Source organism: Bradyrhizobium genosp. A (genome assembly GCF_049949275.1).
Classification (GTDB): domain Bacteria; phylum Pseudomonadota; class Alphaproteobacteria; order Rhizobiales; family Xanthobacteraceae; genus Bradyrhizobium.
This window is the reverse complement of the sequence record NZ_CP188196.1, coordinates 1,079,425-1,165,000: the sequence shown is the minus strand read 5'-3', so window position 1 is coordinate 1,165,000 and position 85,576 is coordinate 1,079,425. Positions and strand designations below refer to the sequence as shown.

The following is an 85,576-nucleotide window of genomic DNA, read 5'->3' as shown; positions in this document are numbered from 1 at the left end:
ACGCTATCTGCAGCCGGACAATGATTAGAAAGACCAGCTTGCTTCGTAAGATCGTTCCGATAGCGAGGCGGTCAAGCTTCGCTAAAAGGATCATTTACAACTCGCTCGTCTTTCAGACGCAGCCTTGTGAGCTACACTGAAAGGCGCGCAAGCGCCGAAATGATCCGGAGATAATGAAGTATCGCGCAACAATTACTTGTTGCCCGATCCAACTCGGATCGATCTCCTCTTTACGATGTCAGAAATCACGCAACTTGCTGTCTATCCAGACTAGCAAGATGCGAAGTGATGTATCGCGGACGATTTAGGTGCACGATCAGTCGATGATCAAACCATCTGGTGGAGCCAGACGGGATCGAACCGACGACCTCATGCTTGCAAAGCACGCGCTCTCCCAGCTGAGCTATGGCCCCGTAACCAGAAGACGAATGCTCACTCGATGAGTGTGGTGGGCCTGGGAAGACTTGAACTTCCGACCTCACGCTTATCAAGCGCGCGCTCTAACCAACTGAGCTACAAGCCCCTAACGCATATCCCGTCAAGGACCAGGGATCCTGCGCATACAGGCCCAGCGCGTGTTCGTCCGCGAAGAAAGAGAAACGTAGACGGCGAAATCCCGCCAATGCAGCTCAACGATCCTGACGACCGTTGGCCACTGATGTTTCTAAAACGATCCGATAGTGAGCCGAAGCTCGCTGAAGGATCATCCTTAGAAAGGAGGTGATCCAGCCGCAGGTTCCCCTACGGCTACCTTGTTACGACTTCACCCCAGTCGCTGACCCTACCGTGGCCGGCTGCCTCCATTGCTGGTTAGCGCACCGTCTTCAGGTAAAACCAACTCCCATGGTGTGACGGGCGGTGTGTACAAGGCCCGGGAACGTATTCACCGTGGCGTGCTGATCCACGATTACTAGCGATTCCAACTTCATGGGCTCGAGTTGCAGAGCCCAATCCGAACTGAGACGGCTTTTTGAGATTTGCGAAGGGTCGCCCCTTAGCATCCCATTGTCACCGCCATTGTAGCACGTGTGTAGCCCAGCCCGTAAGGGCCATGAGGACTTGACGTCATCCCCACCTTCCTCGCGGCTTATCACCGGCAGTCTCCTTAGAGTGCTCAACTAAATGGTAGCAACTAAGGACGGGGGTTGCGCTCGTTGCGGGACTTAACCCAACATCTCACGACACGAGCTGACGACAGCCATGCAGCACCTGTGTTCCAGGCTCCGAAGAGAAGGTCACATCTCTGCGACCGGTCCTGGACATGTCAAGGGCTGGTAAGGTTCTGCGCGTTGCGTCGAATTAAACCACATGCTCCACCGCTTGTGCGGGCCCCCGTCAATTCCTTTGAGTTTTAATCTTGCGACCGTACTCCCCAGGCGGAATGCTTAAAGCGTTAGCTGCGCCACTAGTGAGTAAACCCACTAACGGCTGGCATTCATCGTTTACGGCGTGGACTACCAGGGTATCTAATCCTGTTTGCTCCCCACGCTTTCGTGCCTCAGCGTCAGTACCGGGCCAGTGAGCCGCCTTCGCCACTGGTGTTCTTGCGAATATCTACGAATTTCACCTCTACACTCGCAGTTCCACTCACCTCTCCCGGACTCAAGATCTTCAGTATCAAAGGCAGTTCTGGAGTTGAGCTCCAGGATTTCACCCCTGACTTAAAAACCCGCCTACGCACCCTTTACGCCCAGTGATTCCGAGCAACGCTAGCCCCCTTCGTATTACCGCGGCTGCTGGCACGAAGTTAGCCGGGGCTTATTCTTGCGGTACCGTCATTATCTTCCCGCACAAAAGAGCTTTACAACCCTAGGGCCTTCATCACTCACGCGGCATGGCTGGATCAGGGTTGCCCCCATTGTCCAATATTCCCCACTGCTGCCTCCCGTAGGAGTTTGGGCCGTGTCTCAGTCCCAATGTGGCTGATCATCCTCTCAGACCAGCTACTGATCGTCGCCTTGGTAGGCCATTACCCTACCAACTAGCTAATCAGACGCGGGCCAATCTTTCGGCGATAAATCTTTCCCCGTAAGGGCTTATCCGGTATTAGCACAAGTTTCCCTGTGTTGTTCCGAACCAAAAGGTATGTTCCCACGCGTTACTCACCCGTCTGCCGCTGACGTATTGCTACGCCCGCTCGACTTGCATGTGTTAAGCCTGCCGCCAGCGTTCGCTCTGAGCCAGGATCAAACTCTCAAGTTGGACTTGAACTTTGAACCGGCTGATCACAACGTTTGACGAGGTCCCACCATTTTTTCATCGACCGAAATCGATGTGCTGCCTGCGATTCACATCGCTGGCAACGATGGTGTTTCCTTTGAAACGTGTACCGCCGAAGTCTTTCGTCCGGTCTCGATCAGAAAAGCCGAAGCTTCTCAGATGCGAGACCCGCAAGGACTCCGCCGTCCACGTTTCTCTTTCTTCATCTTCACTTGTCAAACAGCCCGGGACCAGGAGGCCCCAACCTTCCAGAGTGGAAGGGTTCCGACACCCTTACCGGCGACGAATGAACTCCAACCGATTTGTGTCGGCTGTTGTGCACTCAACGAGGTGAGGAGCATCAGTGGCGCGTTCGCTCGCCTTGGTCAGTGACCCGGCGGCGCCGCGCTCAGTGGTCGGGTTATAGGCCCCCCCGCCCGGGATTGTCAACGCCCATCGTCAACAAATCGTCGCACAGTGGATTGTCGAAAATAATCCAGCGATTCCAATTGATTAGAAAACCGTGGAGACGGCGGAGCGAAGCCACGCGGTAAAAAATCTGAAAAAAAGTTTGGCCGCCAGGGGGGTCGGAAGGGGCTCGGAAGGGGCTCCGGAGGGACCCGGGATGGGACTCCCGGAAGCGGCTTGCGGCGCCCCTCGACCCCAGCCCCTCGCGCCTGGCCGTTCAGGAAACTTTTCCATATTAGGCGCCGTACTTGAGCCACAATCCCGCGGCGTTCTGCTAAGAGACAAGCTTGAATCGCGGGATGCCAGTGGGGGCTGCCGGCGATTTTCATGGGGTTCAGAGAAGGCGATCTGATGATGACGCGGCCTTCTTCGGACATTCGAAAGACATCGAGAGACCTTCAACTGCCTCGCTGTTCGTAATTTCGGCCGGGCCCTGATCCGGGGCCTCCTGAGCGCGAACACCTGTGCGGCACGGCTTTTTCCGCGATGCCCCTGCAAGAGGGCGACCGGGGAGAGGTTGAGGCGAAGGGTCTCGGGTCGTTGATTGGGGGACTTGGATTGAACCAGAGGACGTCACGCGGCGCTTACGGGCGTGAGACCGGGATCATCGATCTTGGCCACGAGCCGCCGCTGTCCGTCGATGGTTCCGAGGCCGCCGTCATCGATCGCCGCCGCGTCTCGGTGCAATGGTTCAGCGGCACAATTCTGACCGGACTCTGCGGCGCAGCTCTGATCGGCGGCGCCGTTTTCGCATCTCTCGACGGCGAAATGACCTTCGCCAAGGTGCCAGAGCGGGTCGAGGGCGCGCTGCGTGGTGCATTCGGCGCGGCCGATCGCACCGCCACGCTGCACAAGAGCGACCGCCTGCCGCCGCCGAATGACTCCACCGCCTCGCGCAACATCGTGCGCGTCTCGACGGTCGCCCGCGTCGGCAACCGCGACGTGATGCGTGTGCGCCCCTTCATCCGGATCGCCGGCAATCTGTCGATGACGACGAGCGACCTGTCGGCGAAGATTCCGCCGTTCAACGCGCAGCGTCTGCTCACTGACGTCGGCTCCGATCCGAAGACCGCCGCCGACGATCCGAACAATCCTGAAGCCGTCGAGCCCGACGCCGAGGTCTCCTTCGTCACCAGGGACCTCTCGCCGGTGCTGCCGAAGGCCAAGATTTCCGCGGTGGTGGCGCTCGACGACATCCTGATGCGGGTGCGCGACGCCGCCAATTGGCGCGGCAATGGCGGGGTGCGTTACGCCTCCCTCGCCAATGCCACCGCCGACATCTCCGGCGCGGCCGGCAAGTCTGACATCAACAGATCCGATATGAAGATGGCCTACGCCACCGAAGTGTCGCCATCCGATCCCTATGCCGGCTTCGAAACGCGCGTGGTGCCGGAAAACGTCACGCTGCTGCCGAAGACCAAAGAGCAGATCACCGGCGGCAATCCCAACGGCGAGCGCGTCCACGTCGTCAAGAAGGGCGACTCGGTCTCCTCCGTGCTGCGCGATCTCGGCGCGACGGCTGACGAGATCAAGGCGATCACTGCAACGCTCGGCCCCCGCGGCCGCGACGGCGGCATCAAGGAAGGCGAGAAGCTTCGCATCCTGATGGCGCCCGCGAGCCCCGGCGCCAGGCTGCAGCCCTACCGCGTCGTCGTCGCCAACGACACCATGGTCGAGGCGATCGCGGCGCTGTCCGATCTCGGCAAATACGTCGCGGTCGACGTTTCCAGCATGAACACCGTCGCTGAGGCCACGGCCAATGCCAACAGCGACGACGAGGAGGATGACGACGGCAGCGGCGTGCGGCTCTACCAGAGCATCTACGAGACCGCGATGCGCAACAAGGTGCCGATGCCTGTCATCGACGACATGATCAAGATCTACTCCTACGACGTCGATTTCCAGCGCAAGGTGCAGCCGGGCGACTCGTTCGACGTGTTCTATGCCGGCGAAGACGAGGGCTCGACGGCGGTCGACAAGAGCGAAGTGCTGTTCGCCTCGCTCACGGTCGGCGGCGAAACCAAGAAATATTATCGCTATCAGAGCCCCGACGACGGCGTCGTCGACTACTACGACGAGACCGGCAAGAGCGCGAAGAAGTTCCTGGTCAGGAAGCCCGTCAACAGCGCCATCATGCGCTCCGGCTTCGGCGGCCGCCGCCATCCGATCCTCGGCTATGTGAAGATGCACACCGGCGTCGACTGGGCCACCGCCTACGGCACGCCGATTTTCGCCGCCGGCAACGGCGTGATCGAGAAGGCCCAGCTCGAAGGCGGTTACGGCAAATACGTCCGCATCAAGCACAACAACGGCTACGAGACCGCCTACGGCCATCTGTCGGCTTTCGCCAAGGGCATGGAGCCCGGCAAGAAGGTGCGGCAGGGCCAGGTCATCGGCTTCGTCGGTTCGACCGGCCAGTCGACCGGCCCGCACGTGCACTACGAAATTCTCGTCAACGGCCGCTTCGTCGATCCGATGCGTGTGAAACTCCCGCGCGGCCGTTCGCTCGAAGGTCCGATGCTCGCGGGCTTCGAGAAGGAACGCGACCGGCTCGACGGCATGATGAGCGGCCGCAACGGCGCCATTGCCCGTATGTCGGACGCCACCGGCGGCCCGCTCCAGGTCACAAACCGGTAGCTAAGTCTCTTCTACATCGTCCGTTTTTCATTCGATTTCGCTGGAACCGCAGGGAACCACGCGAGGCGCGCTCCCGTTGTTTTGCCAGGCGAGGCAGGGGATCAATGGAGGATGTCATGGAGAATTGGACGAACGCAAAGCTTTGCGACGTCGCGAACCTGATCCTTGGCGCGTTCCTGTTCTTCTCGCCGTGGATCTTCGGCTTCGCTGCCGGAGCCGCCTCTCAGAACGCCTATGTCGCGGGCATCGCGATCGCCGTGCTGGCGATTGCCGCACTCGCGGCTTTCGCCGTGTGGGAGGAGTGGTTGAACCTGGTCGTCGGCCTGTGGACGCTGATCGCGCCTTGGGTGCTCGGCTTCCAGGGCAACAGGACGGCGATGACGGTCCACGTCGTGGTCGGCGTTCTGGTCGCGGCACTTGCGGCGATCGAACTCTGGATCATGTCCCAGCTCCCGCCGCGGCTGACCCCAAGCCGCTAAGAGGCCGAGCCAAGATCCCGCCCGCACCGCGCGGGCGGGGTCGTTACTTCTCGCGGGCGTTCAGCGCAGCGGCCCGGAACCGTTGGCCGGTGATCTCGATTGATGGCTCCGGTCCCAGACCGAACAATCAAGAGGAGGTTACGCCGATGAAGCACCTCTCACACGACGACGTGGCCCGGGCCATTCCGGGGGTCGATGACGTGACCATCGCCGCGATCATCGGAACCGGGGCGACTGCCGAGGAACTCGTCGAGGCCCGGGCCTGGCTCGCCAATGACGAGCCGATGATCAACGATCTCCGGCCTCTGGCGCACGGCCGCGTCCGCGACCTCGTTGACATCCTCTCCGAGCTCGAAGAGGACGCTGAGGACAATGGCGCCATCGAACCCGGCCCTGCCGGCGCCACCGGCCAGATCTGAAAAAACAACCCCATGCAAAGTACCGGTATTTCGGTAATGACGAAGCGGCGCGCGCCCCCAGAATCGCAATCGCCCCGGAGCGGCCAAGCCTCTCCGGGGCGATTTTCGTCGAAAACGGTCGTCGGATCAGTTCAGCTTGCGCTTCGATGCTGGCGCCTCGAACTGGGCGATCTCCGCGGTCTGCGCCGCCTTGCCGTTGAAGGTCAGCACGTTGCCTTCGGAGGAGATCGCAACATGATCCCCGTCTCTGACATCGCCGCCCAAAATCATCTCGGCGAGCGGATCCTGGAGATAGCGCTGGATCACCCGCTTCAGCGGTCGTGCGCCATAGGCGGGATCCCAACCCTTGGCGGCGAGCCAGTCGCGGCCGGCGGCATCGAGCGTCAGCACGATCTTGCGATCGGTCAGCAGCTTCTGTAGCCGCGCGAACTGGATCTCGACAATCCGGCCCATCTCGCTCCTCTGCAAGCGGTGGAACAGGATGATCTCGTCGACGCGGTTCAGGAACTCGGGGCGGAAATGTCCCCGCACCATCCCCATCACCTGCTCACGCACGGCAGAGGTGTCCTCGCCCTCGGGTTGATTCACCAGGAATTCCGAACCAAGGTTCGAGGTCATGATGATCAGCGTGTTGCGGAAATCGACGGTACGGCCCTGGCCATCGGTCAGCCGGCCGTCATCGAGCACCTGCAACAGGACGTTGAAAACGTCCGGATGCGCTTTCTCGATCTCGTCGAACAGCACCACCTGGTAGGGCCGGCGCCGCACCGCTTCGGTCAGCGCGCCGCCCTCGTCATAACCGACATAGCCCGGAGGCGCGCCGATCAGCCGCGAGACCGAATGCTTCTCCATGTATTCGGACATGTCGAGGCGGACCATCGCGGTCTCATCGTTGAAGAGGTACTCCGCGAGGGCTTTCGTCAGCTCGGTCTTGCCGACGCCGGTCGGGCCCAAGAACATGAACGAGCCGGTCGGTCGGTGCGGGTCCTGCAGGCCCGCACGCGAACGGCGCACGGCGGTCGCGACCGCACGCACGGCCTCGGCCTGGCCGACGACGCGCTGTCCGAGCTGCTCCTCCATCTTCAGGAGCTTCTCCTTCTCGCCCTCCAGCATCTTGTCGACGGGCACGCCGGTCCAGCGCGAGACCACCTGCGCGATGTGGTTGGCGGTAACAGCCTCCTCCATCATCTCACTGGTGCCTTCACGCGCCTCGATGTCGGCCAGCTGCTTCTCGAGCTGCGGAATCCGGCCATAGGCCAGCTCGCCCGCCTTCTGGAATTCGCCGCGCCGCTGCGCGTCGGCAAGATCGACGCGCAGGGCGTCGAGCTCCGACTTCAGCTTTTGGGCGTTGGAGAGCTTGTTCTTCTCCGCGCTCCAGCGCGCGGTCAGCGCCGCGGACTTCTCCTCGAGCTCCGCCAGCTCCTTCTGGAGCAGTTCGAGACGGGTCTTGGAGCCGAGATCGCTTTCCTTCTTGAGCGCTTCCTGCTCGATCTTGAGCCGGATGATCTCACGATCCAGCGAATCCAGCTCTTCCGGCTTGGAATCGACCTGCATCTTCAGCCGCGCTGCCGCCTCGTCCATGAGGTCGATCGCCTTGTCGGGCAGGAAGCGGTCGGTGATGTAGCGGTTGGACAGCGTCGTGGCCGCCACGAGCGCGGAATCGGTGATCCGCACGCCATGGTGCTGCTCGTACTTGTCCTTCAGGCCGCGCAGAATGGAGATCGTGTCCTCGACCGAGGGCTCGCTGACGAAGATCGGCTGGAAGCGCCGCGCCAGCGCCGCATCCTTCTCGACGTGCTTCTGATACTCGTCGAGCGTGGTCGCGCCGATGCAATGCAGCTCGCCACGCGCGAGCGCAGGCTTCAGCAGGTTGGACGCGTCCATCGCGCCGTCGCCCTTGCCGGCGCCGATCAGCGTGTGCATCTCGTCGATGAACAGGATGAAATTGCCGTCGCTCGCGGTGACCTCCTGGAGCACGGCCTTCAGCCGCTCCTCGAACTCGCCGCGGTATTTCGCACCCGCGATCAGTGCGCCCAGGTCGAGCGACAGCAGCTTCTTGTCCTTGAGGCTCTCCGGCACGTCGCCATTGACGATGCGCAGCGCCAACCCTTCCGCGATGGCGGTCTTGCCGACGCCGGGCTCACCGATCAGGACAGGGTTGTTCTTGGTCCGGCGCGACAGCACCTGGATGGTGCGGCGGATCTCCTCGTCGCGGCCGATGACCGGATCGAGCTTGCCGTCGCGCGCAGCCTGGGTCAGGTCGCGGGCATATTTCTTCAGCGCGTCGTAGGCGTTCTCGGCGGTCGCGGAATCCGCGGTGCGGCCCTTGCGCAGCGCCTCGATCGCAGCGTTGAGATTTTGCGGCGTGACGCCGCCCTTGGCGAGGATTGCGCCGGCCTCGCTGGTCTTCTCCAGCGTGAGACCGAGCAGGAGCCGCTCAACGGTGACAAAGCTGTCGCCGGCCTTCTCGCCCGCCTTTTCGGCCGCGTCGAAGGTGCGGGCAAGCTCGGGCGCCAGATAGATCTGGCCGGCACCGCCACCAGAAACTTTCGGCACCTTGTTGAGGGCGTCCTCGGTCGCCTTCAGGATTGCACGGGAATTGCCGCCGGCGCGGTCGATCAGACCGGAAGCGAGCCCCTCATTGTCGTCCAGCAGCACCTTCAGGACATGCAGGGTTGAAAACTGTTGGTGCCCCTCGCGCACCGCAAGCGACTGCGCGGACTGGACGAAGCCCCTGGAGCGTTCGGTATATTTATCGATATTCATGTCTTTTGTTTCCCTCGGCCTGCCCCTGGGGCCCTCTCAGGCACCCCAAACGGCATCTTCATTGGGTTTCCGCTTGATACGTTGACGTTCCTCAACGCATCAAGCGGTCGCTTTCAGCCGACGCTGGCGCCGGCCTGACCGAGATGTGGGAAGCATGGCCTCGGATCGAAAGAGGCGGCTTCACAATTTCGTGCGCGGATCGACCGCTTGGCGAGCGCAGAGCAAATCCTCTAAGTAGGCCTATGACAGCCAGCCAGACCGCCGAAATCACCGGCATTTACCGTTACCCGATCAAGGGCCTGACGCCGGAATCCCTGCTCCGGGTCCCCTTGCGAACCGGCCAGACCCTGCCCGCCGACCGCCGCTACGCCATCGAGAACGGGCCGAGCGGGTTCGACCCCGAGGCTCCGGAGTGGAAGCCGAAAATCCAGTTTCTGATGCTGGCCCGCAATGAGCGGCTGGCGTCGCTCGACGGCCGGTTCGACGACGCGACCAACAGCCTCACCATCCGCAAGGATGGCGAGATCGTCGCCAGCGGCGATCTCGAGACCGCGGCGGGGCGCGCCGCCATCGAGGGCTACTTCACGGAAAACTTTCAGCCGGAGCTGAAGGGCCCGCCCAAGGTGCTGTCCGGCCGCGGCCACAGCTTTTCCGACGTCGCCCGCAAGGTCGTGTCCATCATCAATCTCAACAGCGTTCGCGCGATCGAGACCATGCTCGGCGGTGTCGCCGTCAATCCCCTGCGCTTCCGCGCCAATCTCTACGTGAAGGGCTGGCCGGCCTGGTCCGAGCTTGACCTGGTCGGCCAGACGCTGGCGATCGGGCAGGCCCGGCTGAAAGTGGTCAAGCGCATCGTCCGCTGCCCGGCTACCAACGTCGATCCCGACACCGCCGTCCGCGATCTCGAGATACCACCGACGCTGTCGCGCAATCTCGGCCACATGGATTGCGGCATCTATGCCGAGGTGGTGGCAGACGGCGAGATAGGCGTGGGTGATGTGGTCGCGGTGGAAGAGCCGAGATTGGTGTGAGCTAGCACCGCTGCCGTAGGGTGGGCAAAGGCGCTCTTGCGCCGTGCCCACCATCTTGCCAAGCGGACGGAAGTGGTGGGCACGCTTCGCTTTGCCCACCTACGGCACTACGGCACCGTCACCGTCAATTCGGCATCACATACGCATAGATCCGGCCGCGCGAGATCGGCGCCTCACGGACGCGGTTGCCGTTGTTGCCGGAGATCATGATCGGATTCCCCTGCGCGTCGATGCCGGTGATGATGCCGACATGACCGCCGCCGCGCCGTCCCATGACCGCGATGGCGCCGACCTGCGGACCGGAGACACGCGTGCCGTAACGTGCGAACGAGCTCGCCATGTCGGAGCCGGTGCCCTGATGGCCGGTGTGCTGCAACACCATGTTCATGAAGCGCGCACACCACAGGCTGCCGCGGCCGGTCGGATTGCCACCGACATAGCGGCGTGCCTCGGACACGAGGCCCGATCCACCACCGAAGCCACCGTTTGCAGCCATGCCGTTGTTGGCCATGCCACCGCTATTGGCGTTCGGATCATAGCTGGCCTGCGTGTTGGTAAATCGACTCGCCTGCAACTGTGCCGCGCTGCGCTCAAAGCGTGATCCGCGTGCATGGTGGCGATAATGATGATGTCTGGCGTGATGCACGTAAGTGTGCCCATCCGCGCTATGACGATGATGCGGCCGCGCTGAGGCCGAAGAAACGAACGCGGCAACCGCCGCGAAGAAGATCGCCAGCGCGACAACAGAACGCGACAGGCGAGACGCAAACAACTCGAACATTCTTCATCCTTGGTTGACACCCCCACTTCCAATCGGCCCGTGCGGTGGCCGACATCCGTCTGGCCGTTAAGCCGCCCGATGTGGCGAGAAAAAGACGACGCGTCGGCGGATAGCTGGGATGATTTTGTGTGAGTGCTGGTCGGATGCCGCCTCATTGCGGACAACAGCATTAACTGCAATCCTGCAAGAGCGGCTCGAAGAGAGGGAAACGGTTAATGCCCCACGCCACGACCAGGGACGACGTCCGCGTCTATTTCGAAGAGGCGGGTCAGGGAACGCCGATACTTTTTCTGCACGAGTTCGCGGCCGACTACACCAATTGGGAGCCGCAGATGCGCTACTTCTCGCGCGGCCATCGCTGCATCACCTATTCCGCGCGCGGCTACACGCCATCTGACGTTCCGGCCGGTGAGGTCTACACCTACGAACATTTCTACACCGATGCGCTCGCCGTGCTCGATCATCTCAAGATCGGGCGCGCGCATCTCGTCGGTCTCTCGATGGGCGCCTACTCATCGCTGCAGATCGGATTGAACGCGCCGCAACGCGCGCTGTCGATGACGCTCGCCGGTGTCGGCTCAGGCTCGGAGGTCGAGAACCTCGACAATTGGCGCAAGCAGTGCCGTGCCAATGCCGAACAGTTCGAGACATCAGGCTCTGCCGAGGTCGCAAAAGTCACGCGCGAGGCCCCGAGCCGGATTCCCTTCCTGGTGAAGGACCCGCGCGGCCACGCCGATTTCTACGCCGCGCTGGCGCGGCACGATGCCAGGGGTTCGGCCAACACGATGCGCGGTTTTCAAGGCGGCCGTCCCTCGATCTACACCATGACGGATGCGATCAGAGGCGTTGTCAAGCCGGCACTGATCATCTGCGGCGACGAGGACGACCCTTGCGTCGGGGCGAGCCTGTTCTTGAAAAAGCACCTGCCCGCGGCAGGCCTCGCGATGTTTCCGAAGTCCGGCCACGTGCTCAACCTCGAAGAGCCCGCGCTGTTCAACGAGAGCGTGGAGCGGTTCGTGACGCTGGTGGAAGCGGGACGGTGGCCTGTGCGCGATCCGCGGTCGCTGGCGGCGCATTAGCTGCAATGGCCGCCACATACTCCGCCATTGCGAGCCAACGGGTCCGCGCGAAGCGCGGCCCGATGACAGGCTCCGCGAAGCAATCCAGAATCCCACCGCGGAAAGACTCTGGATTGCTTCGCTACGCTCGCAATGACGAGAAACTACTTCCCGCCGCCGCGGCTCAGCAAAAACACGCCCTGCTCGCCGAACAGATTCCACACCCACCATGGCAATCGCAGCCGCAGCGGGCGGCCGTAGAGGTCGAGCGCCTCGGCGCGCTCCATCTTGACGTGGATTGCGTCGCAGAGCTCGACGAAGTCCTTGATGGTGCAGAAATGGATGTTGGCGGTATCATACCAGCTCGCCGGCAGATTCTCCGTGCGCGGCATGTGGCCGCCGACCAGGAGCTGCAGTCGCATCCGCCAAAAGCCGAAATTCGGGAACGACACGATGGCGCGGCGGCCGATGCGCAGGAGGTTTTCCAGCACGACCTTGGGCTGCCGCGTCGCCTGCAGCGTCTGCGACAGGATCACGTAGTCGAACGCATCGTCGGGATAGTTCACGAGGTCGGTGTCGGCGTCGCCCTGCACCACCGCGAGGCCTTTTGCCACGCAACGGTTGACGCCCTCACGCGACAGCTCGATGCCGCGGCCGTCGATGCCGCGGGTCTCCAGCAACTGGAGCAGATCGCCGTCGCCGCAGCCGACGTCGAGCACTTTCGAGCCCGGCTTGACCATCTCGGCGACCAGCAGATGGTCGGCGCGAAATGGGCCGGACTGCTCCGCAGTGAAGCCATTGAGCGGCAGCACTTCCTGTACAGACATCGCGAGCTGTCCTTGTCAGTCATTCTTGCCGGTAAGCCCGCGCGCCTTCCCTGCCGATTGCAGGAAGGCGCGAGAGATGTCGAAGAACTCGGGCACGTCGAGCAGGAAGGCATCGTGGCCGCGATCGGTCTCGATCTCGGCGAACGACACCCGCGCGCTCGACGCGTTCAGCGCGTGCACCAGCGCGCGCGATTCCGAAGTCGGGAACAGCCAGTCGCTGGTGAAGGAGACCACGCAGAAGCGCGTCTGGATTCCGGCGAACGCCTTCGCCAGCACGCCGCCATGGTCGCCGGCGATGTCGAAATAGTCCATCGCGCGGGTGAGATAGAGATAGGAGTTGGCGTCGAAACGCTCGACAAAGGACGAGCCCTGGTAACGCAGATAGGACTCGACCTGGAAGTCGGCGTCGAACGAGAAGGTCGGCAGCTCGCGATCCTGCATCCGGCGGCCAAACTTGCGATGCAGCGCGGCGTCCGAGAGATAGGTGATGTGGGCCGCCATCCGCGCGACCGCGAGGCCGCGATGCGGATGGATGCCCTGATCGGCATAGGCACCATTGTGCCAGTCGGGATCGGCCATCACGGCCTGACGACCGAGCTCGTGGAAAGCGATGTTCTGCGCCGAGTGCCGTGTCGAACAGGCAATCGCCAGCGCCGAGTAGACGCGCTTGGGATAGGCCGCAGTCCATTGCAGCACCTGCATGCCACCCATCGAACCGCCGACGACGGCGAACAGCGTGTCGATGCCAAGCCGGTCGATCAGCATCGCCTGCGCGCGCACCATGTCGGGGATGGTGATGACGGGGAAATCCAGACCCCACACCTTGCCGGTCGCGGGATTGATCGAGGCGGGCCCGGTCGAGCCCATGCAGCCGCCGATCACGTTGGAGCAGATGATGAAGTAGCGGCTGGGATCGAGCGGCCGACCTGGACCGACCAGCGTCTCCCACCAGCCGGACTTGCCGGTGACCGGGTGCACATTGGCGACGTGCTGATCGCCGGTCAGCGCATGGCAGATCAGCACGGCGTTGGAGCGATCGGCGTTGAGCTCGCCATAGGTCTTGTAGGCGATCTGGAACGGGGTGAGATCGATGCCGCAATCGAGCCGCAGCGGCTGGTCGGCGCCGAACTTCGCGACCTCAGAACTCGGATGATCGACCTCATGCGACCGATCGTCGGCACTGATCGCGGGACTGGGGACAGACTTGACGCCAACCATCTCTGACCATCGACCTCGTTTGCGATCGGACTTCAGATCGCCAATGAAATCAGGCCATGAAAAACCCGGCCTGAACGATAGGTTCGGCCGGGATCGAAAGCGTCCCCGGCCTGTTTAGCGAATTTTTTAACGTGGCTGCAAGCCGGCCGGCTCAAATGACCACGGAACAGGCAAAACCTAGTGGCTTGGGCGCTTTTCGTCAAGTCGCGGTCCGGATTAGCCAAAATAGTCTCTCGCCCCGCGCCCCAGCGGGCCCAATTTCCCTTTGCATTTCTCTTTGCTTTCGCCGCCCCGACTGCCTAATCAGGACACTGACCGCAGCGGATCCGGCCTTACCAGTCTCCTTGCCCGATTCGCATTGGAATGCCTCTCAACAGCCTTGTCAGATATGTCCCAACGTCCGCCCGCACCACCATCGCTCCAGGAATTGCGCAAGGAGATCGACGCGATCGACGAGGGCATGCATCGCCTGTTGATGCAGCGCGGCGACATCATCGACCGCCTGATCCAGGTGAAGCAGACCCAGGAGGTCGGCTCGGCGTTCCGCCCGGCGCGCGAAGCCTCCATGATGCGTGACATCGTGCAACGCCATCGCGGCATCCTGCCGCTCGACACCGTCGAGAGCATCTGGCGCGTCATCATCTCCACGTTCACCTATGTCCAGGCGCCGTTCTCGGTCCATGCCGACATCTCGGTGAGCGAGCCGGCGATGCGCGATTCCGTGCGCTTCCATTTCGGCTTCACGGTTCCTTACGTCGCGCATTTCAGCGCGCAAGCCGCGGTCGAAGCGGTGGCGAAATCCAAGGGCGATCTGGCGCTGGTCTCGGCGACCTCGAGCCGCACGCCATGGTGGCTGGAGCTGGAAGCGGACGGCGCGCCGAAGATCATCGCGCGGCTGCCGTTCGTCGAGCGTGCCGACCATCCGGCCGCACTGCCGGTGTTCGCGATCTCGCGTGTCGCCGACAGCGCCGTGGTGACGGAGGTCGAGACCTTCAGCGTGCGCGTATCCGGGTGGAACGCCGAGGTCGCACGCGCCCTGTCGCCGCTCGCCGAGATCGTGGCGGTGCCCGATACCGCCTTCGACGGCGCGGCGCTGCTGGTCTCGGTCACGAGCGCCACCAGCATCGACAAGATCAGGGCTGCCCTGATCGACGCGGGGGCCTCGGTGCGCTCCACGGCCCTCGTCGGCAGCCACGCAACGCGCTATACGGTGCCCCCGACCGGGTCGAAATCGTAAATCGCGAACTGACCTAGCCACTCCGGAGTTGAAGATGTCCCGCCCCGTGCCGAATCCCGGCATTCTCGATATTGCGCCCTACACGCCCGGCAAGAGCCCGGTCGCGGAGCCGGGCCGCAAGGTGTTCAAGCTCTCGGCCAACGAGACGCCGTTCGGACCCTCGCCCAAGGCGATCGAGGCCTTCAAGAACGTGGCGGACCATTTGGAAGACTATCCGGAGGGAACCTCGCGCGTGCTGCGCGAAGCGATCGGCCGTTCGTTCGGGCTCGATCCCAACCGCATCATCTGCGGCGCCGGCTCGGACGAAATCCTCAATCTGCTCGCCCACACTTATCTCAGTCACGGCGACGAGGCGATCTCGACCACGCACGGCTTCCTGGTCTACCCGATCGCAACCATGGCGGTCGGCGCCAGGAACGTGGTCGCGGCGGAGAAGAACCTGACCTGCGACGTCGATGCCATCCTCAAGGCGGTGACGCCGAAGACGAAGCTGGTCTGGCTCGCCAATCCCAACAACCCGACCGGCACCTATGTCCCGTTCGACGAGGTCAAGCGCCTGCGCGCCGGCCTGCCCTCGCACGTGCTGCTGGTGCTGGACGCCGCCTATTGCGACTACGTCTCGCGCAACGATTACGAAATGGGGATCGAGCTCGTCGCCACCACCGAGAATACGGTGGTGACGCACACCTTCTCCAAGATCCACGGTCTTGCCGCGCTGCGCATCGGCTGGATGTTCGGCCCCGAGCACATCATCGACGCCGTCAACCGCATCCGCGGTCCGTTCAACGTATCGACGCCGGCGATGTACGCCGCGGTCGCCGCGATCGAGGACACCGCGCACCAGGCGATGTCGAAGCAGTTCACCGAGACCTGGCGCAACTGGCTGACCGAGGAGATCACCAAGCTCGGGCTGAAGGTGACGCCAAGCGTCGCCAATTTCGTGCTGATCCATTTCCCGCAAGAAGGCAAGACCTCGGACGCGGCCGACGCCTACCTCACCAAGCGCGGCCTCGTGCTGCGCGCGCTGAAGAATTACGGCCTGCATCATGCGCTGCGCATGACCATCGGCACCGAGGAGGCCAACCGCCTCGTCGTCGAGGCCTTGCGCGACTTCATGGCCGGCAAATGAGCGTGGACCCGCACTTCCAGCGCGTCGCACTGATCGGCTTCGGTCTGATCGGCGGCTCGATCGCGCGCGCTGCGAAGCTCCAGGGCTTGGCTTCCGAGATCGTCACCACCGCGCGCTCGGAGAAGACGCGCGCGCGGGTGCTCGAGCTCGGCATCGTCGACCAGGTCGTGGCGACCAATGCGGAAGCGGTGAAGGATGCCGATCTCGTCATCCTCTGCATTCCCGTCGGCGCCTGCGGGCCGGTGGCTCAGGAGATTGCTGGCTTTCTCAAGCCGGGTGCTGTCATTTCCGACGTCGGCTCGGTCAAGGGCGCGGTGGTCAAGGACATGGCGCCGCATCTGCCGAAGACCGTCCATTTCGTGCCGGCGCACCCGGTGGCGGGCACCGAGCATTCGGGTCCGGATTCCGGCTTCGCCGAGCTCTTCATCAACCGCTGGTGCATTCTGACGCCGCCGGAAGGCACCGACGCCGCGGCCACCGCGCACTTACGCGCGTTCTGGGCGGCGATGGGCGCCAAGGTCGAGGTGATGACGCCGGATCATCATGATCTCGTGCTCGCGATCACCAGCCATCTGCCGCATCTGATCGCCTACACCATCGTCGGCACCGCCGACGAGCTGCAGCAGGTGACGGAATCGGAGGTCATCAAATTCTCCGCCGGCGGTTTCCGCGACTTCACCCGCATCGCCGCCTCCGATCCGACGATGTGGCGCGACGTCTTCCTCGCCAACAAGGATGCGGTGCTGGAGATGCTCGGCACCTTCACCGAGGATCTCGCAAAACTCACCCGCGCGATCCGTCGCGGTGACGGCGAAGGGCTGTTCGATCACTTCACCCGCACCCGCGCCATCCGCCGCGGCATCGTCGAGATCGGCCAGGATTCGGCGGCAGCTGACTTCGGCCGCCAGCATGGGCAGCTAAAGCAGCCATAGCTCCACGTGTCATTCCGGGGCGCCCAAGGGGCGAGCTATGATGCGCAATTGCGCATCAGAGAATCCATTGGGCCAAAGCGCACGCGGTGAAATGGATTCCGGGTTCGATGCTACGCATCGCCCCGGAATGACGAGGCTCACGAGGTACGTCTTCAATATAGCGGCGGAATCTGGCCGACCTTGACCGGGCCAAGCAGCACGTCGCCGTCGACGAATTTCAGCGGGAAGCTGCGGGCCTTCTTGCCCTCGAGCGTGCTCTCGGTGCCGATCGAGTTGATGCCGGCGGCAACGCCGGCGTTGGCGTTCTGCTTGATGACCTTGCCGAGGCCGGGAACGGCACGGTCAAGCGCGCCAAAGAGATTGTTGAGGTCCTTTGACTTCACGCCAGGCGCGACGCGATCGAGCGTTGCCTGCGGCACGCCCTCTTCCAGCATCTTCTCGATGCCGAGCGCCGGGATGACGCGTTCGAGGCCGGTCACGGTCATCTGCAATTCGCCATCCAGTCGGCCATTGGCCGAGAGGCCCAGCGTGCCGGCCGCGACCGCGATCATCTCGCCCTGCTGGATCCGCGACTGCACGATCTCGATATGACCGCCGGCGGCCTGGATCTCGCGGAAGCGCTGCGGCCAGGGTTTTGGGGTGAGATCGGAGAGCCCGGTGATCTTCGCGCGCGTGTCGGCTTCGAACGGCTCTGCGAGCAGCGGGTGCACGCCCTGGATGCTGCCCTGTGCGACCTGGAACACGGTCTCGATGATCGGATGATCGGATCGCGATCCATCAGCGAGACGCCCGTGCAGCTCAATCTGCTTGGCGCGCGCGAGCGGCACCTGCACCGAACCATCGAGCCTGTTGATGCTGGGATCGTCGAACACGATGGACGCGCGCTCCGGGATAGCCGGCAAACCGATCACGCTGCTGCGGCCCTTGCTCCAGTTCACCACGAAGGTGTTTTGCGTGACGCCATCGGTCAGCGTTGCCGGCGCAGAAAACTCGGCGATGACGTGCTTGGGATCGTAGACCTGAGCCAAAACCAGAATGTTGTCGAGCTTGGCCGTGAACGGAGTCTTGCTCGCATTCTGCGACACCAGGGCGACGCTGGCGCCGGAGCACTGGACCTCGAAGCGGAACGGGAAGCCGGCAATCGAGCGCTTGGCGCAGTCATAGATGCGGCCGGATTTGGCCTCCTGCGCGCGCCAGGCATCGGCCGCGACCTCGGCCTGCGAGGCCGCATAGAACCAGAAGCCGCTCCAGGCGGCCGCAAGGATCAGGAGGAGGACGGGAGCAATGAAGAGCCCCCAACGGGAGCGCCGGCCTGCGGCAACGGTCATATCGGACATGCGGCGACCCTTTGACCCCAGATTTTGTCAAATGTAAGCGAGGCTGGCCCCGGACGAAAGGCGGAGAATTCGCTTCGCTTGGGGGCACGGTTCTGGTAGCCGTGCCCGAAATGTCGGAAATCACCCTCCCCTCCGTCACATCAGCCAAGGGCGACCTCTGGGTGTTCGGCTACGGATCGCTGATGTGGCGGCCTGGCTTCGAATTCGAGGAGCGCGTCCCGGCGCGGCTGGTCGGCGAGCATCGCGCGCTCTGCGTCTATTCCTTCGTGCATCGCGGCACGCCGGAGCAGCCGGGCCTGGTGCTTGGGCTCGACCGCGGCGGCGCCTGCCGCGGCATCGCCTTCCGCGTCGCTGAAAAGAACCGTGCCGACGTGGTCGCCTATTTGCGGGCGCGCGAGCAGGTGACGTCGGTCTATCGCGAGGTGATGCGCTCGGTGTGGCTGGAGAACGAAGCGCGTCAGCGCGTCTCCGCACTCGCCTATGTCGTCGACCGCGGCCATGTGCAGTACGCCGGCCGGCTGTCGCTCGCCGACCAGCACCGCCATGTGCTGCAGGGTCACGGCCAGTCCGGCGCCAATCGCGACTATGTGACGGCGACCGTGAAGGCGATCGAGGCCGAAGGCTTTCGCGACACGCAATTGCATCAGCTCGTGACGATGCTTCACGCTGCGCACGCGCCGGCCCCCGCGGAGGATCGAGAGAACCGCTAGCTCTCCGAGGGAGCGTAGCTCGGCGCGCTGCCGATCAACTGCTCCTGCTGCTTGCGGCCCGCTTCGACGATGCGAGCGGTCGCATCCTCGATGGCGGTTTGCACGCGCGTGAGAAATTCATCCTTGGGCAGGCCCGGCGGCAACGGATCGAGGAACTCCACCACCAGCGTGCCGGGATAGCGCATGAAAGTTCGGCGCGGCCAGAACAGGCCGGAATTGAGCGCGATCGGCAGGCACTGCACGCCGCAGGACGAATAGATCTGCGCAAAGCCGGTTTTGTAGTCCGGAGCAGCCCCCGGCGCGCGACGCGTGCCTTCCGGAAAGATCACGAGCTGGCCACCTGCGCGTACTGCCTTGCGCGCGCGCCGCGTCATGTCCAGCAGCGCCTTGACGCCGGCCTTGCGGTCGATCGCGATCATGCCGGTCTTGACCAGGAACTGACCGAACACCGGGATCTGCATCAGCTGGCGCTTGAGGATGAAGATCGGGTGATCAAAGAAACCCGGCAGCACGAACGTCTCCCAGAATGACTGGTGCTTTGCGGCGATCACCAATGGTCCCGTCGGGATTTTCTCGATGCCGCGGAATTCCACCTTGATGTTGCAGATCACGCGCATCAGGACCAGCGTCGCCTTTGCCCACCATTTGGCAATCGTCAGCATGGCGCGCGGCGGCAATGCGAAAGTCGGCAGCGCCACGATCGCAAGGCACACCAGCACGGCATAGAACAGCACGTTGAACAGCAGCGAGCGCAGGAAAATCAGGAACATCGAAAATCCGATCAATTGGCCTGCGCCGTGGCAGGCCGCCTGGATTGCAGACCTGCTGGCTGCTCCGACACTTCGGGCGAAAGGTCAATCCCGAAATCCTCCAGCCGCACCCTGAGCTCGGCAGCGATGTACTTGACATATTCTGACAACAGCAGCCGCAGCGTCGAGGCCGAGGTCCACCACGGCTCTTCGCGCCATTTGTCGCCGACCACGGCGAACGGGACCAGCGTCGTTTCCGGCATTGCATGCGAGAATTCCACCAGCGCGCGCGGCATGTGATAGTTCGAGGTGACCACGATCAGCGATTTGAAGCCGCGCCCCTCAGCCCAGCGCCGCGCCTCGGCCGCGTTGCCGCGGGTCGTGAGCGCGGTGCGGTCGAGATCGACGCAGCAGGTCATGAAGGACTGGTTCTCCGGCAGCGTCCGGGAGATGTCGCTCGCCGTCGAGGTCGGGTGCACGCCCGAGATCAGCAGCCGCTTGCCGTAGCCGGCCGCCAGCAGTTCCATCGCATCCGGCACCCGCGAGGAGCCACCGGTCAGGACCACGATGCCGTCCGCCTTGCGGTCGGGTGCGATCTCCGCGCCGCGCAATTGCGACAGGAACGCAACGAATCCCGCCGCCGCGCCGACGAAAACGAACGCGACCGTCGACACCACGGTCGCGCGCAGCCAGCCGCGTGGCAAGTTCGGCGTTTGATCATCGGTCGGCGAGGTCATGCGATGTCGGTGATCCCTTCCCCGGATTATTTTAGGACGTTTTGAGGCGAAGTGGAGTCCGGTTTATCGGGCTCGGCGAACGCAACGGACCACAAGTCTGTCCGCGTAGGTGGTGCGCTCCCTCGCCCCGCTTGCGGGGAGAGGGTTGGGGTGAGGGGGAGTCTCCGCGAGGACGGCAGCAGTTGGACTCGCGGAGAGTCCCCCTCACCCGGAATCCGCGCTTTCAGCGCGAATTCCGGCCTCTCCCCGCAAGCGGGGAGAGGCGAAGAAACCTCAATCGACGTCATTCAGCGTCGCGAACAAGGTCTGGCGCGAGGCGACCGCCGTGATCGCGCCGATCAGGACGGCCTGCACCGCGAGCACGACATAGCCGGACGGCCGCAGCGAGAAGGTGCCGAGCAGGGCCGCGAACTGGTCGCCGACCGGGGTGCCGGAGAACCAGCCGGCGATCGACTCGGAGAAGCCGAACAGCAGCATGGCGGCGCCGCCGCCGATGACGCCGCCTTCGAGGCCGAGCCTGAGGAAGTGCCGCAGGAAATGATTGGCGATGTAGCGGTCGCCGGCGCCGACGAAATGCAGGACCTCGACAATCGGGCGGTTCGCCGCCATCGCGCCGCGGGTCGCGAACGAAACCGAGATGATGGTCGCGACGATGACGAGCGCGAGGATGCCGATGCCGGCGAACACGGTGGCGTTGGTCATCGAGCGCATCCGTTCGATCCAGGCGCGGTGATCGTCGACGCTGGCGCTTGGCGCCACTTGCGTCACGCGGGCGCGCAGGGCGCCGAGATCGAGCGCCGTGCCCGGCTGCACGCGCGCAATGATCATGCGCGGCACCGGCAGATCGTCCATCGACAGACCCGTGCCGAGCCAGGGCTCGAGCAGCTTGCCACTCTCTTCCTTGGTGAACGGCTTGACCTCGACGATGCCGGCCTGCGCGCGCATCGCCTCGGTGACGGCTGCGGTATCCCGCTCGATGTCGCGTCCGGATTGCGGGCGGACCTGGATGGTGATCTCGCTCGCGACATCGGACTGCCATTCCGCGGCGGAGGCGCTGACCAGCAGCACCGTGCCCGTCGTCATCGAGGCGAGGAAGGTCATGATGGCGACAACGGCGACCAGCGCGCGGCCGTGGATCGAGGCGCGCGGCACGATCGGCGACATGTTGCGCGCCGTGGCCGGAAGCTGCGGACGTTCCTGTCCGAGATCAACCAATACGCCGCGCTCGTCGGTCCTATTCATAGACGTGCAGCCGGCCCTGATGCAGCACCAAGCGGCGTGCTTCGTACTGGTCCATCAGCGCAATGTCGTGAGTCGCGATAATGACGGCGGTACCGGATTTGTTGAGCTCGATGAAGAGCCGCAGCAGTCGGCGCCCGAGCGTCGGATCGACGCTGCCGGTCGGTTCGTCCGCGAGCAGCAGTTGCGGCCGCGAGATCACCGCACGCGCGATCGCGGCACGCTGCTTCTCGCCGCCCGACAGGATCGGCGGCAGCGCATCCATGCGGTCGCCAAGGCCGACCCAGCGCAGGAGATCAATGACCTCCTTGCGATAGCTCGATTCGCTGCGGCCCATGACGCGGAACGGCAGTGCCACGTTCTCGTAAGTCGTCATGTGGTCGAGCAGGCGGAAATCCTGGAGCACGATGCCGATGCGCTTGCGCAGATCGGCGATCTCGTCCTTGCCGAGCTGGGAGATATCGTGGCCGAACAGATTGACGAGGCCGCGCGTCGGCCGGTGCGACAGGAACAACAGGCGCAGCAGCGACGTCTTGCCGGCGCCGGACGGGCCGGTGAGGAACTGGAAGGAATGCGCCGGGATCTGGAAACTGAGGTCGCGCAGGATCTCCGGCCCCAGACCGTAACGCAATCCGACATTTTCGAACCGAACCAAGCTCAGCTCCGTTCGAGAGGTGACGTAGGTCGCGCGGCCAGCGAGGTTTCGCCGCAGGCGATCAAGGGGTTGTGCGACCGTTATGGTTTCCGGTTCGTTAACGATCGCCCTGTAGCATCCCCGGCAGCATCCTTAGAACTACCCATCCATTGGAAGTACCCCTGGCGCTCGGTTCCGCGCGACAAGGTCATCGTCGAGGCCGTCCATGCATATCGTCTGCCCGCATTGTACGACATCCTACGCCATCAAGCTTGCGAGCCTTGGGGCCAACGGGCGGACGGTGCGCTGCTCCCGCTGCAAGGAGACCTGGATGGCGCATCCCGAGGATGCCGTCGAGGAGGCGGCCGTGCCGGCCATGGCCGCGGCCAGCCAGGCCGACGACCAGTCCGACCTCGCCGAGCAGTGGAACTCCTACGCCAAGGACGACGGCGCCGCCGAAACCCCGGTGGTCGAAAGCCCCTCGATCGCCAGCGACTGGCCGACCGAGGACACCGTGGAGACCGAGGACGAGTGGTCAGCGGCGGCCCGGATCGCCGAAGATGAGGTCGTCGGCGCACAGCACCAGTCCTGGTTCAGCGGCCTGTTCAGCCGCCGCGGGGCAAAGGTGAGCCGCCCGGCCCCGGCCGTGGTTCGGCGGAAATCCCATTTCGGCCTGCCGACCGCCTGCGCCGCCATGGGCGCGCTGGTGCTGGCGCTGGTGATCTGGCGCGGCGACATGGTCCGGCTGCTGCCGCAGACGGCGGCGTTCTACAAGATGGTCGGCTTGGAGGTGAATCTGCGCGGGCTGGCCTTCAAGGACGTCAAGCTCTCGACCGAGACCGTGGACGGTAAGCAGGTGCTGGTGATCGAAGGCGTGATCGTCGGCCAGGGCAAGAAGCCGCTCGATATTCCGCGCCTGCGCTTTGCGGTGCGCGACGCGCAAGGCGCCGAGATCTACGCCTGGAATTCGGTGCTGGAGCAGACCGTGCTGCAACCCGGCGAGCGCGCGTTCTTCCGCTCGCGCCTGGCCTCCCCGCCGCCAGAAGGCCGCAATATCGACGTTCGCTTCTTCAACCGGCGCGACATTGCCGGAGGCAGCGTGTAATCAGGCTTGCAGAGTCCGCACGGGAGCTGGTCCCAAGGTTGGTGTCATGCCAAAAGTGTTGATCGCCGATGACGAGGATTCGATGCGCCAGCTGGTGGCGCGCGCCATCGCCATGGACGGCCACGAGATCGTCACCGCACAGGACGGCGCCGAGGCGCTCGAGATCCTGACCCGCGAGGACGGCGCGTTCGATCTGTTGCTCACCGACATCCAGATGCCTGTGATGGACGGCATCGCGCTCGCGCTCTCCGCCGCGCGTGACTTTCCCGAGCTGACCATTTTGCTGATGACGGGCTTTGCCGATCAGCGCGAGCGCGCCTCGAACCTCAATGCGCTGGTGCATGACGTCGTGACCAAGCCGTTCTCGGTCGCGGACATCCGCACGGCGGTCGCGGATGCGCTTGCGGCGAAGAAGGGGTAGCGGTTCCTGTCACGTATTCCGCTGTCATGCCCCGGCTTGATCGGGGCATCCAGTACGCCGCGGCCTCACGCTTCAATCACTGATGTCTCTGGAATACTGGATCGCCCGATCAAGTCGGGCGATGACAGTGAGCTTGTGGTGACTTCGCCTCAAAAATCCTTCAGCAGCCGCTCGATGTAATCGAGCTCGATTTGCGGGCGCGAGGGGTCGCCGAGGCGGCGGCGGAGTTCTTCGAGGATGCGGCGGACGCGCTGGACGTCGATTTCGCCGGGGATCTTGACCGTGTAATCATCGCCGAATTCGCGGCCGTGCAACGGACGGCCAAGTGGATCGGTTTGGTTGCCACCGCTCTGCTGACGGCCGGCGCGATTGCCGGGACCATCGCCCTGACCGTCGCCGTCGCCCTGCTGCATCGCCTCGGCCATCTTCTGCGCGCCCTTGCGCATCGCATCCAGCGCCTTGCCCTGGGAATCCACCGCGCCGTCGGCATTGCCATCGCCGAGTTTTGAGCCGGCATCGCCCATGGCGTTGTCGGCGGAATCGAGCCCGCCGTCATCATCACCCTGGTCGGCGTCCTGATCGCCATCCTGGCCGGGCTGACCCTGGTCGCCTTGCTGACCCTGCTGGCCCTTCTGTCCCTGCTGGCCTTTCTGACCCTTCTGCGAGAAGCCGCGCTTGGCCATTTCATCCTGGAGCTTCTTCAAGCGGTCGCGCAACGCCTGCTGATCCTGCTGCAGGTCCGACATCGACTGGTCGCCCTGCTGCTGCTTGCCGCGCATGCGATCACGCCGGGAGTCCTGGCCCTGCTTGTAGGTCTTGTCGCGCAATTGCTGCTGCTTGCGGATCATGTCGCCGAGCTCGTTGAGCGCCTGCTCCATGTCGCTTTCGCCGGACTGTCCCGGCTGCGCCATCTGAAGGCCCTCCAGCATCTGCTGGAGCTGGTCGAGCAACTGCTTGGCCGCATCCTTGTCGCCAGAGCGCGACAGGCGCTCCATGCGGTCGATCATGTTCTGGAGGTCCTGCTGACGCAGGATCTTGGTGTTGGGATCAAGCGGACGCGCGAGCTGCTGGGCGTCCTTGTTGTTACGGAACTGCTCGGCGAGCTGGCGCATGAAATTGTCGAGCGCCGCCCGGAGATCCTGCGTGAGCTTCTTGATCTCCTCGTCGCTGGCGCCGCGCTCCAGCGCCTGCTTCAGCGCGTCCTGCGCCGCGCGCAACGCCTTCTCGACGTCGGAGATGTTGCCGTCCTCGATCGTCACCGCGAGCGCCCACAGGCTCGCCACGACCTCGCGCAATGAATCATCCGTGCGCGCGGCCTCGAGCTGGCGCGCGACACTGTAGAGGCCGAGATATTGCCCGGCCTCCTGCGTGAACAGCTCGGGCGCGATCATCAGCGCGTCGAGCGCGGTGTAGACGTCGGAATTCCTGTTGGCGTCGAGAGCGAGGATGCGGCGCTGCTCGATCAGCGCGCGTGCGAGTGGCTTGGTGAAGAGACGCTCGGGTAGCCGCATGTTGAACGGCTCGCTCTTCGCCGCGTTGCCGGCCTCGTCCTTGGCAGTGAGCGTCAGCGTGACATCAGCGCCGGCATAGGGATCCTCGCTGAGATCCTTCACCGTCTGGCCGACGCCGTTACGGGTGCGCGCATTCGGCAGCACGAGCGGGAATTGCGGCGGCTGGAACAGCGGCCGCGCCGCGGTCTTGCTGTCGGTCTTGCCATCGCCGTCCTTGCCGGCATCGGCGGAACGCGCAGCGACGTGCGCCTCGGCGCCGGTGACGCCGTAATCGTCCTCGATCTTGTAGACGAGCTGGAGCGCGCCGCGCGCCTGGCGCTCCGGATCCTTGGCCAGCGCGATCGTCGGCGGGCGGTCCGGCGTCGCCGCAAAAGTCCATTGCGGCTGGCCCGAGGGCGCGCGGACATGCGCAGTGCCGTCGCCGGCGATGGTGAAATGCTTCTCGTTGGTGCCCTTGGGCGTGGCCTCAGTCGGCGCGACTTCGTTGAGGCCACCGGACACCACGACATCCAGGCTGCCGCCGGAGGAGCGCACGATCAGCGTCGAGCCGGCGGGAACGCCGAGCGGGCCGGAGGCCGGAAGCGCTGCGGCTTCCTTGTTGGCGGCCGACAGGATCACCGGCGGCTTTCCGGTGTAGAGCGGCGGCGTGACCCAGGCGTCGACGCGGACATTGGTCGGCGCCAGCACGCCGTTCCAGTCGAAGGCCGCGCCCAGCCGCAATCCACGCTCGTCGCCAGCGGCGAAGAAGGTCGCGACCAGCATCACCATGACCAGCGCACGCAGCGCCCAGGGGTCATGGATGGCGAGGCGCGGGTGCGGCAAACCGGCACGGATGCGCTTGAGCGAGGCCAGCGTGCGTTCGCGCTGCGCCTGCCACAGCGCCTGTGCGACCGGATCCTGCGAGGTCAGCGTGTCCGTGAGCGTCGTGGCGGGGCGATGACGGATGCCCGAACCGCGGTCGAGCCGGGCCAGCGCCTCTTCGCGGCGCGGCCAGCGAAACCGAATCAGGGGGAACAGGGCAGCAGCCGCAAGGCCTGCGAAAATGACGAGACCGATGGCACGGGCGACAAAGGGCAGCGCCAGCCAGAGCCCGGCCCAGGACACCACCAGAAACAGGCCGACGACGGTGAGAACACGCGCCAGCCCGGGCCAGGCACGCTCCCACGCGATAGCATAAGTAGACCGCTCGAGGGCCTGCGCCAGCTTCAACCGCGACAGAGCGTCGCCATCGCGGATCGGGTCTGACGGCTCGGGGGTGACGCCGTTCAATCGACTCTCCAGGTTGCCCGGTAGAGTAAAGCGTACCACAACGGCAGCACTGAGGCATCCGTTCCTGTACGGGACATCCCCCTTTTCCCGCATAACACGAGGACGTGACTGCTCCGGCTCAACCCCGTAGTTTCCGCGGCGCCATCCAAGAGAAATCAAGGGAAGTAAGGGAAACGTCATGGACAAGAAGATGCACGACAAGGGCCTCGAAGTCCGCAAAGCAGTGCTGGGCGAGGCCTATGTCAACAACGCGCTGAAGAACGTCGACGACTTCAACCGTCCGTTCCAGGAGATGCTCAACGAATATTGCTGGGGCACGGTGTGGGGCCGCGACGAGCTGCCGCGCAAGACCCGCAGCATGCTCAACATCGCGATGATCGCGATCCTCAACCGCCAGCACGAGTTCCGCGCGCATCTGAAGGGCGCGCTGACCAACGGCGTCACCCGCGACGAGATCCGTGAGATCCTGATGCAGGTCGCGATCTATGGCGGCATGCCGGCCGCGGTCGACAGTTTTCGCATCGCGCGCGAGGTGTTCGCGGAGATCGACGGCAAGGCGTGAGCCAAGCTAACCGCCCTTATTTATTCTATTGCTCCGTCATTGCGAGCGAAGCGAAGCAATCCAGGGATCCGTCCGCGGAAACAGCCTGGATTGCTTCGTCGCTTCGCTCCTCGCAATGACGACGAGAAGGAAATAACACCATGGACATCGGATTCATCGGCCTCGGAAACATGGGTTTCCCGATGGCGCGACGGCTGGTCGAGGCCGGCCACAAGCTGGTCGTGTTCGACACCCGCAAGGAGGTCGTCGACAAGCTTGTCGCGCGTGGCGCCGCGGCTGCGACATCGCCGAAGGATGTTGCCGACAAGGTCGAGACTGTGATGGCGAGCCTGCCGTCGCTGCAGGCCTCGCTCGAGGTCGCCACGGGCGCGAATGGCGTGATCGCGGGGAGCCGTGCAAGACGCTTCATCGATCTCTCGACCGTCGGCTCGACCATGGCTTCGAAGATTCACGCCCTTCTGGCCAAGCGCAACATCGTGCAGATCGACTGCCCGGTGTCCGGCGGCGTCGGCGGCGCCGAGAAGGGCACGCTGGCGGTGATGGTGTCGGGGCCGAAGGCGGAGTTCGAGCTGCTCAAGCCCGCGCTCGACGTCATCGGAAAGGTGTTCTTCATCGGCGAGAAGCCGGGTGCCGCACAGACCATGAAGCTCGCCAACAATTTCCTGTCGGCTACCGCCATGGTGGCGACGTCGGAAGCGGTGGTGATGGGCGTGAAGGCCGGGCTCGATCCCGCCGTGATGATCGACGTCATCAATTCAGGCTCAGGCATGAACACCGCGAGCCGCGACAAGTTTCCGCGTTCGGTGCTGCCGCGCAGCTTCGATTTCGGCTTCGCCACCGGCTTGATGGTGAAGGACGTGCGGCTGGCGCTGGAGGAGATGAAGCAGCTCGGCCTGTCGATGGAGGTCGCGGATGCCGTCGGACGGCTATGGGAGACGGTGATCAGCGCGGAAGGCGCCGAGTCCGATTTCACCGCGGCGATCAAGCCGATCGAGAAGAAGGCGGGCGTCGTGGTCGGCGGCAAGACCGGCGGCAAGACTGGCGGATTGGCGGGGAAGTAGCCGCTCGCCCCGGTTGTCGAGCCGCCATCGCGCCCCGGTCCTCACAACCGAGGCGCGAAGCTGCGATCTGTTTCGCGACGCGGCGCTTCATCCTTGAGTTGTAGTCGCTGTGAGCTATCCTGTCCGCCCTACACGACTGCAAAAAAATCAGGGAGGACGGAATGAAGCGTCATCGACACATACTTGTCGGTGCGACCACGGCACTGTTTGCCTGTGTCGCACTCGGTACTTCGCCCGCAATGGCGACGGCGTGCACCAATCTTCGATCCTTGCAACTGCAGCACACGGTGATCAATTCGGCGGACGACAACACGACCGGCACCTTCGTCCCGCCGGGCGGGAGCCCGATCACCGGCCTACCCGCGTTCTGCCGCGTCACCGCAACCCTGATCCCGAGCTCGGATTCCAGCATCAAGATCGAGGTCTGGCTGCCCGAGACCACGTGGAACGGCAGGTTCCTCGGCACCGGTGGCGGCGGCTTCCAGGGCGTGATCACCTACAACGAGCTCGCCATCGGCATTCGGGGCGGCTTTGCCGCGACCAACAGCGACCTCGGCACGGGGTCATCGGGGTGCAATCCGCTGTTCTGCGGTTCGGCCGGCAACATGGGCAATCCGCTCGCCATCGACTTCGGCGATCCGACGGCGCCATCGACAGGCTTGTTCGGGCATCCCGAGCGGATCAAGGATTTCGGCTATCGGGCGATCCATCTGATGACCGAGCGGGGCAAGGAGATCGTCAGCGCGTATTACGGCCATCGATCGCAACGGGCCTATTTCGCCGGCTGCTCCACCGGCGGCCAGAACGCCCTGATGGAAGCGCAGCGCTTTCCCAACGATTATGACGGCATCCTCGCGGGCGCTGCCGCATTCAACCGCACCCATTTGCACATGGCGGGTCTCTATGGCTGGCAGACCACGCATGCGACCCCGGGCCGGTTCATCCAGACGGGCCAGATGACGCTGATCAACCAGGCCGTGCTCAAGCAATGCGTCGGCCAGGATGGCGGCGCCAAGACCGATCAGTTCCTGACCGATCCGCGCAACTGTCATTTCGATCCGAAGGTCCTGCTCTGCACCGGCGGCAACGCGCCGCCCGCCTGCCTGACCTCCGACCAGGTCACGACCATGCAGCGCTATTACGCCGGCACGATCGACCCGGTGAACGGACAGCTCGTCAATCCGGGCTCCGAGCGCGGCAACGAGACCGACGACATCCCCGCCCTCGGCCTGGCGTTCCAGGAACGTTTGCCCGAGCCGGCCTTCGACGGCCTGTTCTACTGGGTGTTCGGCCCGAGCTTCGGCTATCCGGCGAGCGCGACCAATTATGCCAATTTCGATTTCCACCGCGACATCGACAAGGTCGACGACCAGCTCGCCGCGGTGCTGAACGCGACCAGCACCGATCTCGGCGAATTCAGGGGACATGGCGGCAAGCTGCTGATGTACCACGGCTGGGCCGACCCACTGATTCCGTCACAGAACAGCATCAACTATTTCCTGGCGCTGGTGGGGAATGAAGGCCAGGAGGTCCAACCGGTCGGCTTCTTCGATCACGGCAACGGACCCGGCAATCCGGCGCTGCGACGAACCCAGAGCTACGCACGTCTGTTCATGGTGCCCGGGCTGTACCATTGCTCCGGCGGGTCCGGCCCCAATACGTTCGATGCGCTCACACCGCTGGTCAAATGGGTCGAGGCCGGCGTCGCGCCGGAGACGATCCTCGCCACGAAGTTCGTGGCCGATACGCCGCCCGCGGTTCAGATGACCCGGCCGCTCTGTGTCTTCCCCAAGGTCGCAAAGTACAACGGCAGCGGTGACACCAACAATGCGGCGAACTTCACCTGCGTCACCGACGAGAACGACTTCAACCAGAAGCCGGCTCCGAAATACGGACCGTAACGAACTCGCGGCGTCGGCGAGCGCTTGCTCGCCGGCGTCCTCACAGCCACGGCGCCGGCGTATCCATCGCAATCAGCTGCTCGACATCGATGCGCGGGCGCACGACGGCGTATTGATCGCCCTTCACCAGCACCTCCGGCACCAGCGGCCGCGTGTTGTAAGTGCCGGCCTGCACGGCGCCGTAGGCGCCCGCGGTCATGATGGCGATGAGATCGCCCGGCTTCGGCGTCGGCAGCGTGCGGTCCAGGGCCAGGTAGTCGCCGGTCTCGCAGACGGGACCGACGACGTCGGCCCTGATGGTCGCCGCGCCCTTTGCTGGCTGCGTCACCGGCAGGATGTCGTGATGCGCCTCGTACAGCGTCGGACGGATGAGGTCGTTCATCGCAGCGTCGATGATGACGAAGTTCTTGCCGTCGCCGTGCTTCACATAGATCACTTTGGCGACGAGGATGCCGGCATTGCCGACGATCATGCGACCCGGCTCGAACATCAGGGTGCAGCCGAGATTGTGGCTGACGCGCTTGACCATCGCGGCATAGGCGTCCGGCGCCGGCGGCGCCTCGCGGTCCATGTAATAGGGAATGCCGAGCCCGCCGCCGAAATCGACATGGCTGATGTTGTGGCCGTCTGAACGCAGCGTCTGCACGAATTCGGACAGGATGCGGAACGCGGTCTCCATCTTGGAAAGATCGGTGATCTGGCTGCCGATATGCACGTCGGTGCCGGTCACCTCGATCCCCGCCAACCTTGCGGCACGCGCGTAGACCTCGCGGGCGTGGGCGATCGGAATGCCGAACTTGTTCTCGGACTTGCCGGTGGAGATTTTTGCGTGCGTACCGGCATCGACGTCCGGATTGACGCGGATGGAGATCCGCGCGGTCTTGCCCGTCTCGGTCGCAAGGCGCGACAGCAATTCGAGCTCGGGCTCGGATTCGACGTTGAGACAGAGGATGTCGGCGGCGAGCGCGGCGCGCAGCTCGGTCTCCGTCTTGCCGACGCCGGAGAACACGATCTTGCTGCCGGGAATGCCGGCCGCAAGCGCACGCTTCAATTCGCCGCCGGAGACCACGTCGGCGCCGGCTCCTAACTTGGCCAACGTGCGCAGCACCGACTGGTTGGAGTTCGCCTTCATGGCGTAGCAGACCAGCACCTTCTCGCCGGCAAAGGCATCGGCGAAGACGCGGTAGTGCCGCTCAAGCGTGGCGGTCGAATAACAGTAAAACGGCGTGCCGACGGTTGCGGCCAGCTCGGACAGGTTCACCGCCTCGGCGTGCAGCACGCCGTTGCGGTAGTCGAAATGATTCATGGCGTTGGCTCAGTTACCCCAGCCTATCGGCTGGGCTTTTCGTCCAGGAGCGGGTCGAGGATAAACGGTTTCTTCTTGCCCTTGGTCGCCGCCGGTGGGGCATCCGCGCCATAGGTCGGATTGAACACGCTCGGCGTCTTCTGGGCTTCGGTCTCGGTGTCGGTCGGTGCGGCGATGTTGGCCGTGGACGCGTTGGAAGCGGTCGGCGGCAAATCCAGCGGGCCCTTGCGGCCGCATCCGGCGAGCGCAAGCGCGCTCACGCTCAAGACAATGATGGCCCACCCCGATCCGGCCGGGCGAAACTTTGACGTCACGACGAAATCCCCACTACGCGGGGCGCACCATACAGAGATTGGCGCGCTCTGGCGAGAGCCGGATGACCATGAAACATAAGCGAAATTTTGCCTTCAGCCCAATTTTCGCTCTTTTTCCAGCCGCTTGGCCCAGGCCTTGGCCTGCGACGTCACGTTCTTCGGCGCGGTGCCGCCGAAGCTGGTGCGGCTCTTCACCGACGATTCGACCGAGAGCACGCCAAGCACGTCCTTGGTAATCTTGGGCTCGATCGCCTGCATCTCCTTGAGCGGCAGCTCGTGCAGCGCCACGCCGCCGTCGGCGGCCTTGGCCACGATGCGGCCGGTGACGTGATGGGCCTCGCGGAACGGCATCTTCAGCGTCCGGACCAGCCAGTCGGCGAGATCGGTCGCGGTGGCATAGCCCTCGCCGGCAGCCGCCTTCATCTTGGCTTCGTCAGGCACGAGATCGCGGACCATGCCGGTCATGGCGCGGATCGCCAGCGACAGCGCGGCAAAGCCCTCCATCGCGCCCTGCTTGTCCTCCTGCATGTCCTTTTGATAGGCGAGCGGCAGGCCCTTCATCACGATCAGGAGACCGTTGAGTGCGCCGATGACGCGGCCGGTCTTGGCGCGTACCAGCTCGGCGGCATCAGGATTGCGCTTCTGCGGCATGATCGAGGAGCCGGTGGTGAACTTGTCGCTGAGGCGGATCATGCCGACCAGCGGCGAGGTCCAGATCACGATCTCCTCGGCGAAGCGCGACATGTGCACGGCGCAGATCGAGGCGGCCGACAAGGTCTCCAGCACGAAGTCGCGGTCGGAGACCGCATCAAGCGAGTTCGCCATCGGACGGTCGAAGGCCAGCGCCTTCGCGGTGGCGTGGCGGTCGATCGGGAACGAGGTGCCGGCGAGCGCGGCCGCGCCGAGCGGGGATTCATTGAGCCGCTTGCGCGCATCCTGAAAACGGCCGCGATCGCGCGCGGCCATCTCGACATAGGCAAGCAGATGGTGACCGAACGTCACGGGCTGCGCGGTCTGCAGATGTGTGAAGCCGGGCATCACCGTTCCGGCATGCTCCAGCGCGCGGTCCACCAGCGCCGCCTGGAACGCGGCAAGCGCAGCATCGGTCTCGTCGACGATATCGCGGACATAGAGACGGAAATCGGTCGCAACCTGGTCGTTGCGCGAGCGCGCGGTGTGCAGGCGGCCTGCGGCGGGCCCGATCAGCTCCGACAGGCGGCTCTCGACATTCATATGAATATCCTCGAGCGCGCGCTTGAACTCGAAGCCGCCCTTGCCGATCTCTGACAAAATCGTGTCTAGACCCTTGCCGATATTTTTCGCATCAGAAGCCGTGATGATACCCTGGCTGGCAAGCATCGCGGCGTGGGCCTTGGACGCGGCAATGTCCTGGGCAAAGAGGTGACGATCGACGTCGATGGAGACGTTGATCTCTTCCATGATCTCATCGGGACGTTCCGAGAACCGGCCGCCCCACATTTTGTTGCTCATGATCCCCTGCTCACGCCTTGCTTTGCCGCATGTTTGCTGGTGGAGGCCAGCCGTATTGAGAGGCCTCTGATAGCCATATCTGCGACCGGATGACAAACGATATGCTCGACAAGAAGCCCTCCGCCACGCGCCGGATCCCCATCGTCATCGCCACCGTGGTGGTCGGCGGGCTGGCCGGCTTCGCCGCGCTATACGGGCTGGGCCTGAGCCGGGCCCCGTCAGGCGATCCGGCCTGCCGGGCCGCGGTGGCCACGGCCCAAAAAATCGCCCCGCTCGCCCATGGCGAGGTGGCGGCGCTGACCGTGGCGACCGCCCCCCTGAAGCTGCCCGACCTGGCCTTCGAGGATGCCGACGGCAAGCCGAAGAAGCTCTCGGATTTCCGCGGCAAGACGCTCCTGGTCAACCTCTGGGCCACCTGGTGCGTCCCGTGCCGCAAGGAAATGCCGGCGCTGGACCAGCTCCAGACCAAGCTTTCAGGCCCGAATTTCGAGGTGGTCGCGATCAATATCGACACCCGCGACCCCGAGAAGCCGAAGAACTTCCTGAAAGACGCCAACCTGTCCAAGCTCGGCTATTTTACCGATCAGAAAGCCAAGGTTTTCCAGGATCTTAAGTCGATAGGCCGGGCTTTGGGCATGCCGACCTCGGTGCTGGTCGACCCGCAGGGCTGCGAGATCGCGACCATCGCAGGACCGGCGGAATGGGCGAGCGACGACGCGCTCAAGCTGATCCGGGCCGCGCTAGGGCCGGCCGCTGCGGCTCTTTAATTATTTGCGCGTGATCCGATCGGAAAACCGGTACCCACTTTTCCGGATCAAGCGCTTTAAGCGGTGATGTTGAGGTTGCCGCCAACGCCAGCGCCGACATTGGCGAGCGAGGGCTGACCGGCGCCCAGCAGCGTCAGTACGGCGGATTTCTCCGCATCCGCATTCTGCTTCAGCAGCGTCGCCGAAATATTCGACTGCAGCGCGCCTTGCTGAGAGGCCAGCATGGTGCTGACCATCGCCATCGTGTCCATTACGCAAAACCCTCTTGCCGGTGGCAGCCTAGGGGCGAGCGGTTAACGCGACATGAATTGTCACAAGCCGAATGGCGCGGCCGCGCCGCCTTACCTTGTCGGAACCGGCTTGGCGCCGCGGTAGTCGTAGAAGCCGCGCTGGGTCTTGCGGCCGAGCCAGCCGGCCTCGACGTACTTCACCAGCAGCGGGCACGGGCGGTACTTGGAGTCGGCGAGGCCCTCATGCAGCACCTGCATGATCGAGAGGCAGGTATCGAGGCCAATGAAATCGGCGAGCTCCAGCGGGCCCATCGGATGGTGGGCGCCTAGCTTCATCGCCGCGTCGATCGCCTCGACGTTGCCGACGCCTTCATACAGCGTGTAGATCGCCTCGTTGATCATCGGCAGCAGGATGCGGTTGACAATGAACGCCGGGAAATCCTCGGAGACCGCGACCTGCTTGCCGAGCTTGGCGACGAATTCCTTGGAGGCCTCGAAGGTGGAATCGTCGGTGGCGATACCGCGGATCAGCTCCACCAGTTCCATCAGCGGCACCGGATTCATGAAGTGAATGCCGATGAAGCGCTCGGGCCGGTCGGTGGCGGCGGCCAGCCGCGTGATCGAGATCGAGGACGTATCGGAGGCGACGATCGCCTCCGGCTTCAACACTGCGCAGAGCTCGTGGAAGATCTTGCGCTTGACCTCTTCCTTCTCGACCGCGGTCTCGATCACGAGGTCGCAGTCGGCGAGGTCATCCAGCTTGTCGGCGAGCTTGATCCGCGCAATCGCCTTGGCCTTGTCGTCCTCCGAGACGGCGTTCTTGGAGACCTGTCGCGCCAGATTGCCGTTGATGGTGGCCATGCCCGATTTGAGCCGGTCGGCCGAGACGTCGTTGAGCACCACGTCGAAGCCGGCCAGCGCCGCAACATGCGCGATGCCGTTGCCCATCTGCCCCGCGCCGATCACGCCGACCTTCTTAATTACTGCCGCCATAATGTCATCCACCGGAACGGCGCGCATATCGCGCCCTGCCTATCCCCTGAGCCGGGAGAGGTCTGATTTCATCAGAAGCTCGATTAGATCAGAATCCTGGCTCGAAACCTAGATTGGATCGCTTCGAAGGCGTGCCCCACGCCAAAGAAAACGCCTCAAAAAAGAAAAACCGGCCGGAGTTTATACCTCCGGCCGGTGTTTTCACGCGTTTTACTTGCCGAGCTTGCCGAGTTCGGCGGTCAGCTCCGGAACCGCCTGGTAGAGGTCGGCCACCAGGCCGTAGTCGGCGACCTGGAAGATCGGCGCGTCCTCGTCCTTGTTGATCGCGACGATCACCTTGGAGTCCTTCATGCCGGCCAGATGCTGGATCGCGCCGGAAATGCCGACGGCGACATAGAGCTCGGGGGCCACGACCTTGCCGGTCTGGCCAACCTGCCAGTCGTTCGGCGCATAGCCGGCGTCGACCGCGGCGCGCGAGGCACCGACACCGGCGCCAAGCTTGTCGGCGAGCGGCTCGATGTATTTGGCGAAGTTCTCGCGGCTCTGCATGGCGCGGCCACCGGAGACGATGATCTTGGCCGAGGTCAGCTCGGGACGGTCGCTCTTGGCGACTTCCTCGCCGACGAAGGACGACAGGCCCGGATCGGCCGCAGCCGCAACGTTCTCGACCGGCGCGCTGCCGCCGGCAGCTGCCGCCGCGAAGGTCGAGGTGCGGACCGTGATGACCTTCTTGGCGTCCTTCGACTTCACCGTCTGGATGGCGTTGCCGGCATAGATCGGACGCTCATAGGTGTCGGGGGCGACGACCTTGGTGATCTCCGAGACCTGCATGACGTCGAGCAGGGCTGCGACACGCGGCATCACGTTCTTGAAGCGCGAGGTCGCGGGCGCGACGATCGCGTCATAGGACGGCGCTAGTGAGACGATCAGCGCGGCCAGCGGCTCGGCAAGATCGTGCGCGTAGGGCTCGCCTTCCGCGACCAGGACCTTGGCGACGCCAGCGAGCTTCGAGGCAGAGTCGGCCGCAGCCTTGGTGCCCTGCCCGCCACCGGCGACCAGCACATGGACGTCGCCGCCGAGCTGGGAAGCCGCGGTCAGCGCCTTGTTGGTGGAGTCCTTGAGGACCTCGTGTTCGTGTTCAGCAATCAACAGCGTCGTCATCAGAGCACCCCGGCTTCGTTCTTGAGCTTCGACACCAGCTCAGCGACGTCCTTCACCTTGACGCCGGCCTTGCGGCCCGCGGGCTCAGCCGTCTTCAGAACTTCGAGGCGCGCGGTGATGTCGACGCCGTAATCGGCGACGGTCTTATCCGCGATCGGCTTCTTCTTGGCCTTCATGATGTTGGGCAGCGAGGCATAGCGCGGCTCGTTGAGACGCAGATCGGTGGTGACGATCGCCGGTCCCTTGAGCTTGATGGTCTGCAGACCGCCGTCGACTTCGCGGGTGACCTTGAAGTCGGAGCCTTCGACCTCGAGCTTCGAGGCGAAGGTCGCCTGCGACCAGCCGAGCAGCGCCGCCAGCATCTGGCCGGTCTGATTGCTGTCGTCGTCGATCGCCTGCTTGCCGAGAATGATCAGGCCGGGCTGCTCTTCTTCCGCAACCTTCTTCAGGATCTTGGCGACAGCAAGCGGCTCGACGATGCCGTCGGCCTTCACCAGGATGCCGCGATCGGCGCCCATGGCGAGACCGGTGCGGATCGTCTCCGACGCCTGCGCCGGTCCGATGGAAACCACCACGACTTCGGTCGCCTTGCCGGCTTCCTTCAGGCGCAGCGCTTCCTCGACCGCGATTTCGTCGAAGGGGTTCATCGACATCTTGACGTTGGCGAGTTCAACGCCCGATCCATCGCCCTTGACGCGGACCTTGACGTTGTAATCGACCACCCGCTTTACCGGCACTAAGACCTTCATCGATCCTCTTTCACTCAATTTGGGAGGGGGGTATTCAACTGGCGCGGAACCTAAAGGCCTGATCCGGCCCGGTCAACGCGCGACAGGGCCAAATTCTAGACCTTAGAGATGCGCTGCTCAATGGGTCAGCGGTTCTGGCCCGGAACCCAGAGCACGTCGCCGGCGCCATTATGGTTGGCGGCGCGGCTGGCCACGAACAGGAAGTCCGACAGGCGATTCATATATTGGATGCCAGCTGCACCGACCGGCTCTCCAGGCTGGGCTGCCAGTTCCACCATCACCCGTTCCGCCCTGCGGCAAATCGTGCGGGCGACATGGAGGTAGGCGGCGGCCGGGGTGCCACCCGGGAGCACGAAGGATGTGAGTGGCGCTAGCTTGTCATTGAGCGCGTCGATGTCGTGCTCGAGCCGCTCGACCTGGCTCGCCACCACCCGCAGCCGTTCGGCTTTACCCTCGCGTTCGGGCACCGCGAGATCAGCGCCGAGATCGAACAGATCGTTCTGGATGCGGCCGAGCATCGCATCGAGCTCCGGCGCATCCCTGGTGTGAAGGCGCACCACGCCGATCGCGGCGTTGGTCTCGTCGACCGTGCCATAGGCCACAATGCGCAGATCATATTTCGGACGACGCTCGCCGGTTCCGAGCGCTGTCGTGCCGTCGTCACCTGTCTTCGTATAGATGCGGTTCAGGACAACCATGTTCAGCGCCCCATCGCCCAGACCGCGATCATGGCGATGACGATCGCCACGAACTGCAGCAGCACGCGCAGGCGCATCAGCTTCTGCGAGGTGTTGGGCGAGCCGCCACGCATCATGTTGACGAGTCCGAGCACCAGCACGATCGCCACGGCGCCGGCTGCCACTGGCAGGATGAAAGTACTCAGGAGAGATGCCATTTGGGGGTGATAACACCGTGTGCGGCGCTCCGCCATGGCGTTCCTAATCTGGCTTTTAGGCTAATAATGTCAGAAGCTCGCTCGATGATTTCCGACTTGCGCGCATGGCCCGCCCTCTTCGCCTCTCCACGCCTGCGGGGAGAGGCCGGAATGCGCGCGCAGCGCGGATTCCGGGTGAGGGGGAGTCTCCGCGAGTCTCTCGCTTACCGTCCCCGCGGAGAGTCCCCCGCACCCGCCGCGGCCGGACGATGCTGCGCATCGCTCGGCGCGCGTCGGCCTCTCCCCGCAAGCGGGGCGAGGCGAATCCGGGCCGCAAGCGGCGTGAGAGCAAGTTTGCTCTGGGGCAGGCCGTGAAGGTGATCCGTACCATCTATGTCGTCGTGGAGGACGCCTTCTACACCTTCCTGGCCGACGACGGCTGGGCGATCGCGAGCCACATCGCGCTGTCGACGCTGATGGCGCTGTTCCCGTTCCTGATCGTGCTGACGTCGCTGGCCGGCTTTTTCGGCTCCAAGGAACTGGCCGACCAGGCGGCCGGGCTGATGCTCGAGGTCTGGCCGAAGCAAGTGGCCGATTCACTGTCCGGCGAGATCCACGACGTGCTGACCACCACCCGCACCGGCGTGCTGACGATCGGCGCGGTGCTGTCGGTCTACTTCGCCTCGAACGGCGTCGAAGCGCTTAGAGTCGCGCTGAACCGCGCCTATGCGGTGGTGGAGATGCGGCGCTGGTACTGGCTGCGGCTGGAATCGATCGGCTATACACTGGTCGCGGCCTTCACCGCACTCGCCATGGCATTCCTGATCGTGCTCGGCCCGCTCTTCATCGAGGCGGCGCGGCGCCACATTCCGCTATTCGTCGAGTCCAACGAGAGCATCCTCACCTGGCTGCGCTACGGCATCACCGTCGGCGCGCTGGTGGTGGCGCTGCTCATCCTGCATGCCTGGCTGCCGGCGGGACGGCGCGGCTTCCTCCAGATCCTGCCTGGCATCGTCTTCACCATCGTGGCCTCGCTGATCTCGGGCGTCGTGTTCGGACAATATCTGGCGCGCTTCGCCAACAATTACGTCACGATGTATGCGGGGCTCGCCTCGGTGATCATCGCGCTGGTGTTTCTGTATTTCATCGCCGCGATCTTCGTTTTTGGCGGCGAGCTCAACGCCGCGATCATCAAGTCGCGGCTTCCTCACGGCGTCTCGCTTCAAGCAGCGCAGTCGCTAAAGCCCGCGGAGACACAGGCTTAACCAGGAAGGCGTCCGCGCCGGCCTCGCGCGACGCTGCCTCGTCCTCGCCGCGGCCGGACACGCCGATGATCGGAATCTGAGCCAGCGGCGTCTGCATCGTACGGATCCGCCGGATCGCCTCGACGCCGTTGATGCCCGGCAACACCATGTCCATCAGCACCGCATCGAAGCCGCCTTGCGCGAGCCGATTTACCGCATCCTCGCCGCGCCCGATGAACTCGGCATGATGGCCGAGCTCGGTCAGAATCGTGTTGAGCACGACACGGCCAAATGGATTGTCTTCGACGCTGAGCACGCGCAGCGCCGCCAGCGCATCCGGCTCGTCGCTGTCCGCCTTGCGCGACTTCACCGGCCCTGCCGCATCGAGCGTGATGGTCAGCGTGAAAGTGGCGCCGCCACCGCGCCGCGGCGCGACCGTGATGTCGCCACCCATCGCGCGCGCCAATTGCTTCACCGAGGATAGACCGAGCCCGGCGCCGCCGAAGCGCGAGGCGATGGTGACATTGGCCTGGGTGAACGGGCGGAACAGACGGTTGATCTCGGCCATGGTCAGGCCGATGCCGCTGTCGGACACCGAGAAGGCAACGCCGACCCGGCGCTTGTCCTTATCCTTGCCCCTTCCCTTGCTTTTGGCGGGACGCCAGGGCACCGCCGAGATCGCCACGCCGCCCTGATCGGTGAATTTGACCGCGTTATCGATCAGGTTTTCGAGCGCGGCGCGGAGGCGGACGGGATCGCCGACCACGAGGCGCGCGAGCTTGTCGGAAATCTCGACCTCGGCCTGGAGCCCCTTGGCGGCGGCCCGGCCGGCAAGCGAATCGCCGGTGCTGCGGGCGAGCGCCCGCAGATCGAACAAATCCTGCCGCAGCGTGCCCCTCGCGGCCCCCTTCCCGGTCTTGGCGGCATCGACGAACAGCGTGGCAAGGTTCGCCAAATGCTCGGCACCGGCCTTGATGGTGTCGGCCCAGCGCCGTTCCCGCTCGCCGAGATCGGAGGTCGACAGCAAGTCGCTGATCGCGAGAATGCCGGTCAGGGGCGTGCGGACCTCGTGGGCAAACGCCGCGAGCGCCGCCTGGATCACGTCAGGCGCGACGGACTTTGCGCCAGTTCTGGTGCCGCGCTTGCGCACCCTCCCGGCCGCCCCGGACCGCTTCCGGGGCGGTTGCCTGGACTTTCGCGTGGTGCGCGCTGCGCGCGTTTTCGCCGCCATAAATCCCCTTCGAAGTATCCTCTTCGAACCCCGGGCTCCTGGCCCAAGCATGGCACGGCGGAACCCCCGGAGTCACGGCGGCGTTTGGCTAACCCCCAGAGAAACTTGACCTAATCCCACCAGCTGGCAGATGCCCGCAGGCGTGGTGCCGGCGGCGCGCAACTCCCGCAGGCCGGTCGAGCGGTCCGATTTCGACAGCTTCCGCCCGTCGGCGTCGCGAATCAGGGGGTGGTGGCGGTAGGTGGGGTCCGGCAGGTCCAGCAAAGCCTGGAGCAGGCGGTGGACCGAGGTGGCGTGAAACAGGTCCTGGCCGCGCACGATCTCGCTGACGCCTTGGATGGCGTCATCGACGACAACGGACAGATGGTAGCTGGTCGGGGTCTCCTTGCGGGCCAGGATCACGTCGCCCCACGCCTCCGGCCGTGCGGCGACCAGGCCGCGCTCGCCATCGGGGCCCTCGCCCAACTCGTTCCAGGTCAGGCCGGCGACGCGCCGGCAAGCGGCCGCCATGTCGAGCCGCAGCGCGTAGGGCACGCCGGTGTCGATCAGACGCGACCGCTCGCCGGCCGCCAGCGATTTCGCGTCACCGGGATAGAGCGGTGCACCGTCGGGATCGCGCGGCCATGGTCCATCGGCCTCGCGCGCAGCCACGAGCTTCGCGATCTCGGCACGGCTTTCGAAGGCGGGATAGACGAGGCCGAGCGCGGCGAGTTTTTCCAGCGTGCCGCGATATTCGGCGAGATGCTCCGACTGCCGCCGCACCGGCGTCTCCCAGGCGATCCCCAGCCAGACGAGATCCTCGTAGATCGCCGTCTCGAACTCCGGCCGGCAGCGCGCCGCGTCGATGTCCTCGATCCGCAGCAACAGCCGTCCGCCGGTTTCGCGCGCGCGGTCGAAATTCAGCAGCGCCGAATAGGCATGGCCGAGATGCAAGTGGCCGTTCGGGCTGGGGGCAAATCGGAAAACGGGTGGCGCCATATGCAAAGATCTCGTCATGGCCGGGCTTGACCCGGCCATCCATCTTCCAAGACTCTGTTACGATCGGAGATGGATGCGCGGGTCCCGCCTACGCCGACGGCTTCGGCGGGCTTGTCGGTATTGGGCCGGCGTAGCTCTAGCAGAGACGGCAAGCCCGCGTATGACAAGTTAGGCGACAATGACCATCCACCTCGAAACCCAATCCGATCTCGAAGAAGCCGTCCACGCGCTGGTCAAGCGCGATCCGCGCCTCAAGCCCGTGCTCGAGCTCGCCGGCATGCCGGCGTTGCGGCGGCGCGAGCCGGGTTTCGCGGGGCTTGCGCACATCGTCTGCGGGCAGCAGCTTTCAACCGCGAGCGCCGCAGCGATCTGGGGGCGGCTGTCGGCTGCCTTCGATCCGTTCGATCATGAGGCGGTGCGCCGCGCCCGCACCGACCGGCTGGGGCGGCTCGGCCTGTCCGCGGCCAAGATCAAGACGCTGAAACACCTCGCGCGCGAGATCAACGCGCAGCGGCTGAACCTCGACGTGCTCGCCGAAGAAGACGCCGAGGCCGCGCACCACACGCTGATTGCGCTGCCGGGCATCGGGCCATGGACAGCCGATGTTTATCTGCTGTTCTGCCTCGGCCATGGCGATGCCTGGCCGGCCGGGGACATCGCCGTGCAAGAGGGGATCAGGGTTGGCCTGGGGCTGACGGCCCGGCCGACGGAAAAGCAGATGGCGCCGCTTGCAGAACCATGGCGGCCGCTGCGCGGGGCCGCGGCGCATCTGTGGTGGAGCTACTATCGCGCGATCAAGAACCGCGAAGGCGTGATCCCGGGCACCCCACCGAACAACGTTTAAAACTATGTTGCTGTTGCAAACGACACGTGCGTGATCGATGAGATGCCGGCACAGACACAAGCCGGGATCGACATCATGACAGCCACCGACTTCATCGTTGCGCGAGACGATTTTGAAACCTGCAAGACGATCACAACCACGATACCCGCAGCCGACGCGCTGCCGCGGGATGCGCTGCTGGTGAAGGTCGATCGCTTCGCCTTCACCGCCAACAACATCACCTATGCCGTGCTCGGCGACGAGCTGAATTATTGGCAGCTGTTTCCCGCACCCGCGGGCTTCGGCAACATTCCGGTGTGGGGCTTTGGCGACGTCATCGCCTCGAAACATCCGAACGTGCCCGTGGGCGAGCGGCTGTTCGGCTATTTCCCGATGGCGACGCATCTCGTCATCGAGGCTACCGACGTCAGCAAGCGCGGCCTGCGCGACGGTGCCGCACATCGGCAAGGTGTGGCGCCCGTCTACAACGCCTATGCGCGCATCGGCGGCGACCCCGCTTTTGCTGGCAAGCTGGGCGACTATCAGGCGCTGCTGCGGCCTCTGTTCATGCTATCGTTCCTGGTCGATGACTTCCTGACCGAAAACGGCGATTTCGGCGCGCGCACCGTGCTGCTCTCGAGCGCATCGAGCAAGACTGCGTTCGGGCTCGGCCATCTCCTGCATTCACGCGGGCGCAAGGTGATCGGCCTGACTTCGGCCGGCAATACCGGCTTCGTCGCGTCGCTCGGCTGTTATGACGAGGTCGTCACTTATGATCGCATCGCGTCGCTGCCGGCGGATGGGCCCGTCGCCTTCGTCGACATGGCCGGCAATAGCGCACTGCGCGCCGAACTGCACCGGCATTTTGCCGACCAGATGAAATGCTCCGTGCGCGTCGGTTTGACGCATCGCGCCACCGAGCCCGACGAGGGCGAACTGCCCGGCGCAAAGCCGCGCTGGTTCTTCGCTCCCGACCAGATCCGCAAGCGTGCCAAGGAATGGGGTCCGGGCGGCGTCGAGCAGCGCTTTGGCGCGGCATGGTCTGGCTTTGCGCCGACGCTGGACATGCGCCTGACCGTAGTCGAGAGCCGCGGCCCCGACGCGGTGCGGCAGGTCTATCTCGACACGCTGAAGGGGCGCATTCCGCCTGAGCAGGGCCACATGCTCTCGCTGCTCGGGTAAAGCGCTTTCGACATGGGCTGATCCAGTATAGCGTTTGATCTCGAGGAAACGCCGCGAAGACGGCCACGAGGTCGCGCATGCTGGACAGGACGAAGAATATTGCCGTCTCCGCGCAAGCCTGGCTGGATGAATTCGAGCGTGCGCTGGGAAAAGCCGAAGCGCTCGAGCGCCTGTTCGTCGCGGAGTGTTTCTGGCGCGACGTGCTGGCGCTGAGCTGGACTCTGCAAACGATTGCCGACCGCGACGAAGTTGCGCAAGCCCTGACAGCGCTTCTGCCCAAGGCGGCGCCGACGAACTTCAAGATTGCGCCGAACCGTGCGCCGCCGCGCTGGGTGACACGCGCCGGCACCAACAACATCGAAGTCATCTTCAATTTCGAAACCACGGTCGGCCGCAGCAGCGGCATCGTGCGGCTCGTGCCCGATACCGCCGACGGCGATCGTCTGAAAGCATGGACGCTGCTCACCGCGCTCGACGAGCTCAAGGGCTTCGAGGAGCAGCTCGGTACCTTGCGGCCGCGAGGACAGGCCTACTCGCGCGATTTCCGCGGGCCGAACTGGCTCGACTTGCGCAACGCCTCGCGCGACTATTCCGATCGTGATCCCACGGTGCTGGTGGTCGGCGGCGGCCAGGCCGGGCTGGCGATCGCGGCCCGACTGAAGCAGTTGCAGATCGACACCCTGATCGTCGATCGCGAGGCACGGATCGGCGACAATTGGCGCAAGCGCTATCACGCGCTCACCCTGCACAACCAGGTGCAGGTCAATCACATGCCTTACATGCCGTTCCCGCCGAACTGGCCGACCTATATCCCCAAGGACAAGCTCGCGAACTGGTTCGAAGCCTACGTCGACGCGATGGAGCTGAACCTCTGGACAGGCACCGAGTTCGCGGGCGGCGTCTACGACGAGGCCGAGGAACGCTGGACCGTCTCGCTGCAGCGCGACGGCAACAAGAGCACGATGCATCCGCGCCATGTGATCATGGCAACTGGCGTCAGCGGCATCGCCAATGTGCCTGATATTCCAACGCTGAATGATTTCAAGGGAACGCTGCTGCATTCCAGCCGCTACGAGGACGGCGAGAACTGGCAAGGCAAGCGCGCCATCGTCGTCGGCACCGGCAACAGCGGCCACGACATCGCGCAAGACCTCCATTCCAGCGGCGCCGTGGTGACGCTGGTGCAGCGTTCGCCGACACTGGTCACCAATATCGAGCCGTCGGCGCAGCTCGCCTATGCGACCTACAATGACGGCACACTCGAGGACAACGACCTGATCGCAACCTCGATGCCGACGCCGCTTGCGAAGAAGACCCACGTGATGCTGACCGAGCAATCGAAGGAGCTCGACAAGGAGCTGCTCGACGGCCTCCGCCGCGTCGGCTTCAAGCTCGACTTCGGCGAGGCCGGCACCGGCTGGCAGTTCAAATACCTCACCCGTGGCGGCGGCTATTATTTCAACGTCGGCTGCTCCAACCTGATCGTCGAGGGTGCGATCAAGCTGAAGCAGTTCGAGGACATCGAAGGCTTCACAGCCGATGGCGCGCAGATGAAGGATGGCACGGCCGTCGCCGCCGATCTCATCGTGCTCTCGACCGGCTACAAGCCGCAGGAATATCTGGTGCGAAAGCTGTTCGGCGATGGCGTCGCCGGCCGCATCGGCCCGGTCTGGGGCTTTGGCAGCGGCTTTGAGCTGCGCAACATGTATGCGCGCACCGGGCAGCCCGGCCTGTGGTTCATCGCCGGCAGCCTCGCGCAGTGCCGGATCAACTCGAAATTTCTCGCGCTGCAGATCAAGGCGATCGAGCAAGGGATGTTGCCACGGGCCGCGGCAAACGAGCACGACAGAGGCAACTGAAGAGGGGACCACACATGCCAGCCATTCTCGGCGCCGGCGAACACCGCTACCGCGTCGTCGAAAATTTCGCAAAGATTCCCGACGGCTGGCAGCTCACCGACGTCGCCTCGGTGGCGGTCGACAGCAAGGATCGCGTCTACGTCTTCAACCGCGGCGCCCATCCGATGGTGGTGCTCGATCGCGAGGGCAATTTCCAGCGCAGCTTTGGCGAAGGCCTGTTCTCCCGCGCCCACGGCCTGCATATCGACGCTGACGACAATCTCTATTGCACCGATGACGGCGACCACACCGTGCGCAAATGCACCACCGAGGGCAAGGTGCTGCTGACGATCGGCATCCCGGCAAAGCCTGCGCCGTTCATGAGCGGCGAACCGTTCCACCGCTGCACCCACACCGCGCTGTCGCCGAAGGGCGAGATCTACGTCTCCGACGGCTATGGCAATGCGCGCGTGCACAAATACACGCCCGACGGCAAGCTCATCAAAAGCTGGGGCGAGCCCGGCACCGATCCCGGCCAGTTCAACATCGTGCACAATATCGCCACCGATGCCGACGGCTGGGTCTATGTCGCCGACCGCGAGAACCATCGGGTGCAGGTGTTCAATGGCGAGGGCAAATACGAGACGCAGTGGAACAATCTGCATCGCCCTTGTGCGCTGTGCTGTTGCGGCGGGGGCAAGAGCCCGACCTTCGTCATCGGCGAACTCGGCCCCGGCATGGCCGTCAACCGAAAAGTGCCCAATCTCGGCCCGCGGCTGTCAATCGTGGACGCCACGGGAAAGCGGATCGCGCGGCTCGGCGGCGAGGAAGGCCCGGGTGTCGCCAGTGGAAAGTTTCTGGCACCACACGGCATCGCGCTGGATTCGAAGGGCGATATCTATGTCGGCGAAGTCGGCGTCACCGACTGGAAGACCAGCTTTCCGGACGACGAGATGCCGGCCTTCGTCCGCAGCACGCGGTGCCTGCAGAAGCTGGAGCGGGTGCGGGAGTAGCTGTCACCGCAAAGCCGCCACACGGGGCAAAAGGCAGTTCCGCGCCGGCTCCCTGCCCCTCCCCGAATCGCGGCGTTTTTGAGCGTTTGCCACCCCGCCGCCGTATTGCTTGCGCCTGAATAAGTCGCTCAACGGGCTTCACAATCCCGTCACGCTGCATGTAGTATGTCAATACATGCTGCTTCGCAGCGTATATTGGAGGCCGGGAGCGTTACTTGAACGCACATGTCTCGCAAGGCAGTTGGCCGGTGCTGGTCCTTAACGCGGACTTCCGGCCGCTGAGTTACTACCCACTGTCTCTGTGGTCGTGGCAGGACGCGATCAAGGCGGTGTTCCTCGACCGCGTCAACATCGTCGCTCATTACGACCAGGCGGTTCACAGCCCTACGCTGCAAATGCAGCTGCCGAGCGTCGTTTCGCTCAAATCCTTCGTCAAGCCGACCACGCATCCCGCTTTCACCCGGTTCAACGTCTTCCTGCGCGATCGATTCGCCTGCCAATATTGCGGCTCGCCCGAAGACCTCACCTTCGATCACATCATCCCGCGCAGCAAAGGCGGCCAGACCACTTGGGAAAACGTGGTCGCGGCCTGCTCACCCTGTAATCTGCGCAAGGGCAATCTCACGCCGGTGCAAGCCAAGATGTTTCCGCGCCAGCACGCTTTCGCCCCGACCGTGCACCAGCTCCACCGCAACGGCCGGCTGTTTCCGCCGAACTATCTGCACGACAGCTGGCTCGACTATCTCTACTGGGATACCGAGCTGGATCCGTAGGGGCTGGCCTCACACCCCGATCGCATTCTTCGCCACCACGTCGCGGTAGAACGCCGCGCTCAGCTTCGGCACCCTCGCCTGCGTCTCGAAATCGACCCGGTAGAGGCCGAAGCGTTTGCCGTAGCCAAAGATCCACTCGAAATTGTCCATCAGGCTCCACAGGAAATAGCCGCGGATCGGCACGCCGTCGGCGATCGCGCGCTGCATCTGGGTCAGGTAGTTGCGCAGGAACATGATCCGGTCGAGATCGTAGACCTGGCCGTCGGCGGCGATCCTGTCCTCCGAGGAGGTGCCGTTCTCGCTGATGTAGATGGTCTCGATGTTCCATATTTTTGCGGCGATGCGCGGCGCCCAGTAGATCACCTCGGGGCCGACCCGCAGCCATTCCGAATTCATGTGCGGGAACGAGGTTGGGAACGGCAACACATGGAAGCCCGGCGCGCGGTCAGAGGCGGTGACGTAGAACTGCGGCGCGTAGATGTTCAGCCCGACGAAATCGTTGGGCGTGCCGATGATCTTCAGCTCTTCGGCCGTGAATTTCGGCGCATCCGCGCCGGCATAGGCGAGGAAGCCGTCGGTGTACTTGCCCTCCAGCACCACGCCGAGGAAGCCGGCATTGAGCTCGCGCGTCGCGATCTCGGCAGCGCGAATGTTCTCAGCCGTCGCGATCGCCGGCACGCAGGCCGCGATGTTCTCGGCCGCGCCGACGCGCGTACCGGCGCGACCCGAGGCGCGGATCGCCTGCACAGCGAGGCCGTGTGCCAACGCGACGTGATGGCGCGCCTGGTTCAGCTGCGCCGTCGGCAGCTTCAGGCCCGGCGCGTCGATACCCCAGCCATAGCCGAAATTCACGAAGCGCCCGACCTCGTTCACGGTGAAGATGTTCTTGACGCGATCGGTCAGGCGCGCGGCAACATGGGCAGCGTAGTCCGCAAAGGCCTTCGACGTATCACTCGACGCCCAGCCGCCGACGCGGTCCTGGAGCGCCTGCGGCAGGTCCCAGTGATAGAGCGTGGCATAAGGCTCGATGCCGCTCGCAAGCAGTTCGTCGACGAGTCGGTTGTAGAAATCGAGACCCTTTGGATTGGGCTGTCCCATCCCGTCCGGAAACACCCGCGGCCATGCGATCGAGAAGCGGTAGGCCTTGACGCCGAGCGCCTTGATCAGCGCGACGTCCTCCTTGTAGCGATGATAATGCTCGTTGGCGCGGTCGCCGGTGGAGCCGTCCTCGATCTTGCCGGGCGTATGGCTGAAAACGTCCCAGATCGACTTGCCGCGGCCGTCCTCGTCGATGGCGCCTTCGATCTGATAGGAGGAGGTCGCCGTGCCCCAGAGAAAATCCTTCGGGAATGGCGCGCCTGCCGGAGTCTCACTGCCGAAGGCGCTGGCGCGCGTGGTGAGGCTGAGCGCAGCAAGCCCGGTCAGCTTCGCGAATGAGCGGCGCGAGAAAGCCGACATCGTCATCTCTGCGCCTGTTCCATGTCGATCTGATAGGCGGAAATTCGGTCGATCTCGAACGCGACGGTCGGCGGCGATTCCGCATCGACGGGGCCGACCCCGACAAAGAATTTCGAGCCGATCGCGAGATTGACGATCATGTACATGGGATCGTCGAAGCCGATCGGCACCGTGATATCGGAGACCGGCTTGCGGTCGATGAAATAGACCAACCGATCCTGCTCCCACAGCACACCGTAATTGTGGAACGTGGTCGAGGCGTTGCCGACGGCGAAATCGAAGCCGCAGGATTGGATCTTCTGGGTAGACGGAATCCGCCAATGCGTCGTCATCACCATGTCGCCCGGCCGCTCACCGCGGCCTTCCAGCACGTCGACCTCGGGCGGCCAGCCGCCATCATCCGCCAGCATCCAGAATGCCGGCCACACCGCATGGCCGACCGGAATCTTGGCCCGGATCTCGAAATATCCGTGCTTTTGCGAAAAAGTACCCTGCGTCGTCAGGATGCCCGAGATGTATTCATTGTCGAACAGCACGGATTTCAAATCGGGTGGCGTGCGGCTCGCGACGATCGACAGCACACCGTTCTTCACCCTGAACGGATCGAGCCCGAGCGGCGTCGTCGCGCGACCGGCATAGCGCGGATCGACATAGATCTGCTGCTCGCCATTGGCGCTGGTCTTGCGCTTGAAATCGGAGCCATCGCCGCCCCAATAACGCGCCTCCGGCCACGCCGCGCCGCCTGCATAATGCGGCACCCAGCGCCCGCTCGACAGCGGATGCTCGTCGAAGTCCTCGTTAAAGGTCCGCCGCAGCGGCAGGAAGATCAGCGAGGCGGGATTGATCGCTTCGAGCTTGCGGCATTCGATCGTGGACGGGTCGGTTGTCACTTGCAGCGACAAGCTGCCCGGCGCGCCATCGAGGTCGTCCTGCGCGACGCCCGGCACGGATGCCATGAATAATCCGGTCGCGATCAACGCGCTTCTCGTCCAACGGTCGATCATCGCCGCACATCGCACATGCAAGGAAAGAGGCCGAGGATAACTCGCCTCTCTTCGCGCGGGCAAGAGCCGACGCTACGGCACGATGATGTCCAGCCGGTCGCGCGGCGGAATTGTTGCCCTGAACGCCTGAAGCGCCGAGCTCACCTCCGCCGCATCGGCCGAAGGTGCACGGTAGAAGGCGACATCCTGTTGCGACAAGGTTACGGTTCTCGTTCTCAGCACGGCAACCTTGGTCCAGCTCGACGGCACGCCCTTCGGGAACCAGACGTCGTAGATCATCACCAGGCCGATACCATGATCGTTGGCGCGGGCTTCCATCTCCGCGGGTCCATACTGCCCAGCGGTTCTCGCCTTCCGCACCTGTTCGGAACCAAGGCCCCAGAGATCGAGCGTGTAGTTGGGATTGCGGTAGGCGACCATGCCAAGATCGTTGACCCCAACCGCATGCCGGTAGAACGATTTGGCGAAGCGAGCCAGCTGGTATTGCTGCTCATAGATATCGCTGGCAGCGATCGGCGTGACCAGTGCGGTCGTCACATAGGGCATCGCCGCAATGCCGAGCCCAAGCACCAGCGCGATCTTCGTGAGCGACCATTGCAACGCGGGCAGACGCGGCCTGGCTTGCGCGGCGCTCCAAAGCAACGCGGCCGCCGCGAGCGCCATGATGTAGACTTCATAGCGGTTGAACCAGCCATATTGACCGAACACCAGATGAGCACCGATGGCGGCGAGAACGGTCAGACAGACGATCAGCGCCTTGCGGTCGGCACGCAGCCAGGAGGTGCAGCCGGCAAGGGCAAGGCCGAGCATGATGAGCCGCAAGCCATAGGAGCTGGTGATGCTCCGCAGCATGTTCTTGACGACGGCAGGCAGATTGCTCGCGGATTCGCCATCGAGATTTGCGAGATAGCCCTTCAGCAGCACCGAACTCGGCAGCAGCGGTAGGCCGCGCGAGGTCATCAATGCAAAATAGCCGGACAGGCTGACGGCAACGACGAGCGCGGCGCCGACAGCAAAGCGCCGATGGCCGAGCAGCGCGAAGCCGGCAATGGCCGCACAGGCAAAGGCGGCACCTTCGAAGCGGATCAGGGGAAGTAGCACCAGCGCAATGAAGTGCAGCCGCGTCGGCGCGGATCCGCGCGCAGCCGCGGCGAGACCGAGAAAGGTCACGACGGAGGCCCACACGTGAGCGCTGTGCTCCATGCCGGTCATCGGCAGCGCGACAGCGCTGACGTTAAAGATGAGGAGCAATGCGATCAGATAGCCGAACGAGCGATCATTGACGTCATCGAACAACCCGTTCGCTTCCAGCGCACGCAGAAGCGCAAACACTGTCGCACATGCGGCGGCGGCGTTGATCAGCAACGGGCCGAACGGGCCGAGATGCATGGCCTCGGTCAGCGCGAGAACATAAGGCCAGATGATCGAGGAGCTTGGCGATGAAAATTCACCGGCGTTGACCCCATATCCGCCGGAGAGAATTTGGTCGGCAACCGCAAGATGAATATACGCATCGTCCAGCGAGAAAACGAACCTGACGTCACACTGCGCAACCATTGCGGCGAGTTCCGCAGCAAACAGCGACAACCAAAGCAGCACCGCGACAGTCGAGGGACGGGTCCACCAACCCGCGCCGGAACCCGCAGACGACAGCCGGCCTGTCCGGTCCAGGCGATCGTAATGCTTCACGGCAGTCGTCACAGAGCTCTCCCCGCGGTCAAAGCCAAGCCCATGACAGTTCCCGGCCCTCGTCAGCCGCATCCGATACAATCAAGAGTTTAATCGCGCATTTCCGCCAGCTCGTGCCTGACCGTTACGTCAGCATTTCGTTAATGACGATGGGTGACCGGGCTCCCCCAACCCCGGTCGCAACGACTTTCGGGGCGCATGAACGACCCGTTACCGTCCGTTAATCCTCACGCGGCAAGCTCGGCTCCATGCGCGACGGCGCTTTCCGTTCTTCAATCCTCTCAGATCTGGGCTAGGTCGTATGCTCACCGCAACATTGGAGCAGATCCAGGCCTCGCCGCGGAAGCGGACAATTTACGTCTGCGTCATTCTCTCGCTCCTCGCAGCCATCCTCGCCTTCAAGGCCCTCCGGTTCTTCGAAGGCGGCCTCTGGTACGGCAGCCAGACACCCGACTTCACCGCCTTCCATATCGTCGCGCAACGGATCTGGCTCGGGGATATCGACCTGACCTACCAGTTCGAGTCGTTCGCGAAGATGCAGCTTGCGGCAGCCGGCGGCGCGGCCGAGGTCATGCCCTGGACTTATCCGCCGCAATTCGCCCTGTTGCTTGCGCCCCTCGCGTTCCTTCCGGGCTGGGCCGCCTATTTTCTCTTCACGGCGGTCACGCTGGCGGCCTATCTGATGACGCTCCGCGCCGTCGCCGGAAACAACTTCGCGCTGGTGCTCGTCGTGTTTTTCCCGGCCATCGCGATCACGATCGCGATTGGCCAGAACGGCTTTTTGACCGGCGCGCTGATCGGGCTGGTCTGCATCAATGCGAAACGGCGCCCGGTGCTTGCCGGCATCGCGCTCGGCCTGATGGTCATCAAGCCTCATCTGGCCGTTGCGGCCGGCATCTACATGCTGTTGACACGCCGCTGGCCGGCGGTGCTGACCGCCGCGATCGTGGTGGTCGCGAGCTCGCTCGTCTGCACGCTCGCCTTCGGGCTGCAAATCTGGGTCGCGTGGCTCGGCAGCATCCGGGAAGCCGCAGGCTTCCTGGAGGGAGGCCGCTACCAGCTGTTTCGGATGATCTCGGCCTATGCGGCCCTGTACAAGGCCGGCCTCCCCGCCGCTGGGGCGTTCTGGGGGCAGATGGCAATGGCAGGTCTCGCGCTGGTCGCCGTCGCACTCGCGGTTGCTCGCGGACCGTCTCCCCGTTTCGCGCTCGGCATCGTCGCGGTCGTCTCCGTGATGATCAGCCCCTACGCCTACGACTATGACCTGCCGATCGTGGGGATCGGGCTTGCACTGCTGCTTCCGGACTTTGCCAGCATGGCGAACCCGCGCGAACGCAGCGCGGTCTACGCCCTGCTCCTGCTGGCCAACGCCTATGGGCTGCTGCAATCAGCCCGGCTGTCCGCAGAGAACGTCACCGCGAGTGACCTGCAGAATTATACGGCTCCGGCCGTTGGTGGCTTCGCCCTCATGACGGTGCTCGCGATACTGCTGCGGTGCCTGCTGCGCGACGCCGGGCCTGCCGCCATCCGCCTGCATGGCGAGCGCGCATAGCGGCGGAGACCACACCGATCACAGGAGCGATGACGGAACCGGAAAGGCCTGCGCCCGTTCAAATCGAAGACCCCGCGGCGGCCGACGCCGCAGCACAACCGAGGGAGGCCCTCCATGCCCGCAGCCGAGAAGGATCATGTCTATAAGATCCTGGAACTGGTCGGATCGTCCGAGACCTCGATCGAGGACGCGATCAAGAACGCGATCAGCCGCGCGTCCAAGACCGTGCGCGAGATGAAATGGTTCGAGGTGGTCCAGACACGCGGCCACATCGAGAACGGCGCCGTGCGCCACTACCAGGTGACGCTGCGCGTCGGGTTCACACTGGATGGGTGATGCGGCGAATGCGAGGCGAACCATCCCGCCGCGGAAGCGTGGTTAACATCCGCCGACGAGAGTGGATAGAAACGCCGGCAATCCTCACCGGTTGACTACGGCCCCGCGCAATCATCACGGTTCTTGCAACAGGCCGTTAAGGCCAAAGTGAGAGGTTTGCACCGAATTGGAGCAAACCCGATGGTCACCAGCCGAGAACTCGGCAAGGCGCACCTTCCGCTCTGGGCGGCAGGATTCGTTGCGCTGATCTGCGTGACGATCCTGGGCTTGAGCGCCTGGCGCGAATGGGAAACGCGCAATGCGGCGCTCAGAAGCGCCGAGATCGACGTCACCAATCTGGCGCATTCGCTGATCCAGCACGCGAACGACACGTTCGAGCTTGCCGATACGATCCTGGTCGGGCTGGTCCACCGGCTCGAACTCGACGGATTGGGCCCGGACACAATCGCAAAGCTCCAGACCTATCTGCCGACCCGCAAGTCATCGGACCGCATCCGCGGCATCTTCGTCTATGACGAGACCGGCCGTTGGCTCGCCACGACCGAGCACGTCGACTTCTCCGGGCTCAACAACAGCGATCGCGAATATTTCCGGCAGCACCGCGCCTCCCCGGACAAGGGCACGCTGATCGGGCGGCCCGTCAAGAGCCGCTCCGGCGGCCAGTGGATCATCACGGCGTCGCGCCGGATCGACCATCCGGACGGCAGCTTCGCCGGCGTCGCCCTGCTCACGATCGACGTCGCCTATTTCTCGAAATTCTACGAGCGGTTCGACTTCGGGCCGAACGGCTCGGCATCGCTGCTCAACAACGCCGGCATCATGCTGGCGCGGACCGGTGACGAGAGCGAAGCTTTCGTCGGACGGGACCTGTCCAATGCGCCCTTGTTCAGGGATTGGAAAAGCCGACCCGCAGCGGCGATCTATTATTTCAAGTCGCCGATCGATGGCGTGCAGCGGCTGAGCTACTACCAGCGCAGCAGCAACTATCCGTTGATGGTGCTGGCGAGCAAGTCGCAGGACGACGTGCTGGCCCCCTGGCGACACGCCGCGGCCACCCGCATGGTCTTCGTCCTCGGGCTCGTGCTACTGATCGCGGTGATCGGCTTTTATCTGGTCCGTCAGTTGCTGCATCGGCAGCGCATGGCACAGGCCCTGGTCGCCAAGGAAGCGAATTTCCGCCTGCTGGCCGAGCAATCCAGCGACATGGTGACCCGGATCGGGCTGGATAACCGGCTCATCTACGTCTCTCCCTCCTGCGTGCGCATCACCGGCTGGTCGGCCGAAGAACTGCTGGACACGTCGGCCCTGGCCGGCATCCACCCGGACGACATGGAACGGGTCGAGCAGGTCATCGCCGCGCTGAAGAACGGCGAAGCCGAGGAGGCGCGGTTGGTCTATCGCCAGCGTCATCGCGATAAGGGCGAGATCTGGGCCGAGGCGGCACTGCACGTGACCCCGGCCTCTGACAGTGGCGAGATCGACGGCGTCGTCGCTGTCATGCGCGACATCACCGAGCAGAAGGACCTTCAGGACAAGCTCGCCTCGCTCGCGGCCACCGACGCTCTCACCGGCCTCGCCAACCGGCGCGCATTCGACGAACGCCTCGCCGACGAATGGGCGCGCGCCCGGCGCGACGGCACGCAGCTCTCGCTCCTGCTGATTGACGTCGACCATTTCAAGAAGTTCAACGACTATTACGGACATCTGGCAGGCGACGGGTGCCTGCGCGCGCTGGGCCGGATTTTATCCGCTATCGCCAGGCGCCCTGCCGACCTCGCCGCGCGCTACGGCGGCGAGGAATTCGCCGTGCTGTTGCCGAACACCGGTCCGGACGGCTGCGCCGAGGTCGGCGAAGGGATCCGCCAGGCGCTGCACGATCTCGCCATGCTGCACGCGCAAAATCCGCCCTCCCGCCTGGTGACTGTCAGCGTCGGCGCTGCAACGAGCCTTCCGTCCCAGGCCTCGGACTCAAGCACGCTGGTCGCTGCCGCGGACCGCGCGCTCTACGCCGCCAAGGACAGCGGTCGTGACCGGCTGGTGGTGTCGGGACAAGTCGTCCCCTGGCCCGCGAAGAGCGCGTGACGGGATCGAGTAGAGCAGTGCAAGGCCCGCGATTGCGGTCGGGAAGCCGTAGGCGGCACTGACGATGCCGACAACCAGCGGACCGAAGCCGGCAACCGCCCGACCGATGTTGAAGACCTCCAAGGACCTATGCACCGCGCAACTCAGGCCAGATGGCACGCCACGAAATGCCCGCCTGCGCCTTCCTTCAGTTCCGGCGCACTTTCCGCGCAGCGTGGCTGGGCGATCGGGCAACGGGTGTGGAAGTGACAGCCTGACGGCGGCTTCATCGGGCTCGGCACGTCGCCCTTGAGACGGATGCGGTTGCGCTTGAGCTTGGGATCCGGCACCGGCACGGCGGAGAGCAGCGCCTTGGTGTAGGGGTGCTGCGGATTGCGATAGAGGTCGCTCGCCTTCGCCAGCTCGACGATGCGGCCGAGATACATCACCGCGACGCGGTCGGAAATGTGCTCGACCACCGAGAGGTCGTGCGCGACAAAGAGATAGGTGAGGTTCAGCTCGGCCTGGAGATCTTCCAGGAGGTTGATGACCTGCGCCTGGATCGAGACGTCGAGCGCGGACACCGGCTCGTCGCAGACGATCAGCTTCGGTTCGACCGCGAGCGCACGCGCGATCACGATGCGCTGTCGCTGGCCGCCGGAGAATTCGTGCGGATAGCGGCGCATGTGCTCGGCCTTGAGGCCGACCTTCACCAGCAGACTTGCGACGCGCTCCTCACGTTCCTTGGCCGTTGACCCAAGCTTATGAATAATGAGGGCTTCGCCAAGGATGGAGCCGATCGTCATGCGTGGATTGAGCGAGGCGAACGGATCCTGGAACACGAGCTGCATGTTCCGCCGCATCGCGCGCAGATCGTTGCCGCCGAGCTTGCCGACGTCCTGGCCGTCGAACACGACCTCGCCGTCGGTCGGCTCGATCAGGCGCAGCACGCAGCGCCCGGTCGTCGACTTGCCGCAACCGGATTCGCCGACGAGACCGAGCGTCTCGCCGCGATTGACCGAGAACGACACGCCGTCGACCGCGTAGACAGTGCCGACCTGGCGCGACAGCAGGCCGCCGAGCACGGGGAAATATTTCTTCAGGCCGCTGACGCGGAGCAGGGGCTCGCTCATGCCGCGCCTCCCAACTGCGTATCTCCCAGATGGCAGGCCATGCGATGGCCGGGCGCGATCTCGCGCAGCAGCGGCTCCTTCTCGGTGCAGATATCCATGGCAAACTTGCAGCGCGGCGCGAAGCGGCAGCCGACCGGCGGATTGATCAGGATCGGCACCGAGCCGCCGATCGCTTCGAGCCGCGTCTTGTGCTCGCTGTCGAGATCGATGCGCGGGATCGAGCGGATCAGGCCCTGCGTGTAGGGATGGCCCGGATCGGCGAAAAGAGCGTCGACATCCGCTTCCTCCACCACCTTGCCGGCATACATCACGACGACACGCTGTGCGGTCTCGGCGACGACACCCATGGCATGGGTGATCAGCATCACCGCCATGCCGAAGCGTTCCTTCATGTCCTGGAGCAGGTCGAGGATCTGCGCCTGGATGGTGACGTCGAGCGCGGTGGTCGGCTCGTCGGCGATGATGAGCTTGGGCTTGCAGGCCAGCGCCATCGCGATCATCACGCGCTGGCGCATGCCGCCGGAGAACTGGTGCGGATAGTTGTGCACGCGGCCTTCGGCGTTGGGAATCTGGACCAGCTTCAGCATCTCGATGGTGCGCTCAAGCGCCTGCTTCCGGGTCACCGCCTCATGCCGGCGCAGGCTCTCGGCGATCTGCTCGCCGACGGTCAGCACCGGATTGAGCGAGGTCATCGGCTCCTGGAAGATGAAGCCGATCTCCTTGGCCCGGATCTCGTCGAGCTGATTGCTCGTCAGCGGGACCAGATCGCGGCCCTCGAAGATGATCTCGCCGGCCGCGATGCGGCCCGGCGGCATCGCGATCAGCTTCAGGATCGACATTGCGGTCACGGTCTTGCCGCAACCGGACTCGCCGACGACGCAGAGCGTCTCGCCCCTGTTGATGGAGATGTCGACGCCGTCGACGGCCTGCAAGATGCCGTCATCGGTGGAGAAGTGGGTCTTGAGACCCTTGATCTCGAGCAGCGGCGCCATCAGATCACCCGTCGCGCATCAAGCGCGTCACGCAGACCATCGCCGATGAAGTTGATGGCGACCACCGCGATGAAGATCGCGCCGCCCGGAAACAGCGCCCAATGCGGGCCGATGTCGAGGAAGTCCTTGGCATCGTACAGCAGCCGGCCCCAGGTCGGGGTATCGGGCGGAAAGCCGAGGCCGAGGAAGGACAGCGTCGATTCCGCGATGATCGCGGCGGCAACGTCGATGGTGCCGGCGATGATCACCGGACCGAGCGCATTGGGCAGGATGTGCTTCACCACCTGCCGCACCGGGCTCGCACCGAGCGCACGCGCGGCCTCGACGAACTCCTTCTCACGGATCGACAGGAACTGCGCACGCACGAGGCGCGCCACCGGCATCCAGCGCAAGCCGCCGATCACGAGGACGATCAGGATGAAGATGCCGCCCTCGGGACCGAACACCTGCTTCAACCCATCGCGGAAGAGATAGATCAGCAGCAGGAGCAGCGGCAATTGCGGCAGCGACAGAAAGAGGTCGGTGAGCCACATCAATCCGTGCCCGACCGCACCGCGCGACATGCCGGCGAGCGCACCGACCAGCGTGCCGATGAAGACCGAGACCAGCATTGCGGCCAGCCCGACCGCAAGCGAGATACGCCCGCCATAGATCATGCGCGCCAGGATATCCTGGCCGAGATCGTCGGTGCCGAAGGGATGCGCGAGCGAAGGCCCTTGCATGCCCGCCACGATATCGATGTCGTTGATCGAGACGCGCCAGATGAAGGGACCGACCACCACCGCCAGAATCAAGATGAGGAGCAGAAGCGCACTGACCACGGCCAGCTTGTGGCGGCTGAAGCGCCGCCATGTCTCGCGCCACGGCGAGTAGACGCGCCGCTCAGCGGAGGGAGATGCGAGGGTCAAGCCAGCCATACAGCACATCCGCGATGAGATTGAAGAGCACCACCAGACAGGCGAACACAAAGGTCACGGCCATCACGACCGGGGTGTCATTGGAGAGGATGGAGGAGATCAGCAGCGAGCCGATGCCGGGAATGCGAAAAATCTGCTCGGTGACGATGGCGCCGCCGAACACGGCAGGCAACTGCAGTGCGATCAGCGTAACGACCGGGATCATGGCGTTGCGCATCACGTGCTTGACGATGACCTTGGCCTGTCCGAGGCCCTTGGCGCGCGCCGTGGTGACGTAGTCGAGCCGAATCACGTCGAGCATCGCCGAGCGCACGAAGCGCGTCATCGACGCGGCCTGGAACAGGCCGAGCACCGCCACCGGCATGATCGCCTGCCGGATCATTTCCAGCACATAGCGGACGCCGGTGGCCTTGATGTCGGTGGTGTAGACGAAGGGAAGCCAATCCAGCGTGACCGAGAAGATCAGGATGAACAGGATGCCGGTGAAGAAGGTCGGCAGCGAGAAGCCGACGAAGGCGAGCGTGTTCGCGATTCGGTCGAACAGCGAATAGGGCTTCGTCGCCGCATAGACGCCGACGGGAATCGCGATCAGGAGCGCCAGGATCTGCGCCGAGCCGATCACGTAGAGCGTGGTCGGCAAGCGCTGGAGGATGAGCGTATCGACGTTCATCCGGCTGACAAAGGAAAAGCCCCAATCGCCATGCAGCATGGCGGAGAGCCAGTGCAGGTAACGAAGATAGATCGGATCGTCGAGGCCGAACCTGGCCCGAAGCGCGGCTTGCACTTCGGGCGGCACATTCGGATTGGTTGCCAACTCCGAGAAAGGATCGCCGGGCGCGAGTGCCAGCACGACGAACAGCACCAGCGAAATGGCCAGCAGGCTCGGAATGGCGATCAGGAGGCGGCGGAGGACAAACTGGCTCATAGGGAAGAATCCCGTCTATGTCCGCGCGATCATGCCTCCCGGTACCAGTCCTGAATGTTGTCCGTTTCGTTCGCCCAGCCGCTAAGCGCCGGCCGTAGCGCGTTGGACGCGGCCTCCACCTTCAGGCGGTGCATCACCGGAATGAATACGGTGTCTTGCCACAACAGATCGTTGCACTTGATGTAAAGTGCGGCGCGCTTGACGGGATCGGTTTCGGTTTCGGCCGCCGCAATGGCCGCATCATAGTCCTTGTTGACATAGCGCGGGAAATTCTGGCCTTGCCACTTGTTCTCCTTGGTGGCCACGTTGGCGGAAATGTAGCGGCGCATGTGCAAGGCCGGATCCGGCTGCGTCATCGGGATCTGGAATTCCTCGATGTCCGCATAGAACTTGGGATAGGTGTCGGGGTTGGCGACGTCGGAAGAAAAGAAGACGGAAGCGACGACGGATTTCAGCTCCACTTCGATGCCGGCCTTCTGACAGGCCTGCTTGACGATGGCCTGCGTCTTCTGGCGCGGACCGTTGGTCGAGGTCTGATACAGGAGCTTCAGCTTCTTTCCGTCCTTCTCGCGGATGCCGTCCGCGCCGGCCTTCCATCCGGCGTTCTCCAGCATCTTCGACGCCTTCTCGACGCTGAACTCCCACGAGGTGTTCTTGGAGACGAACTTCTCCGGTCCATTGAGGTAGTTGGCCGTTGTGCGGCCGGCGCGACCGTAGATCGCCTTCTTGACGGACTCGCGGTCGACGAGCAGGGACAGCGCCTTCCGAACGGCGGGATCCGAGAGGATCGGATGCTTGGTCTTCATCGAGGACCGTTCGCCGTCGATCTCGACGTTGGGGTCGGTGAAGTTGATCGCGATGAACTCGATGTCGCCACCGACGGCATAAACGGTCTTGCCCTTGCCACCCTTCTCCAGCCGCAACAGGATGTCGTCTTCGACCTGCATGTTCCAGGCAAAATCAAACTCGCCGGTCTGGATCACCGCCCGCGCCGCAGAGACGGCATCGCCGCCGCCCTTCATCTCGATGGTGTCGAAATGCGGACGATTAGACATGTGGTAGTCGGGATTCAGTTGGCCGCGGACGAGATCGCCCGGCTTGAACTCGACGAACTTATAGGGACCGGTGCCCACCGGCGCCAGATTGTTCGGCGCCTCGCGGGATTTCGATCCCTTGTAGTCTGCAAACAGATGTTTCGGGATGACGCAGCCGTATGCGCCGACGAAGGCGTTAGCCCAGAATGGCGTGGGGCTCTTGAACAGGATGCGGATCGAAAGGTCATTAACCTTCTCGACCGTGATCTCACCGTAGGTGCTGATGGAGACGGCAGCCGTGGCTGGATCGCTGGCATATGCCCAGGTAAACACGAAGTCGTCGGCGGTGAGCGGCTTGCCGTCATGCCATTTGACGCCCGGTTTGATCTTCCAGGTTACCGACTTGCCATCGGCGGCCAGACCACCATTGGCAGCCGAGGGAATCTCTGCCGCAAGGATCGGGTTGAGATTGCCGTCGGCATCCCAGCTCGCGAGCGGCTCGTAGAACAGGCGCGATCCATCCTGATCCTTGGTGCCGGTGGCGAAATGCGGATTGAGCAGCGTCGGTCCCTGCCACCACAACAGCTTCAGCGGGCCGCCGCCGCCGCGCTTGGTCGGAGGATAGGGAGACGGGCTCTGGGCCATGGCGACGCCGCCGATGGCGAGGATCTGGTTGGCCATGGGGGCGGTGAGGCCGACGGCGGCCAGGCGCTGGATGAAGGCGCGGCGATCCATCCGCCCGTCCTTCACGTCACCGATCATCGAACGCAGTTCTTTATCCAGCATGGTTGTCCCCGTCTGGTTCCCGTATGGATGCAGGCGGCCGCGGGACGGCCGCCGGGTTTTGGCTGGCGGTAGATGGCACACTGAATAGGCCGCGCGTCAACTGCGACCGTGTGTGTGCAAACGGTGTTCTGGCTGTCTGTTGAGCAAAACTTCGTTCCGCAGCCCAACGGTTCGGCATTCCGGCGTCAAAATCCGCCGGAAACCAAGTTGCACTGCGAAAAATTTGTTCGCGAGATCAGACGAAGTATCGAGATGGAATTCTACGCCACGGACATATCGAGCGGCGGCCCGACGTGATCCGGCAGCGGGCAAACATAAGGCGTCTTGGCCGTCCGCTTCGTCAGGTCCGCCTTCGCAGCCTTGATCAGTTCCGGTTCTGTCAACGCCTTGATGCCGAGGCCTGCCATGGCCTTCGCCGCCTGCACCATCGCCTTATGGGCATGCGGGCTCTTGCCCTGCGCGACCACCTGCCAGGTGTGGAAAGGCGTGCCGATTGCAACCGTTGGTGCGTGAACTTGCACGGTCGGCACCACCCAGCTCACATCGCCGACATCCGTCGAGCCGACCAGCGGGTTGCGCTTGGCGTCGAGCGGCACCAGGAAGTCGGCCAGCGGCCGATCGGTCGGCTCCATGCCGATCGCGTAGTAGACCGACGCGATGTCCTTGTCGGTCAGCGTCGCGCGGATCTGGCTGGCAAAGCCCTTGTCCGTATCGTCGAAATGGGGAGGTCCAAGCTCTTCCATGACCCGATGCAGCGCCTGCTCCAGCGGCGTGTTCGGCAGAATGTTGGAGACCGCGGAGATGATCTTCATCTCGACCTTGGTCTCGGTCATCAAGGCCGCACCGTCTGCGATCTTGCTGACGCGCCCGACCAGCTCGTTCATGCCGGGGAGATCACGGGCGCGAATGGAATAGCGCACGCGGGCATGGGCCTGCACCACGTTGGGCGCAATGCCGCCGGTGTCGAGCAGCGCGTAATGCACGCGCGCATCGCTCGGCATGTGCTCGCGCATGTAGTTCACGCCGACATTCATCAGTTCCACAGCGTCGAGCGCAGAGCGGCCGAGATGGGGCGAAGCCGCCGCGTGCGAGGTGCGGCCGGTGAAAATGAAGTCGGCGCGGGTGTTGGCGAGCGACGGCGTCACCGCGACCTCCCAGAAACTATGCGGATGCCAGGTGATGGCGATATCGGCGTCCTCGAACGCGCCGGAGCGCACCATGAAGGCCTTCGCCGCGCCGCCCTCTTCCGCCGGGCAGCCGTAATAGCGCACGCGGCCGGGCACCTTGTTTTCGGCGAGCCAGTCCTTGACCGCGGTTGCAGCGAGCAGTGCCGCGGAGCCGAGCAGATTGTGGCCGCAACCATGGCCGTGGCCGCCGGTCTCGACCGGACGATGCTCGGCAATTCCGGCCTCCTGGCTCAGGCCCGGCAGGGCGTCATATTCACCCATGAAGGCGATGACCGGACCGCCCTCGCCCCATTCGCCCATCACCGCGGTCGGAATGCCCGCCACGTTCTCGGTGATGCGGAAACCCTGGTGGCGCAGCTCAGTGAGATGCTCGGCGGCGGAACGCGCCTCGGTGTAGCAGACTTCGGGCATGCCCCAGACCTTGTCGCTAAGGTCGATGAAACGTCCCTTGATCGTGTCGATGCCACGCCAGATGTCGCTGCGATTGTCCATGGTTTGGTCCGTGATCTCTTGGTCAAGCGAAGCGGCAATGGTTAGCAGCTTCATTGAACCCCGCCTAGCATCTCGCGGGACACCAGCCATGCGGCCGATGCCGGATTGGGCGGCGGCCGACCGACTTTAGGCGAACAATTCCTGTCATCTTCGGAGATCGGCGGCGCGACAACTGGAATAGTTGCGGTCAAGTCTTTCAAGACGGCCTCCTCCGGCCTAAATTATGCTTGCTTCGCACGTTGTTCCGCAGCCATGGCGGAGCGACGCTCTCAGCCAGGAGAACTCCATGCCCGCCTTGACCGAATGGAGAGTGCCGCCGGCCAATCAGCCGCGTGCGAGCGATTACGGCTTCGATCTCGACCGTGCGCTCGCCACCGTCGTCGGCCTGCACGCCATCATCCCGCCGGACGCCTTCAGCGCCGAAACGCTCGGCACCGAGCGCGCTGGCAACGGCGTCGTCATCGACGACGGGCTGGTGCTCACCATCGGCTATCTCATTACCGAAGCGGAATCTGTCTGGCTTCACCTCGGCGACGGGCGCGTGGTGGAGGGACATGTGCTCGGCTTCGATGCCGTCACCGGCTTCGGCCTGGTGCAGGCGCTCGGCCGGCTCGACATCGAGCCGCTGCCGCTCGGCTCGTCGGCGGAGACCCGGCTCGGCGACCGTGTCGTGGTCGGCGGTGCCGGCGGGCGGACGCGCTCAGTCGCGAGCCAGATCGTCGCCAAGCAGGAATTCGCCGGTTACTGGGAGTACCTGCTCGACGAGGCCTTGTTCACCTATCCGGCCCATCCGAATTGGGGTGGCACCGGACTGATCAACGAGCGTGGCGAATTGATCGGCATCGGCTCGCTCCAGCTCGAGCGTGAACGCGACGGCAAGGCCGAGCACGTCAACATGATCGTGCCGATCGACCTGCTGAAGCCAATCCTCGACGATCTCCGCAAGTTCGGCCGCGTCAACAAGCCGGCACGGCCCTGGCTCGGGCTCTATTCGACCGAGATCGACAACCGCGTGGTGGTGATCGGGATCTCCGCCAACGGTCCCGCCGCCCGTGCCGAGCTCAAGACAAGCGACGTCATCCTCGCCGTGAACGGCGACCCGGTCACGAGCCAGACCACGTTCTACAGGAAGATGTGGGCGCTCGGCGCCGCCGGCGTCGATGTGCCGCTTACCGTGCATCATCAGGGCGTCACCTTCGACGTTACGGTCACATCGACCGACCGCCTCAAGCTGTTGAAGGCGCCGCAGCTGCACTGATTCCACATCGAGGAAGCAGCAATGACCGAGGCCGTGGTCGACGACATCGTGGCCGTGCTGCCGCCGTTGCTCAACGCGCTGGAAGCGCTGGGCTTCTTCGCCCGGCATTTGCATCCGCCGGCATTCGCCTCGGTCATGAATGCAATCGGCGCGCCGGAGGATGCGCTACAGTCGGCACATGCAGCGATCGGAGCGTGGCCAGAACAGTTCACCGGGCTGCGCGACCAGCTCGATCGCGCCTGCAACGAGACGCTCGCCGCCTTTGCCGGCATCCGCGACGTCGAGCGCGGCAACGGCGATCTCGTCGCGGCGTTCCGTGCGCTTCGCCATCTGCCGCGCGCGCACGAGGCGCTTTATCCGCTGTCGATGCGGTTTCTGCCGGTCAGCGACTACTTCCTCAACGCCGCCAATCGAGAGAATGCGGAGCTGCTGTCACGGCTGGAAGTTGGCGCGAGTGAGCACACCGGCATCTTCCACGATCACAACGAGCCCGGCAGCCGTGGCGGCTTCTCGGTCTATGTTCCCGAATATTACACACCCGATCGCGTCTGGCCTCTGGTGATGGCGCTGCATGGCGGCATCGGCAACGGCCGCGGCTTTCTGTGGAGCTGGCTGCGCGATGCCCGCAGCATTGGCGCGATCCTGGTGGCGCCGACCGCGACTGGACAGACCTGGGCGCTGATGGGCGACGACACCGATACGCCTAATCTTGCGCGCATCCTCGAATCCGTGCGCGGCCGCTGGTCGATCGATGCCTCACGCATGCTGCTGACCGGCATGAGCGATGGCGGCACCTTCTGCTACGTCAGCGGCCTCGACGGCGCCTCGCCCTTCACCCAGCTCGCACCGGTGTCGGCGACCTTCCATCCGCTGATGGCGGAGATGGCCGACGCCACGCGCCTGCAGGGCCTGCCGATCTTCATCACCCACGGCAAGCTCGACTGGATGTTTCCGGTGCAGACCGCGCGGCAGACGCAAGCGGCACTCGCCGCCGCCGGCGCCGACGTCACCTACCGCGAGATCGACGATCTCAGCCACACCTATCCGCGCGAGATCAACGCGGAGCTGCTGCAATGGCTGAATGGAGGGTGAACGAGCTCTCCTTACCTGCGCCGCACTGTCGCGGAACTATCGCTCCGGGCCGACGTTATCCGCCCGTCACCGGAGGTTCGCCATGCAGACTTTTTTCGGAATGATTTTGGGTGCGCTGCTGCTCGGCTGCGGCGTGTATGTCTATGATTCCATGCAGACGTCGTCCGTCGCCAATGGCGAGGTCGCGACTGCCAATCGCACCATCGTGAACTGGGATGTCGCGAAGGCCGACTGGAATGCGCTGCGGGACCGCGCGCACAAGGACTGGGTCCGCATCTCGTCCAAGTAATTGCGATCGATCAGACATGAGCAAGGCGCCGTCGCATCCGCGACGGCGCCTTTGTAGTGGGTTGGCGTAGCTCAGTTCATCTTGGCCTTGCGGGCGTCGGCGATGACATGCTCGAACTCGGCCATGCTGAGCACACCAGGCACGCGGTACTTGCCGACAATGAAGGACGGCGTGCCGCGGAAGCCGAAAGCTTCGGCCTGCTCGTTGTTGCGCTTGAGGATGCCGTCGATGTCCTTGGCATGCGCGGTGAGGTCGCTCTTGAGGCGATCCATGTCGACGCCGGCAGTCGCGAGCAGCTCGTTGATGCGCGACTCGGTCAGGCGCGAGCTGACGCCCATCATGGCGTCATGGGCCTGATGATACTTGCCCTGGAATTTCGCGGCGAGCGCGATCCGGGCTGCCGTCACCGAGACCGGCCCGAGGATCGGCCAGTCCTTCAAAACCAGCCGGACCTTGCCGTCGTCCTGGATGACCTGGCGCAACTCCGGTTCGAGCTTGCGGCAATAGGGGCAATTGTAGTCGGACCACTCGATGATGCTGATGTTGCCATCGGGATTGCCGGCAACGGGAACAGCGGGATCGCGCAGCACCTTGGCTTCGGTCAGCACTTCGTCATCATCGGTGGCCGCGTGCGCCACCGCAATCCCGCCAGCCGCGAGGGCGCCCGCCCCGATCAACGTCAGCGCGGCGCGCCGCGTCGGCACAAGGCTCTTAGTCCTGAATCCAGCCATATCTCGTCCCGTTTCGGTCCCATCGCAGCAGTTACGGCTCAGGACCAGGAATTGTTACAGCTCATATAGAGTGTCGCGGCCGTGATGTCATCGCACCAGCAGGGTCACCACCATGGGGACCAGGAACGAGGTCACCAGAGCATTGAGGCTCATGGCGATGCCGGAGAAGACGCCGGCGATCTCGTCGACCTGAAATGCGCGGGCCGTACCGATGCCGTGCGCGGCCAGGCCGGCGGCAAAGCCGCGGGCGCGGAAATCGGTCACGCCGGTGCGGTTCATCAGCGGCGTGACGATGATGGCGCCCATGATTCCGGTGAGGATCACCGCGACCGCCGCCAGCGAAGGATCCGCATGCAGGGATTCCGCGATGCCCATGGCCACGCCGGCTGTGACCGATTTCGGCGCCAGCGACAGCACCACGTCACGCGGTAGCCCGGCGAACTCGGCGAGCAGCACGACCGACGCCACGGCCGTGACCGAACCTGCGATCAGCGCCACGAGCATCGGCACGATGGAGGCGACTACCCGCTTGCGGTTCTCATAGAGCGGCACGGCGAGCGCGACGGTGGCAGGCCCGAGCAGGAAGTGCACGAACTGCGCGCCGGCGAAATAGGTGGTGTAGGACGTGCCGGTCGCGAGCAGGAACGCGCCGATGATCCACATCGCATGCAGCACGGGATTGGCAAGCGGATGCCGCCGCGTCGCCAGCGACACCGCGTCCGTGGTCGCATAGACCAACAGCGTCACCGTCAGCCAGAGCAGCGGCGATTGCGAGAGATAGACCCACAGCGAGAACGGATTGTCCTTCATCGGGCGTCCTGTTGCTTGAGCAGGCGGCTGACCAGGCGGAAGGTCAGGACGGTCGCAAGCAGCGTAACGACGACCGAGACCGCGAGCACCAGGACGATGGCGATGCCGTGGGAGGCGAGCAAATCGAGTTTTTGCACGACGCCGACGCCGGCAGGCACGAACAGCAGCGATAGATGAGCCAGCAAGCCCTTGCTGGCGGTCTCCACGCCATCATTGCGCAGTGGTCCGCGTGCGAGCAGCGCAAAGCGGTCGCGGGCGAGCAGCAGGATCAGAAGCAGGAGCAGGCCGAGCACGGGCCCCGGCAGCGGCAGGCCAAGGCCGCGGACCACGGCCTCGCCGATCAATTGGCACAGCAGAATGAGGCTGAGACTCGCGAGCATGACGCATCAAGGGATGCGCAACAGGGCTTGTCAATTGGCGCGCTACGCGTGGACCGCAACGCGGGGCAGCATTGCCATCAGCGTTCCGGTCATCGTGGCGATGAGCGTGGTCTTGCCCTCGTGCTCGGCAAACGCCTTCGCCTCGCAGAAGGTCAACGTGCGGCCAGGCTTGACAACGTCGGCCTTGAACACAAAACGTTCGCCGCGGGCGGGGGCGAGCAGCGTGGTCTTGAACTCGACCGTGAGGATATCGGCCTCGGGCGGCATCAGCGTAAAGGCGGCGACGCCGCAGGCGTTGTCGAGCCCGGCGGTGATGATGCCGGCATGGACAAAACCGTTCTGCTGCGTGAATTCGGGCGAATGCAGCATGGCCAGCTCGACCTCGCCGGGCGCGAGGCGGACGATCACGATGCCGAGCGTGCGCATCGCCGGCTGTCCCTCGAACATCGCGATGGCCGCCGCACGATAGCCCGGGTTCTTCGGCTCGAACGCAGTCATCGCTATTTCCCTGCCCTTTGATTCTTGATACGGTAGCGTATCAGGGCCTTGTCAGACTAGCAATACGGCACCGTATCAAGAACCGGTGAGGCTTCCTTCATGAACGACGGCAAGGGCGATGTCTGGGTCGAGGCAGGGTTTACCGAGCTCGCCCGCGCTGGTGTCGAGGGGGTACGGGTCGAGGTGCTCGCCAAGAATTTGGGCGTCACCAAGGGCGGCTTCTACCGCCGCTTCGCCGATCGCGCCGCGCTGCTCGATGCGATGCTGTTGCACTGGCGCGAGGGACGCTCGGCATCAATCGCACACCAGACCAGCCTCGACGGGCAAGAGCCCCGCGAGCGGCTGAGGGCCGTGATCCAGCTCTATTCCGAGCGGCTCAATCCCGAGGGTATGGCGATCGAGCTCGCGATCCGGCAGTGGGCGCGCTCCGACGACAGCGCCGCTGCGGCGGTGGCGAGCGTGGATGCGGCGCGGCTCAAGCACGTTGCCGAGCTCTATCGCGCGACCGGCCTCGAGGCCGAGGAGGCCGAGGCGCAGGCTTTCCTGTTCTATTGCTTCATCTTCGGCCAAAGCCTCTTGTTCGTCGAGCGTGGCCCGCGCAAGCGGTCGCAGCTCGTGGCGAAATCGGCCGAAAAATTGCTGGACTAAAGCAAGAGGCCGGAGCTTGGCTCCGGCCTCGGCGTTATCTCGAAGCCTCAGGCGGCGCCCTTCAGCTTCTTGTTGCATTCGCTGTAATAGCCGCCGCCCTTCTCGATCCACTTCATGCCGCCATTGCCATTGGTGGTCTTGTTGGCGTTGTACTGATCGACGCAGGTGTGCAGGCGCGCCTTGCCGGCGCTCTCCTTGGCGTATTTCGCATCAACCGCGTTCGGGAAGACCGCGTTGCCCATCGGCATCGTCGGCGCCGGAGCAGTAGCGGGTGCGGCTTCCTTCTTGGCCTGCTTGGGCTCGGCAGCTGGCGGGGGTGCGGCCGGAGCGGCCGCGGTCGGTGCGGCGGCAGTCGGTGCGGCGGCGGGGGTTGCATCGGCACCGCACTGGGCCTTGCGGAAGTCATTCCACTTCATGGTGCCGAGCGAGCCGTCCTTCTTGGCGGCCTGGTATTTCGCGCTGCACTCCTGCGAGGTCAGCGCCTGGGCAGGCGCGCTCGCCACCAGCGCGGCAACGCCCGACACCGCAATCGCACACAACAATTTGGCTTGAATGGTCATCCTTGGTCTCCCTCAGGAAAGCAAAACGAGGATTGCTATCCTAGCGTGCCCGAGACTTCCGACAAGGAAGTGATGGTGCTCGGCGCCAAAATATAGTGACGCGCCGTTCAGGTTTATTCATGTCGCGTTCAGCAACGCGGGCCGACGTTCGCGACCTCCGCAATTCTCGCAAGAAGAGCCACATCATGACCCTCGCCTCCCGCCTCGCCGTCGTTGCGATCGCCTCTCTCTTCGCCACCGGCACCGCCTTCGCGCAGACCGCCGCGCCGGCCGCCAAGACAGATGCCGCTGCCACCACCGACAAGAAGGCGCCGAAGGAGCATTCGGCTGAATCGCTGGAATGCTCGAAGCAGGCGGATGCCAAGGGCCTGCACGGCAAGGAGCGCAAGAAATTCCGCTCCGAGTGCGTCAAGACCGCCAAGGGCGGAATGGCTGCTCCGGCCGCCGCCGACAAGAAGTAAATCCGTCACAATTCTTTCCTCGCTTTTGGCGGGAGGCGCGCGCATTGCGGCATGACGTAGCCGCAATTGTGCGCCTCTCGCCGATTTGCGATAAGGCGGCGTGAAGCAAATCACCGCCTCCCCTCCGTCCGAATGGCCTCGCCGTGCCAAGGTTTTGAGCACTGTGGAGACGCTCGTCATCGGCGCCGCCGGTGGACTTGCGTTCCTGGCCGTGGGCCTTCCGGGCGGGTTGATCTCGGGGTCGATGATCGCGGTCGGGATCGCCGCGATTGCCGGACGCCAGCTTTCAGTGCCGCCGCTCCTGACCCAGACCGTGCTGGTGCTGCTCGGAATTTCGCTCGGCTCGGTCGTTTCACGCCATCTGATCCAGCAGATCAGCGCCTATCCGCTCACCATCGGGCTCCTGGCGCTCGCCACCTTCTGCTCGACCTTCGGCTCGAGCTATTACCTCCAGCGGATCCATGGCTGGGACCGCACCTCGGCGTTCCTCGCTGGCAGCCCCGGCGCGCTGTCGCAGATCACGATTTTGGCGGTCGAGCGCGGCGCCGACCTGCCGGGCATCGCGGTGGTGCAGACCATGCGCGTGATCATCCTCACCGCGGCGCTGCCGATGGTGCTGGCGATCGCGGGCGTCGCGCCCTCCGTCGCGCCGTCGCTGACGACGGCGATTGCCTCGCCGCTCGATCTTCTGGAGCTGGTCGCAGCTTCGCTTGCCGCTTCGCTCGTGTTGCGGCTGATCAAGTTTCCAGCGAGCTGGATGTTCGGAGCGATGATCGCCTCCAGCGTGCTGCATGGCGCGGGCTGGGTCGAGGGCGGACTGCCAAACTGGGTGCGCGGCGTCGCGCTGGTCGGCATCGGCGCGCTGATCGGCAGCCGCTTTGCCCGGATGCGGATCAAGACGCTGGCCGGCCACATCAACGCCGCGCTGGGCTCGTTCGCCGTGGCGATCACCGTCTCCTCGATCTTCGTCGGCATTGTCGCACTCACCACGCAGGTAAAATTCTCCGACGTCGTCGTTGCGTTTGCGCCCGGCGCGATGGACGCGATGCTGGCGCTGGCGCTCACGCTGCACATCGACCCGATCTTCGTCGGCGCCCATCACCTCTCGCGCTTCGTATTCGTGACGATCGCGACGCCGGGCATCGTACACCTGTTCGGTCGCACGCAGGACGACGTGGACGATTAGCCCTCCTCTGCCGTCGTCTGCCCCTTCAGCGTCGCAACCTGCGCCTCGAGCTCCGCAATCCGCTGGTCTCTCGCCGCCAACGCCGCCGCCACATCCGCGGCGTCGAACTTCTGCGGAATGTGCTGCGGGCAGTTGGTGTCCCAGGCCGCGATCTTGAACACGATCACCTGCTCGGGCCGCGCCCTATAGCCTTTCGGCATCAGCGCGTCCGTCAGCGCATCGTCGTCCTCGACCACGCGCGCCTCGCCCCAGATCTTCACCCGGCGGCGATGGGCATAGTCCATCACGAAGATATAGGCCTTGGGATTCTCGGAGAGATTGCCCTGGGTCAGGTATTGCTGGTTGCCGGCATAGTCGGCAAAGGCGAGCGTCTGCTTGTCGAGCACCTTCAGAAAGCCCTTCGGACCGCCGCGGTGCTGGATATAGGGCTGCCCGTCTGCCGAGGCAGTGGAGAAATAGAAGCTGTTGGCATCGGCGAGGAAGGCCTCGAGGTTTTCATCGACCTCGGTGCGCCAGCCGCGCTGCTCGACGCGGCCATAGGCCTCGCGCGAGCCCTTGCGCGTCTGGACCGCCTTTACTGCGGGGGTAAAAGCGACGTCGCTGGCATAGGTATGGGCTGCAGTCATCGGAACATCTCCTGAAAATTCCGGCGCATCTCTGCGTCTTTCCGCCGCTAAAATGGCCTCTCCGGTGATCAAAACAATCAGCCTGCTTGACACTTCATCGTTGCAATATATGCAATAATTCCCATGGACCGCCTCGAAGCCATGCACGTTTTCGTCACCGTCGCCGATCTGCGCGGCTTTGCGCCGGCAGCGCGAAAACTGCGGCTGTCGCCCTCGGCTGTGACCAGGATGATCGCAGCCCTCGAAGACCATCTCGGTGCGCGACTGCTGCAACGGACCACCCGCCAAGTGAGGCTGACCGACGTCGGCACGCGCTATCTGGAACGCGCCCGGCGGATCCTCGCCGACGTCGAGGAGGCCGACGGCTCGGCGCGGGAGGAGCGCAACCGGCCGAGCGGACGGCTGGTGGTATCGGCGCCGGTCGGCTTCGGCAGGCTGCATGTCGGCCCGGTCATGACCGCCTATCTCAAGCGCTATCCCGAGGTCGCCTGCGAACTCAGGCTGTCGGACAATCTCGTCAACCTCGTGGAGGACGCTGTCGACGCGGCCGTGCGGATCGGCCACCTCGCCGACTCCTCGCTGGTTGCACGCCAGGTCGGCGAGATGCGGCGGATCACGGTGGCGACATCAGACTATTTGAAGCGCCACGGCGAGCCGAGGACGCCTGAGGCGCTGACCGAGCACCAGACCATCCTGTTCGGTCCCGCGACGGCGTGGCGCTTTGCTCAGGACGGCCGCGACATCGAGGTGATGCCGTCCCCGCGCTTCACCAGCAACAGCGCCGACGCCGCCCTGCAATACGCCGAGGCCGGCGGCGGCATCACGCGCGTGCTGGCCTATCAGGCCGCCGAGGGCCTGAAACGCGGGCGGCTGAAAATCCTGCTGGCGAAATACGAGCAGCCGGCGCTGCCGATCCACATCGTCTATCCGACCTCGCGGCTGCTCTCGGCCAAGGTGCGCGCGTTCATCGATCTCGTGGTGGAGACGGCGAATTGGAAGTTTGGGTAGGCTTCGGCACCACCCGGAACGTGCCGCTGGCCCGCGCGATCACGACACTGTCGGCCTTGATCAGGCTCTGGGCGAAGCAGATCGTCTTGCCGGCCTTGATCACGTCGCTCTCGATCGAACACCATTGGCCGATCTCGGCGGAGCCGACGAAATCGATCGACAGCGAGACCGTCACGAACGAGGTGGTCCAGTTCGTCACCTGCGCGCAGCTATAGCCCATGGCATTGTCGGCGAGCGCGGCGATGAGGCCACCATGGATCAGGCCGCGGCCGTTGGTGTGCGGCCGTGCCAGCCGGAGGCCGATAATGACGGCCCTCTCGGTTTTCTTTGCGTAGATCGGCTCCCAGGGTTCGGTGAGCGGGCTCTTGCGGGACAACGGCTCGAAGCCGTCGGGGATGGCGGTGTCGGTCATGCGTGTCTCGCGTCTGTTGCAATGATTGTCGCCATTGAACGCGATGGACGTGACGGACGCATCAATTACAAAGTTTTAAACGGGATTTGCGCGGGTGTTTGAAACGGGGCTCCGCCGTCATTGCGCGCACAGATCCCGTAGGGTGGGCAAAGGCGCCCTAGCGCCGTGCCCACCATCACGCCGCGAACATAAAATGGTGGGCACGCTTCGCTTTGCCCACCCTACGGGATCGACTCCGCTGCTCTAAAACGGCAACCCCACATAATTCTCCGACAACGAGGTCATCGCGGCGTGCGACTGCGTGACGTAGTCGAGCTCGGCGACCTGGATGCGGGCGCCGATGCTGCCGCTATCGGGGAATTTGTGCAGCATCGAGGTCATCCACCAGGAGAAGCGCACGGCCTTCCAGACGCGGGCCAGCGCCTTGGCCGAATAGGCATCGATGCCGGCGCTCGATTTATCGTCGTAGAACTCGCGGAGCGCGCTCGACAGATAATGTGCATCGCTCGCGGCGAGATTCAGTCCCTTGGCTCCAGTCGGCGGCACAATGTGGGCGGCATCGCCGCACAGGAACATCTTGCCGAAGCGCATCGGCTCGGCGACGAAGCTGCGCAACGGCGCGATGCTCTTCTCGATCGAGGGACCGGTGATCAGACTGTCGGCGGCCTCCTGGTCGAGCCGGCGCTTCAATTCGTCCCAGAAGCGATAGTCCGGCCACTGATCGACATGGTCGTCGAGCGAACACTGCAAATAATGCCGACTGCGCTTCATCGAGCGCATGGTGCAAAGCGCAAAGCCCCGTGCATGGTTGGAATAGATCAGCTCGTGGCTGACCGGCGGCGTCTCGGACAAAATGCCGAGCCAGCCGAACGGATAGACCCGCTCGAACTCCTCGATCGCCGAGGCCGGGACGCTGGCGCGGCTGATGCCGTGAAAGCCGTCGCAGCCGGCGATGAAGTCGCAATCGAGCGTGTGGGTGACGCCGTCCTTCGTCCAGGTTACGCGCGGGTGACTGCCGTCGAAATCGTGCGGCTGCACATACTTGGCTTCGTAGACGGTGGTGAGGCCGGCCGCTTCCCGCGCATTCATCAGGTCGAGCGTGACCTCGGTCTGGCCGTAGATCATGACGGTCTTGCCGGTCGCACCCTTCATGTCGATGCGATGACGGCGGCCGGCGAAGGCGAGCTCGATGCCTTCATGCACCAGGCCTTCGGCATGCGCCCGCGCACCGGCGCCGATCTGATCAAGCAACCCGACAGTCCCCTCTTCCAGCAGGCCCGCACGGATGCGGCCCAACACGTAATCCGGGCTCTGCCGCTCAAGAATGAAATTGTCGATGCCATATTGATGCAGAAGTTGCCCAAGCAACAATCCTGCCGGCCCGCCCCCGATGATTGCGACTTTTGTCCGCAATACTTGCTCCTCCCGATCCTGTAGGCTTTCGTCGCGGCTCGCTTGTCGCGGTCGTCCGCGCACGATAATTATAACATATAACGGTTGGGCAAAAGGGGAGTGCAGGTCGCCGCAGCGCGACAAATCCATGCAACATGGCTGACGTAGATGACGCGGCGGCAGTTCCGGCTTGAATGCGCCGGCCAATTAGATAACATGTTAATTAATGAGGCCGGGCCGGCGAAGCCCGCCGTCGAAAAGAGGGAGAGACACGTGATGAGAAGAGCCTGTCTGGCTTTGCTGCTGGCAGCAAGCGTGACGCCTGTGTTCGCGCAGGACAAGACCTTCGATTTGAAGATCTCGCATTGGGTGCCGGCCTCGCATCCGCTGCAGAAGTCGCTGGAGGACTGGGCGGCCGCGGTCGAGAAGGACTCCGGCGGCACTATCAAGGGCAAGGTGTTTCCGGCCCAGCAGCTCGGCAAGGCTTTTGACCATTACGACATGGCGCGCGACGGCATTGCCGATGTCACTTACGTCAATCCCGGCTACCAGCCCGGCCGCTTTCCGATCATCGGTGCCGGCGAATTGCCGTTCCTGATCTCGGACGCCAAGGGCGGCTCGATGGGGCTGGACGCCTGGTATCGCAAATATGCCGAGAAGGAGATGAAGGACGTCAAATACTGCCTCGCCTTCGTCCACTCGCCCTCCTCGTTCCACTCCCGCACCAAGAAGATCGTGATGCCGGAGGACGTGAAGGGTCTGAAGATCCGCCCGGCTCACGCCACCATGGCGAACTTCGTCACCTCGCTCGGCGGCACCAACGTGCAGTCCTCCGCGCCCGAAGTGCGCGACATCATCGAGCGCGGCGTCGCCGACGGCGTCACCTTCCCCTGGGGCTCGCTGGTGCTGTTCGGCATCGACAAGGTGACGAAGTACCATATGGAGGCTCCGCTCTACACGACGACGTTCGTGTTCGTGATGAACAAGGACAAGTACGATTCGATGTCCGACAAGCAGAAGGCCGCGATCGACAAGAACTGCTCGACCGAAATGGCCGGCGTGGTCGGCGAGCACTGGGGCAAGTTCGAGGATGCCGGCATCGACAAGGTGAAGGCGGAAGAAGGTCACGAGGTCTACAAGCTGGCACCGGCCCAGACCGCCGCCTGGAAGAAGGCGGCCGAGCCGCTGGTCAAGACCTGGGGCGATGGGGCGAAGAAGGCCGGCGCCGATTCGGACGCCGCGCTCGCGGAGCTGAAGGCGTCGCTGAAGAAGTACAACGCGCTGGCGGAGTAGCACCAAGACGCTGCCGGTCTCTCCTCCCCCTCTCCCCGTTCTTACGGGGAGAGGGGGAGGGGTGAGAGGCTGCTTCCACAGAGGTGGCGACTGCTCGATTCGCGGAGAGTCCCCCTCACCCGAATTCGAGCCGCGCTCGAATTCGACATCTCCCCGCACGCGGGGCGAGGTGAACTCCGCGGCGAGACCGAGATCAAACAATGACCGCACACGACGAAACCGTTCCCACGAAACGCAGTTGGATGGACCGCGTGATCGATTCGATCGAATGGATCGCAGCCGCGTTCGTCGGCATCGTCGCGCTCGACATCTTCCTGTCGGTCCTGCTGCGCAACACGCTGAACTATTCGATTCCCGATAGCTTCGACATCGGCCGCATGTTGCTCGGCATCCTCATTTTCTGGGGTATCGCGGCGACCTCCTATCGCGGCACGCACATCACCGTCGACCTGGTCTGGGGCAATGTCAGCCCGCGCTATCAGCGCTGGATCGACGTGTTCGCAACGCTGGTGCTGCTGTTCGTCGTCACCGTGCAGACCTGGACGCTGTTCGACAAGGTCCGCGGCACCTACAAGGACAACGTCCAGACCTTCGACATGCACATGCCGACATGGCCGTTCTTCGCGATCGCCTGGATCGGCGACGTCTCGGCCGTGCTGCTGATCGCGATCCGCACTTACCGATTGATCTTCCATCCCGAAGACATGCACGACCCCAAGCTGAAGGCGACGGAGTAATAGTCATCATGAGCACCGATGCCGTCGCCGTTCTCGGCTTCGTTTCCCTGTTCGCGCTGATGCTGTTGCGCGTGCCCGTCGGCATGGCGATGGGGCTCGTTGGCGTCTCCGGCTTCTCCTATCTGGTCGGCGCGACGCCGGCGCTGAAGCTGGTCGGCCAGACCTCGATGCGCACGGTCACCGACTACACGTTCGGCGTCATCCCGATGTTCCTGCTGATGGGCTCCTTCGTCAGCAATTCCGGCATGAGCCGCGAGTTGTTCCGCGCCGCCAACGGCTTTGTCGGGCACTTGCGCGGCGGCCTCGGCATTGCCACCGTCGGCGCCTGCGGCGGCTTTGCCGCGATCTGCGGCTCGTCGGTCGCAACCGCCGCGACCTTCTCCGCGGTCGCCTACCCCGAGATGCGCCGCTTCGGCTATCCGCAATCCTTTGCTACCGGCGTGATTGCGGCCGGCGGCACGCTGGGTGCGATGCTGCCGCCCTCCACCGTGCTCGCGGTTTACGGCATCATCACCGAGCAGGACATCGGAAAACTCTTCATCGCCGGCATCATTCCGGGCCTGCTGGCGATGAGCATGTACATGATCACAATTTTCCTGATCGGCCATTTCCGCCCCGACTTCCTGCCCAAGGGCAAGGTGCTGCCCTGGCGCGAGCGCTTTGCCGGCCTGAAGGACATCTGGGCGCCGGTGCTGCTGTTCGTGTTCGTGATCGGCGCCTCTACGGCCTGCCGTTCCTGCCGCGCTTCACGCCGACGGAGGCCGGCGGCGTCGGCGCCACCGGTGCCTTCATTATCGGTGTGGTCACGGGCCGGCTCGACCGTGAGAAGATCCTGGCTTCGCTGCTCCAGGCGACCCGCACGGCAGCGGCCGTGTTCACCGTACTGATCGGCGCGCTGATCTTCGGCTATTTCCTCACGGTGACGCAGACTCCGCAAAAGGTGACGGAATTCCTCACCGGCCTGGGCCTGGGCCCCTACGGCGTGCTGGCGCTGATCATGGTGATGTATCTCGTGCTCGGCTGCCTGATGGATGCGATGGCGATGATCATCCTGACCGTGCCGATCATCTTCCCCGTCATCACCCATCTTGGTTTCGATCCGATCTGGTTCGGCGTCATCATCGTCATGACGGTCGAGCTCGGCCTGATCCACCCGCCGGTCGGCATGAACGTCTTTGTCATCAAAAGCGTGGTGAAGGACGTCTCCTTCTCCACCATCTTCAAGGGCGTGATACCGTTCGTGGCGACCGACCTGGTGCGTCTGGTGATTTTGATCGCGTTCCCGTTGCTGGCGACCTGGTTGCCGACGCGCATGATGGCGCATTGAAAGGCGAAGCAATGGCCACACCGACACTCGAGACGAAATACGTCTTCACCATCACCGCTGAAATCGGCGACGTCATCACCGCCGGTGAAACCGGCATCGGCGTCCGCCGCATCATCCCGATCATTGGCGGCGAGGTGAAGGGTGCGGTCACCGGAAAGGTGCTCCCGTTCGGCGCCGACTTCCAGACCATTCGGCCCAACGAGTTGATCGATCTCGAGGCGAAATACGCCTTCGAGACCGATGACGGCGCCGTGGTCTATGTCGAGAACAAGGGCATGCGCTTCGGCCCGGTCGAGCTCTTGCAAAAGCTCAAGCGCGGCGAGCCGGTTGATCCAAAACTGATCTATTTCCGCACCGTGCCGAGATTCGAGACGGGGCACGAGAAGTACCGCTGGCTGATGGAGCACATTTTTGTCGGCTCGGCGGCGCGGCATACGGACCGCGTGGTGATCGACGTGCATCAGGTGGTGTGAAGCGGCTCCGCAAACCTCACTCGTCGTCCCGGCGAGGCCGGGATCCATACCGGGATCTGTCGATTGCCTCTCCCATGGAGCTCCCATATTGACTCCCACGAAATTCGTTATACAACATAACTATTCTGACAAGGACGCAAATGACACAGGGAAACGCCGAGACCGCTGACGCGGGCGCCTCCGGGCTGCTTCGGATCGAGAGGGTGGACCGGGTTCTGACCGTGGGTCTGAACCGGCCGGCCAAGCGCAATGCGCTCAACGACGGCATCATCCTGGAAATCGGCGAATGCTTTGCGTCCCTGCCCGAGGACATCGGCGCGGTCGTCATTCACGGCATCGGCGATCATTTCTCCAGCGGACTCGACCTCTCCGAACTTCAGGATCACGACGCCACGGGCGGCCTCTTGCATTCGCAGATGTGGCACCGGGTGTTCGACCGTATCCAGTACAGCCGCGTGCCCGTGATCGCAGCGCTCAAGGGCGCGGTGATCGGCGGCGGGCTCGAGCTTGCCTGCTCCGCCCACATTCGCGTCGCCGAGCCCACGGCCTATTTCGCGCTGCCCGAGGGGCAGCGCGGCATCTTCGTCGGCGGCGGCGGCTCGGTGCGGCTGCCGAGGCTGATCGGCGTCGCGCGCATGATGGACATGATGCTGACCGGGCGCGTCTATAGCGCGACCGAAGGCGCGTCCTACGGCTTTGCGCAATATGTCACCGAAGCCGGCAATGGCCTCACCAAGGCGCTGGAGCTCGCGACCAAGATCGCGTCCAACGCGCCACTGACGAATTTCGCCGTGCTCCAGGCCCTGCCGATGATCGCCGAAGCCAATCCACAGACCGGTCTCTTGATGGAATCGCTGATGGCGACGGTGGCGCAGAGCGACAAAGAGGCGAAGCGCAGGATCCGCGAATTCCTCGAGCACAAGACCGCCAAGGTGAAGCCCAAGTCATGAGCGTAAAGTCATGAGTGCGCAGCCGTCCTCTTCCAGCACAGAGCGCGGCGCGAGCAATTCTCCGCTGCGGCCGATCTCGTTCGGCGATCCCGTCGTCGACATCGAACGTCGCGCCGATGGTACAATCTATTTGCGGCCGAAGCAGCCGCTCGGCGACTATCCCGTCCGCATCACCGATCGCCTGCATCACTGGGCGACGACGACGCCGGATCGCGTGTTCATGGCGGAGCGCGAAGGCGGCCGCGGCTGGCGCAAGATCACCTATGCCGAGCTGCTCACCGCGAGCCGGCATATCGCTTCCGGCCTGATCCAGCGCGGCCTGTCGGCGGAGCGGCCGGTCGTCATCCTCTCGGGCAATTCGATCGACCATGCGCTGCTGGCGTTCGGCGCGTTCTATGCCGGCATTCCGTTCTGTCCGGTATCGCCGGCCTATTCGCTGGTCTCAAAGGATTACGGCAAGCTCTCTTACCTGATGAAGCTGCTGACGCCCGGCCTCGTCTTCGCCGAGGACGCTGACAAGTTTGCGGATGCGCTTGCCACCAATGTTTCGCTCGGCACCGAGATCGCAGCATCTTTCGGCAGCGTGCCGGGCCGCGACGTCACGCTGCTCGCCGACCTCATGGCGACGCCGATCCGCAGCGATCTCGACGCGGTGCACGGCAAGATCGGCCCCGACACGATCGCAAAATTCCTGCTGACGTCGGGCTCGACCGGCAATCCCAAGGCCGTCATCAACACCCAGCGTATGATCTGCGCCAACCAGGTGATGCTGCGCGAGACGCTCGCCTTCCTCAAGGATGAGCCGCCGGTCATCATCGACTGGCTGCCCTGGAATCACACCTTTGGCGGCAACCACAATATCGGGCTGACGCTCTACAATGGCGGCTCGATGTATCTCGACGCCGGCAAGCCGATGCCGGGCGGCATCGAGGAGACCGTGCGCAATCTCCAGGAGATCTCGCCGACGGTCTATTTCAACGTGCCCAAGGGCTATGAATCGCTGCTGCCTTACTTGCGCGACGACCCGGGCCTGCGCGCGAAATTCTTCGACCGGCTGCACGCGATGTTCTTCTCGGGCGCGGCGCTATCGCCCTTCGTCTGGAACAGTCTCGACGAGCTCGCGGTGAAAGAAAAAGGCTATCGCGTGCCGATGCTGACCGGCCTCGGCGCGACCGAGACCGCGCCGTTCTTCATGTCAGTCAATCCGCGTACCAGCCGTTCCGGCCATGTCGGACTGCCGGTCTCGGGCAATGACGCAAAACTGGTGCCCAACAACGGCAAGATGGAAGTTCGTGCCAAAGGCCCGAACGTGATGCCCGGCTACTGGCGCCAGCCCGACATCACCGCAAAATCCTTCGACGAGGAAGGATTTTACAAGATGGGCGACGCGCTCAAGCCCGCCAATCCTGACGATCTCAACGCCGGCTTCGATTTCGACGGGCGCGTCAGCGAGGATTTCAAGCTCGCGAGCGGCACCTGGGTCAGCGTCGGTCCGCTGCGTGCGCGCTTCGTCGCCGCCTGCGCGCCGCTGGTGCGCGACGTCGTCATCGCCGGCATCAACCGCGACGAGGTCTCCGCCCTGGTGCTGCTCGATCTCGACGGCTGCCGCCTGATCAATCCGACCCTGCCGGCCGACGATCTCACCGTCACCGCCCGCGACCGGCTGGTCCGTGAAGCTTTCCGCGAGCGCCTGACCCAGTTCCTTTCTTCGGCCACCGGCTCCTCGACGCGGATCACGCGCGCGATCCTGCTGGATGCGCCGCTGTCGATCGACAAGGGCGAGGTCACCGACAAGGGCTCGATCAACCAGCGTGCGGTGCTCGAGCATCGCGGCGCGCTGATCGAGGAGCTCTACGCTGCCAATCCATCGGACCGTGTGATATCGGTCGCTTGAGAATTCATCGAAGGAGAACGCCATGTTGTTGAAGGATCAGGCAGCCATCGTCACCGGCGGCGCATCGGGACTGGGCGCTGCGACCGCGCGAAAGCTGGCGGCACAGGGCGCCAAGGTCGCGGTGTGCGATCTCAATACCAAGCTCGCGGAGACCGTTGCCGCCGAGATCAAGGGCGTGGCCGTAACCTGCGACGTCTCCGACGCGGCCTCCGCTGAAGCCGCGATCGCGCAGGCGACCAAGGCGCATGGGCCGGCCCGCGTGCTGGTTAATTGCGCCGGCATCGGCGTTGCAAAACGTGTCGTCGGCCGCGACGGCCCAATGGCGCTCGCCGATTTCGACAGGGTGATCAAGGTCAATTTGATCGGCACTTTCAACATGCTCCGCCTCGCCGCAACCGAGATGTCCAAGCTGGAGCCACAGGCGACCGGCGAGCGCGGCGTCATCATCAACACGGCGTCCGTCGCCGCCTATGACGGCCAGATCGGCCAGTCGGCCTATTCGGCCTCAAAGGGCGGCATCGTCGGCATGACACTGCCGATCGCACGCGAGCTCGCTCAGTTCGGCGTCCGCGTGCTGACGATCGCACCCGGCCTGTTCCTCACGCCCCTGCTGGCCAATCTGCCGCAGGAAGCCCAGGACTCGCTTGCCGCTGCCATTCCCTTCCCGCGCCGGCTCGGCCATGCCGACGAGTTCGCCGCGCTCGCCTTGCACATGGTCGAGAATTCGTACCTCAACGGCGAAGTGGTGCGCCTTGACGGCTCGCTGCGCATGGCGCCCAAGTAGTAAGGCACGTAAACCGTATGTTCGTGAACCGGCGCGATGTCCAGATCCAGTGGGGCGACTGCGACCCCGCCAACATCGTCTATTACCCGCGCTATTTCGCGATGTTCGACGATTCGACGTCGACCCTGTTCGAGGTTGCCGGCTTCTCCAAGCAGGACCTGGTCCGCAAATACGGCCTGGTGGGCATCCCCATGGTCGATACGCGGTCCAAGTTCTACATCCCCTCGACTTACGGCGACTGGATCACCATCGAGACGAAGATCGAGAGCATCAAGCGCTCGAGCTTCGAGGTGAAGCACAATGTCTACAAGGGCGAGGCACTTGCCATCGAAGGTTTTGAGACCCGCGTCCTGGTCGGCCGCGATCCCGTTAACCCCGACAAGCTGAAATCGGCACCGTTTCCGCCGGAAATGGTAGCGAAATTCGTAGGCAATTAGATTCTAGAGCTCAATCGCCACATCGCCAAAAGACGGGGCTGAATTCATCCCCGATTTCTGCTTTCAAAGAATAACGTCAAGGGAGGAATCAATGAAACGCTTTTACCTGACCGCTACCATCGCGGCGGCCACGCTGGCGCTGCCGGCCCTGCCCGGGCTGGCCCAGACCAACGAAATCACCATCGGCATCAGCGTGACCACTACGGGTCCTGCCGCCGCCCTCGGCATTCCCGAGCGCAATGCGCTGGAATTCGTGCCGAAGGAAATCGGCGGCGTGCCGCTGAAGGTGATCGTGCTCGACGACGGCGGCGACCCGACGACGGCAACCACGAACGCGCGCCGCTTCGTTACGGAGTCCAGGGCCGACATCATCATGGGCTCGTCGACGACACCGCCATCCATCGCGATCTCCAATGTCGCCAACGAAGCCGGCATTCCGCATTTCGGCCTTGCGCCGTTCCCGATCACGCCCGAGCGTGCCAAGTGGTCGGTGTCGATGCCGCAGCCGATTCCGATCATGGGCAAGGTGCTCTATGAGCACATGAAGGCCCACAAGGTGAAGACGGTCGGCTATATCGGCTATTCCGACTCCTACGGCGACCTCTGGTTCAACGACTTCAAGGCCCAAGGCGTGCCGATGGGCATGACCATGGTCGACGAGGAGCGCTTCGCGCGGCCCGACACGTCTGTCACCGGACAGGTTCTGAAGCTCGTCGCCGCCAATCCCGACGCGATCCTGATCGGCGCCTCCGGTACCGCGGCCGCATTGCCACAGACCGAGTTGCGCGAGCGCGGTTATCAGGGCCTGATCTACCAGACTCACGGCGCGGCCAGCATGGACTTCATTCGCATCGCCGGCAAAGCCGCCGAAGGCGTGCTGATGGCATCGGGCCCCGTGATGGATCCCGAAGATCAGCCAGACGAGGCCGCGACAAAGAAGCCGGGCCTCGCGCTCAACACGGCGTATGAAGGCAAGTACGGCCCGAACAGCCGCAGCCAGTTCGCCGGCCATTCCTACGACGCTTTCGAGGTCCTGAAGCGCATCATTCCGACCGCATTGAAGACGGCGAAGCCCGGCACGCCGGAATTCCGCGAGGCCGTCCGCCAAGCCTGGCTGAGCGAAAGGGAAATCCCGGCGAGCCAAGGCGTCTACAACTTCACCGAAAAGGATCGCTACGGCCTCGACGACCGCTCGCGCATCCTGCTCACGGTCAAGGACGGTAAATACACGCTCGCGAAGTAACCGGCGACGGTCTCGGAAACAACGAGGGCCGGCCCATTGGGTCGGCTCTTTCTTTTTCAGGTCTGTCGATTGCGTCAGGCCGCCTGCCGCAGTGGCGTCCAGGCGAACTCCGGATAGTAGGTATCCATCATCCGGTCGACATAGGCGGTGAGGTTCGGAAATCCTTCCGCACGCTCGCGCAGACGGGATTCGAAGAACGGTGTGAGAATTCCGGCGAGCGCGCCGAACGCGGTCGCGTCGACCCCACTGGGCTTGTTGCCCATCAGATAGGATTTGTCGCCAAGCTGTACCGACAGTGCGAACAGCGAGCGGACCGCGAGATCGACGTCGTCATCGGGGGCGTGACGGCCGAGGCCGGAGAGCAGGTAATTCTCGGCAACGCGGAATTGCGCGTCCTCGCGCAGCTTCTCGCGGCTGTGCTCGGGCGTTCCGTCGAAGAAATGCGCAGGGCCCTTGGCGAAATTGGCAGCATCGACCCAGCGTGCGCCGACCAGCGACCAATAGACGTGGTGCTCGATCATGCGCTCGAACGCCCAGGCCTGGGCGCGTTCTTGCAGGGATAGGCCGGCGTCGAAGTCGAAGCCGTAGCGGCGCTCGATATGGGCACGGATGAAGGTGGAATCGGCCACCGCCTCGCCGCCGTCATCGATGAAGGGCAGCTGCCCCTTCGGTGAAGCCGGCGGCATCGCGCGCTCCTTCCGGTAGGGCAGTCCCGCCATCTTGAGCTGCACCTCCGTCTTGGTGACGAAGGGGCTGATTTCCGGCAGGCCGAAGCCGGTGCCAAAACCGTAAAGCGTGATCATTGGAGCTCTCCTGAACCTACCGAAAGAGTTGACGGAACCTAGTGCCGGGCTGCTGCCACCATGGTGGCAGCAGCCGTGATATCTTCTGCGAAACGGGCCCCCCGCCAGGCGCGGCCCATCACATGGCGGACCAGCGCGTCCGCAGCCTGGATCAGCGAGCGTGTCAGCATGGTCGCGAGCGCAACGCGGAGGTCGACGACAGTGAGATCGAAAAACGTGAGACGGCTGAGGGCCCAGGCATACAGCGAGGCATGCAACGAGGCCTGGCTCCGCCACAACGGACCGGCCGGACCGAGATGGGTTGGAATGATCATGGACAAATCCTCTTCAGTCGATGTGTTGTCCCGGTATAGAACTCCCCTGCTGCCAACATCCTGTCAGCAGCCTCGCGCTGTTTTTTGATCCGTCCCCGATGAGAGAATTGTCATGAGACGCGCCGACCGGCTGTTTCAGATCATCCAGGTGCTGAGGCGCACCCGTAAACCGCTGACGGCGGACGCGATTGCGGCCGAGCTCGAGACTTCGAAGCGAACGATCTATCGCGACATCGCAACGCTGATGGGCCAGCGCGTGCCGATTCGTGGCGAAGCGGGCATGGGCTACATTCTCGAGAAGGGTTTTGACCTGCCACCCCTAATGCTGACACCCGACGAGATCGAGGCGGCGGTGCTGGGCGCGCAATGGGTCGCGGGCCATGCCGATTCCACGCTGGCGCGCGCAGCTGAAGATCTGATGGCCAAGATTGCCGACACCGTGCCCGAGCGCCTGCGCCCCTTCGTGCTGGAGCCTGCGAGCCGCGCGCGGCCGAGCTGGAACAGGGAGCCGGACCGCCTGGACATGGCGCGCACGCGCGCCCAGATTCACGAGGGCAAGAAGATCATGCTACGCTATCGCGACGAGCAGGGCCGCCCCAGCGAGCGCATGATCTGGCCGATCTCGGTCGGCTATCTCGAAGCCGTGCGCCTGCTTGCCGCCTGGTGCGAGCTACGCAGCGATTTTCGCAGCTTCCGCACCGACCGTGTCGTGGATGCGACCTATCTCGACGAAAGATATCCGGAGCGGCGCGACGTGTTACGCGCCAAATGGCGGCAGAGCCTGGTCTGGGGTCCACCCAAAGATACCTGAAGGATACGTGACGACGATGGAAGAAATCGATCTGTCGAGCTGTTGCCAGAGCTGCGGCGCCTGCTGCGGCTATTCGCAGAACTGGCCGCGCTTCTCGATCGAGAGCGACGAGGAGCTTGCCTTGATCCCGGAAACGCTCGTCAACGAGCGCCAATCCGGCATGCGCTGCGCGGGCGATCGCTGTTCGGCGTTGCAGGGCGAGATCGGCA

At 64.1% G+C, this 85,576-nt stretch carries 81 protein-coding genes, 2 tRNA genes, 1 rRNA gene, 1 pseudogene and 1 riboswitch (1 of these 86 cut by a window edge); of the genes and pseudogenes, 42 read left to right on the top strand and 43 right to left on the bottom strand.

The features are described from left to right. Positions 1–337 precede the first annotated feature (337 nt). From ACP2YP_RS05300 to ACP2YP_RS05290, 3 genes are all read right to left on the bottom strand, one after another. Positions 338–413 (bottom strand) — tRNA-Ala (locus ACP2YP_RS05300). A gap of 33 nt (positions 414–446) precedes the next feature. Beyond that, positions 447–523: transfer RNA gene (locus ACP2YP_RS05295), tRNA-Ile, on the bottom strand. 190 nt (positions 524–713) lie between these two features. Continuing rightward, positions 714–2,202: ribosomal RNA gene (locus tag ACP2YP_RS05290) — 16S ribosomal RNA — on the bottom strand. Positions 2,203–3,225: 1,023 nt separating this feature from the next. Between ACP2YP_RS05290 and ACP2YP_RS05285 the strand changes: the two genes are divergently transcribed. From ACP2YP_RS05285 to ACP2YP_RS05275, 3 genes are all read left to right on the top strand, one after another. After that, complete coding sequence (locus tag ACP2YP_RS05285; protein WP_426422766.1) at positions 3,226–5,304, top strand: peptidoglycan DD-metalloendopeptidase family protein; 2,079 nt, start codon at positions 3,226–3,228, stop codon at positions 5,302–5,304. Positions 5,305–5,420: 116 nt separating this feature from the next. After that, on the top strand, positions 5,421–5,783 hold the full coding sequence (locus ACP2YP_RS05280) for an SPW repeat protein (RefSeq protein WP_426422765.1): 363 nt from the start codon (positions 5,421–5,423) through the stop codon (positions 5,781–5,783). Between the two features lie 146 nt (positions 5,784–5,929). Then, a complete protein-coding gene (locus tag ACP2YP_RS05275) occupies positions 5,930–6,202 on the top strand; it encodes a hypothetical protein (protein WP_426422763.1) in 273 nt (90 codons plus the stop codon). 126 nt (positions 6,203–6,328) lie between these two features. Here ACP2YP_RS05275 and clpB read toward each other — a convergent pair whose 3' ends face one another. Then, positions 6,329–8,968, bottom strand: coding sequence for an ATP-dependent chaperone ClpB (gene clpB, locus ACP2YP_RS05270; RefSeq protein ID WP_426422761.1), 2,640 nt, complete (start codon positions 8,966–8,968; stop codon positions 6,329–6,331). Between the two features lie 242 nt (positions 8,969–9,210). Here clpB and ACP2YP_RS05265 point away from each other — a divergent pair, with 242 nt between their 5' ends. Further along, a complete protein-coding gene (locus tag ACP2YP_RS05265; protein ID WP_426422759.1) occupies positions 9,211–9,999 on the top strand; it encodes an MOSC domain-containing protein in 789 nt (262 codons plus the stop codon). Between the two features lie 124 nt (positions 10,000–10,123). On the opposite strand, the gene ACP2YP_RS05260 is transcribed toward ACP2YP_RS05265, so the two are convergent. Then, positions 10,124–10,780 (bottom strand): TIGR02594 family protein, encoded by a 657-nt coding sequence (locus ACP2YP_RS05260; RefSeq protein WP_426422758.1) that lies wholly within the window; start codon positions 10,778–10,780, stop codon positions 10,124–10,126. Positions 10,781–10,995: 215 nt separating this feature from the next. Between ACP2YP_RS05260 and ACP2YP_RS05255 the strand changes: the two genes are divergently transcribed. Then, a complete protein-coding gene (locus tag ACP2YP_RS05255) occupies positions 10,996–11,859 on the top strand; it encodes an alpha/beta fold hydrolase (protein WP_426422756.1) in 864 nt (287 codons plus the stop codon). Between the two features lie 143 nt (positions 11,860–12,002). Here ACP2YP_RS05255 and metW read toward each other — a convergent pair whose 3' ends face one another. Both metW and metX read right to left on the bottom strand, forming a co-directional pair. Continuing rightward, complete coding sequence (gene metW, locus ACP2YP_RS05250; RefSeq protein WP_426422755.1) at positions 12,003–12,665, bottom strand: methionine biosynthesis protein MetW; 663 nt, start codon at positions 12,663–12,665, stop codon at positions 12,003–12,005. A gap of 15 nt (positions 12,666–12,680) precedes the next feature. Continuing rightward, a complete protein-coding gene (gene metX, locus ACP2YP_RS05245; RefSeq protein ID WP_426422754.1) occupies positions 12,681–13,883 on the bottom strand; it encodes a homoserine O-acetyltransferase MetX in 1,203 nt (400 codons plus the stop codon). Positions 13,884–13,976: 93 nt separating this feature from the next. Further along, a riboswitch (SAM riboswitch) is annotated at positions 13,977–14,056 on the bottom strand. A gap of 215 nt (positions 14,057–14,271) precedes the next feature. Between metX and ACP2YP_RS05240 the strand changes: the two genes are divergently transcribed. From ACP2YP_RS05240 to ACP2YP_RS05230, 3 genes are read left to right on the top strand one after another with little or no spacing between them, the layout of a single operon-like run. Continuing rightward, positions 14,272–15,120: a chorismate mutase gene (locus tag ACP2YP_RS05240; protein WP_426422752.1), complete on the top strand. Its 849-nt coding sequence runs from the start codon at positions 14,272–14,274 to the stop codon at positions 15,118–15,120. 34 nt (positions 15,121–15,154) lie between these two features. After that, positions 15,155–16,249 carry a histidinol-phosphate transaminase gene (gene hisC / locus ACP2YP_RS05235; protein WP_426422750.1) on the top strand — a complete coding sequence of 365 codons (1,095 nt, stop codon included), beginning with the start codon at positions 15,155–15,157 and terminating at the stop codon, positions 16,247–16,249. Next, the gene (locus ACP2YP_RS05230; RefSeq protein WP_426422748.1) at positions 16,246–17,181 is read left to right on the top strand and encodes a prephenate/arogenate dehydrogenase family protein; all 936 of its coding nucleotides are present in this window, start codon (positions 16,246–16,248) and stop codon (positions 17,179–17,181) included. Before hisC ends, ACP2YP_RS05230 begins: the two co-directional genes overlap by 4 nt. A 152-nt stretch (positions 17,182–17,333) precedes the next feature. Here ACP2YP_RS05230 and ACP2YP_RS05225 read toward each other — a convergent pair whose 3' ends face one another. Then, entirely contained in the window at positions 17,334–18,518 is a 1,185-nt protein-coding gene (locus tag ACP2YP_RS05225; RefSeq protein ID WP_426422747.1) for a DUF2125 domain-containing protein, read from the bottom strand. Positions 18,519–18,628: 110 nt separating this feature from the next. Here ACP2YP_RS05225 and ACP2YP_RS05220 point away from each other — a divergent pair, with 110 nt between their 5' ends. Further along, positions 18,629–19,228 carry a gamma-glutamylcyclotransferase gene (locus ACP2YP_RS05220; protein WP_426422745.1) on the top strand — a complete coding sequence of 200 codons (600 nt, stop codon included), beginning with the start codon at positions 18,629–18,631 and terminating at the stop codon, positions 19,226–19,228. Here the strand turns inward: ACP2YP_RS05220 and ACP2YP_RS05215 are convergent. The 4 genes from ACP2YP_RS05215 to ftsE all read right to left on the bottom strand — a co-directional run bounded on the left by ACP2YP_RS05215 (position 19,225) and on the right by ftsE (position 22,608). Continuing rightward, positions 19,225–19,998: a lysophospholipid acyltransferase family protein gene (locus tag ACP2YP_RS05215; protein ID WP_426422744.1), complete on the bottom strand. Its 774-nt coding sequence runs from the start codon at positions 19,996–19,998 to the stop codon at positions 19,225–19,227. The two genes, ACP2YP_RS05220 and ACP2YP_RS05215, sit on opposite strands and share 4 nt — an antisense overlap. An 11-nt stretch (positions 19,999–20,009) precedes the next feature. Next, the gene (locus tag ACP2YP_RS05210) at positions 20,010–20,714 is read right to left on the bottom strand and encodes a YdcF family protein (RefSeq protein WP_426422743.1); all 705 of its coding nucleotides are present in this window, start codon (positions 20,712–20,714) and stop codon (positions 20,010–20,012) included. Positions 20,715–20,987: 273 nt separating this feature from the next. Continuing rightward, the gene (locus ACP2YP_RS05205) at positions 20,988–21,956 is read right to left on the bottom strand and encodes a cell division protein FtsX (protein ID WP_426422741.1); all 969 of its coding nucleotides are present in this window, start codon (positions 21,954–21,956) and stop codon (positions 20,988–20,990) included. Beyond that, the gene (gene ftsE / locus ACP2YP_RS05200) at positions 21,949–22,608 is read right to left on the bottom strand and encodes a cell division ATP-binding protein FtsE (protein WP_426422739.1); all 660 of its coding nucleotides are present in this window, start codon (positions 22,606–22,608) and stop codon (positions 21,949–21,951) included. Before ftsE ends, ACP2YP_RS05205 begins: the two co-directional genes overlap by 8 nt. 205 nt (positions 22,609–22,813) lie before the next feature. On the opposite strand from ftsE, the gene ACP2YP_RS05195 reads away from it, so the two are divergent. Continuing rightward, positions 22,814–23,692, top strand: coding sequence for an MJ0042-type zinc finger domain-containing protein (locus ACP2YP_RS05195; RefSeq protein ID WP_426422737.1), 879 nt, complete (start codon positions 22,814–22,816; stop codon positions 23,690–23,692). 46 nt (positions 23,693–23,738) lie between these two features. Further along, positions 23,739–24,113 carry a response regulator gene (locus ACP2YP_RS05190; RefSeq protein WP_426422735.1) on the top strand — a complete coding sequence of 125 codons (375 nt, stop codon included), beginning with the start codon at positions 23,739–23,741 and terminating at the stop codon, positions 24,111–24,113. 149 nt (positions 24,114–24,262) lie between these two features. On the opposite strand, the gene ACP2YP_RS05185 is transcribed toward ACP2YP_RS05190, so the two are convergent. Beyond that, a complete protein-coding gene (locus tag ACP2YP_RS05185) occupies positions 24,263–26,893 on the bottom strand; it encodes a TIGR02302 family protein (RefSeq protein WP_426422734.1) in 2,631 nt (876 codons plus the stop codon). 178 nt (positions 26,894–27,071) lie between these two features. Between ACP2YP_RS05185 and ACP2YP_RS05180 the strand changes: the two genes are divergently transcribed. The 3 genes from ACP2YP_RS05180 (at position 27,072) to ACP2YP_RS05170 (ending at position 30,417) form a co-directional block, all read left to right on the top strand. Continuing rightward, complete coding sequence (locus ACP2YP_RS05180; RefSeq protein WP_426422732.1) at positions 27,072–27,455, top strand: carboxymuconolactone decarboxylase family protein; 384 nt, start codon at positions 27,072–27,074, stop codon at positions 27,453–27,455. 140 nt (positions 27,456–27,595) lie between these two features. After that, the gene (locus tag ACP2YP_RS05175; protein WP_426422730.1) at positions 27,596–28,516 is read left to right on the top strand and encodes an NAD(P)-dependent oxidoreductase; all 921 of its coding nucleotides are present in this window, start codon (positions 27,596–27,598) and stop codon (positions 28,514–28,516) included. Positions 28,517–28,677: 161 nt separating this feature from the next. Then, positions 28,678–30,417: a tannase/feruloyl esterase family alpha/beta hydrolase gene (locus ACP2YP_RS05170; protein ID WP_426422728.1), complete on the top strand. Its 1,740-nt coding sequence runs from the start codon at positions 28,678–28,680 to the stop codon at positions 30,415–30,417. 40 nt (positions 30,418–30,457) lie between these two features. Here ACP2YP_RS05170 and lysA read toward each other — a convergent pair whose 3' ends face one another. The 3 genes from lysA to argH all read right to left on the bottom strand — a co-directional run bounded on the left by lysA (position 30,458) and on the right by argH (position 33,528). Then, a complete protein-coding gene (lysA, locus tag ACP2YP_RS05165; protein ID WP_426422727.1) occupies positions 30,458–31,723 on the bottom strand; it encodes a diaminopimelate decarboxylase in 1,266 nt (421 codons plus the stop codon). A 23-nt stretch (positions 31,724–31,746) separates the two neighbouring features. Further along, a complete protein-coding gene (lptM, locus tag ACP2YP_RS05160; RefSeq protein WP_426422726.1) occupies positions 31,747–32,037 on the bottom strand; it encodes an LPS translocon maturation chaperone LptM in 291 nt (96 codons plus the stop codon). Between the two features lie 93 nt (positions 32,038–32,130). Continuing rightward, positions 32,131–33,528 carry an argininosuccinate lyase gene (gene argH, locus ACP2YP_RS05155; protein ID WP_426422725.1) on the bottom strand — a complete coding sequence of 466 codons (1,398 nt, stop codon included), beginning with the start codon at positions 33,526–33,528 and terminating at the stop codon, positions 32,131–32,133. A 101-nt stretch (positions 33,529–33,629) separates the two neighbouring features. Here argH and tlpA point away from each other — a divergent pair, with 101 nt between their 5' ends. Next, the gene (gene tlpA, locus ACP2YP_RS05150) at positions 33,630–34,295 is read left to right on the top strand and encodes a thiol:disulfide interchange protein TlpA (RefSeq protein WP_426422724.1); all 666 of its coding nucleotides are present in this window, start codon (positions 33,630–33,632) and stop codon (positions 34,293–34,295) included. Positions 34,296–34,351: 56 nt separating this feature from the next. On the opposite strand, the gene ACP2YP_RS05145 is transcribed toward tlpA, so the two are convergent. The 6 genes from ACP2YP_RS05145 to ACP2YP_RS05120 form a co-directional block, all read right to left on the bottom strand. After that, positions 34,352–34,546 carry a hypothetical protein gene (locus ACP2YP_RS05145; protein ID WP_426422723.1) on the bottom strand — a complete coding sequence of 65 codons (195 nt, stop codon included), beginning with the start codon at positions 34,544–34,546 and terminating at the stop codon, positions 34,352–34,354. A 90-nt stretch (positions 34,547–34,636) separates the two neighbouring features. After that, positions 34,637–35,518, bottom strand: coding sequence for a 3-hydroxybutyryl-CoA dehydrogenase (locus ACP2YP_RS05140; protein ID WP_426422722.1), 882 nt, complete (start codon positions 35,516–35,518; stop codon positions 34,637–34,639). Between the two features lie 210 nt (positions 35,519–35,728). Then, on the bottom strand, positions 35,729–36,679 hold the full coding sequence (locus ACP2YP_RS05135) for an electron transfer flavoprotein subunit alpha/FixB family protein (RefSeq protein WP_426422720.1): 951 nt from the start codon (positions 36,677–36,679) through the stop codon (positions 35,729–35,731). Next, positions 36,679–37,428 carry an electron transfer flavoprotein subunit beta/FixA family protein gene (locus ACP2YP_RS05130; RefSeq protein WP_426422719.1) on the bottom strand — a complete coding sequence of 250 codons (750 nt, stop codon included), beginning with the start codon at positions 37,426–37,428 and terminating at the stop codon, positions 36,679–36,681. The genes ACP2YP_RS05135 and ACP2YP_RS05130 overlap by 1 nt, the downstream gene beginning before the upstream one ends. 125 nt (positions 37,429–37,553) lie before the next feature. Next, the gene (locus ACP2YP_RS05125; protein ID WP_426422717.1) at positions 37,554–38,126 is read right to left on the bottom strand and encodes a cob(I)yrinic acid a,c-diamide adenosyltransferase; all 573 of its coding nucleotides are present in this window, start codon (positions 38,124–38,126) and stop codon (positions 37,554–37,556) included. A gap of 2 nt (positions 38,127–38,128) precedes the next feature. Next, positions 38,129–38,323 carry a twin transmembrane helix small protein gene (locus ACP2YP_RS05120; protein ID WP_426422716.1) on the bottom strand — a complete coding sequence of 65 codons (195 nt, stop codon included), beginning with the start codon at positions 38,321–38,323 and terminating at the stop codon, positions 38,129–38,131. Between the two features lie 350 nt (positions 38,324–38,673). Here ACP2YP_RS05120 and ACP2YP_RS05115 point away from each other — a divergent pair, with 350 nt between their 5' ends. After that, a complete protein-coding gene (locus ACP2YP_RS05115; protein ID WP_426426471.1) occupies positions 38,674–39,567 on the top strand; it encodes a YihY/virulence factor BrkB family protein in 894 nt (297 codons plus the stop codon). Here ACP2YP_RS05115 and ACP2YP_RS05110 read toward each other — a convergent pair. Beyond that, the gene (locus ACP2YP_RS05110; protein WP_426422715.1) at positions 39,494–40,777 is read right to left on the bottom strand and encodes an ATP-binding protein; all 1,284 of its coding nucleotides are present in this window, start codon (positions 40,775–40,777) and stop codon (positions 39,494–39,496) included. The two genes, ACP2YP_RS05115 and ACP2YP_RS05110, sit on opposite strands and share 74 nt — an antisense overlap. 72 nt (positions 40,778–40,849) lie before the next feature. After that, the gene (gluQRS, locus tag ACP2YP_RS05105; protein WP_426422714.1) at positions 40,850–41,755 is read right to left on the bottom strand and encodes a tRNA glutamyl-Q(34) synthetase GluQRS; all 906 of its coding nucleotides are present in this window, start codon (positions 41,753–41,755) and stop codon (positions 40,850–40,852) included. Between the two features lie 178 nt (positions 41,756–41,933). Here gluQRS and ACP2YP_RS05100 point away from each other — a divergent pair, with 178 nt between their 5' ends. From ACP2YP_RS05100 to ACP2YP_RS05080, 5 genes are all read left to right on the top strand, one after another. After that, a complete protein-coding gene (locus ACP2YP_RS05100) occupies positions 41,934–42,599 on the top strand; it encodes a DNA-3-methyladenine glycosylase family protein (protein ID WP_426422713.1) in 666 nt (221 codons plus the stop codon). A gap of 75 nt (positions 42,600–42,674) precedes the next feature. Beyond that, the gene (locus tag ACP2YP_RS05095) at positions 42,675–43,760 is read left to right on the top strand and encodes a DUF2855 family protein (RefSeq protein ID WP_426422712.1); all 1,086 of its coding nucleotides are present in this window, start codon (positions 42,675–42,677) and stop codon (positions 43,758–43,760) included. A gap of 77 nt (positions 43,761–43,837) precedes the next feature. Then, positions 43,838–45,619 (top strand): NAD(P)/FAD-dependent oxidoreductase, encoded by a 1,782-nt coding sequence (locus ACP2YP_RS05090; RefSeq protein WP_426422709.1) that lies wholly within the window; start codon positions 43,838–43,840, stop codon positions 45,617–45,619. A 14-nt stretch (positions 45,620–45,633) separates the two neighbouring features. After that, positions 45,634–46,611, top strand: a complete 978-nt coding sequence (locus tag ACP2YP_RS05085) for a peptidyl-alpha-hydroxyglycine alpha-amidating lyase family protein (RefSeq protein ID WP_426422708.1) — start codon at positions 45,634–45,636, stop codon at positions 46,609–46,611. 215 nt (positions 46,612–46,826) lie between these two features. After that, positions 46,827–47,384, top strand: a complete 558-nt coding sequence (locus ACP2YP_RS05080) for an HNH endonuclease (RefSeq protein ID WP_018316280.1) — start codon at positions 46,827–46,829, stop codon at positions 47,382–47,384. A gap of 9 nt (positions 47,385–47,393) precedes the next feature. Here ACP2YP_RS05080 and ACP2YP_RS05075 read toward each other — a convergent pair whose 3' ends face one another. From ACP2YP_RS05075 to ACP2YP_RS05065, 3 genes are all read right to left on the bottom strand, one after another. Continuing rightward, a complete protein-coding gene (locus tag ACP2YP_RS05075) occupies positions 47,394–48,842 on the bottom strand; it encodes a GH1 family beta-glucosidase (protein ID WP_426422706.1) in 1,449 nt (482 codons plus the stop codon). Between the two features lie 2 nt (positions 48,843–48,844). Continuing rightward, positions 48,845–49,846, bottom strand: a complete 1,002-nt coding sequence (locus ACP2YP_RS05070; protein WP_426422705.1) for a glycoside hydrolase family 16 protein — start codon at positions 49,844–49,846, stop codon at positions 48,845–48,847. 72 nt (positions 49,847–49,918) lie between these two features. Beyond that, on the bottom strand, positions 49,919–51,547 hold the full coding sequence (locus ACP2YP_RS05065) for a hypothetical protein (RefSeq protein ID WP_426422704.1): 1,629 nt from the start codon (positions 51,545–51,547) through the stop codon (positions 49,919–49,921). A 289-nt stretch (positions 51,548–51,836) separates the two neighbouring features. Between ACP2YP_RS05065 and ACP2YP_RS05060 the strand changes: the two genes are divergently transcribed. The 3 genes from ACP2YP_RS05060 to ACP2YP_RS05050 all read left to right on the top strand — a co-directional run bounded on the left by ACP2YP_RS05060 (position 51,837) and on the right by ACP2YP_RS05050 (position 55,505). Further along, the gene (locus ACP2YP_RS05060) at positions 51,837–53,087 is read left to right on the top strand and encodes a glycosyltransferase family 87 protein (RefSeq protein WP_426422702.1); all 1,251 of its coding nucleotides are present in this window, start codon (positions 51,837–51,839) and stop codon (positions 53,085–53,087) included. Positions 53,088–53,201: 114 nt separating this feature from the next. Then, positions 53,202–53,423 carry a dodecin gene (locus ACP2YP_RS05055; protein ID WP_254195821.1) on the top strand — a complete coding sequence of 74 codons (222 nt, stop codon included), beginning with the start codon at positions 53,202–53,204 and terminating at the stop codon, positions 53,421–53,423. 180 nt (positions 53,424–53,603) lie between these two features. Further along, on the top strand, positions 53,604–55,505 hold the full coding sequence (locus ACP2YP_RS05050; protein WP_426422700.1) for a sensor domain-containing diguanylate cyclase: 1,902 nt from the start codon (positions 53,604–53,606) through the stop codon (positions 55,503–55,505). 143 nt (positions 55,506–55,648) lie between these two features. Here the strand turns inward: ACP2YP_RS05050 and ACP2YP_RS05045 are convergent, their stop codons facing one another. From ACP2YP_RS05045 to ACP2YP_RS05020, 6 genes are all read right to left on the bottom strand, one after another. Next, positions 55,649–56,617: an ABC transporter ATP-binding protein gene (locus tag ACP2YP_RS05045; RefSeq protein WP_426422699.1), complete on the bottom strand. Its 969-nt coding sequence runs from the start codon at positions 56,615–56,617 to the stop codon at positions 55,649–55,651. Further along, positions 56,614–57,609, bottom strand: a complete 996-nt coding sequence (locus ACP2YP_RS05040) for an ABC transporter ATP-binding protein (protein ID WP_426422697.1) — start codon at positions 57,607–57,609, stop codon at positions 56,614–56,616. Before ACP2YP_RS05040 ends, ACP2YP_RS05045 begins: the two co-directional genes overlap by 4 nt. Beyond that, positions 57,609–58,526 carry an ABC transporter permease gene (locus ACP2YP_RS05035; protein ID WP_426422696.1) on the bottom strand — a complete coding sequence of 306 codons (918 nt, stop codon included), beginning with the start codon at positions 58,524–58,526 and terminating at the stop codon, positions 57,609–57,611. Before ACP2YP_RS05035 ends, ACP2YP_RS05040 begins: the two co-directional genes overlap by 1 nt. After that, on the bottom strand, positions 58,492–59,451 hold the full coding sequence (locus ACP2YP_RS05030) for an ABC transporter permease (protein WP_426422694.1): 960 nt from the start codon (positions 59,449–59,451) through the stop codon (positions 58,492–58,494). Before ACP2YP_RS05030 ends, ACP2YP_RS05035 begins: the two co-directional genes overlap by 35 nt. A 29-nt stretch (positions 59,452–59,480) precedes the next feature. Then, positions 59,481–61,271: a peptide ABC transporter substrate-binding protein gene (locus ACP2YP_RS05025; RefSeq protein WP_426422692.1), complete on the bottom strand. Its 1,791-nt coding sequence runs from the start codon at positions 61,269–61,271 to the stop codon at positions 59,481–59,483. Positions 61,272–61,531: 260 nt separating this feature from the next. After that, positions 61,532–62,950 (bottom strand): M20 family metallopeptidase, encoded by a 1,419-nt coding sequence (locus ACP2YP_RS05020; RefSeq protein WP_426426470.1) that lies wholly within the window; start codon positions 62,948–62,950, stop codon positions 61,532–61,534. Between the two features lie 286 nt (positions 62,951–63,236). Here ACP2YP_RS05020 and ACP2YP_RS05015 point away from each other — a divergent pair, with 286 nt between their 5' ends. From ACP2YP_RS05015 to ACP2YP_RS05005, 3 genes are all read left to right on the top strand, one after another. Next, complete coding sequence (locus ACP2YP_RS05015; protein ID WP_426422691.1) at positions 63,237–64,208, top strand: S1C family serine protease; 972 nt, start codon at positions 63,237–63,239, stop codon at positions 64,206–64,208. A 21-nt stretch (positions 64,209–64,229) separates the two neighbouring features. After that, positions 64,230–65,300 carry a phospholipase gene (locus ACP2YP_RS05010; RefSeq protein ID WP_426422690.1) on the top strand — a complete coding sequence of 357 codons (1,071 nt, stop codon included), beginning with the start codon at positions 64,230–64,232 and terminating at the stop codon, positions 65,298–65,300. Between the two features lie 82 nt (positions 65,301–65,382). After that, entirely contained in the window at positions 65,383–65,589 is a 207-nt protein-coding gene (locus ACP2YP_RS05005) for a hypothetical protein (RefSeq protein WP_426422688.1), read from the top strand. A gap of 71 nt (positions 65,590–65,660) precedes the next feature. Here the strand turns inward: ACP2YP_RS05005 and ACP2YP_RS05000 are convergent, their stop codons facing one another. The 4 genes from ACP2YP_RS05000 to ACP2YP_RS04985 all read right to left on the bottom strand — a co-directional run bounded on the left by ACP2YP_RS05000 (position 65,661) and on the right by ACP2YP_RS04985 (position 68,008). After that, positions 65,661–66,320 (bottom strand): DsbA family protein, encoded by a 660-nt coding sequence (locus ACP2YP_RS05000; protein ID WP_426422687.1) that lies wholly within the window; start codon positions 66,318–66,320, stop codon positions 65,661–65,663. A gap of 87 nt (positions 66,321–66,407) precedes the next feature. After that, positions 66,408–67,130 (bottom strand): LrgB family protein, encoded by a 723-nt coding sequence (locus tag ACP2YP_RS04995; RefSeq protein WP_426422685.1) that lies wholly within the window; start codon positions 67,128–67,130, stop codon positions 66,408–66,410. Next, positions 67,127–67,510, bottom strand: coding sequence for a CidA/LrgA family protein (locus ACP2YP_RS04990; RefSeq protein ID WP_426422683.1), 384 nt, complete (start codon positions 67,508–67,510; stop codon positions 67,127–67,129). Before ACP2YP_RS04990 ends, ACP2YP_RS04995 begins: the two co-directional genes overlap by 4 nt. A gap of 42 nt (positions 67,511–67,552) precedes the next feature. Then, positions 67,553–68,008 carry a PaaI family thioesterase gene (locus ACP2YP_RS04985; RefSeq protein WP_426422682.1) on the bottom strand — a complete coding sequence of 152 codons (456 nt, stop codon included), beginning with the start codon at positions 68,006–68,008 and terminating at the stop codon, positions 67,553–67,555. Between the two features lie 99 nt (positions 68,009–68,107). On the opposite strand from ACP2YP_RS04985, the gene ACP2YP_RS04980 reads away from it, so the two are divergent. Next, positions 68,108–68,656, top strand: coding sequence for a TetR/AcrR family transcriptional regulator (locus ACP2YP_RS04980; RefSeq protein ID WP_426422680.1), 549 nt, complete (start codon positions 68,108–68,110; stop codon positions 68,654–68,656). Positions 68,657–68,703: 47 nt separating this feature from the next. On the opposite strand, the gene ACP2YP_RS04975 is transcribed toward ACP2YP_RS04980, so the two are convergent. Continuing rightward, on the bottom strand, positions 68,704–69,216 hold the full coding sequence (locus ACP2YP_RS04975) for a hypothetical protein (protein ID WP_426422679.1): 513 nt from the start codon (positions 69,214–69,216) through the stop codon (positions 68,704–68,706). 185 nt (positions 69,217–69,401) lie between these two features. Between ACP2YP_RS04975 and ACP2YP_RS04970 the strand changes: the two genes are divergently transcribed. Continuing rightward, positions 69,402–69,677, top strand: a complete 276-nt coding sequence (locus tag ACP2YP_RS04970; protein WP_426422678.1) for a PsiF family protein — start codon at positions 69,402–69,404, stop codon at positions 69,675–69,677. Between the two features lie 100 nt (positions 69,678–69,777). After that, a complete protein-coding gene (locus tag ACP2YP_RS04965) occupies positions 69,778–70,863 on the top strand; it encodes an AbrB family transcriptional regulator (protein ID WP_426422676.1) in 1,086 nt (361 codons plus the stop codon). Here the strand turns inward: ACP2YP_RS04965 and ACP2YP_RS04960 are convergent. Further along, on the bottom strand, positions 70,860–71,489 hold the full coding sequence (locus tag ACP2YP_RS04960; RefSeq protein ID WP_426422675.1) for a pyridoxamine 5'-phosphate oxidase family protein: 630 nt from the start codon (positions 71,487–71,489) through the stop codon (positions 70,860–70,862). The two genes, ACP2YP_RS04965 and ACP2YP_RS04960, sit on opposite strands and share 4 nt — an antisense overlap. A gap of 123 nt (positions 71,490–71,612) precedes the next feature. Here ACP2YP_RS04960 and ACP2YP_RS04955 point away from each other — a divergent pair, with 123 nt between their 5' ends. Beyond that, positions 71,613–72,497, top strand: coding sequence for a LysR family transcriptional regulator (locus ACP2YP_RS04955; protein WP_426422674.1), 885 nt, complete (start codon positions 71,613–71,615; stop codon positions 72,495–72,497). On the opposite strand, the gene ACP2YP_RS04950 is transcribed toward ACP2YP_RS04955, so the two are convergent. Then, entirely contained in the window at positions 72,454–72,909 is a 456-nt protein-coding gene (locus ACP2YP_RS04950; protein WP_426422673.1) for a PaaI family thioesterase, read from the bottom strand. The two genes, ACP2YP_RS04955 and ACP2YP_RS04950, sit on opposite strands and share 44 nt — an antisense overlap. A 243-nt stretch (positions 72,910–73,152) precedes the next feature. Beyond that, complete coding sequence (pobA, locus tag ACP2YP_RS04945) at positions 73,153–74,322, bottom strand: 4-hydroxybenzoate 3-monooxygenase (RefSeq protein WP_426422672.1); 1,170 nt, start codon at positions 74,320–74,322, stop codon at positions 73,153–73,155. A gap of 255 nt (positions 74,323–74,577) precedes the next feature. Between pobA and ACP2YP_RS04940 the strand changes: the two genes are divergently transcribed. The 9 genes and pseudogenes from ACP2YP_RS04940 to ACP2YP_RS04900 all read left to right on the top strand — a co-directional run bounded on the left by ACP2YP_RS04940 (position 74,578) and on the right by ACP2YP_RS04900 (position 83,439). Continuing rightward, complete coding sequence (locus ACP2YP_RS04940) at positions 74,578–75,594, top strand: TRAP transporter substrate-binding protein (protein WP_426422670.1); 1,017 nt, start codon at positions 74,578–74,580, stop codon at positions 75,592–75,594. 200 nt (positions 75,595–75,794) lie between these two features. Beyond that, positions 75,795–76,331, top strand: coding sequence for a TRAP transporter small permease (locus ACP2YP_RS04935; protein WP_426422668.1), 537 nt, complete (start codon positions 75,795–75,797; stop codon positions 76,329–76,331). An 8-nt stretch (positions 76,332–76,339) separates the two neighbouring features. Continuing rightward, a pseudogene (locus ACP2YP_RS04930) lies at positions 76,340–77,658 on the top strand (TRAP transporter large permease). 11 nt (positions 77,659–77,669) lie between these two features. Further along, on the top strand, positions 77,670–78,131 hold the full coding sequence (locus ACP2YP_RS04925) for a DUF3237 domain-containing protein (protein ID WP_426422667.1): 462 nt from the start codon (positions 77,670–77,672) through the stop codon (positions 78,129–78,131). A 140-nt stretch (positions 78,132–78,271) separates the two neighbouring features. Continuing rightward, complete coding sequence (locus ACP2YP_RS04920; RefSeq protein ID WP_148749780.1) at positions 78,272–79,081, top strand: crotonase/enoyl-CoA hydratase family protein; 810 nt, start codon at positions 78,272–78,274, stop codon at positions 79,079–79,081. A 10-nt stretch (positions 79,082–79,091) separates the two neighbouring features. Continuing rightward, positions 79,092–80,975: a feruloyl-CoA synthase gene (locus ACP2YP_RS04915; RefSeq protein ID WP_426422666.1), complete on the top strand. Its 1,884-nt coding sequence runs from the start codon at positions 79,092–79,094 to the stop codon at positions 80,973–80,975. Positions 80,976–80,997: 22 nt separating this feature from the next. Further along, entirely contained in the window at positions 80,998–81,759 is a 762-nt protein-coding gene (locus ACP2YP_RS04910; protein WP_426422665.1) for an SDR family NAD(P)-dependent oxidoreductase, read from the top strand. A gap of 17 nt (positions 81,760–81,776) precedes the next feature. Next, positions 81,777–82,196 carry an acyl-CoA thioesterase gene (locus tag ACP2YP_RS04905; protein WP_426422663.1) on the top strand — a complete coding sequence of 140 codons (420 nt, stop codon included), beginning with the start codon at positions 81,777–81,779 and terminating at the stop codon, positions 82,194–82,196. 91 nt (positions 82,197–82,287) lie between these two features. Beyond that, positions 82,288–83,439 (top strand): ABC transporter substrate-binding protein, encoded by a 1,152-nt coding sequence (locus ACP2YP_RS04900; protein ID WP_426422662.1) that lies wholly within the window; start codon positions 82,288–82,290, stop codon positions 83,437–83,439. Positions 83,440–83,513: 74 nt separating this feature from the next. On the opposite strand, the gene ACP2YP_RS04895 is transcribed toward ACP2YP_RS04900, so the two are convergent. Both ACP2YP_RS04895 and ACP2YP_RS04890 read right to left on the bottom strand, forming a co-directional pair. Continuing rightward, positions 83,514–84,242, bottom strand: coding sequence for a glutathione S-transferase family protein (locus tag ACP2YP_RS04895; RefSeq protein WP_426422661.1), 729 nt, complete (start codon positions 84,240–84,242; stop codon positions 83,514–83,516). 38 nt (positions 84,243–84,280) lie between these two features. After that, positions 84,281–84,556, bottom strand: coding sequence for a hypothetical protein (locus tag ACP2YP_RS04890; protein WP_426422660.1), 276 nt, complete (start codon positions 84,554–84,556; stop codon positions 84,281–84,283). A gap of 112 nt (positions 84,557–84,668) precedes the next feature. Between ACP2YP_RS04890 and ACP2YP_RS04885 the strand changes: the two genes are divergently transcribed. Both ACP2YP_RS04885 and ACP2YP_RS04880 read left to right on the top strand, forming a co-directional pair. Beyond that, the gene (locus ACP2YP_RS04885; RefSeq protein ID WP_212327527.1) at positions 84,669–85,367 is read left to right on the top strand and encodes a helix-turn-helix transcriptional regulator; all 699 of its coding nucleotides are present in this window, start codon (positions 84,669–84,671) and stop codon (positions 85,365–85,367) included. Positions 85,368–85,383: 16 nt separating this feature from the next. Continuing rightward, positions 85,384–85,576, top strand: partial view of a YkgJ family cysteine cluster protein gene (locus ACP2YP_RS04880; protein WP_426422658.1) — the 5' portion only. The gene runs 122 nt beyond the window's last position; only the first 193 of its 315 coding nucleotides appear in the window; its start codon is at positions 85,384–85,386; its stop codon lies off the right edge, out of view.

Excerpts from the sequence above, each read along its gene's own strand:
- ACP2YP_RS04905 (WP_426422663.1), top strand. The coding sequence starts at position 81,777 with ATGTTCGTGAACCGGCGCGATGTCCAGATCCAGTGGGGCGACTGCGAC.
- ACP2YP_RS05275 (WP_426422763.1), top strand. The coding sequence starts at position 5,930 with ATGAAGCACCTCTCACACGACGACGTGGCCCGGGCCATTCCGGGGGTC.
- ACP2YP_RS05225 (WP_426422747.1), bottom strand. The coding sequence starts at position 18,518 with ATGTCCGATATGACCGTTGCCGCAGGCCGGCGCTCCCGTTGGGGGCTC.
- lysA (WP_426422727.1), bottom strand. The coding sequence starts at position 31,723 with ATGAATCATTTCGACTACCGCAACGGCGTGCTGCACGCCGAGGCGGTG.
- ACP2YP_RS05205 (WP_426422741.1), bottom strand. The coding sequence starts at position 21,956 with ATGAATAGGACCGACGAGCGCGGCGTATTGGTTGATCTCGGACAGGAA.
- ACP2YP_RS05000 (WP_426422687.1), bottom strand. The coding sequence starts at position 66,320 with ATGGCTGGATTCAGGACTAAGAGCCTTGTGCCGACGCGGCGCGCCGCG.
- ACP2YP_RS05035 (WP_426422696.1), bottom strand. The coding sequence starts at position 58,526 with ATGGCTGGCTTGACCCTCGCATCTCCCTCCGCTGAGCGGCGCGTCTAC.
- ACP2YP_RS04925 (WP_426422667.1), top strand. The coding sequence starts at position 77,670 with ATGGCCACACCGACACTCGAGACGAAATACGTCTTCACCATCACCGCT.
- ACP2YP_RS05030 (WP_426422694.1), bottom strand. The coding sequence starts at position 59,451 with ATGAGCCAGTTTGTCCTCCGCCGCCTCCTGATCGCCATTCCGAGCCTG.
- ACP2YP_RS04890 (WP_426422660.1), bottom strand. The coding sequence starts at position 84,556 with ATGATCATTCCAACCCATCTCGGTCCGGCCGGTCCGTTGTGGCGGAGC.
- ACP2YP_RS05210 (WP_426422743.1), bottom strand. The coding sequence starts at position 20,714 with ATGACCTCGCCGACCGATGATCAAACGCCGAACTTGCCACGCGGCTGG.
- ACP2YP_RS05230 (WP_426422748.1), top strand. The coding sequence starts at position 16,246 with ATGAGCGTGGACCCGCACTTCCAGCGCGTCGCACTGATCGGCTTCGGT.
- ACP2YP_RS05140 (WP_426422722.1), bottom strand. The coding sequence starts at position 35,518 with ATGGCGGCAGTAATTAAGAAGGTCGGCGTGATCGGCGCGGGGCAGATG.
- ACP2YP_RS05130 (WP_426422719.1), bottom strand. The coding sequence starts at position 37,428 with ATGAAGGTCTTAGTGCCGGTAAAGCGGGTGGTCGATTACAACGTCAAG.
- ACP2YP_RS05015 (WP_426422691.1), top strand. The coding sequence starts at position 63,237 with ATGCCCGCCTTGACCGAATGGAGAGTGCCGCCGGCCAATCAGCCGCGT.
- ACP2YP_RS04955 (WP_426422674.1), top strand. The coding sequence starts at position 71,613 with ATGGACCGCCTCGAAGCCATGCACGTTTTCGTCACCGTCGCCGATCTG.
- ACP2YP_RS05120 (WP_426422716.1), bottom strand. The coding sequence starts at position 38,323 with ATGGCATCTCTCCTGAGTACTTTCATCCTGCCAGTGGCAGCCGGCGCC.
- ACP2YP_RS05280 (WP_426422765.1), top strand. The coding sequence starts at position 5,421 with ATGGAGAATTGGACGAACGCAAAGCTTTGCGACGTCGCGAACCTGATC.
- ACP2YP_RS05070 (WP_426422705.1), bottom strand. The coding sequence starts at position 49,846 with ATGATCGACCGTTGGACGAGAAGCGCGTTGATCGCGACCGGATTATTC.
- ACP2YP_RS05180 (WP_426422732.1), top strand. The coding sequence starts at position 27,072 with ATGGACAAGAAGATGCACGACAAGGGCCTCGAAGTCCGCAAAGCAGTG.
- metX (WP_426422754.1), bottom strand. The coding sequence starts at position 13,883 with ATGGTTGGCGTCAAGTCTGTCCCCAGTCCCGCGATCAGTGCCGACGAT.
- ACP2YP_RS05050 (WP_426422700.1), top strand. The coding sequence starts at position 53,604 with ATGGTCACCAGCCGAGAACTCGGCAAGGCGCACCTTCCGCTCTGGGCG.
- ACP2YP_RS05195 (WP_426422737.1), top strand. The coding sequence starts at position 22,814 with ATGCATATCGTCTGCCCGCATTGTACGACATCCTACGCCATCAAGCTT.
- clpB (WP_426422761.1), bottom strand. The coding sequence starts at position 8,968 with ATGAATATCGATAAATATACCGAACGCTCCAGGGGCTTCGTCCAGTCC.
- ACP2YP_RS04900 (WP_426422662.1), top strand. The coding sequence starts at position 82,288 with ATGAAACGCTTTTACCTGACCGCTACCATCGCGGCGGCCACGCTGGCG.
- hisC (WP_426422750.1), top strand. The coding sequence starts at position 15,155 with ATGTCCCGCCCCGTGCCGAATCCCGGCATTCTCGATATTGCGCCCTAC.
- ACP2YP_RS05100 (WP_426422713.1), top strand. The coding sequence starts at position 41,934 with ATGACCATCCACCTCGAAACCCAATCCGATCTCGAAGAAGCCGTCCAC.
- ACP2YP_RS05020 (WP_426426470.1), bottom strand. The coding sequence starts at position 62,950 with ATGGACAATCGCAGCGACATCTGGCGTGGCATCGACACGATCAAGGGA.
- tlpA (WP_426422724.1), top strand. The coding sequence starts at position 33,630 with ATGCTCGACAAGAAGCCCTCCGCCACGCGCCGGATCCCCATCGTCATC.
- ACP2YP_RS05045 (WP_426422699.1), bottom strand. The coding sequence starts at position 56,617 with ATGAGCGAGCCCCTGCTCCGCGTCAGCGGCCTGAAGAAATATTTCCCC.
- ACP2YP_RS04970 (WP_426422678.1), top strand. The coding sequence starts at position 69,402 with ATGACCCTCGCCTCCCGCCTCGCCGTCGTTGCGATCGCCTCTCTCTTC.
- ACP2YP_RS05220 (WP_426422745.1), top strand. The coding sequence starts at position 18,629 with ATGTCGGAAATCACCCTCCCCTCCGTCACATCAGCCAAGGGCGACCTC.
- ACP2YP_RS04910 (WP_426422665.1), top strand. The coding sequence starts at position 80,998 with ATGTTGTTGAAGGATCAGGCAGCCATCGTCACCGGCGGCGCATCGGGA.
- ACP2YP_RS05005 (WP_426422688.1), top strand. The coding sequence starts at position 65,383 with ATGCAGACTTTTTTCGGAATGATTTTGGGTGCGCTGCTGCTCGGCTGC.
- ACP2YP_RS05085 (WP_426422708.1), top strand. The coding sequence starts at position 45,634 with ATGCCAGCCATTCTCGGCGCCGGCGAACACCGCTACCGCGTCGTCGAA.
- ACP2YP_RS05075 (WP_426422706.1), bottom strand. The coding sequence starts at position 48,842 with ATGTCGGCTTTCTCGCGCCGCTCATTCGCGAAGCTGACCGGGCTTGCT.
- ACP2YP_RS05215 (WP_426422744.1), bottom strand. The coding sequence starts at position 19,998 with ATGTTCCTGATTTTCCTGCGCTCGCTGCTGTTCAACGTGCTGTTCTAT.
- ACP2YP_RS05175 (WP_426422730.1), top strand. The coding sequence starts at position 27,596 with ATGGACATCGGATTCATCGGCCTCGGAAACATGGGTTTCCCGATGGCG.
- ACP2YP_RS04885 (WP_212327527.1), top strand. The coding sequence starts at position 84,669 with ATGAGACGCGCCGACCGGCTGTTTCAGATCATCCAGGTGCTGAGGCGC.
- metW (WP_426422755.1), bottom strand. The coding sequence starts at position 12,665 with ATGTCTGTACAGGAAGTGCTGCCGCTCAATGGCTTCACTGCGGAGCAG.
- ACP2YP_RS04935 (WP_426422668.1), top strand. The coding sequence starts at position 75,795 with ATGACCGCACACGACGAAACCGTTCCCACGAAACGCAGTTGGATGGAC.
- ACP2YP_RS05145 (WP_426422723.1), bottom strand. The coding sequence starts at position 34,546 with ATGGACACGATGGCGATGGTCAGCACCATGCTGGCCTCTCAGCAAGGC.
- ACP2YP_RS05125 (WP_426422717.1), bottom strand. The coding sequence starts at position 38,126 with ATGGTTGTCCTGAACCGCATCTATACGAAGACAGGTGACGACGGCACG.
- ACP2YP_RS05010 (WP_426422690.1), top strand. The coding sequence starts at position 64,230 with ATGACCGAGGCCGTGGTCGACGACATCGTGGCCGTGCTGCCGCCGTTG.
- ACP2YP_RS04975 (WP_426422679.1), bottom strand. The coding sequence starts at position 69,216 with ATGACCATTCAAGCCAAATTGTTGTGTGCGATTGCGGTGTCGGGCGTT.
- ACP2YP_RS05095 (WP_426422712.1), top strand. The coding sequence starts at position 42,675 with ATGACAGCCACCGACTTCATCGTTGCGCGAGACGATTTTGAAACCTGC.
- ACP2YP_RS04995 (WP_426422685.1), bottom strand. The coding sequence starts at position 67,130 with ATGAAGGACAATCCGTTCTCGCTGTGGGTCTATCTCTCGCAATCGCCG.
- ACP2YP_RS05090 (WP_426422709.1), top strand. The coding sequence starts at position 43,838 with ATGCTGGACAGGACGAAGAATATTGCCGTCTCCGCGCAAGCCTGGCTG.
- ACP2YP_RS04940 (WP_426422670.1), top strand. The coding sequence starts at position 74,578 with ATGAGAAGAGCCTGTCTGGCTTTGCTGCTGGCAGCAAGCGTGACGCCT.
- ACP2YP_RS04915 (WP_426422666.1), top strand. The coding sequence starts at position 79,092 with ATGAGTGCGCAGCCGTCCTCTTCCAGCACAGAGCGCGGCGCGAGCAAT.
- ACP2YP_RS05255 (WP_426422756.1), top strand. The coding sequence starts at position 10,996 with ATGCCCCACGCCACGACCAGGGACGACGTCCGCGTCTATTTCGAAGAG.
- ACP2YP_RS04980 (WP_426422680.1), top strand. The coding sequence starts at position 68,108 with ATGAACGACGGCAAGGGCGATGTCTGGGTCGAGGCAGGGTTTACCGAG.
- ACP2YP_RS04895 (WP_426422661.1), bottom strand. The coding sequence starts at position 84,242 with ATGATCACGCTTTACGGTTTTGGCACCGGCTTCGGCCTGCCGGAAATC.
- ACP2YP_RS05025 (WP_426422692.1), bottom strand. The coding sequence starts at position 61,271 with ATGCTGGATAAAGAACTGCGTTCGATGATCGGTGACGTGAAGGACGGG.
- ACP2YP_RS05265 (WP_426422759.1), top strand. The coding sequence starts at position 9,211 with ATGACAGCCAGCCAGACCGCCGAAATCACCGGCATTTACCGTTACCCG.
- ACP2YP_RS05170 (WP_426422728.1), top strand. The coding sequence starts at position 28,678 with ATGAAGCGTCATCGACACATACTTGTCGGTGCGACCACGGCACTGTTT.
- ACP2YP_RS05260 (WP_426422758.1), bottom strand. The coding sequence starts at position 10,780 with ATGTTCGAGTTGTTTGCGTCTCGCCTGTCGCGTTCTGTTGTCGCGCTG.
- argH (WP_426422725.1), bottom strand. The coding sequence starts at position 33,528 with ATGAGCAACAAAATGTGGGGCGGCCGGTTCTCGGAACGTCCCGATGAG.
- ACP2YP_RS05110 (WP_426422715.1), bottom strand. The coding sequence starts at position 40,777 with ATGGCGGCGAAAACGCGCGCAGCGCGCACCACGCGAAAGTCCAGGCAA.
- ACP2YP_RS04920 (WP_148749780.1), top strand. The coding sequence starts at position 78,272 with ATGACACAGGGAAACGCCGAGACCGCTGACGCGGGCGCCTCCGGGCTG.
- ACP2YP_RS05055 (WP_254195821.1), top strand. The coding sequence starts at position 53,202 with ATGCCCGCAGCCGAGAAGGATCATGTCTATAAGATCCTGGAACTGGTC.
- ACP2YP_RS05060 (WP_426422702.1), top strand. The coding sequence starts at position 51,837 with ATGCTCACCGCAACATTGGAGCAGATCCAGGCCTCGCCGCGGAAGCGG.
- ACP2YP_RS05190 (WP_426422735.1), top strand. The coding sequence starts at position 23,739 with ATGCCAAAAGTGTTGATCGCCGATGACGAGGATTCGATGCGCCAGCTG.
- ACP2YP_RS04985 (WP_426422682.1), bottom strand. The coding sequence starts at position 68,008 with ATGACTGCGTTCGAGCCGAAGAACCCGGGCTATCGTGCGGCGGCCATC.
- gluQRS (WP_426422714.1), bottom strand. The coding sequence starts at position 41,755 with ATGGCGCCACCCGTTTTCCGATTTGCCCCCAGCCCGAACGGCCACTTG.
- ACP2YP_RS05240 (WP_426422752.1), top strand. The coding sequence starts at position 14,272 with ATGTCCCAACGTCCGCCCGCACCACCATCGCTCCAGGAATTGCGCAAG.
- ACP2YP_RS04950 (WP_426422673.1), bottom strand. The coding sequence starts at position 72,909 with ATGACCGACACCGCCATCCCCGACGGCTTCGAGCCGTTGTCCCGCAAG.
- ACP2YP_RS04990 (WP_426422683.1), bottom strand. The coding sequence starts at position 67,510 with ATGCTCGCGAGTCTCAGCCTCATTCTGCTGTGCCAATTGATCGGCGAG.
- ACP2YP_RS04960 (WP_426422675.1), bottom strand. The coding sequence starts at position 71,489 with ATGACTGCAGCCCATACCTATGCCAGCGACGTCGCTTTTACCCCCGCA.
- ACP2YP_RS05135 (WP_426422720.1), bottom strand. The coding sequence starts at position 36,679 with ATGACGACGCTGTTGATTGCTGAACACGAACACGAGGTCCTCAAGGAC.
- ACP2YP_RS05040 (WP_426422697.1), bottom strand. The coding sequence starts at position 57,609 with ATGGCGCCGCTGCTCGAGATCAAGGGTCTCAAGACCCACTTCTCCACC.